110 protein-coding genes and 6 pseudogenes (2 of these 116 only partly in view) are annotated in these 113966 nt (G+C 57.8%); 48 read left to right on the top strand and 68 right to left on the bottom strand.

The genetic code is table 11. The annotated features are described in order from the left end of the window. The 11 genes and pseudogenes from ACXHXG_RS15050 to ACXHXG_RS15000 form a co-directional block, all read right to left on the bottom strand. Positions 1–426, bottom strand: partial view of an ABC transporter permease gene (locus tag ACXHXG_RS15050; RefSeq protein ID WP_457899783.1) — the 5' end (the start) only. 450 nt of this gene lie to the left of the window's left edge; 426 of the gene's 876 nt are visible here — the first part of the coding sequence; the start codon lies at positions 424–426; the stop codon falls past the left edge of the window. Next, positions 423–1373: an ABC transporter permease gene (locus ACXHXG_RS15045; RefSeq protein ID WP_457899782.1), complete on the bottom strand. Its 951-nt coding sequence runs from the start codon at positions 1371–1373 to the stop codon at positions 423–425. Before ACXHXG_RS15045 ends, ACXHXG_RS15050 begins: the two co-directional genes overlap by 4 nt. Further along, positions 1354–2979 (bottom strand): ABC transporter substrate-binding protein, encoded by a 1626-nt coding sequence (locus ACXHXG_RS15040; protein WP_457899781.1) that lies wholly within the window; start codon positions 2977–2979, stop codon positions 1354–1356. Before ACXHXG_RS15040 ends, ACXHXG_RS15045 begins: the two co-directional genes overlap by 20 nt. Before the next feature lie 221 nt (positions 2980–3200). After that, positions 3201–3358: pseudogene (locus ACXHXG_RS15035) on the bottom strand (transposase); the annotation flags it as partial. Positions 3359–3402: 44 nt separating this feature from the next. Continuing rightward, positions 3403–4005, bottom strand: a complete 603-nt coding sequence (locus ACXHXG_RS15030; RefSeq protein WP_457899780.1) for an alkylhydroperoxidase domain protein — start codon at positions 4003–4005, stop codon at positions 3403–3405. 23 nt (positions 4006–4028) lie between these two features. Then, positions 4029–4658 (bottom strand): CMD domain protein, encoded by a 630-nt coding sequence (locus tag ACXHXG_RS15025; RefSeq protein WP_283052870.1) that lies wholly within the window; start codon positions 4656–4658, stop codon positions 4029–4031. Between the two features lie 29 nt (positions 4659–4687). Beyond that, the gene (locus ACXHXG_RS15020; protein WP_457899779.1) at positions 4688–5737 is read right to left on the bottom strand and encodes a putative FMN-dependent luciferase-like monooxygenase; all 1050 of its coding nucleotides are present in this window, start codon (positions 5735–5737) and stop codon (positions 4688–4690) included. A 4-nt stretch (positions 5738–5741) separates the two neighbouring features. Next, the gene (locus ACXHXG_RS15015; protein WP_457899778.1) at positions 5742–7421 is read right to left on the bottom strand and encodes a dipeptide ABC transporter ATP-binding protein; all 1680 of its coding nucleotides are present in this window, start codon (positions 7419–7421) and stop codon (positions 5742–5744) included. Next, positions 7418–8335, bottom strand: a complete 918-nt coding sequence (locus ACXHXG_RS15010; protein WP_457899777.1) for an ABC transporter permease — start codon at positions 8333–8335, stop codon at positions 7418–7420. The genes ACXHXG_RS15015 and ACXHXG_RS15010 overlap by 4 nt, the downstream gene beginning before the upstream one ends. Further along, a complete protein-coding gene (locus tag ACXHXG_RS15005; RefSeq protein ID WP_457899776.1) occupies positions 8335–9276 on the bottom strand; it encodes an ABC transporter permease in 942 nt (313 codons plus the stop codon). Before ACXHXG_RS15005 ends, ACXHXG_RS15010 begins: the two co-directional genes overlap by 1 nt. A 59-nt stretch (positions 9277–9335) precedes the next feature. Further along, positions 9336–10961, bottom strand: a complete 1626-nt coding sequence (locus ACXHXG_RS15000) for a TIGR04028 family ABC transporter substrate-binding protein (RefSeq protein ID WP_457899775.1) — start codon at positions 10959–10961, stop codon at positions 9336–9338. A gap of 595 nt (positions 10962–11556) precedes the next feature. On the opposite strand from ACXHXG_RS15000, the gene ACXHXG_RS14995 reads away from it, so the two are divergent. The 4 genes from ACXHXG_RS14995 to ACXHXG_RS14980 all read left to right on the top strand — a co-directional run bounded on the left by ACXHXG_RS14995 (position 11557) and on the right by ACXHXG_RS14980 (position 13886). Continuing rightward, positions 11557–11754, top strand: a complete 198-nt coding sequence (locus tag ACXHXG_RS14995) for a hypothetical protein (RefSeq protein WP_457899774.1) — start codon at positions 11557–11559, stop codon at positions 11752–11754. A gap of 14 nt (positions 11755–11768) precedes the next feature. Continuing rightward, entirely contained in the window at positions 11769–11960 is a 192-nt protein-coding gene (locus tag ACXHXG_RS14990; protein ID WP_457899773.1) for a hypothetical protein, read from the top strand. Positions 11961–12061: 101 nt separating this feature from the next. Then, positions 12062–12940, top strand: a complete 879-nt coding sequence (locus tag ACXHXG_RS14985; RefSeq protein ID WP_457899772.1) for a hypothetical protein — start codon at positions 12062–12064, stop codon at positions 12938–12940. Positions 12941–13040: 100 nt separating this feature from the next. After that, positions 13041–13886: a VOC family protein gene (locus ACXHXG_RS14980; RefSeq protein ID WP_457899771.1), complete on the top strand. Its 846-nt coding sequence runs from the start codon at positions 13041–13043 to the stop codon at positions 13884–13886. Positions 13887–13908: 22 nt separating this feature from the next. On the opposite strand, the gene ACXHXG_RS14975 is transcribed toward ACXHXG_RS14980, so the two are convergent. The 3 genes from ACXHXG_RS14975 to ACXHXG_RS14965 are packed head-to-tail and all read right to left on the bottom strand — an operon-like array spanning position 13909 to position 16453. Next, entirely contained in the window at positions 13909–14667 is a 759-nt protein-coding gene (locus ACXHXG_RS14975) for an ABC transporter ATP-binding protein (RefSeq protein WP_457899770.1), read from the bottom strand. After that, the gene (locus ACXHXG_RS14970; RefSeq protein ID WP_457899769.1) at positions 14664–15500 is read right to left on the bottom strand and encodes an ABC transporter permease subunit; all 837 of its coding nucleotides are present in this window, start codon (positions 15498–15500) and stop codon (positions 14664–14666) included. Before ACXHXG_RS14970 ends, ACXHXG_RS14975 begins: the two co-directional genes overlap by 4 nt. After that, entirely contained in the window at positions 15500–16453 is a 954-nt protein-coding gene (locus ACXHXG_RS14965) for a sulfonate ABC transporter substrate-binding protein (RefSeq protein ID WP_457899768.1), read from the bottom strand. The genes ACXHXG_RS14970 and ACXHXG_RS14965 overlap by 1 nt, the downstream gene beginning before the upstream one ends. 238 nt (positions 16454–16691) lie before the next feature. Between ACXHXG_RS14965 and ACXHXG_RS14960 the strand changes: the two are divergent. Beyond that, positions 16692–16934: pseudogene (locus tag ACXHXG_RS14960) on the top strand (NtaA/DmoA family FMN-dependent monooxygenase); the annotation flags it as partial. 275 nt (positions 16935–17209) lie between these two features. Here ACXHXG_RS14960 and ACXHXG_RS14955 read toward each other — a convergent pair. Together ACXHXG_RS14955 and ACXHXG_RS14950 are read right to left on the bottom strand one after the other, a co-directional pair. Continuing rightward, a complete protein-coding gene (locus tag ACXHXG_RS14955; protein WP_457899767.1) occupies positions 17210–18178 on the bottom strand; it encodes a hypothetical protein in 969 nt (322 codons plus the stop codon). A gap of 861 nt (positions 18179–19039) precedes the next feature. Next, complete coding sequence (locus ACXHXG_RS14950; RefSeq protein WP_457900011.1) at positions 19040–19348, bottom strand: helix-turn-helix transcriptional regulator; 309 nt, start codon at positions 19346–19348, stop codon at positions 19040–19042. A gap of 1083 nt (positions 19349–20431) precedes the next feature. Here ACXHXG_RS14950 and ACXHXG_RS14945 point away from each other — a divergent pair. From ACXHXG_RS14945 to ACXHXG_RS14885, 13 genes and pseudogenes are all read left to right on the top strand, one after another. After that, positions 20432–22003, top strand: coding sequence for an ABC transporter substrate-binding protein (locus tag ACXHXG_RS14945; RefSeq protein ID WP_457899766.1), 1572 nt, complete (start codon positions 20432–20434; stop codon positions 22001–22003). Continuing rightward, positions 22000–22776, top strand: coding sequence for an SDR family NAD(P)-dependent oxidoreductase (locus ACXHXG_RS14940; protein ID WP_457899765.1), 777 nt, complete (start codon positions 22000–22002; stop codon positions 22774–22776). Before ACXHXG_RS14945 ends, ACXHXG_RS14940 begins: the two co-directional genes overlap by 4 nt. A 1-nt stretch (position 22777) precedes the next feature. Next, positions 22778–23074 (top strand): hypothetical protein, encoded by a 297-nt coding sequence (locus ACXHXG_RS14935; RefSeq protein ID WP_158704619.1) that lies wholly within the window; start codon positions 22778–22780, stop codon positions 23072–23074. Next, positions 23067–23954, top strand: a complete 888-nt coding sequence (locus ACXHXG_RS14930; RefSeq protein WP_457899764.1) for an SMP-30/gluconolactonase/LRE family protein — start codon at positions 23067–23069, stop codon at positions 23952–23954. The genes ACXHXG_RS14935 and ACXHXG_RS14930 overlap by 8 nt, the downstream gene beginning before the upstream one ends. An 8-nt stretch (positions 23955–23962) precedes the next feature. Next, positions 23963–24559, top strand: coding sequence for a cysteine hydrolase family protein (locus ACXHXG_RS14925; RefSeq protein ID WP_457899763.1), 597 nt, complete (start codon positions 23963–23965; stop codon positions 24557–24559). 35 nt (positions 24560–24594) lie between these two features. Beyond that, on the top strand, positions 24595–25581 hold the full coding sequence (locus ACXHXG_RS14920; RefSeq protein WP_457899762.1) for an ABC transporter permease: 987 nt from the start codon (positions 24595–24597) through the stop codon (positions 25579–25581). Next, positions 25578–26432 (top strand): ABC transporter permease, encoded by an 855-nt coding sequence (locus tag ACXHXG_RS14915; RefSeq protein ID WP_457899761.1) that lies wholly within the window; start codon positions 25578–25580, stop codon positions 26430–26432. The genes ACXHXG_RS14920 and ACXHXG_RS14915 overlap by 4 nt, the downstream gene beginning before the upstream one ends. Then, complete coding sequence (locus ACXHXG_RS14910; protein ID WP_457899760.1) at positions 26429–27325, top strand: SMP-30/gluconolactonase/LRE family protein; 897 nt, start codon at positions 26429–26431, stop codon at positions 27323–27325. The genes ACXHXG_RS14915 and ACXHXG_RS14910 overlap by 4 nt, the downstream gene beginning before the upstream one ends. An 11-nt stretch (positions 27326–27336) precedes the next feature. After that, positions 27337–28233 (top strand): SMP-30/gluconolactonase/LRE family protein, encoded by an 897-nt coding sequence (locus ACXHXG_RS14905; RefSeq protein ID WP_283052980.1) that lies wholly within the window; start codon positions 27337–27339, stop codon positions 28231–28233. 20 nt (positions 28234–28253) lie between these two features. After that, positions 28254–29891, top strand: coding sequence for an ABC transporter ATP-binding protein (locus ACXHXG_RS14900; RefSeq protein WP_457899759.1), 1638 nt, complete (start codon positions 28254–28256; stop codon positions 29889–29891). Between the two features lie 38 nt (positions 29892–29929). Next, positions 29930–30733 (top strand): MoaF C-terminal domain-containing protein, encoded by an 804-nt coding sequence (locus tag ACXHXG_RS14895; protein ID WP_104827791.1) that lies wholly within the window; start codon positions 29930–29932, stop codon positions 30731–30733. 92 nt (positions 30734–30825) lie between these two features. Continuing rightward, complete coding sequence (locus tag ACXHXG_RS14890; RefSeq protein WP_457899758.1) at positions 30826–32190, top strand: MATE family efflux transporter; 1365 nt, start codon at positions 30826–30828, stop codon at positions 32188–32190. Positions 32191–32403: 213 nt separating this feature from the next. Further along, positions 32404–33221 (top strand): annotated as a pseudogene (locus tag ACXHXG_RS14885) (IS3 family transposase); the annotation flags it as partial. A 2-nt stretch (positions 33222–33223) separates the two neighbouring features. Here ACXHXG_RS14885 and ACXHXG_RS14880 read toward each other — a convergent pair. From ACXHXG_RS14880 to ACXHXG_RS14790, 19 genes and pseudogenes are all read right to left on the bottom strand, one after another. Then, a complete protein-coding gene (locus tag ACXHXG_RS14880) occupies positions 33224–34819 on the bottom strand; it encodes an alkyl sulfatase dimerization domain-containing protein (RefSeq protein WP_457899757.1) in 1596 nt (531 codons plus the stop codon). Further along, positions 34740–35558: a diaminopimelate epimerase gene (dapF, locus tag ACXHXG_RS14875; protein ID WP_457899756.1), complete on the bottom strand. Its 819-nt coding sequence runs from the start codon at positions 35556–35558 to the stop codon at positions 34740–34742. Before dapF ends, ACXHXG_RS14880 begins: the two co-directional genes overlap by 80 nt. 67 nt (positions 35559–35625) lie before the next feature. Continuing rightward, entirely contained in the window at positions 35626–36690 is a 1065-nt protein-coding gene (locus ACXHXG_RS14870) for an amino acid ABC transporter permease (protein WP_457899755.1), read from the bottom strand. After that, positions 36687–37886, bottom strand: a complete 1200-nt coding sequence (locus ACXHXG_RS14865; RefSeq protein WP_457899754.1) for an amino acid ABC transporter permease — start codon at positions 37884–37886, stop codon at positions 36687–36689. The genes ACXHXG_RS14870 and ACXHXG_RS14865 overlap by 4 nt, the downstream gene beginning before the upstream one ends. 7 nt (positions 37887–37893) lie before the next feature. After that, positions 37894–38937 carry an amino acid ABC transporter substrate-binding protein gene (locus ACXHXG_RS14860; protein ID WP_457899753.1) on the bottom strand — a complete coding sequence of 348 codons (1044 nt, stop codon included), beginning with the start codon at positions 38935–38937 and terminating at the stop codon, positions 37894–37896. Between the two features lie 244 nt (positions 38938–39181). Further along, positions 39182–39313 carry a hypothetical protein gene (locus ACXHXG_RS14855; protein ID WP_457899752.1) on the bottom strand — a complete coding sequence of 44 codons (132 nt, stop codon included), beginning with the start codon at positions 39311–39313 and terminating at the stop codon, positions 39182–39184. Between the two features lie 40 nt (positions 39314–39353). Continuing rightward, the gene (locus tag ACXHXG_RS14850) at positions 39354–40394 is read right to left on the bottom strand and encodes an isopenicillin N synthase family dioxygenase (RefSeq protein WP_457899751.1); all 1041 of its coding nucleotides are present in this window, start codon (positions 40392–40394) and stop codon (positions 39354–39356) included. Between the two features lie 158 nt (positions 40395–40552). Further along, on the bottom strand, positions 40553–42181 hold the full coding sequence (groL, locus tag ACXHXG_RS14845) for a chaperonin GroEL (protein WP_457899750.1): 1629 nt from the start codon (positions 42179–42181) through the stop codon (positions 40553–40555). Positions 42182–42207: 26 nt separating this feature from the next. Beyond that, on the bottom strand, positions 42208–42495 hold the full coding sequence (gene groES / locus ACXHXG_RS14840; RefSeq protein WP_457899749.1) for a co-chaperone GroES: 288 nt from the start codon (positions 42493–42495) through the stop codon (positions 42208–42210). A gap of 593 nt (positions 42496–43088) precedes the next feature. Further along, a complete protein-coding gene (locus ACXHXG_RS14835) occupies positions 43089–44249 on the bottom strand; it encodes an amidase family protein (protein WP_457899748.1) in 1161 nt (386 codons plus the stop codon). 11 nt (positions 44250–44260) lie between these two features. After that, positions 44261–44968 (bottom strand): ABC transporter ATP-binding protein, encoded by a 708-nt coding sequence (locus ACXHXG_RS14830; protein WP_104827708.1) that lies wholly within the window; start codon positions 44966–44968, stop codon positions 44261–44263. After that, a complete protein-coding gene (locus ACXHXG_RS14825; RefSeq protein ID WP_245464133.1) occupies positions 44961–46718 on the bottom strand; it encodes a branched-chain amino acid ABC transporter ATP-binding protein/permease in 1758 nt (585 codons plus the stop codon). Before ACXHXG_RS14825 ends, ACXHXG_RS14830 begins: the two co-directional genes overlap by 8 nt. Further along, on the bottom strand, positions 46711–47544 hold the full coding sequence (locus ACXHXG_RS14820; RefSeq protein ID WP_260304433.1) for a branched-chain amino acid ABC transporter permease: 834 nt from the start codon (positions 47542–47544) through the stop codon (positions 46711–46713). Before ACXHXG_RS14820 ends, ACXHXG_RS14825 begins: the two co-directional genes overlap by 8 nt. Positions 47545–47594: 50 nt before the next feature. Further along, entirely contained in the window at positions 47595–48743 is a 1149-nt protein-coding gene (locus ACXHXG_RS14815; protein ID WP_104827711.1) for a substrate-binding protein, read from the bottom strand. 30 nt (positions 48744–48773) lie between these two features. Then, on the bottom strand, positions 48774–49619 hold the full coding sequence (locus ACXHXG_RS14810) for a nitrilase family protein (protein WP_457899747.1): 846 nt from the start codon (positions 49617–49619) through the stop codon (positions 48774–48776). 194 nt (positions 49620–49813) lie between these two features. Further along, positions 49814–50437 (bottom strand): ANTAR domain-containing response regulator, encoded by a 624-nt coding sequence (locus ACXHXG_RS14805; protein WP_283052691.1) that lies wholly within the window; start codon positions 50435–50437, stop codon positions 49814–49816. Position 50438: 1 nt separating this feature from the next. Beyond that, positions 50439–51572 carry a transporter substrate-binding domain-containing protein gene (locus ACXHXG_RS14800; RefSeq protein ID WP_457899746.1) on the bottom strand — a complete coding sequence of 378 codons (1134 nt, stop codon included), beginning with the start codon at positions 51570–51572 and terminating at the stop codon, positions 50439–50441. A gap of 123 nt (positions 51573–51695) precedes the next feature. After that, positions 51696–52034, bottom strand: a pseudogene (locus ACXHXG_RS14795) (amidohydrolase); the annotation flags it as partial. Between the two features lie 206 nt (positions 52035–52240). After that, entirely contained in the window at positions 52241–52720 is a 480-nt protein-coding gene (locus ACXHXG_RS14790; protein WP_457899745.1) for a DUF2867 domain-containing protein, read from the bottom strand. A 258-nt stretch (positions 52721–52978) separates the two neighbouring features. Here ACXHXG_RS14790 and ACXHXG_RS14785 point away from each other — a divergent pair, with 258 nt between their 5' ends. Next, positions 52979–53329, top strand: coding sequence for a winged helix-turn-helix transcriptional regulator (locus ACXHXG_RS14785; RefSeq protein WP_457899744.1), 351 nt, complete (start codon positions 52979–52981; stop codon positions 53327–53329). Positions 53330–53500: 171 nt separating this feature from the next. Further along, positions 53501–54036 (top strand): annotated as a pseudogene (locus ACXHXG_RS14780) (hypothetical protein); the annotation flags it as partial. 135 nt (positions 54037–54171) lie between these two features. Here ACXHXG_RS14780 and ACXHXG_RS14775 read toward each other — a convergent pair. Next, complete coding sequence (locus ACXHXG_RS14775) at positions 54172–54705, bottom strand: hypothetical protein (RefSeq protein WP_457899743.1); 534 nt, start codon at positions 54703–54705, stop codon at positions 54172–54174. A 284-nt stretch (positions 54706–54989) separates the two neighbouring features. Here ACXHXG_RS14775 and ACXHXG_RS14770 point away from each other — a divergent pair, with 284 nt between their 5' ends. The 5 genes and pseudogenes from ACXHXG_RS14770 to ACXHXG_RS14750 all read left to right on the top strand — a co-directional run bounded on the left by ACXHXG_RS14770 (position 54990) and on the right by ACXHXG_RS14750 (position 60386). Beyond that, positions 54990–56177 (top strand): IS481 family transposase, encoded by a 1188-nt coding sequence (locus ACXHXG_RS14770; protein ID WP_457899742.1) that lies wholly within the window; start codon positions 54990–54992, stop codon positions 56175–56177. A 528-nt stretch (positions 56178–56705) separates the two neighbouring features. Beyond that, positions 56706–57059 (top strand): transglutaminase-like domain-containing protein, encoded by a 354-nt coding sequence (locus ACXHXG_RS14765; RefSeq protein ID WP_457899741.1) that lies wholly within the window; start codon positions 56706–56708, stop codon positions 57057–57059. Between the two features lie 193 nt (positions 57060–57252). Further along, positions 57253–57557 (top strand): annotated as a pseudogene (locus ACXHXG_RS14760) (transposase); the annotation flags it as partial. 191 nt (positions 57558–57748) lie between these two features. Further along, complete coding sequence (locus tag ACXHXG_RS14755; RefSeq protein ID WP_260304549.1) at positions 57749–58231, top strand: hypothetical protein; 483 nt, start codon at positions 57749–57751, stop codon at positions 58229–58231. Between the two features lie 73 nt (positions 58232–58304). Then, the gene (locus ACXHXG_RS14750) at positions 58305–60386 is read left to right on the top strand and encodes a sigma-54-dependent Fis family transcriptional regulator (RefSeq protein WP_457899740.1); all 2082 of its coding nucleotides are present in this window, start codon (positions 58305–58307) and stop codon (positions 60384–60386) included. 151 nt (positions 60387–60537) lie between these two features. Here ACXHXG_RS14750 and groEL read toward each other — a convergent pair whose 3' ends face one another. The 7 genes from groEL to ACXHXG_RS14715 form a co-directional block, all read right to left on the bottom strand. Beyond that, positions 60538–62169: a molecular chaperone GroEL gene (gene groEL, locus ACXHXG_RS14745; protein ID WP_457899739.1), complete on the bottom strand. Its 1632-nt coding sequence runs from the start codon at positions 62167–62169 to the stop codon at positions 60538–60540. A 69-nt stretch (positions 62170–62238) separates the two neighbouring features. Then, complete coding sequence (locus ACXHXG_RS14740) at positions 62239–63042, bottom strand: iron-sulfur cluster assembly protein (RefSeq protein ID WP_457899738.1); 804 nt, start codon at positions 63040–63042, stop codon at positions 62239–62241. Positions 63043–63047: 5 nt separating this feature from the next. Further along, positions 63048–64070, bottom strand: a complete 1023-nt coding sequence (locus ACXHXG_RS14735; protein WP_260304553.1) for an amidohydrolase family protein — start codon at positions 64068–64070, stop codon at positions 63048–63050. A 73-nt stretch (positions 64071–64143) separates the two neighbouring features. Next, positions 64144–64512, bottom strand: coding sequence for an MmoB/DmpM family protein (locus tag ACXHXG_RS14730; RefSeq protein WP_457899737.1), 369 nt, complete (start codon positions 64510–64512; stop codon positions 64144–64146). A 16-nt stretch (positions 64513–64528) separates the two neighbouring features. Beyond that, complete coding sequence (locus tag ACXHXG_RS14725; protein WP_457899736.1) at positions 64529–65587, bottom strand: aromatic/alkene monooxygenase hydroxylase subunit beta; 1059 nt, start codon at positions 65585–65587, stop codon at positions 64529–64531. Between the two features lie 55 nt (positions 65588–65642). Next, positions 65643–66728 (bottom strand): NADH:ubiquinone reductase (Na(+)-transporting) subunit F, encoded by a 1086-nt coding sequence (locus ACXHXG_RS14720; RefSeq protein WP_260304556.1) that lies wholly within the window; start codon positions 66726–66728, stop codon positions 65643–65645. 96 nt (positions 66729–66824) lie between these two features. Beyond that, positions 66825–68498 (bottom strand): aromatic/alkene/methane monooxygenase hydroxylase/oxygenase subunit alpha, encoded by a 1674-nt coding sequence (locus ACXHXG_RS14715; RefSeq protein WP_457899735.1) that lies wholly within the window; start codon positions 68496–68498, stop codon positions 66825–66827. Positions 68499–68993: 495 nt separating this feature from the next. Between ACXHXG_RS14715 and ACXHXG_RS14710 the strand changes: the two genes are divergently transcribed. Genes ACXHXG_RS14710 through ACXHXG_RS14695 form a run of 4 tightly spaced genes read left to right on the top strand, consistent with a single transcriptional unit; the run spans position 68994 to position 71126 of the window. After that, positions 68994–69452 (top strand): hypothetical protein, encoded by a 459-nt coding sequence (locus ACXHXG_RS14710; RefSeq protein WP_457899734.1) that lies wholly within the window; start codon positions 68994–68996, stop codon positions 69450–69452. 35 nt (positions 69453–69487) lie between these two features. Continuing rightward, entirely contained in the window at positions 69488–69802 is a 315-nt protein-coding gene (locus ACXHXG_RS14705; protein ID WP_260304559.1) for a hypothetical protein, read from the top strand. 1 nt (position 69803) lies between these two features. Continuing rightward, the gene (locus tag ACXHXG_RS14700) at positions 69804–70919 is read left to right on the top strand and encodes a WD40 repeat domain-containing protein (RefSeq protein WP_457899733.1); all 1116 of its coding nucleotides are present in this window, start codon (positions 69804–69806) and stop codon (positions 70917–70919) included. Positions 70920–70949: 30 nt separating this feature from the next. Continuing rightward, on the top strand, positions 70950–71126 hold the full coding sequence (locus tag ACXHXG_RS14695) for a hypothetical protein (RefSeq protein WP_260304561.1): 177 nt from the start codon (positions 70950–70952) through the stop codon (positions 71124–71126). A gap of 75 nt (positions 71127–71201) precedes the next feature. On the opposite strand, the gene ACXHXG_RS14690 is transcribed toward ACXHXG_RS14695, so the two are convergent. Beyond that, complete coding sequence (locus ACXHXG_RS14690; RefSeq protein ID WP_311319450.1) at positions 71202–71495, bottom strand: ribbon-helix-helix domain-containing protein; 294 nt, start codon at positions 71493–71495, stop codon at positions 71202–71204. Positions 71496–71598: 103 nt separating this feature from the next. Continuing rightward, on the bottom strand, positions 71599–72651 hold the full coding sequence (locus ACXHXG_RS14685) for an NAD(P)-dependent alcohol dehydrogenase (RefSeq protein ID WP_457899732.1): 1053 nt from the start codon (positions 72649–72651) through the stop codon (positions 71599–71601). A 228-nt stretch (positions 72652–72879) separates the two neighbouring features. Between ACXHXG_RS14685 and ACXHXG_RS14680 the strand changes: the two genes are divergently transcribed. After that, positions 72880–74793 (top strand): sigma-54-dependent Fis family transcriptional regulator, encoded by a 1914-nt coding sequence (locus ACXHXG_RS14680; protein ID WP_283052946.1) that lies wholly within the window; start codon positions 72880–72882, stop codon positions 74791–74793. Here the strand turns inward: ACXHXG_RS14680 and ACXHXG_RS14675 are convergent. Next, a complete protein-coding gene (locus ACXHXG_RS14675; RefSeq protein ID WP_457899731.1) occupies positions 74790–75185 on the bottom strand; it encodes a VOC family protein in 396 nt (131 codons plus the stop codon). The genes ACXHXG_RS14680 and ACXHXG_RS14675 overlap by 4 nt on opposite strands. A 176-nt stretch (positions 75186–75361) precedes the next feature. On the opposite strand from ACXHXG_RS14675, the gene ACXHXG_RS14670 reads away from it, so the two are divergent. Next, positions 75362–75541 (top strand): hypothetical protein, encoded by a 180-nt coding sequence (locus tag ACXHXG_RS14670; protein WP_457899730.1) that lies wholly within the window; start codon positions 75362–75364, stop codon positions 75539–75541. Here ACXHXG_RS14670 and ACXHXG_RS14665 read toward each other — a convergent pair. From ACXHXG_RS14665 to ACXHXG_RS14655, 3 genes are all read right to left on the bottom strand, one after another. Continuing rightward, positions 75521–76474 carry a helix-turn-helix transcriptional regulator gene (locus ACXHXG_RS14665; RefSeq protein ID WP_457900010.1) on the bottom strand — a complete coding sequence of 318 codons (954 nt, stop codon included), beginning with the start codon at positions 76472–76474 and terminating at the stop codon, positions 75521–75523. The two genes, ACXHXG_RS14670 and ACXHXG_RS14665, sit on opposite strands and share 21 nt — an antisense overlap. A gap of 453 nt (positions 76475–76927) precedes the next feature. Then, positions 76928–77686 (bottom strand): sugar phosphate isomerase/epimerase family protein, encoded by a 759-nt coding sequence (locus ACXHXG_RS14660; RefSeq protein ID WP_457899729.1) that lies wholly within the window; start codon positions 77684–77686, stop codon positions 76928–76930. Between the two features lie 169 nt (positions 77687–77855). Next, positions 77856–79100: an ABC transporter substrate-binding protein gene (locus ACXHXG_RS14655; protein ID WP_457899728.1), complete on the bottom strand. Its 1245-nt coding sequence runs from the start codon at positions 79098–79100 to the stop codon at positions 77856–77858. A 434-nt stretch (positions 79101–79534) separates the two neighbouring features. Here ACXHXG_RS14655 and ACXHXG_RS14650 point away from each other — a divergent pair, with 434 nt between their 5' ends. Further along, positions 79535–80614: a LacI family transcriptional regulator gene (locus tag ACXHXG_RS14650; RefSeq protein WP_457899727.1), complete on the top strand. Its 1080-nt coding sequence runs from the start codon at positions 79535–79537 to the stop codon at positions 80612–80614. 215 nt (positions 80615–80829) lie between these two features. On the opposite strand, the gene ACXHXG_RS14645 is transcribed toward ACXHXG_RS14650, so the two are convergent. Then, entirely contained in the window at positions 80830–81630 is an 801-nt protein-coding gene (locus ACXHXG_RS14645; protein WP_457899726.1) for an IclR family transcriptional regulator, read from the bottom strand. Between the two features lie 189 nt (positions 81631–81819). Between ACXHXG_RS14645 and ACXHXG_RS14640 the strand changes: the two genes are divergently transcribed. Then, the gene (locus ACXHXG_RS14640; protein WP_457899725.1) at positions 81820–82986 is read left to right on the top strand and encodes a pyridoxal-phosphate-dependent aminotransferase family protein; all 1167 of its coding nucleotides are present in this window, start codon (positions 81820–81822) and stop codon (positions 82984–82986) included. 59 nt (positions 82987–83045) lie between these two features. Here the strand turns inward: ACXHXG_RS14640 and ACXHXG_RS14635 are convergent, their stop codons facing one another. The 4 genes from ACXHXG_RS14635 to ACXHXG_RS14620 form a co-directional block, all read right to left on the bottom strand. Then, complete coding sequence (locus tag ACXHXG_RS14635) at positions 83046–83183, bottom strand: YjiS-like domain-containing protein (RefSeq protein ID WP_457899724.1); 138 nt, start codon at positions 83181–83183, stop codon at positions 83046–83048. A 359-nt stretch (positions 83184–83542) separates the two neighbouring features. Then, on the bottom strand, positions 83543–84850 hold the full coding sequence (gene glcF / locus ACXHXG_RS14630; RefSeq protein WP_457899723.1) for a glycolate oxidase subunit GlcF: 1308 nt from the start codon (positions 84848–84850) through the stop codon (positions 83543–83545). 4 nt (positions 84851–84854) lie between these two features. After that, entirely contained in the window at positions 84855–86042 is a 1188-nt protein-coding gene (locus tag ACXHXG_RS14625) for an FAD-binding protein (RefSeq protein ID WP_457899722.1), read from the bottom strand. Then, on the bottom strand, positions 86039–87481 hold the full coding sequence (locus ACXHXG_RS14620; RefSeq protein ID WP_457899721.1) for an FAD-binding oxidoreductase: 1443 nt from the start codon (positions 87479–87481) through the stop codon (positions 86039–86041). Before ACXHXG_RS14620 ends, ACXHXG_RS14625 begins: the two co-directional genes overlap by 4 nt. A gap of 105 nt (positions 87482–87586) precedes the next feature. On the opposite strand from ACXHXG_RS14620, the gene ACXHXG_RS14615 reads away from it, so the two are divergent. The 4 genes from ACXHXG_RS14615 (at position 87587) to ACXHXG_RS14600 (ending at position 92653) form a co-directional block, all read left to right on the top strand. Beyond that, a complete protein-coding gene (locus tag ACXHXG_RS14615; protein ID WP_457900009.1) occupies positions 87587–88531 on the top strand; it encodes a LysR family transcriptional regulator in 945 nt (314 codons plus the stop codon). A gap of 323 nt (positions 88532–88854) precedes the next feature. Next, positions 88855–91101, top strand: coding sequence for a methyl-accepting chemotaxis protein (locus ACXHXG_RS14610; RefSeq protein ID WP_457899720.1), 2247 nt, complete (start codon positions 88855–88857; stop codon positions 91099–91101). Between the two features lie 4 nt (positions 91102–91105). Further along, complete coding sequence (locus ACXHXG_RS14605; RefSeq protein WP_457899719.1) at positions 91106–92098, top strand: LacI family DNA-binding transcriptional regulator; 993 nt, start codon at positions 91106–91108, stop codon at positions 92096–92098. 171 nt (positions 92099–92269) lie between these two features. Continuing rightward, positions 92270–92653, top strand: a complete 384-nt coding sequence (locus ACXHXG_RS14600; RefSeq protein WP_457899718.1) for a VOC family protein — start codon at positions 92270–92272, stop codon at positions 92651–92653. A 326-nt stretch (positions 92654–92979) separates the two neighbouring features. Here the strand turns inward: ACXHXG_RS14600 and ACXHXG_RS14595 are convergent, their stop codons facing one another. From ACXHXG_RS14595 to ACXHXG_RS14550, 10 genes are all read right to left on the bottom strand, one after another. Further along, positions 92980–93117 carry a YjiS-like domain-containing protein gene (locus tag ACXHXG_RS14595; protein WP_457899717.1) on the bottom strand — a complete coding sequence of 46 codons (138 nt, stop codon included), beginning with the start codon at positions 93115–93117 and terminating at the stop codon, positions 92980–92982. Between the two features lie 47 nt (positions 93118–93164). Next, the gene (locus ACXHXG_RS14590) at positions 93165–93662 is read right to left on the bottom strand and encodes a cupin domain-containing protein (RefSeq protein WP_457899716.1); all 498 of its coding nucleotides are present in this window, start codon (positions 93660–93662) and stop codon (positions 93165–93167) included. Between the two features lie 71 nt (positions 93663–93733). After that, a complete protein-coding gene (locus ACXHXG_RS14585; protein ID WP_457899715.1) occupies positions 93734–94261 on the bottom strand; it encodes a MarR family winged helix-turn-helix transcriptional regulator in 528 nt (175 codons plus the stop codon). Positions 94262–94686: 425 nt separating this feature from the next. Continuing rightward, the gene (locus ACXHXG_RS14580; RefSeq protein ID WP_457899714.1) at positions 94687–95352 is read right to left on the bottom strand and encodes an HAD family hydrolase; all 666 of its coding nucleotides are present in this window, start codon (positions 95350–95352) and stop codon (positions 94687–94689) included. A gap of 19 nt (positions 95353–95371) precedes the next feature. Beyond that, on the bottom strand, positions 95372–96820 hold the full coding sequence (locus ACXHXG_RS14575) for an aspartate ammonia-lyase (protein ID WP_457899713.1): 1449 nt from the start codon (positions 96818–96820) through the stop codon (positions 95372–95374). A 126-nt stretch (positions 96821–96946) separates the two neighbouring features. Further along, entirely contained in the window at positions 96947–98434 is a 1488-nt protein-coding gene (locus tag ACXHXG_RS14570; RefSeq protein ID WP_457899712.1) for an aldehyde dehydrogenase family protein, read from the bottom strand. A 35-nt stretch (positions 98435–98469) separates the two neighbouring features. Then, complete coding sequence (locus ACXHXG_RS14565; protein ID WP_457899711.1) at positions 98470–99555, bottom strand: ABC transporter ATP-binding protein; 1086 nt, start codon at positions 99553–99555, stop codon at positions 98470–98472. A gap of 11 nt (positions 99556–99566) precedes the next feature. Further along, positions 99567–100406, bottom strand: a complete 840-nt coding sequence (locus ACXHXG_RS14560) for a carbohydrate ABC transporter permease (protein WP_457899710.1) — start codon at positions 100404–100406, stop codon at positions 99567–99569. A gap of 11 nt (positions 100407–100417) precedes the next feature. Next, complete coding sequence (locus tag ACXHXG_RS14555; protein WP_457899709.1) at positions 100418–101365, bottom strand: carbohydrate ABC transporter permease; 948 nt, start codon at positions 101363–101365, stop codon at positions 100418–100420. Between the two features lie 64 nt (positions 101366–101429). Beyond that, positions 101430–102692, bottom strand: coding sequence for an ABC transporter substrate-binding protein (locus ACXHXG_RS14550; protein WP_457899708.1), 1263 nt, complete (start codon positions 102690–102692; stop codon positions 101430–101432). Positions 102693–102926: 234 nt separating this feature from the next. On the opposite strand from ACXHXG_RS14550, the gene ACXHXG_RS14545 reads away from it, so the two are divergent. The 9 genes from ACXHXG_RS14545 to ACXHXG_RS14505 all read left to right on the top strand — a co-directional run bounded on the left by ACXHXG_RS14545 (position 102927) and on the right by ACXHXG_RS14505 (position 110513). Further along, positions 102927–103973 (top strand): LacI family DNA-binding transcriptional regulator, encoded by a 1047-nt coding sequence (locus ACXHXG_RS14545; protein WP_457899707.1) that lies wholly within the window; start codon positions 102927–102929, stop codon positions 103971–103973. Positions 103974–104050: 77 nt separating this feature from the next. Next, positions 104051–105085, top strand: coding sequence for a proline racemase family protein (locus ACXHXG_RS14540; protein WP_457900008.1), 1035 nt, complete (start codon positions 104051–104053; stop codon positions 105083–105085). Positions 105086–105096: 11 nt separating this feature from the next. After that, complete coding sequence (locus ACXHXG_RS14535) at positions 105097–106842, top strand: choline dehydrogenase (protein WP_457899706.1); 1746 nt, start codon at positions 105097–105099, stop codon at positions 106840–106842. An 11-nt stretch (positions 106843–106853) separates the two neighbouring features. Further along, on the top strand, positions 106854–107363 hold the full coding sequence (locus tag ACXHXG_RS14530; protein WP_457899705.1) for a cupin domain-containing protein: 510 nt from the start codon (positions 106854–106856) through the stop codon (positions 107361–107363). A gap of 50 nt (positions 107364–107413) precedes the next feature. After that, positions 107414–108178 carry an alpha/beta fold hydrolase gene (locus tag ACXHXG_RS14525; RefSeq protein WP_457899704.1) on the top strand — a complete coding sequence of 255 codons (765 nt, stop codon included), beginning with the start codon at positions 107414–107416 and terminating at the stop codon, positions 108176–108178. Beyond that, positions 108171–108980 (top strand): aspartate dehydrogenase, encoded by an 810-nt coding sequence (locus ACXHXG_RS14520; protein ID WP_457899703.1) that lies wholly within the window; start codon positions 108171–108173, stop codon positions 108978–108980. Before ACXHXG_RS14525 ends, ACXHXG_RS14520 begins: the two co-directional genes overlap by 8 nt. Positions 108981–108989: 9 nt before the next feature. After that, on the top strand, positions 108990–109742 hold the full coding sequence (locus ACXHXG_RS14515) for an SDR family oxidoreductase (protein ID WP_457899702.1): 753 nt from the start codon (positions 108990–108992) through the stop codon (positions 109740–109742). 18 nt (positions 109743–109760) lie between these two features. After that, positions 109761–110075, top strand: coding sequence for an NIPSNAP family protein (locus ACXHXG_RS14510; RefSeq protein WP_457899701.1), 315 nt, complete (start codon positions 109761–109763; stop codon positions 110073–110075). Positions 110076–110093: 18 nt separating this feature from the next. After that, positions 110094–110513, top strand: coding sequence for a heme-binding protein (locus ACXHXG_RS14505; RefSeq protein ID WP_457899700.1), 420 nt, complete (start codon positions 110094–110096; stop codon positions 110511–110513). Positions 110514–110723: 210 nt separating this feature from the next. Here ACXHXG_RS14505 and ACXHXG_RS14500 read toward each other — a convergent pair whose 3' ends face one another. Next, complete coding sequence (locus ACXHXG_RS14500) at positions 110724–110882, bottom strand: hypothetical protein (RefSeq protein ID WP_457899699.1); 159 nt, start codon at positions 110880–110882, stop codon at positions 110724–110726. 8 nt (positions 110883–110890) lie between these two features. On the opposite strand from ACXHXG_RS14500, the gene ACXHXG_RS14495 reads away from it, so the two are divergent. Continuing rightward, positions 110891–111064 (top strand): hypothetical protein, encoded by a 174-nt coding sequence (locus tag ACXHXG_RS14495; RefSeq protein WP_457899698.1) that lies wholly within the window; start codon positions 110891–110893, stop codon positions 111062–111064. Positions 111065–111138: 74 nt separating this feature from the next. Here ACXHXG_RS14495 and ACXHXG_RS14490 read toward each other — a convergent pair whose 3' ends face one another. Then, positions 111139–111342, bottom strand: coding sequence for a hypothetical protein (locus ACXHXG_RS14490; protein ID WP_457899697.1), 204 nt, complete (start codon positions 111340–111342; stop codon positions 111139–111141). 10 nt (positions 111343–111352) lie between these two features. Here ACXHXG_RS14490 and ACXHXG_RS14485 point away from each other — a divergent pair, with 10 nt between their 5' ends. After that, positions 111353–111556, top strand: a complete 204-nt coding sequence (locus tag ACXHXG_RS14485; protein WP_104826349.1) for a cold-shock protein — start codon at positions 111353–111355, stop codon at positions 111554–111556. A gap of 305 nt (positions 111557–111861) precedes the next feature. On the opposite strand, the gene ACXHXG_RS14480 is transcribed toward ACXHXG_RS14485, so the two are convergent. Together ACXHXG_RS14480 and ACXHXG_RS14475 are read right to left on the bottom strand one after the other, a co-directional pair. Beyond that, positions 111862–112326, bottom strand: a complete 465-nt coding sequence (locus tag ACXHXG_RS14480; protein ID WP_457899696.1) for a chemotaxis protein CheW — start codon at positions 112324–112326, stop codon at positions 111862–111864. Continuing rightward, on the bottom strand, positions 112326–113966 hold the 3' portion of the coding sequence (locus tag ACXHXG_RS14475) for a HAMP domain-containing methyl-accepting chemotaxis protein (RefSeq protein WP_457899695.1). 363 nt of this gene lie beyond the right edge of the window; only the last 1641 of its 2004 coding nucleotides appear in the window; its start codon lies beyond the right edge, outside the window — the gene reads right to left on this strand; the stop codon is at positions 112326–112328. Before ACXHXG_RS14475 ends, ACXHXG_RS14480 begins: the two co-directional genes overlap by 1 nt.

The raw sequence follows: 113966 nt of genomic DNA, 5'->3' as shown, positions 1-113966 counted from the left end.
CAGCGCCAGCAGCATTTCCGGAAATGCGAGCAGAATATCGATCCCCCGGACGAGAAGGCGGCCGATCGCCTTCGGAGCAAGTGCGGCCGCCGTGCCGAGCAGGATGCCACCTACGGTGGCGATCAGGGTGGCCCCGATGCCGATTGCCAGCGACAGCGATGTTCCGTGGACGACGCGGGACAACAGGTCGCGCCCGAGCTCGTCGGTGCCGAACCAATGTCTGAGATCAGGGGGCAGCAATATGGCATCCGTATCCACCGCTTCCGGATCGAAAGCAGTAAACCATTGCGGCGCGGCGACCGCGAAGGCCAGAACCACCACGATAAGAAGCGGAACGAATAAGCCAGGTGCCAACCAGGGATTGGCATAACCCCCACCATTTCCGCGCCGACGCAGCGCGGCATCGAACAATTCCGCGCTGCTCATTGTACCGTTCTCCTGAGACGAGGATCGATCAGGAGATAAAGGGCGTCGACTAGGAGGTTGATGACGGCGAAGACCGCTGCCGAAAGCATCACCAAGCCCAATACCAGCGGCATGTCGCGAGTCTTGATTGCCTGTAATGTGATCTGGCCGATGCCGGACCGGCCGAACACCGTTTCCGTAAGGATGGAGCCGCCGAGCGCGCTGGCGAGAAGCGTGCCGGTCAAAGTCGATGCGGCAAGTGCGGCGTGACGCAGCCCATGGCGAAATCGCAGCAGGGTCTCCCCGACGCCGCGAGCGCGCACCGTAAGCGCGAATGGCTGGGATAGGGCCTCTTCCAGCCCGTCGCGCAGTACCTGGCTCAGCAGCGCAGCCAGAGGCAGGCTAAGGGCAATCGCCGGCAGCACGAGGGCGGAAAGCCCGTCATTGCCCGTCACCGGGAACCACTGCAGTTGAAAACTGAAAACTGACAGAAGCACGATGCCGATCCAGTAGACCGGCGTGCTCAACACCACCAGCTCGATGCCGGAAAGCGTTGCCGCAAGCCCTCGCTGGCGTCCGGCGGTCGTCAGCGCGATGATGATCGCCAGAAACAGCGCGACAACGACGGCGCTGCCTGCTAGCTGCAGTGTCGGGCCGACGGCTTCCCATATCACCTCGATGACGGGCTGCCGATATTGATAGCTTTGGCCGAAATTGCCGAGCAGCGCATCGCCGAGATAGCGCAGATATTGAAGCGCCAGCGGCTGATCCAATCCGTACTGATGCACCAAGGCGGCGCGCTCAGCCCCGTCCACAACGTTCTCACCGCCGGCCAGGATCGAGACGGGATCGCCGGGGATCAGCTTGACGGCGATGAACGCAATCGTCGCCGCGCCCCACAGCACGGCAACGATCACACCCAGCCGCCTCGTGCCGGCACGGATCAGATTACGGGTTGAGCCAGGCATCGTAGAAATTCGGTTTGGCGTTGGTCGCCCAGCTAATGCCAAGCAGTTTCTTGGAAGCGCCGAGCTGATAGGCAGGGATATAGCGCGGCACCGCGTAGGCCTGATCGATAATCTCCGCCTGGATCTCGGCATAGAGCCGTTTCCGCTCTGCATCGGTTGCCCCGATCGCCTTGCTCAGCTTCTCATCAAGACTGTTGATGCGAGCATAATTGGCGCCGTTGGGCGGCGCATAAGCGGAATGGAATACGGTGCGCAGGATGTCGGGCTCGGCGCGCACGTAGTAGAGCGAGACCAGATCGTAATCGTTGGCATTAGTGCGGCTGGTAAAGCCGCCGGCATCAACCGGATCGAGCTGAAGATCGAAACCAGCCTGACGCACCTGGTACTGCGCCGCCTGGGCGAGCGTGATATCGGAGTCACCGACTTGCGCGCTGTCATAGACATAGTGAACCGTCAGGCGCTGGCCCCCCTTTTGGCGAATGCCATCGGCATCCTTCTCAGTCCAACCGGCTTCATCGAGTAACCGGTTTGCCTTGGCGACGTCGAAGCCCCACTTCGTCTTGACGCCGGGATCGTAATAGAGCGTCGAGGGCCCGACGATGTTGTCAGCCGGTTTCAGGGTACCGAAATAGGCAGCCTTCACAACGGAAGCCACGTTCACCGCACTCTGAAAAGCCTGGCGAACCTTGATGTCCGTGAAAGGCCCCTTCGATGTGTTGAGGAGAAAGGAGCTACTGACGCCCGGATTCTCTTTCGTTACCACCTGCAAAGTGCCGTTGCCTTGCACGGATCGGAAATTGGCGGGAGGAACGGCGTCGATGGCCTGGACTTGGCCGCTCGCCAATGCGCCTAGACGAACCGATGCTTCCGGCAAGTATTTGAAATCAATTTCATTGAAATGCGCCGGCCCGGTGTGGATCGCATAGCCCGGCCCCCAGTTGTAGTCGGCGCGCCGGCTGAGCTTGCTGCCGCTGCCTTGGACGAAACTGTCGAGAACATAGGGACCGGAGCCGACGACCGTATTGGTAGTGCTCGCCGCCTTCTGCAGATAGGCCGGCGACTGAATTCCGAGATAGGGCAAGCTCAGGCCCTGCAATAACGGCGCGAAGGACTGGCGGTAGCGTATGACAAGCGTTTGCGTATCCGGGGCCTCGATCTTATCGATAGGCCCGAGCAGCGACTTCGCATAGCTGGAGGTCGTCTTGGGATCGAGAATACGATCGAAATTATATTTGACCGCCGCGGCATCGAGCGGCGTGCCGTCGCTGAACGTCACGCCCTGGCGCAAATGAAATGTATAGACTGTATTATCGCCATTGATTTCCCAGCGCTCGGCGAGCCACGGGGAGAAGCTGTTGTCCGGAGCCTGACCCACCAGGGAATCGACGAGGTTTCGAGTGATCACAGCCGTAATCGAACTGCCGGTAATCGACGGGTCGATGATCGCCGTATCCGTTCCCAGCCCGACCTTCAAGACGCCGCCATCGACCGGCTTCGCAGCATCGGCACCTGCCCAGGCACCGTTGGCGGCCATGGTCAGAAAGAAAGCCACCACAGCGGCGCCAACACTGCCGCGCCTCGAAATACCGACGATTCTACCACTCATGATCCCATCCTGTTTTCTCAAAACACCTTTGACTGCCCGATATCGGCAAGGCAGCAACAACTGGGGTTATAATTGTCTATAGATTTAATAGATAAAAGGAATTCTAGTTCTTTGTGCGCCGATGTCGGAAAATTCCGGTTCCGAATTGCCCGATTTAATGGAGGCCGATCAGTTCGGCGGACAATATGATGAGGATGAGATGATAGTAGTCAAACGCGATTGACGTGGTTCGGTTGGATACCATGACACTGTGCAACGATGCTGATCGTCGCGTTCGCCTCATACGTCTCCCAACGCTGTCAAACTTCTCGGCAGTCGACAAGCGGCGGCGCTGCTCGGGTCTGAACAGGAGTTCTATCTTGGAATTGTGACCGGTCATAATGGCAAGTGGGTGATCGTGCCACTCATGTCCGGAAAGCGGGTTCAGATCGCTGGCGTTGGCTCACCAAGAGAAAGCATCAATCGGTTCGCCCAATTGAAGAAGGCGGCGCCATGGATCACATCGGCGATTTCCAGGTCATCAAGTCCTTCGTCGCGCAACTTTCCGATCTCGTCGGCTCCGAATTGAGATGGCGTTGCTGTCAGTGCAGCTGACGCCCCAACTACAGCATTCCACCGGCTGCCCAAATCGGCTTGAAGACCCTCATCCAACAGACGCTGCACGTCATCCGTTCGCTTGGAATGATGGGAGGCAAAACGGGAATGCACCGAGGCGCAGAAAATGCAGCCATTCGTTCGCGATGCCGCCGTAGCAGCCAGTTCGCGCTCGGCTCGGGGAAGGCCCTCCGAAACATTGTAGAAGATATCCTTGTCCGTTTTGGTGCGGGCCTGGAGAATATCGGGGTCGCGCACCAGCAGCATGAAATAGGGCGATTTCGCGCGCGACGCATCTACAAGGCCGGCCAAATGACGCTCGGTCAGATCGGCTTCGTCAATTGGCTGCAGCCATGGCGTCCAGCCGATTTCAGCTTGGGTAAAGGCATTCGGCCGGTCTGCGATTTCGGGATGAATGACGGTTTCGGTCATGAAAGGATTCCTTGTTCGTGCGACTAGGCTTGCGCGACCTGTCCGATATTGGCCGAGTTCTTCGCAAGCGCCCTCAGCCCGGCGACCACCCTGATCTGAAACGCCAGAAATGCCGTGATCTGTGACAAGGTGACAATGCCTGTGGTCGTCCAGCCGGCGTCGTGCAGCTTCTGCAGCGCCGCAGCACTTGCCTCCCTCGGACGGAAGACCAGAAGATGGCTGTGTTCGAGCGCCGCGCTGAGCTTCAGGTCCAGAAGTTTCCGCCTTTCACCCGAAACCTCATAGACGAGGCCCGGCCGGTCCTCGCGGGAAAGCGGGCCAGCCGGATAATGGCCGTAAGGTCCGGTCGTATCGCCGGCCTCCAGCTCCGCGCCGATGACGGCAACGAGCTCGGGACCATGCGTCTCATCCCGCAACTTGGAAGAATAGAAATTCGCAATCTCCGGTGCCTTGTGGAGGCCGGCAACAAAGGCGGCGACGGCAAAGCGCTCCGCCGGGGTCACGCTTCCCCAATGCTCGGGCTCGAAAAGAGCTTCATAGCTCTTCTGGGCATTGAGGCGCGTCTCGGGCCGTCGTGCCCGAAGGCCGTCAAGATCGGACCCAGGATCTATTCCTGCAAGGAAATCGATGACGTCTCTGGTCTGCAAAGTCATGGTCGATGCCTTTTCTTCGGATGCCGCCATTAGACTTGCGCCGCAAAGCGGCGTTCATTTCCGGTGGGGCGCTGCTGCATCCAACCAAGCGCTGGGGCGACACGAGCAGCCGTCAGTTCCAGCGAGCGTAGAATATGTCCATGCGGCGGATCGACGGAATGCACTTGGAAGACCAGGTCCGTGACCCGCGCCAATGCCGTGTCTGCCTGAAGCGATGCGATAACGTCGTCAGGGGTGCCGACGTGAACATCGAATGCTCTGATCAAATCAGCCGTGGTTTCGCCTGGGATCACAAAGCCCGTTGCCTTGAAGTGTTCGACGATCCGCCTCAGGCCGATATCGGCAAAATGAAGAGCCTCTTTCCTGCTGTCGGCGACAAAGAGGCTCCGCGAACCCAATATTCGCGGTTGACGCCCTGCCGGCAACGCCGACAGATAGGCATCGATGATCGGGCCTTGCAGGTCCCAGAGCTTGGCGTCCGGCGTCTCGGCCGGCCGCGGCTGTGTGCGCGACAACATCAACCCGTCGCCATCGCGGCCTGCACGCAAGCCGCCGCCAACGGAAAATGTCGCCTGCCAGACATGGTCGCGCAGATGCGGCGCTGCCGGATAGAGGCGGTTGCCGCCCGTAAGCTCTCCGCCCGCCCAGGCATCGCGCACCAGAGCAAGATGATTGCCATAGACCTCCGAGCGCTGGCTGCTTTCCAGACCAAAGGGAAGGAAGGCCTGCGGGGTACCGCCCGTGCCGAAGCCGACCTCCAGCCGCCCGTCGAGCAGCTTGTCTAGCACGGCTGTATCTTCGGCGACCCGCACCGCGTTCTCCATCGGCAGCGTAATGACACCCGTCCCCAAACGAATATGCGAGGTCTGCGGGGCCAGGGCGGCGAGAAACACCAATGGCGCAGGCAAGCCGCCTTCGTCTCCGTTGAAGTGATGCTGCGCCACCCAGGCCGTGTCGAAGCCATGCTTTTCGGCGTGGATAATCTGCTCGGCAACCAGCCTGTAGCGGGTTCCAGCATCCACCTGGTCTAGGACCCGACTGAAGAAGCCCAGTCTCTTCGGTAATGTTGGCGTACTCATGGGATCATCCTGCACTTATAAGGGTGGACTCGGTGGCCCGCGGAAACTTCTTGCCTGGCACCGCATCGATCAGCTCGCGCGTGTACGGGCTCCTGGGATCGGAAAAGACGTCTTCGACGCGACCCGTCTCGACCAACTGCCCGGCGTTCAGCACCGAGACAGTGTCCGCGATCTGTCGCACGACGGCGAGATCGTGGGAGACGAACAGATAAGTCAGCCCAAGCTCGCGCTGCAGCTCGTCCAAGAGATCGAGGATCTGCGCCTGTACCGTTACGTCAAGCGCGGACACCGCCTCATCGAGCACCAGGATCTGCGGGTCGAGCACCAGGGCACGCGCAATCGCGACGCGCTGGCGCTGCCCTCCCGAGAGGGCATGTGGCCGACGTTGCGATATGTCGACTGGCAGCCTGACCTTGTCGAGCGTGGCCGCCACCTTCGCCAATCGCTCACGCCGGGATAGGCGTTCGAAATTCAGCAACGGCTCCTCCACGATCCCAGCAATTGTCTGGCGCGGATCGAGCGAACCATAGGGATTTTGATAGACGAGCTGGATCTTCTTGCGCAGCAGCCTCAACGTTTCGCCGCGCAACGAAGACAGGTCGAGCCCGTCGATCAGCACCTGCCCTGAGGTCGGCTTCTGAAAGGCGGAAACGATCCTTATCGTCGTCGTCTTGCCGGAGCCGGATTCGCCGACGATTGCGTGGGTGCTGCCGCGGCGAACACGAAAAGAGACATCGTCGACCGCCCGGAAACTGCCGCTGCTACCGGTACCGAAATCCTGCACCAGCCTATCGACCACGACGATGTCGTCGGTCGGCGCGACGGATGCAACCGGGTGTGCAGGCGAGGCCTTCGGCCGCGCATTCAACGACGGCGCGTCGGCAAGCAGACGGCGCGTATAGCTGCTTTGCGGGTTTGCGAGGATATCGGCCGTGCGTCCCTGCTCTTGGATGCGGCCGTGCTGCAAGACGATCAGCCTGTCGGATCGATCGGCAGCAACCCCGAGGTCGTGGGTCACCAGAAGGACCGCTGTGCCATATTCCCGTCTCAGATCGTCGATCAGATCAAGAATGTGCCTCTGCACCGTGACATCCAAGGCACTGGTGGGTTCGTCGGCGATGATCAGCGAAGGTTTCAACGCAATGGCAATGGCGATCAACACGCGCTGACGCATGCCGCCGGAGAGCTCATGCGGATATTGCCCGGCACGCAATTGAGGCTGGCTGAGGCCGACACGTTCCAGCAATTCGATCGCTTGAACGCGAGCAGCCGCTCCAAAGGTCCTGCCATGCACCGTCAGGATTTCGGCGACCTGTTCGCCGATCGTCCTCACCGGATTGAGCGAATTGCCCGGATCCTGCGGCACGAGGCTGATGATGGAACCACGAATGCCGTCCAGTCGCTTTTGCGGCCAGCCAGCAATATCCTGACCATTCAGGCGGATGGTTCCTTGCTGGAGAAAGCCACCTTCGGGCAGAAGGCCGATCAGCGCCTGTGCCGTGGAGCTCTTGCCGGAACCGGATTCGCCGACGAGGGCGACCACTTCGCCGGCGCGAACCTCAAAGTCAATATCGTGGACAACCGTGCGCTGGCCGCTCTTGTCGCGATAGGCAACCCTGAGGCCGGCAACATCGAGGATCGGTGCACCGTTTTCCCCAATCGTTCCAATGATTGGAGCCGTCATTTCCCGATGCTCCCGATTGCCCGGCTGATGCGATTGATGGAAATGACCACCAGGACGACGACAAGACCGGGCGCCGCGGTCAACCACCAGGCGGTTGCGATATAGTTGCGTCCTTCGGCGATCAGCAAGCCCCATTCCGGTGTCGGTGGCGGGGCGCCATAGCCGAGAAAGCCGAGCGTCGCGAGCTGCAGGATCGCCCAGCCGGCCTGAAGTGCCGCAAAGGCGATCACCGAGGTCAGTGAATTCGGCAGGATGTGACGCCAAAGCACCTTGAGGAATGTCCCGCCGCTTCCGAAGGCGGCCTCGACATATTCGCTTCGGCGCACCGTCACGACTTCGGAGCGAACCAATCGGGCAAACTTGGCGATCAGCGTGCAGCCGACCGCGATCGCGGCGTTGACGGTGCCGAAACCGAGCAGAACGATGATGCTGAGCGACAAGAGAAGATCCGGTATCGACAGCATGACATCGACCAGCCTCATGATGACCGTCTCAATCCTGCCGCCGAACGATCCGGCAAGCACGCCGAGCGTCGTGCCGGCCACAAGCGCGATGCCAACGGCAGCGAGCGCGCCCGATAGCGAGTGGATAGCACCATGGACGATGCGGGCATAGAGATCTCGCCCAAGCGAATCCGTGCCCAGGAGATGGGTGGCACTGGGCGGTCGTAGATGTTGTCCGGGCAGGCCCTGGACAGGGTCATAAATCGTAAAAAGGCTTGGGAAAAGTGCCCAAAGGACAGCCAGTGCGAGGATGAGGCTCCCAAGGAGGAGACCAGGCTGCATGCGCGGAAAACGCCCGCCAGCTCCGGCGTTCTCCTGAAAATCGGTCTCAAGCGTCAGGGGCGATACACTGACTTTCCGGTCGGACGCATCGAGGTCTGCATGATGTCGGGCGGTTTCGATCGTCGCCATCATGCGGCTCCCAGCTTGGTCTTCAGACGTGGATCGAGCACGGGATAGAGAAGATCGACCACGAGGTTGATGACGACGAACGCGGTCGCGGCAATAACGACGATCGCCTGAAGAACGGCGACATCCTGGCTGTCCACGGCCTGTTTCGTCAGCCCGCCGATACCATTGAGGCCGAAGACCGTTTCGGTGATGACCGCGCTGGCGATCAGCTCTCCGAACAGCAAGCCGGCAACGGTTAAAACCGGCAGCAGCGTGTTCTTGGCGACATGCCGCCACAGGACTTTGGCATGCGAAAGTCCCTTGGCCCGTGCCACGGGCACGAAGGGCTTCGTCAGGACCTCGTCTATGTTCTTCAGCAATATCTGCGCGAGCGGCGCCGAAATCGGCACCGCGACCGTCAGGATGGGCAGGAAAAGACCCTCCCATGGACCCGGATTGATGACCGGCACGAGGCGAAGCCGGAAAGAGAATATCTGAATGAGCATGATGCCGAGCCAGAAGGTCGGCACCGATATGAACAGCGACGGAATGGATTGGATCAGGCCACGCAGCCAGGCAAGACCGGAAAGATTGCAGGCGATTGCAATCAGAACGGCAAGAAGCGTCGCCACCACAAACCCCGATGCTGCAAGCAGAAGGGACGGTGGCAGGTTGGTGGCAAGCAGCGAGCTCACCGGAACGCCTGCCTGCAGGGAATAGCCGAAATCCCCCGTCAGAACATTCCAGACCGCATGGGCATATTGGTGCAGGAACGATCCGTCGGCGCCATAAGCCGCCCTGATATCGGCAAGCTGCTCGGGGCTCAGCCCGTAATCCGGGTTCTGGAACTTGATCAGCACTGCATCACCCGGCAGCGACTGCAACAATACGAAGGATACAGTGAAGGCAGCCCATAACACGAAAAGGGCCTGCCCGATTCTCGATAATATGTATCTTGCCATGCTGCTACCATGCTTTCCTGGAGGAGGAGCCCGGCGCGAAGCCGGGCTTGTATCTTTCGTCAATGCTCTGCAAGCCAGGCGCTGTAGAAGGACGGGCGTCCCACAGCCTCGAACGCCACTCCCTTGACGTACGGTGCACCTGCAAAAACCTGAGGTTCCTCGAAGAACGGGATGACGTAAGCCTGATCCAGCAGATATTCCTGCGCGGCCTTGGCCGCAGCCAACCGCTTGCCCCTATCGGTTTCGGAGGCAACGGTCTCGAGGATGCCGTTCAGCTTGTCGTCGAAGAAAGTCGCCTTGGGATTGAGACCACCCTTCTGCAGCAGGGCATCCCGGTTCTTGGGATAGAACTGGCTCTTGATGACGTCGGGATCGGCACGGCCGACTTCAGCGACAACCAACGGGGTCTTCACCGGATCGATGTTGTCAGTCACGACATTTCCCGACGTGCCGGCAAGAACCTGCAGCTTGACACCGATCTTCGCCCATTGCTGAGCGACGAGCTGCAGAACGGCCTTGTTCTGCGGCTGCGGCAGAGATTCATAGACAGCAAGTGAAAGCGGCTTTCCGTCCTTCTGGCGAATGCCGTCCGCCCCCTTCTTCCAGTCCGCTTCGTCGAGAAGCTTCTCGGCGACGGCCGGGTCGTAACTCAGGTTCGATGAGAGATCCGCGTATCCGGCCGCGGCCGATGAAATGACCGACTTTGCTTGCGGATAATTGGCTGAAAACAGCGTATCGACGATTTCCTTGTTGTTCGTCGCATGCAGAAGCGCCTGACGGACCTTGATGTCGGCAACGAGCGGATTATCGGGCCGGAAGGCAACGCTGTCGTTCACACCGCGCGTCGGTGCCGCATAGATCGCGAAACTCTGATCGGCGACCTGCTTTTCGTCATATGCCTGGAGCTGGCGAATGAAATCAGCCTGACCAGACAGCAAGGCGCCGATGCGTACGCTGTCTTCGCCGGTAATGATGTACTTGATGCCGTCCAGATAGGCGCGGCCCTGATGCTCCAGCTTGCTTGGGCTCCAATTGTAGTCCGCCCGCGCCTTCAGCGAGAGCTGCTTGCCGAGCGCTTCGCTTTCGACGACGAAGGGGCCAGAACCAATGATCTTCGTGGCGTCGCCGAGCTGATCGAAGGGGAGTGCGAGCGTTTTCAGCGAAACCAAGCCGGATCCGATCACCGACGTTCCCTGCAGAAAACCAGGAGATGGCTTCCTGAAATAGAACTTGACGGTAGAGGGGTCGACGACTTCGCTATGATCGTAATTGTTGATGACCTCCGAAACCGGCTGCTTCAGCTCCTTGTTGCCAAGGCCGAATGTATCGTAATTCTTTGCGACGGCATTGGCATCGAGCGGCGATCCATCCGAAAAGGTCACGCCCTTGCGGATCTTGAATGTATACTCGGTCGCCGCGTTGTTGACTGTCCAAGACTCGGCAATCCACGGCTCGATTTCAAGCGTCTTGGGATTTTGATAGGTCAGCTTGTCAGTGATCTGGTTCAGGATACCGCCGTTCGGATAGAAACCCCCGGCTGGCGGATAGAGATTCGTGTGTGCCTGCTGCTCAAGATAAATCAGCGTGCCGCCTTTGACTGGCTGGTCATCGGCAAATGCGACCGGCGCCGCCAATAACCATGCCGACAATAAAGTTGCCGCTTTGAGTTTGGCTTTGATGCCCATTGTGTAAGCCTCTGTAGGAAAATGCACATCAACCTACGACAAACATCTAATTATCTATAGAATTAATATTCTAATTTGCGCGCTGCGGATGAAACCAATCGCCAACTGCCTTCCTATAGACGGAGATCAATGGTCGAAGTCATCGACAGTCAAAAAATCAAAACCGTTCACGCCACCTTCCATATGCTTTCGACAAGACGAGCAGGCAGAGCGGCGCCGACGCAGAAAATGTCATCGTCAAGGATTCAGGCGAAGGAGCCGTTGACCTGACGATTGCGAATGTCAGGTTTCACTTACCTTCACTGTAGCTGACGGTGGCGCGAGAGGCTTCGATGCCAGCGGAGTTCGTTTGCATCTGATCGGGTCCGGGCACCAAGCGGGCGACTGAAGGCCGCATGCACCTGCCTAAAGACCCGCGACAGCCTAAATCTTCATATATTAGAATTTTATTCCGCGACTTCGCGGCTATTTGGTATCGATGAGAATGGTCGTCCCCGGTGAATATAGTATACTAAATTTATAGACTAAAGCACTCGCGATGCCGTGCCTCGCTCTTCATCTCATCCTCAAGAATGGATTTCAACAGGTGATCGCAATGACCAGACAGGTGATCGAATACGCCGGCATTCCGGTCGGCATCGTCGTTCCGGACAGCAACTCCCTGAAGTTTGTTGCGGTCAAATTTCATGTCTACGACCTCGACGGTCAACACTTTGCGACGACATCGGACGTGCTGCGGGCAATCCACAAGCTGACGTCGACGTCCTCTGACAACGTCAGTCGCGCCGCCTAAGGGAAAGGTGCGCCATGAGCAGGCTACATTACTTCTTTCATCTCTCGACGCAGCGCGACGCCATCGAGGCAAGATTGCTAGCCCAAGAATATCAGATGCTGCTTCTCGATGATGATGTCGACGACGGCACCAAGGGCGAACTGCAATCGAAATGTTCGGAGCTTTCCCGTGAAATATGGTCTCACCGGCACCGACGTCACCGTTGACAATCAAATTCCAAGCGACGCCAGCCAACAGCGTCGTGAGGGACAGGACAAGCGCAAGATCAACGCGAAATGAATACTGGAATCGATGAGGAAAATTACCAATGCTACCAAGAATTTACATCAAGAATACCTTCTCAATCGCTGCCAAGTTCGGCGCTGCAATTGTTCTGCCTATTACCATCGCGCTTGCATCTTACAGTCCTGCAACTGCAGGCCAGAAGGTGCTTCTATCCTATGAAGCCACGCCTTCTTCGGGCTTCGACCTGCCAGGGCTCGCCCATGCAAGTTACGACGACCGGGCAGCATTCTCTGCCGAAGTCCTGAAGCAGATCGTGCCGAAAATCATATCGGTAAACGGCATCGATCCGGCGGGCCTGGAGACCGAGGTGACACCCGGAGGGTATCTGTTGAAAACCAATGCATCGCTTCAAACGCAGGGAGAGCTCGATGACCTCGCCGCCGATCGGCTTGCCGGCTCGTTTGGTTATGTTTTTCGCCAGTACAGCGTGCTCGTCTCGCGCCTTGACGATACGTCGGGCAAGACCGGCTTTGTCGTCGTACGTTTTCCCAAGGACACGCTCAACGCTGCTGTCGCACAGAAATTCTTCGAAACAGCCGATGCGACGAAGAAAGGCTTGGGAGGCGGCTATACCGCGTTCGCAGATGAACAGATTTACCTCAACGTCACAAATTCCGAAGGAAAGCCCTATAGCGGCCTCGATGACGCGACCTTCTTGGACGGATTGAAACAAGCGGCTGCATCCTTCGCAGATCCCAAGCCGGAAATCGCCACTTCAGGCAAGGCAACTGCGCGCTTCATCGGCAACGATTGGGCCAAATCCAATCAAGGCGAAGACTATGTAGGCCAGCTCGGCGGCCCCAATTCCGACCTAGTGCAAAAGCTCCGAGTAATCGGCAAAGACTATGCATCGCTGATCGCGGTATCAGCCGAAAAGAATGGCTGGAACCGAGACCAATAAGGAACGGTTGCTTCTGAACCATATCTGATGCGGCCCTTGGCAACGGGCTGCTGCCGCGAAAAGACTATCATTTAATTTGTCTTTGTATTGGGAGACGTTGATGGCTGTTACGACCCAACCACTCATCCTCGATCACGCGGTCGTGGGCGCCCTTGACCGGCTGGACGATGCAGCCGCTATCTACCGCAAGCTCGGCTTCAGCCTCACGCCGCGAGGCTATCACACCCTGGGCTCCATTAATCATCTCGCCGTTTTCGGTGAAAACTATCTGGAGCTACTGGGATTCCCGGAGGAGAATGATAGGAAGCGGAGCGATCTGTGGTCCTATCCGATGGGTTTGAACGGGCTTGCGTTTCGCGCAACCGATGCTGCCGGCCTGCAACGAGACTTGGGCAATGCCGGCAAATCCGTTACGGAATGGCAGGATTTTTCGCGGCCGGTTGACGTGGGAGGGACAGAGAAATCGGCCAGCTTCCGCACCTTCCAGATCGGCAAGGAGGCGATTTCCAACGGCCGTTTCTTCTTTTGCCAGCACAATACGCCAGAACTGGTGTGGCAACCGGACAATCAGGACCACCCGAACGGTGTCCTCAATATTGTCGACGTGTTTATTGTGAGCCGCGCCCCTCAAACGATTGCCGAATTGCTCGCTGGATTTCCTGATGCCGTGGCACCGCAAGTCAGGAAGGACGGTATTGCGATTCAAGCCGGTATTGTCACGCTTCATATTATCCCCGAGGACAACGCTGCCTCCCGGTTTGGGTCCGCGGTTCCACCAAGCTTTGAAGGCAACGAAAGAAAGATAGTCCTCGGACTGAGGGTGCGCTCCCTCAAAATAACGGCGGATACCCTCGTGCAAGGGGGGTTTTCGCCGCGTGCATTCGAGGGAGGTTTGCTGGTTGATGCCGATGCCGCCAACGGAGTTGCGTTGTGGTTTAGGGAATAAACACGGGCGCGCCGGGCGCCTCTTAGACCGCCTCCAGAATGCGTCGCTGCAGGTCGACGGCTCTGGGGTCGGCAAGCTCGCGCCGCGGACGGTCCAGACCGATGTCTATATCGAGGGCGATTGTGCCTTGCCGAAGGACGACGACGCGATCCGCAAGCGCAACCGCTTCGGCGACATCATGCGTGATCAGCACGGTAGTAAAACCGCGGTCCGCCCAGATGCCCTCAAGCAAGCGATGCATGTCGATGCGGGTTAGAGCATCGAGCGCTCCGAAGGGTTCGTCCAGCAGAAGAATCTGCGGGCGGCTGACCAAAGCGCGTGCAAGCGCCACGCGCTGCCGCTGGCCGCCCGACAATACGGTCGGCCAATCCTCCTCACGCTCCTGCAGACCGACGTCGGCAAGGACGGCTCGCGCGGTTTCCCGCCAGTTCGACCCACGGGCAATGCCAACATTCTCGATGACGCGCTGCCAGGGAACGAGACGGGCTTCTTGGAAAAGCAGGCGTACGGCCGGATGAAGCCGATCGACCGTCTTTCCGTCGATCGTTACATGACCGCCGCTCGGTGCATCGAGCCCCGCTATCAACCGCATCAGCGTCGACTTGCCGCCGCCGGACCGCCCGACGACGGCCAGAAACTGGCCTGCGGAGGCTTCGAGATCGAAATTGCTCAGCACATCGAGCTTGCCGAAGGATTTTTTGACATGCGTCAGCGAGATCGGCAAGCCGCCGTCCACCGCGTCATCCGCATCGATCGCTGCTGATATCTCGGCCGCACTCATCGCTTCGCACCATCGCCTGTCTGATAGGCTGAATGCCAGACAAGGACACGGCGCTCTATCACTCGGGTCGCGATATCGGCCAGCTTTCCAAGCAGGGCATAGACGATGATGCCGAGCAACACGATGTCCGTCTGAAAGAACTCCCGTGCATTCATCGTCATGAAGCCGATGCCGCTGGTTGCCGAGATCGTTTCGGCGACGATCAAGGTCAGCCACATGAAACCGAGCGCATAACGCAGGCCGACGAGAATCGATGGCAGCGCACCCGGAAGGATGATGCGCTGGATCAGCGCCTTGCGATCGAGGCCGTAGACGGAGGCCATCTCGACCAGTTGAGGATCAATGGTGCGGACACCGTGGAAGGTGTTGATATAGATCGGGAAGAAGACGCCGATCGCGACGAGAAATATCTTCGCTCCCTCGTCAATCCCAAACCAAAGGATGACGAGCGGGACGAGCGCGAGATGCGGAATATTGCGCACCATCTGTAAGGTGCTGTCGAGAAAAGTCTCGGCCGGCTTGCAAAGGCCGTTTATTACGCCGGCGACGAAGCCCAATCCTCCGCCGATCACAAGCCCGATCAAGGCGCGCTGTGTCGAAGCAAGCGTGTGATAGAGGAGCGAGCCATCAAGCAGCAAACGCCAGAAGGTGGCGGCAATCTTCGTCGGTGCCGGCATCAGGCGGGCATTGACCAGGCCCGTGCGCGCAGCGATCTCCCAGGCGACCAGCAGCACGATCGGAAGCGCCCAGGGCGCAAATGCGCGCCCGAGTTCCTTGCCATTGATCCTACGGCGTTCGTCGGCCGAATAGCCGGCCACCGACGTCTCAACCATCAGGCACCGCCCTTGCGCACGACATCTGCGATGGAGATCTTGCTCGGGATGAGACCCAGCTCGAAGAAGGTATCGGCGATTGCCTGCTGCTGCGTCACCACCGCCGCGTCCAGCGCCTTGACGCCATAGGACTGGCGCTTCAGCGCGATGGCGAGCACATCCTCCGGAATGCCGACGGACGGAGCAAGCTCCGCGGCTGCGGCCGAGGTATTCGTCTTTGCCCATTCGTCGATTTCACCGACCGCCTCAAGGACGATATCGACGGCCTGCGGATGATCGGCGACGAAATTCTTGGTGCTGAGATAGAATTGATGGTTCGGCACTATCCCGTCGCCATTACGCAGTTCGCGCGCTTCGATTGCCACCTCTGCAGCCGCCTGGAAAGGATCCCATATCACCCATGCATCCACCGCACCGCGCTCGAAGGCGGCACGCGCATCAGCCGGCGGCAGAAAGGACGTCTTGATGTCGCTGTATTTGAGACCCGCCTCCTCAAGCGCCTTGACGAGGAGGAAATGCACGTTCGAGCCCTTATTGAGGACAACCGTCTTGCCCTTGAGCTCGGCAACCGATTTGATCGGACTATTCTTGGGCACGAGAATGGCTTCGCCCAGCGGCGCCGGCGGCTCGTGGGCCACGTAGACGAGAGGCGCACCGGCGGCCTGGGCAAAGATCGGCGGCGTTTCCCCGGTGGTGCCGAAGTCAATAGCACCGACATTCAACGCCTCAAGAAGCTGTGGGCCGGCCGGAAATTCCTTCCAGCTCACCGTATAGCCGATCTTGCCGAGCTTCTGCTCCAGCAGGCCCTTTCCCTTCAGCAGGACGAGCGTGCCGTATTTCTGATAACCGATCCGAACCACCTTCTCCGCCGCCGTCGCCGGGTCGATCTTCAGAAGAGGCAGTGTCAAAGACCCCGCCAACAGGGCCGAAAACTTACGTCTTGAAAACTCCATGTGCACCCTCGCAGGCAAAGAAACCGATCTAACTCATATATTTTATGGAGTTTATCGACTATTCGAGGCGCTTCATTCTAAGCTTAGCCGCACGGGTAGTTTTTTATCCTAAGTTGATGCCTAGATATCTGTACGAGCGCCGTGAAAGCGAAATGCGCCGCGATCGATCCATGCCAGAATAATCAATGCTCGGATTTCCGGCTGGTCCGGCGGTTTCTTGAGAAATGACAATTCTGACTCTGAAGATCATCATCGGTAGGTGCTTAATACATCGGAGGAGGTCGCAGATGCCGTCATCGATGTTTGGATCGATGGTCCTGTGGACGGCTACACGCTGCAGCCACCGTGCGCACCCGACGATATTGAAGAATTCGTGACTAAAGTCGTCCCAATACTTCGGGAGCGTAGCGTCTACCGGACGGCCTATGACAACCAGGCAATCCGCGGCCGCTGCAACCTGCCACACCCCTCCAAGCGGTAAAACCGCCCAAATAGCTCCCTACGCCTTGAAAGGAATCCAACCCCTGCATCAGGTCGAAAATGCTGCTTTCCTATGCAATAATTTCAGTCAGTTAGACCAATACTATTACAAAGGAGCATCTCAACTAATCTTTGAAATCAGCAACTTAGCAGCGATATCCTTGGTAACGTCCTATAGCTGGCCGGTCATGTGGATGGCACGATCGACGCAATACTCACGTGGAAGAATGGGCAACGATGAAGTCAACAATCGGTTTAAGCCAAGAAAAGAAAGGGTTATTCACTGCCGGACTGGTCAGAAACGCGCTGTTTTGTACAACCCACCCAACCGCTAACGCCGACAGCCTTCATACCATCCCAGACTGTATCGACCACCAAGGCCGAAGCCGTCCGCGGAACAGTCGAGATAAAACGGAGACCCTGGCGACAAGCCTCTGAAACGGCATTTGAGATGCTTTGAAAAATGGAATAGTCGAGTTTGCCTCGCTCCCCAAAATCGCGCTTGTCAGAGTTAAGATCCTGAAGCGCGTCGCGAATGTCTTGATCGAATAGCCGGTCACTCGCTGCTCTTTGAAATGCTTCAAGCGCAGCAGATGCATCCCCACCCTGTTCACTTTCAGCTTTTGAATAGTCCGACCAAGCCTGAAAATTTCGCAGGAATATGTCGCATTGCAAGAGAGCCGACGTGACAAGACGCGCAGAAAAAGTACTCAGTTCGTCCGATAGAACGTCCTTAAACCCGTTTGCAACATCAAGGTAGATTCCGAACTTGATTGGAGAAAACTGGTCGAACTGCCTTGAAATCTCACCCAGACACTTTGCAACCGCTTTCGTAATTCTCGGATCGCAGTTCGATCGCTCTAACTCCGCAAACCCATCAGACAACACATCGCTTAACGCCGCTGCGGCATCTCGCATGCTGACTTTGTGAACATTGGTCTGGAGATGGGTATCTGCCTTTTTCCGTATGGAATCTGCGGTCGAGAATACTTCCAGAGGCGCGAGTCGCTGAGGCGGAATTTGTCGAAGAAGCTCTGCAATGTCATCACCTCTAAACGTAGCCAGGTCGGCTTCGATGAGGTCTTCGCAAATGTCGTAGAGACCTTCCAAGGATGACTCGAGCTGCTCTACGAAATCCCATTCATAACCCTGAGCGCGAGCTTCCGTGATCACCTCGCCCAAGCGCGAGACGCACGTCTCGATCTTTCCGAAAAAATACTCCTTGTGGTCCGCGAGGTGAAACATTGGACCGATCAACACCCTGGGTCAAAGCACCTTAAAAAGCTCATCAAAGTAACCCTATCGAAGGAGGTCGAAGGAAGCCTTCTTCTCTCCCACTCCGGATTCACCAAAACGATCTATAACGGCATCACCGAAATTTCGGCGCCTGTGCGCCTCGCAAGCAAAGACAAGACTGTCGCGCTCTGCCGTACTTACTATCGCCTCAAGAACCAGCTCTGGATTGAGGACCTGGACCTTCATAAGGAGCTTATCTCCGGCACGTGGGCGATCGGAAACATGCCGCACGGAAGTTCCCGATAGTAAAAACGGCTGCCCTGGGCGCTTACTCGATCGGTACTGTCGTTTGGGCCTACCGGCTCCTATATGCTGTCCGGTGCAATAGATCGAGGCACTCTGCGAAAGCGGATATCAGACAGGCTTCAAGTAGCCTGAACAAGTTCAGCCATTTGGCTGTATCGAAATCTGCATCATGATCGAAGATCTGCGGTAAACGAACCCGCAACAATTATCGCGCTATTCGGATTCCAAACCTCAGACGAGTTACATCGAAATTTGACTCGTCCGAAGTATTGCGTCCGGCTTCGCAGCCGCCCTCGGAACAGAAGTTTCCGCCGATGAGGTCTGCCAAGGCGGACGACTGAATGCCCACAAAATAGATAGTCGCATTGTGCGCGTGTGAGAACAGCGCTGAATAGCATTCTTGCAGTTGCCGCTTATCAGCCTCCCGGACGTTGAACTCGCCGGAGCAGAATCATCCTCTATTCGATAGGTTCCGCCACCCTGGAACCAAAAGGCGATTTGCCCCATCAGAGACCGATAATGAGAACGGAGATATAGGTCGCGCGCGGCACGGTCTTTTCCGGCTCACGGGCCTCTTCCAGTTGCCGAATCTTCGACGCCGATATGAACCCGTTCGGCGATACCGGAGAGGTAGTCCCGCGGCGTATTTCCGAACGCTCTTCGGAATGTTCGCTGAAAGTAAGAAAGATCTGAGAAGCCGGCCTCGAAGGCAATTGTGGATATGAGCTCGACCCGCCTTCCCGCGATAATCTGGTCTATTTCCTTTCTGGCATGCTCGAGCCGCTTTATCAGCAAATACTTCGTCGGCGTCGTTCCCAACGAGGCGAAGCTACGCTGAACCTGCCGCATCGACAGGCGTAGCGTGTCTGCCATTTCCCTTATCTTGAAGTCGGGATCACGATAGCGGCTATTGATATATTGTCGGCTTAATCTGAGAGCGTGATCCATGCCATTGCCCGCAGGGCTCTTGTACTCCTGCTCGCGGTCTGGCGTCTCGCGAAGCATGATGGTCAAAACGCTAAGAAGGGCATCACGCAGCAGGCTATCGAGCCCGTTTTCCGATGATGTCGTCTGCCTCATTTTCTGAAGCATTGCAGAAATCGCGCCGTTGATCGGATCCAGCCGTGGAAGAAAATTTCCACCGACCACCGATCCGCCTAACGCCTTGCCCAAGACATCGCCGCGAGGCAACATGACAAAGCAGAGCTTGTTGAATTCCCCGAAGAAGGTGAATTCCGAAGGTTCGAGGCTATCGACGAGAACCATGTCCCCAGGTTGCAGCCAGTGAGACAATTCATGCTGGCTTACCAAAGCATTGCCTTCCCGCTGAATGACGAGGAAGAAATCATCTCTGAAATCGAGGTTTATCTCCCGCCGACTTCTCGACGCCTGCTGGAGATTGGAGCACACCTCCACGAAGCTGATGCCTGCGCCGATCTCGATCGATACCTGGCCCTCAGCCTTTTTGTTGCGGGCACTCAAAAGGACGAAGTAGCCGCACATCTTGCGCAAATCCGCTTCGAAAGCCCCGATGTCCGACATTATGTGCACATCCTGTTTATCGTACCAGTCGGTCCGCGCCGCATTTGGGTCAACACGCCCACTGAAGCCACGATCTGTCGCCACAGTCCGCATTTTCCGTCACTTTTGACCAAGCTTACATGAAACGATTGGTCTTAAATAGCCGTAATGAAACCCTATTTCGGCACGCGCAAGCGAGACAAATAACGCGCTCGCAAGTCGTGAGAAACGAGCCGCATTTAAGGCAAATCCGGGTCAATCCATAGCCGACGCGCTCGTGCCGTTGTGCGGCAGCTTGCCTGCTGTTTGAAAATGCGGTGCATCGGTCCTGCGCGCCGGACGAGGAAGGCGGTCAACGCCATGTGACGTATATAGTCGAGGGCCGGCATAGAGCCGGCATTCTCCGGGGAGGGAGAATAATATGGGGGAGAGGAAATGAAGAATTTTTTGACTGGGAATTACGGGCGCCGCGACTTCTTGAAAGCCGGGGCGTTAGCGGGCGCTGCCCTCGCCGGCGGGACCTCCTTCGTCGATCATTTTGGAAATCCGCTTGCCACAGAGGCCCGGGCCGCAACGCCAACGCGCGGCGGCATGCTGATCCACGGTATTCAGGGCGGCAGCGCCGGCGATTCACTCGATCCGTTCAAGGTGCTTTCGGCGGCGGACTACGCGCGGTTCACGGCACTTTACGAGACATTATGGTCGGCTTCCGCAGCTTATACGATCGATCCGTGGCTGATTGAATCGGGCGAACCGAACGCAACGCTGGACGAATGGACAATCCGTCTCAAGAAAGGAATTCAGTTCCATCACGGCAAGACGCTGAGCGCCGACGATGTCATCTACAGTGCCCAGCGCTGCCTCGATCCGGCGACGGGAGCCATATATGGCGGTCTGCTGGCAACGCTCGATCTGAAGGAAACGAAGAAGCTCGACGAGCGCACGGTGCGCTTCAAGCTCAAATCCGGCATGATTTGTTTTCCGGAGGCCGCATCACTTGCCTTGCCGATCGTCCCGACGGACTTCGACCTCGCAAAGCCAGTTGGGACCGGTCCATTCAAACTGCAAAGCTTTGTGCCGGGCCAGCAATCCGTCATGGTGCGGAACGAGAACTACTGGCGCGATGGACGTCCCTATGTGGACGGCATTACGCATGTCAATTTCAACGACGAAACCGCAAGGATCAATGCCTTGCAGGGTGGCCAGATCAACATGGCCGATTTCGTATCCTTCCCGTTGATCCGCGTCCTCGCTGCGGACACCAGCCTCCAGATTAATCGCAGCGAGACAGTCAGCTTTATCCCACTAAACGTGCGGGTCGACCAGAAGCCCTATGACGATGTGCGGGTTCGCGAAGCACTCAAACTGCTCGTTGATCGCGATGCCATGGTTAAGGGTGCCTATCTGGGCGAAGGCCGCATCGCTAACGATCTCTATGCGCCTCTTGACCCCTTGTTCAATAAGGATTTGCCGCAGCGTCAGCACGATCCCGATAAGGCGAAGTTCCTGCTCAAGCAGGCCGGATTCGAAAATCTTCAAGTCGAATTGACGACCAGCGATCTCGGCTCCGGCGTGCTCACCTCGACCGAACTATACGCTGCGCAGGCGCGATCGGCAGGCGTCGACGTGAAGCTGAACAAGGTGGATTCTGCCGCATTCTATGGCGATCAGTATGGAAAGTGGAGCTTTTCTCCGAACCTTCAGCCGCCCTACAATTATTTCGTCACACTGATGCAGGCGGACGGTCCGACTTCGAGCCTCAATCTCTCGCATTTCAATGACGAGGAATTCTCCGGCCTGTTCTACAAGGCGCTTGCTGAAGCAGACGATGCAAAGCGGACATCGATGGCCCATCGCATGCAGGAAATCCAATACCAGAAAGGTGGCACGATTATCTGGGGCTTCCAAAATTCAGTCGACTTCACCCGTGGTGTGGCTGGAATCGCGCCTGATGTGTCCGGTTTCTCCACCTACCGGTCCGCAGATCTCTGGATTGAAGAGCAATGACGAGAACCGGGAAGCCCGTAGCGATCGTGACAGGTGGCGGAAGCGGCATCGGCCTTGCTTGTGCCAGGTCACTCGCCTTGGCCGGATACCGGCTTGTCATCAACGGCCGGCGTCAACGCACACTCGATGAGGCGGCGCACTCCATCCTCAGCACGGTCGCCGACGCGGAAATAGAAACGGTCAGCGGCAGCGTCGCCAACCCGTCCGATGTCGATGCGGTTTTCGTTCGCGCGGCAAGCGCTTATGGCCGTCTGGACGCTGTTGTCAGTGCAGCGGCTGCCCTTCATGTCGCCAATTTCAAAGATATGAAGTTGCAGGATTGGGACGACATGAACGCCACCGTGCTTCGCGGCGCGGCCTTGATCGCCATGGCATCGACAAAGGCCTTTCTCGCCGCCGGAACGCATGGGCGCATGGTGTTCATCTCCTCGATCAGCGCGCGTGTCGCCGATCCGGGTCTTGCGCATTATTGCGCGGCGAAAGCGGGCGTCGACGCGCTTGTGCGGTCCCTTGCGGTCGACCTGTCCTCCGACGGCATCGTTGCGAACTCTGTCGCCCCGGGCTGGATTCACACGCCCATGATCGGAGAGTTCGTGGAATCCCTGCCCCCCGGCGCACTCTCGGTCATGAACCCTCAGGCACGCGCGGCTAACCCTGACGAAGTTGCGAAAGTGGTCCGGTTCCTGGTGGTGGACGCCCCGGACTTCCTCACCGGATCGACCATCACGGTGGATGGCGGTCAAACGATCATGAACCACGTAATCGATGGATGAAATGACAGCATCAGAGAAAACCGGCCTGGTCGAAGTCGTGCATATTCGCCCGAAAGAGGGCATGGCCGACGCGATCCTGGCCATGCGCCCGCGCTTCTGCAGCGATTTGAGGGAAAAGACACCCGGCTTCATTTCCAACGCCTTCTATCAGATGGCCGATGGCACGTTTCTCGACGTCGTTTTGTGGACTGACGCGGCATCGCTTGAGGCCGTGGACGAAAACCATCCGCTGCTCGAGGAATGGTACGACAAGGTCGAAATCATTTCGATGGAAACAGGAGTGCCTGTCGATGCCTGAACTTGCGGCTACGATTGCGGAGTCGCTCGGGCATCCTCAAGGACCTGACGTCATGGACGACGGCACCGTGATTTTCGCGGAAACATACAGGTCCCGTCTTATGCTGTGCAGCGCCTCGGGACGACTGTCCGAGCTTTATCGCTGCGGCGGAGGACCAAATGCGGTGCTGCTCGGAAGCGACCGGCAGGTCTATTTCACGCAGAATGGTGGACAGGCGGGTGATTGGCGCGCCGACCATCAACGCCCACCGGCACTGGAATGTCTTAACATGTCCACTGGCAAGGTGACGGAAATCTGCCGCGAAGTGGAGGGACGGCCTCTACTTGCCCCTCACGATCTGGCGTGGGGTCCGGACGGATCCTTATATATGACAGATTCAGGGACATGGGCTCCCGACGGAGATACGGAGCCCGGTGCCATCATTGCCATTTCGCCACGCGGGCATGCCGAATTGATCCTCGACGCCGGCCATGTATTCCCGAGCGGCATCGCTCTTGCCGGGGACGGGACCGTTTACTGGGCGGAATGCTATACTCGGCGGATCATGCGCATGAAAAAGGGAGGCTCGCCGGCTGAGGTTTGTACCTTGCCTCCCGGCCATACGCCGGAGTCGCTCAAAATCGACGAGAATGGCAATTTCTGGGTCGCTGCCCTGGAAGCCGCGGGCTTCGATATCATCACGCCAAACGGCGAAATCATCGGCTTCATTCCAACCGGTGGTTTGCCGCTGAACGGAACACTTCATGGCGGGCGACTTTACGTTGCCGACTTGGGGCCATTCGACGAAAGCCAGCCGGCCCCACAATTTCTCGGCCGTATTCAAGCGGTGCAATGCAATGCCCGCCCCTGGCCGTCTTTTCGCTCAACGATCGACATGTGAGGAAAGTCATGCGTTTGCAAGACATTGACGCAGCCAGCACGGCACTGATCATTCTGGACATGCACGTCTGCATCGTCGGCCCGGAGGGAAATGCACAACCTCACGCGACCGAGCAGGATTTGGTTGCCAATATTGTCGCTTTGCGTGACGCAGCAAACAAGAAAGACGTTGCCGTCGTCTTCATTCATCATCGCAGGCCACGGGGCCTGAGGGCACGCGGCATGATGAGCGCGCTGTTTCGGGAGATCGCCGATGATCCCGATCTTCAGCCGGGCGCCCCTGGACTGGAGATGCTGCCGGAGCTTTCGGCAGGCCCTAGCGATATCGTCATCGAGAAGCAGCGGGCGGGCGCTTTCGCCGGCACCGATCTCGACCAGACGCTGAGGGCGATGGGGATCGACACCCTCGTCTTGGCGGGCGCATGGACTAATCTTTCGGTCGAATCGACCGCGCGCTACGGGAGCGATCTCGGGTATCGCGTAATCATCGCCAGTGATGGCACAGCATCGCAAAGCGCTGAAATGCACGAGATCGCATTGAGCGGCGGCCTGTCCATGCTTGCCGAAATAGCGACCTGCGACGAGGTGATTGGTGCGCTGCGATGAAGCCAATGTCTGACGCCGAAGCAAGAACCGTAAGCATGCCGGCGAGTTCAGACGCAGCGGCACAGCTCAAATGGCTGTTCCGGAGGATGTTGAGCGGCGTCCTCGTTCTTTTTGTCGTTTCCATTCTGATTTTTGTAGCCACCCAGGCGTTGCCCTCGGATCCGGCACAGACCATTCTGGGCCGGCAGGCGACACCCGAACTCCTGGCCAATCTGAGGGAACAGCTCGGGCTGAACCGTCCGTTGCCAGTTCAATACGTCTCCTGGCTTGGCGGTCTGCTGACGGGCGATCTTGGCGTTTCGATTGCGGCAAAGCAGCCTGTCGTCTCCTTGATCGGAGCCCGGCTTCTCAATTCTCTGGCTCTTCTCATCTTCTCAGCGGCAATTCTCATTCCGCTTTCCATCGCTGTGGGCGTCGCAATGGCGGTCTGGCGCAACCGCGTTGTGGACAGATCGCTAATGCTGGTTTTTCTCAGCCTCATGGCGCTGCCGGATTTCGTGATCGGCACCATATTGCTGATTTCGCTCGCCACGCTCGTCTTCCAGATCTTTCCCGCCGTTTCTCTGATTCCACCGGGGCAAAGCGGCTTCGGACATCCCTACAAGCTCGTCTTGCCCGTGCTGACCGGCGTGCTGATCACCGCGCCCTATCTCATACGCCAAATGCGGGCCGCGATGATCGAGGCGCTTGAATCGGAATATGTGGTCCAGGCGCGGCTGCGCGGCATCAACGAACGGCGAGTGGTGTGGCGGCATGCGCTTCCGAATGCCCTGGTGCCGATGGTGCAGGGAAGCGCCCTGATGCTCAGCTATCTCCTCGGTGGCGTTGTCGTCATCGAATACATCTACAACTATCCCGGTCTCGGAGGGTTGCTGAATGATGCGGTCCGCTTTCGTGACCTGCCGGTCCTGCAGGCCGTGACCCTGATCTTCGCCACCGGCGTCGTCATCTTCAACATCGTCGCGGATCTGCTGACGATCCTGCTCACACCCCGCCTGCGAACCATCGAGTGGAGCAAATGAGTAATCCATCCTACGACACGACCGGAACCGGATTCTGTCGGAAACTGCTTGCTTCGGGGCGGGTACGCCGTGCGGCTGTGGCGACGTTTCTGTTGCTGGCGATCGCATATCTCGGACCTTTGTTCGCACCCCACGAGCCATCTGATATTGTCGGAATACCCTTCGACGTGGCAGGCGCCGGTGTCTGGCTCGGGACCGACTACCTCGGGCAAGACATATTCTCGCGAATTCTGTGCGGAGGCCGGTCGGTTGTCTGGATGTCCACGCTGGCAAGCCTCATCGCGATCGTCTTCGGTGCCGCCCTCGGCTTGTTCGCAGCCTATGCAGGCGGGCTCGTCGACACGGCAGTTGGCTGGTTTAACGACATTCTGCTGGCGTTTCCCTTGATCGTCCTCGTCATATTGTTTCTGTCCATGCTCGGCCACGATCCGTCGTTGATCGTCGTGGTCGTCGCCATAGGCTGGCTTCCAACGGTGACGCGGCTCAGCCGCGGTGTGGCGCTGTCTGTCATCCATCAGGAATATGTCGCCTGGGCGGAGCTCGTGGGGATGCCTCGCTACAAAATTCTGCTCAAGGAAGTCCTGCCCAACGTCACAACGCCGCTGATCGTCCAATTCGGAGCGCTCCTGACCTGGTCCATCGGCATCATCGCGGGATTGAGCTTCCTCGGTTTCGGCATTCAGCCGCCGAATGCCGACTGGGGCCTGATGGTCAACGAGAACCGAAGCGGCCTGATGATCGCCCCGTGGGGAACTATCGCACCGATCGCAATGATCGCCTTCTTCGCGCTGGCAGTGAATTCACTGACGGATGCCGTCAGCGACATACTCGGTATCGGAGACGTGCTGTGACAGCGGTCGTGGAAATCGAAATTCTGGCTGAGGGCCTTGGCCATCCGGAAGGTCCCGATGTCTTGCGGGATGGCGGTATCCTGTTCGTCGAGGCCGATAGCGGCCGGGTTTGCGTATGGTATCCGGATCGAGCCGTTGTAACGCTTGCCGCCACAGGTGGCGCTCCCTACGGCTCCACGCTCGGCTCCGACGGTTGGATCTATGTCACCCAAAGTGGAGCCAATTACGGCGGCCATGCCCTTCCGCGGCCGCAGATGCCTTCGATACAACGAATTTCGCCGGATGGCGCTGTCGTGCAGTCGGTTTGCTCGGCATCAAATGGCGAGCCATATTTCGCACCCAACGATCTGGTCTGGGGACGGGACGGACGGTTGTATTTCACCGATTCCGGCCTCTGGGAACCGGACAATCCGACACAATCGAGCGCCATCCACGCCGTAAGCGCGGATGGCTTGGCCGAGAAGATCATTGATCTCGGACCTGTTTTCGCAAACGGCATCGGCTGCGAAGCGGACGGGTCGATCATCTGGCTCGAATCCTACACGAGGGTGATCGGACGATTGCGTCCCGATGGCCGACGCGAAGTCGTCGCTCGCCTGCCCGCCGGCCAGACCCCCGAGGGTGTTGCCATCGATAGCGAGGGAAATCTCTGGATCACGACGTTCGAAGCAGGGCTTGTCGCGGTCCTTTCGCGCGACGGCAGGACGCTCAAGGAAATCGAAGTCGGCGGCGTACCCGTCAATTGCACGTTTGTCGATGACTGGCTCTACGTTACCGATTTCGGATCGCCGATCGATCCCGGCGATGAGGACTCGCTGCGACCGGGCCGCTTACTTCGCATGCGCGTCGATGCCAAGGGCATGCCGATGACGCGCGGATTCATGAGGTTATGAGGAACACCAAAATGAGCGATCAAAACACGGTTCATATCCTGGAGCGGAACTTCGGTGAGATGCCGCAGGGCGGCGACACCCTCAAAGATGGACGCTTCCTCACGGTCGACGTAATGACTGGCGAGATCGTCGCTTATTCGCTGCGGAGTGGGCGGGAGGTTATTTCCAGGGTCACAAGTGGCCCGATTGCCATCCTTCGCGGTAGCGACGACGCATTCTATCTCGCCCATACGGGCGGTGTCCTCGGCAATTTCTGGGCGGCGGATGACCAGATCGCACCCTGCATACAGAAGATATCGCCTGGTCAGGATCAAGCCGAAACCATCCTGACCGAGGTTGCCGGAGTGCCTCTTGTTTCTCCTCATGATATCGCTTTCGGACCGGACGGCCGGCTTTATGTCGCGGACTCCCACATTTGGGAGTGGGAGAAGGAGAACCGGAAAGGCGAAGGCCGGATTTTCGCGATCAATCCGGACGGCAGCGCGGAACTTCTCGTCAATACGGGATGCACATTCCCTTGCGGACTTGTCGTCGAGGCGGATGGGGCCGTCGTCTGGACGGAAGCTTATTCGGACAGGGTTCGTCGCCTGCGCAAGGACGGAAGGATCGAAGACGTCTTTCAATTGCCTGAAGGCCACACGCCGCACGGCATCCGCGTCGGCGAGGACGGGACGCTTTGGATCGCTTCCTTCGGTTCCAGTTCGATCGATGAAGTCGCCCCGGACGGAAGCAGCCTGATATCCCATCCAGTCCCTGGCCACCCGATGCATCTCGCATTCGACGGCGACGGTCTCTTGATCGCCGCCTTCCGGGCTGCCGATGCGGACAACATGGTCGGCCAACTGCTGAGGCTCCACACCGGACGGCTGGGCGCTTCGACCGCGCGCGGCGCGATCACATTGCAATGATCGTGGAAGAGGAGCTGACGATGGCGGACCAAGATCGAGCAAGGGCTTCCCGCGCAAAGGTGACCAATCTCTGCGTCGCGCTGAAGGACGGTCGGCAAATTGTCTCGAACGTCAATTTTGAGATCTCGCCCGGCGAAATCCTATGCCTGATTGGAGAATCGGGATCGGGCAAGACGACAGTCAGCACCGCCCTCCTGGCACACACCCGCACCGGCGCAACGATCGCATCCGGTCACGTATGCGTCGAAGGGATCGATATTCTCTCGCAGACACCGCAATCCCTCCTGTCGGTTCGCGGAAAGATCATTGCCTATGTTGCGCAGGACCCGGCCTCTGCGTTCAATCCGGCCATCCGTATCCTCGATCAGATGATCGATGTCGCCCTGTGTCACGGCTGGGATCGCAGGACGGCACGAATCCGGGCAACCGAGATCCTCGGTGAAGTTGGCCTTCCCACCCACGACGAATTTCTTGCCCGCTTTCCGCATCAGGTTTCCGGCGGCCAGCTTCAGCGTCTCGGCATAGCCATCGCCATGCTGCTGGAACCAGCGGTACTGGTGCTCGACGAGCCGACGACAGGCCTTGACGTTGCGACCCAGGCAGTCGTGCTGAAGCTCGTGCGCCGGCTTTGCACGGATCATGGCATCGGCGCCCTCTATGTGACGCACGACCTCTCTGTGGTCGCAGCGATAGCCGACCGCATCGTCGTTATGCGCGATGGAAAGATCGTGGAGGAGAAAGCGGCAGGCCCGTTTTTCAAGGCGCCGGCACATATCTATAGCCGCGAGCTCCTGGCCGCCGCCCCGGATGTCGCACTCACCGGACCGCACAGGAACATTCGGCCGGGTGGTGATGCGTCCGCAAGACCAGTGTTGAGGGTCGTTGACCTTGCGGCGCACTACGGCACGATCTCGGTGCTGGCTGGAGTCACTTTCGATGTCCATGCGGGCGAGTGCCTGGCCGTTGTCGGCGAATCGGGTTCGGGAAAAAGCACCCTCTCGAAGAGCATCGTCGGGCAGCACGTGCAACAGAACGGTTTGGTAGAGCTTGAAGGCATCGCCCTGCCAGCACGCGCCCGTCAACGTTCTCTGCAAGCGCGGCGGGAGCTGCAATACGTCTTTCAGTCCCCGTTTTCCGCCTTAAATCCGCGGAGGACGGTCGGCGAGAGCATCGGGGCAGCCTATGACCTCGTTGAAGGCGATCGGGGAAGGCGGCGGGACGCCATTGTTGAAGTGCTGTCGAAAGTCGGGCTTCGCGCGGATCAAGCGAACCTGCGGCCGGATCGCCTTTCCGGTGGCGAACGTCAGCGTGTCTGCATAGCACGCGCGCTGATCTGCAAGCCCAAAGTCCTCGTTTGCGATGAGATCACCTCCGCTCTCGACGTCGTTGTACAGGAAGCCATACTCGATCTCTTGACCAGGCTTCGGGACGAGGAAGGGCTGGCGATGGTTTTCGTCACCCATAATCTGGCGGTCGTCCGCAATCTTGCGGATCGGGTTCTGGTCCTGGACAAGGGCAGGACCGCGGAAATTGGCATGACTGAGGATGTGCTGACACGGCCAAGCCATCCTTACACCCGGTCCCTGCTCGCGAACACGCTGTCTATTTCCACCATTTCGCAGGAACGATGGGGAAAGTCGGCGCCGACTGCCGGATAGGCCCGCCAAACATTCACATCCCGTAAAGGAACATTGCGATGAACGAACAGGTAATGCCGCAGTCCGACAATGCCCTCGGCCTTGGTGCGAATTTTACCGCCAACAAAGCTGAGCGCAGCGCCGAGCTTGCCGGGCGAAAGATCGATCTCGAACTGAGCAACGGTCAGGATTTTTCTTTCGAGTTCGTCGATGCGGAGAAGATGCGCTGGAGCTCGCGGGGAGCGGCCGTCAAGCGCAATGAAACCTATGAAGCACAGAGGGTCGCCGATGACCTGTTTCTCATTGCCTTCCAGCATGCGGACGATCTTCGTACATCGATGAGCGTCGTCGCTGATCTCCGTTCCGGCGAAGTCGTCTTCATTCAAAACGTCGTGGGTGAAAAAATCGGCAATGAACCGGCCGTCATTCAGACCGTCACTCTCGGCAGGGTCGCCGACCAGGCGCTGCAGGGGGAAAAGATTGCGCAAACGAGCGATCTGTTTGGTCGTCGCGCGATGTGGATCTACAGCGAGGACGACGTTTACGAACATATATACCTCAACGCCGAATGGTACGCGTGGCACTGCCTCAAAGGTGAGGAATATCCGAAGGCCGACATCGATCCTTGCCAGATGTTCAGGCTGCGGGAAGACATCTATCTCCTCACATTTTCCGAGAAAGTGATGGTCATGGCCGCTGGCATGGTACTGGACTTTTCCGGGCTGCGTTCGTACTGCGCGGCACTCGGACGGGATCCTGCGACGAACGAGATCACCCATTTCACCTTCGGCGCGTACGGAATGATCCTCAGCCAGACAAACTATCCCGAACCGCTTGTGAAACCGGCGGCGCTCGCTCCGTAGCCGAACATGCCGACGGCGCCTGCCGAAATCAAAAGAGCAGCAAGGGGGCAGCCGCGCGTCGCCCGACGTCGCGGCGAGCGAGGCGGTTAGACATGGATCAATCAAACAATGCGCACCGGCAAAGTTGGAGCGAGCACTTTTCCGGAACGCTCCGCCTCGGCCTGCCTCTCATCGGCGCACAATTGGCGCAGCTTGCCATCAATACGACGGATGTCATGATTGTCGGTCGTCTGGGTGCAATGGATCTGGCCGGCATCGTGCTGTCGATCCAATACTTCTTCGTGATCCTGTACTTTGGATCAGGGTTCTCGATCGCAATCCTGCCGCTCGTCGCCCAAGGCATTGGACGTGGAGACAGGGATGGCGCGCGCCGCTTTATCCGCATGGCAGTATGGGCCTCGCTGACCTATTCCGTTTTGGTTTTGCCGTCATTTTTGTTTTGCGAGCCCGTCTTGCTCTGGATGGGACAGAAGCCCGACGTGGTCGCGAAGGCTGCGTCCTATCTGACGATCATGGGCTTCGGCGTTGCACCTGCATTGGCGTTCATGGTGCTGAAGTCGTTCTTGAGTGCAATGGGCAGGACACGCATCATCTTCTACGCCAACCTCATATGCGTCGTCTTCAACGCGATCTTTGGCTACACATTTGCGCTTGGCCATTTTGGCTTTCCCGCATACGGCCTGAAGGGTGTGGCCTGGGTTGCCGTTGCAGTGGAAGTGCTGTTCGCACTCTGTCTCGCCATTTACATCGCACTTGTTCCGGAGTGCAGGAAATTTGCGCTTCACAAGGAGATGCTCACGCCGAATTGGCCAGCGCTCGCGGAAGTGCTCCGCCACGGCATACCCATCAGCATGATGATCCTGTCGGAAATGAGCCTGTTTTCCGTAGCAGCCATCATGATCGGCTGGATCGACACACTTCAACTCGCCGCACATGGCGTCGCCATGCAATTGGCCGCCATTGCATTCATGGTCCCGCTCGGCCTCTCGCAGGCCGCGACCGTCAGAGTTGGACTGGCAGCGGGCCGCGCCGACCGCAACGCCATCATCAGGACCGGGATCACCGCACTCGCCATGGCGGCGCTATTCGCATTGCTAAGCGGTGGCCTGCTGCTTTCGCAAGCACGGCTTCTCGCGGGATTTTTCATCGATGCATCCGCGCCCGACGCCGGGAAGGTTGTCGAGCTGGCAATACCCTTCATCACGCTTGCGGGCGCCTTTCAACTGTTCGACGGCCTGCAAACGGTCGCGGCGGGTCTCACTCGCGGCCTGAAGGATTCGGTCGTGCCGATGACACTCGCAATCGCCAGCTATTGGGGTATAGGCTTCCTCGGCGCCTACGTCCTCGCATTCCCGCTCGGCTTAGGCGGCATTGGGATATGGTTTGGTTTCGTCGCCGGTCTCGGTGCTGCCGCCGTTTCGCTGATCGTTCGCTTCGCGATGCTTGCCCGGGGATAAGAGAGATATAAGAAACCGGAAAAGGTTCGGCGGCCACTTTCGGAAGCTGCCAAACAGAAGCTGTAAACGACGGCACTCCGTGGCAATTTGTAGCTCACGCCCGGCAACATCAGAACCATGTGGTCCGGCATGGTGCTCGAAGGGTAATCCTCCCGCCAAATAACGGACTTCAAAAGCAGAATTTTCTCGGGCTTTATGATCGAGGAGATTTTGATGAAGACGAGCAGATTCAGCGAACCGCAAATCCTTGCAATCCTGCGCCAGGCGGAGGGCGGCGTTCCCGTGCCTGATCTATGCCGGGAGCATGGGATGAGCACGGCGTCGTTTTATAAGTGGCGAGCCAAATACGGCGGCATGGATGCGTCGATGATCAGCCAGATGAAGGCTCCGGAAGACGAGAACCGTCGGCTGAAGAAGATGTATGCGGAGATGAGCATGCAAGCCGAGCTGCTCAAAGAGGCTCTTGGAAAAAAGTGACGCGGCCATCTCAACGCCGGGAGATGACCGGGAAAGCGGTGGCGTTGCGCGGGGTGAGCATTGCACTCGCCTGCCGCACCTTTGGTGTCAGCGAGACCTGCTATCGTTATAGCGCCAAGGTTAGCGACGAGAACGAGCAGATCGCCGATCTCCTGATCGGGTTGACGCGGGCGAAGAAGAGCTGGGGCTTCCGACTGTGCTTTCTCTACCTGCTCAATGTCCGGGGGCATCGCTGGAACCATAAACGGGTATACCGCATCTATCGCGAGCTGGAACTGAACCTCAGGATCAAGCCACGTAAGCGGTTGAGGCGCGAGAAGCCGGATGCTCTGGCCGTGCCAGAGAAACCAAACCTGGTCTGGTCAATGGACTTCATGGCGGATCGTCTTGAGGATGGCAGGCAATTCCGCCTGTTGAACGTTCTGGACGACTTCAACCGCGAGGGACTGGGCATCGAGGTGGATTTCTCGCTGCCGGCCGAGCGCGTCATCCGGAGCCTGAACCAGATCATCGAATGGCGCGGCAAGCCGATGGCCATACGGGTCGACAACGGGCATTAGCCTTTCAAAAGGAATTGGGCGGACGTCAGATAATAGTTCCGGGCGGTCGCGTTTACCTGACGCTCTCCCAACTCCGACAGAGCCTTGGCTTTCAGGCCTTTAGCGGCAGCATTACCTATATCGACCGCCAGCACGTGGTCGGCCAGCTCGGCAGCCCATTGAAATTCATCCGCCTCGATCGCTTCCCGTGCCCGGGCCAGCATTTCGTCCGCGCCGCCGGCCAGATCAAGCATCTTTCTCGCACGCTCCACCGGCGGCAACGGGAAGATGTTGGTGGCATTGCCGTCGAACCAACCGACATAGTCGGCGTAGATACCGCGCACCGTCCAGGCAACGCTGCCATAATATTCCTGGAGGTAAGGGCTTTCGGCCAATTCCGGCGGGAGCTTCACCTCTTGAACCAGTTCGCCCGGCCTCATTCCTCGCTTGATGCCCGCCAATGTCTGGTCGAAAACGGTCTTGATGCCATCCCGATATTGGATGAGAGCCTGACGAACGTTATCTTCGCCGAGGATCGGGCGCATGTGCCCCTGCACAAGGTATCGGGCGTTCAGCGGGATCATTTTTTCGAGGCTGGCGATCCACTTTTCGGGCGAACGCAACCGCAGCCCCCTGAGGGGCGAGAGGTTCGGATAGGATTTGTAAAAGTCGTCACCGGGCAAAAGCACGCCTTTGCCGGGAATCCAGACAGCGATATTCTCGACGGACTCTCCGGGCGTGTGAATGAGTTGCATTTCAACGCCCGCGATTTCGATTGTTTCCTCTTGCCCGTTGAACGTCCGGTTCGGAGGAAGGAAACCCTCTCGCGTGTGCGGCGTCACCCGGCCATATTCAAGCTGAGTGCCGGCATTGATGAACAGCTCATCGGGCAGCGTTGTGCCAAAGGCATCGCCGCCATCGCGCTGACCCCTTCCGAATTCCGCAGCGGAATCCGCAAGAATCTGGTGGCTATGGATCTCGGGGGCGTCGCTGCCGGCAAAAACACTGGCGCCGCCGGAGTGGTCTGGATGATTGTGCGTGTAAACAATCGCGCGAACCGGCCGCACCATCCGATCGCCGAACGCCTCGACGATCGCTGCGGCATCGACCGGATTGGCCGCCGTATCGACAATGATCGACCCACCCTCGCCCTGGATCAGCGTCACATTGCTGGCCGAGTAACCGACCGCCACAAACACCCCGTCGGTGACTTCGATCACATCCTTTCGGAACTCCGCCGAGCTGGCGCGAAGCTGCTCGCGCCCTGCAAATTCGTCAGGAGTTGCGTCCGGCGTTGAAACTCCCGCAGACGAAATGAATGCCATATCCTGACCCTGCATCACGATTCGATAAGTGTCTTTTGTTATATCCGACTGCGAAGAGCGAGCGCTACGGCAAGTAGCGATCTGTTCGGCACGATGCCTAGAGACAGAGTGACTATAAATAAGATGACAGTCGGCGAAGCCTGGGCGGGACGGTGGTCCGCGGATAGGCAAGCCCGAGCTGACGGTCTTACACCGCGAGAAAAATAACTCAGGACTTTTGCGACAGCTCGCCGATCCAGGCGCCGCTAAAATTCGGCTCAACGGGGCCAGTAAGAAATACGCCGCCATTCCCGTCCCACCTGACCGCAACAGTCCCGCCATCGCACTCCACGTCAACAGAGCTGGTCAACAAACCACGCCGGATTCCGTTTACGACTGCACCGCAGGAACATGACCCAGAGCCAAGCGGAATACCCCCGCCTCGTTCCCAAATGCGGAGACGAATCCGCGTCGGACTAATTACCTGAACAAAATGGACATTGGTTTTTTGCGGAAACAAGGGATGCGATTCGATCTCAAGTCCACGCCTCTTCACATCCAGAGCTTCGAGATCTTCAACAAAGAAGGTGCAATGTGGGTTTCCCATACTGCAAGCAGATGGTGCGCCGGGCAGAGGTAACTTCAGAGTGTCTGCCTCTTGGGCAATTGGCACATCACGCCAATGTAGAAGCGGCTTGCCCATATCGACTGATATCCGGCCGTCCAATTCGCGAAAGCAGGTGAGAAGCCCTCGATTGGTTCTGACCACAACGGAAGAAGAGCCGGTTTCCCGCAAAAGTTTCCAAGCAACACCTCGTGTGGCGCTACCACAAGCATCGAGCGTCGAACCATCGGAATTCCAGAACGTGAGCTGAGTTGCTGCATCCTCACAATCTGCCATGACCGCGAGTTGATTGAAGCCTATCCCTCGATTTCGATCTCCGAGGCGTTGGGCGATATCTCGATTGATGATGTTCGCCTGGCCGCGCAGATCGACAATGGCGAAATCGTCCCCGTTCGCGTGCATCTTCTGAAAATCGAATGACATTGCTGATCCCATGACGTAACGACGGCTCTGAAGTGCAGCGGCATACGCTGTTCGATTTTACTGCAAATCACTTTCTGGTCCGCAGTTTCGCCTCCAGCCAGATGCTGTAGCGCGAGGCACCGAAGCTGATCGCGAAATAGATGCAGGCGGCAAAGACGAAGGCCTCGCTGTAGAAGCCCAGCCAGTTCGGATCCGTTGCGGCGGTCTTTGCGGCGTTCAGCAGATCGGAGATGCCGATGACGGTAAGCAGCGACGTGTTCAGCAGGATACCGATGGACAGATTGACCATGGCCGGGATCACGATCCGCAACGCCTGGGGCAGGACGACAAGCTGCACTGTGCGCCAGTAACCAAGCCCGAGGGAATAGGCTGCCTCGGTCTGGCCGGCCGGTATCGATTGAAGGCCGGCACGAATGACCTCGGCCAGATAAGCCGAGACAAACAGCGTAATTCCGATCTGCGCTCGCAGCAGCTTGTCGGTCAGTGCATCCGCCGGTAGCGCCATCGGAACGATGAGCATTGCGACGTAAAGGACGGCAATCAAGGGAACCCCACGCAGGCATTCGATGAACAGCACCGCGAGTATGCGCAGGATCCTCATCTCGGATCGGCGGGCCAGCGCCAGCAGCAGGGCGATGGGAAATGCTGTCGCCAGCCCGATCAGTGAGACCAGCAGAGTGATCGGAAGTCCGCCCCATTGGTTGGTCGGAACTTTCGGCGGCAACAGCGTCCCGGCCATCAGAAGCCAGCACAGCGGTATTGCCGCAAGCCAGAGCAGCAGCAGCCATTTGCTCCAGGACTGCGGCCTGGCGGAGACGAACAGCAGGATTGCAATTCCCAGGATGACGAGAGCCGGTCGCCATTGCAGGGCGGGTGGATAAAAACCAAAGATGATGAAACGAAATTTCGCGCCTATGAAGGCCCAGCATGCGCCCGCGCCATCGACACCGCAATCCGGCGCCGATCCCGTCCATACCGCATCGTTGACGGCCCAGCGCCACAGAGGCATGAACATCCATACCGCGACGGCAAGGCAAGCAAGCGTCAGCAAACCATTCAGTCTGCTGTCGAAAAGTCCGGCGGCCAGGCTCCGTCGGCGAAATCTCGGAAGGACGATCTGCAGTTCGCTCATCGCCGCCTTTCCTCCCTCAGCATGATACGGCGATTATAGAGGTTCATCAGCACGGAAACCGCGAGATTGAGCGTCAGATAGGCGACGGCGATGATCGTGATCGCCTCCAGCGTCTGGCCCGTCGTGTTGGCGGTGGTATTGGCGACGCTCACGAGATCGGGAAAGCCGATGGCGACGGCGAGACTCGAATTCTTGGTCAGATCGAGATAATTCGATGTCATCAGCGGCGTGATGACCCGAAGCGCTTGGGGCAGTACGATAAGCCGCATGATGTGCCCAGGCCGCAGTCCCAGCGCACGGGCTGCTTCCCACTGACTGTTTCCAACCGACTGAATGCCGCTTCTCACAATCTCGGCGATGGTGGCCGCCGCATTGAAGACAAGCCCCGTCAACAGCCCTGCAAACTCCGGCGTCAGCGACAGCCCGCCGCTGATATTGAAGCCGCCGCGCGCAGGCGGTTCGGCGGATACCGAAACGCCTGTCGCCCAGCAAACGGCAACGAACATCGCAACGGAAAGCACAAGGATACGGGTCGCGTAGAAACGCTGACCGAAGAACAGCCGCCGCGTGGCGATGATCGTAGCCCCGGCCGCAGCAGCGGCCAACGGCAACCAGATGAACGCGGAAGGTCCGTCGAAAATCAGCCGAGGAATGAAAATGCCGCGATTGGAAAGAAAAAAACCACCGGAAAATTCGACTGCCCGGCGCGGCGCGGGCAGGCTGTGGAAGATCGCGCTCCACAGAAAGAGCTGAAGCAGCAGCGGCGTGTTGCGGAATATTTCGACATAGGCACGCACGACGGAGGCCAGCACAAGATTTCCGGACAGCCGTGCGATACCGAGCATCACGCCGCAAACCGTTGCGATCACACAGCCAAAGAAGGCCACGTTGATCGTGTTGAGCAGTCCTGCCAACAGCGCGCGAGCATAGGTATCGGAAGAGGAATAAGCGATTAGGCTTTCGCCGATTTCGAAATTCGCCCGCTGAGACAGGAAGGCAAAGCCGAGTTTCAGGCCAAGCCTTTGCATGGTTTCGACAACGTTGTTGCCGAGACACCAGCAAACGGCGAGGACGACAAAGAGGAACGCCGCCTGAGCAAAGGGCGAAGGACCGAGCCATTGGCGGGCGGAGGCCAAAAAACCGGGCTTGGAAAAGCCCGGTTCGTATCTCTTCCGTGACGTGATACGCAACAGCACGAGCGGCTCAACGGAACGGCGGCGAATAGATGAGACCGCCCTTGGTCCACAGCTGGTTCAAGCCGCGGTCGAAGTTGAGCGGCGTGCCCTTGCCGACATTGCGCTCGAAGATCTCTCCGTAATTGCCCACTGCCTTGATGATGTTGTAGGCAAACTTGGGATCGAGGCCGATCGCTTCGCCAAGCGAGGTGTCGACGCCGAGAAACCGCTTGATGGCCGGGTCTTCGCTCTTCAGGAAGGTATCGACATTTTCCTTGGTGATCCCGAACTCCTCAGCCTGAATGGTGGCATAGATCGTCCAGTTGACGATTTCGAGCCACTGATCGTCGCCGGCCCGCACTGCTGGCGCCAGCGGCTCCTTTGAAAGCCGTTCCGGCAGAAGGATATAGTCGTCCGGTTTCTTGAGCTGTGTGCGCCTTGCGGCCAGATCGGTCGAGTCCTGCGTCAACGCATCGACGCGGCCGGTATCGAGCGCCTTGGTAAACTCGCTCGTCTCCTCGATCGTGATCGGCGTAAACTTCTTACCCGTCTTGCGGAAGAAGTCGGCGATGTTGAGTTCACCGGTCGTGCCGCTCTGGACGCCGATCGTCGCCCCATCGAGCTCCTCACCCTTGGTGACGCCGAGATCCTTGCGAACGAGCAGACCCTGCCCATCATAGAAAACGACCGGACCGAAGTGGAAGCCGAGCTTGAAAGCCCGGGTGATCGTCTCGGTCACCCCGGAAAGCAGAATATCGAATTCACCGGCCTGCAGTGCCGGCAAGCGCTGCTGCGGCGAGGAATTGGTGAATTCGACCTTGTCGGCATCATTGAAAACGGTGACGGCGAGCGCCCGGCCGAAATCGACGAAAAAGCCCTGCCAGCGACCGTTGCTGTCCGGCGTGAAGAAACCTGGCGTCGTTCCGACGCCAACCTTGATTACTCCGCGCTCCTTGATCTTGTCGAGCGTCTGGCCGGCTTCGGCTGCGACCGGCAAGAATGCGGCAGCGGCCATCATTGCCGCTCCCGCGGCCGTCCGCAGTTGCCGCTGGATAAGCGAAATTGCTTGCATGAAATACTCCTAGAGTTTCGTCCCCAATTGCAGGCGCATCGAGCTTGGGAGGATCAGAAAGCTGCCTGCATCAACGATCTTAAATAGATACAATCTATAAAATAGATAGATTATTGCTGCGCACTGCCTATTTATAAAACGCCATGCTCATTTTTGAGGCTGATGAGGTTTCTTTGAAAGCGGGGAGATAGCATCGAGAAAGCATGAGAAACTGTCGCCGAAATTGCCTTTGCGGTGCACGTTCTCAATTGATCTGCGCCTGTAGCGGCCCTTCGTCATGCGTTGCGATATTGCGGCCAAAGGGGTTGATGAAAAGAAGAGCCGTCATCGCGAATATCAGCGCGAAGACGACGAGAAGAGATTTTTGCTGCTTCATGGCGGCCCCAGAGTTGATAACGGCGACACGCAGATTCCCGTCAGGCAGGGGTTCCTTCCTTGAGTTGCTCTTCGAGCAGGTCGGCATGATGTTCACGCGCCACGTCCGGATGCGAGCGCAGACGCGATTTCAGAACGTTGCGGCCGACCTCGCGAAAGAGCGGGTTGAGCGGGTCCTGCGTGACACCGCGCACCTCTGCGGCGAGCGCCGGCGGCAGATCGAGAACCGGGATGGTGGCCGCTAGATTGGCGCCGAGGAAGAAAGGGATGGAGAGGCGATCGCCTCCCGCCGGCGGCGTAACCACCCGATGGATGTTCGCCTTCAGATAACCGTTGGAGGCAAGCTCCAGCAACTCCCCGACATTGACGACGAATGTGCCGCGGATCGGAGGCGCTTCGATCCAGCCGCCTTCGCCATCATCCACCTGTAAGCCGCCAACCACGTCCTGCAGGAGGATGGTGACGAAACCGCCATCCTTGTGGGCGCCGACACCCTGGTCGCTTCCGGTCTGGTCACGGCCGGGATAGCGCACGAGCTTGAGCAACTGGTTCGGGCCGTTGCTGTAGATCGGCGCGAAAACGTCCGGTTTCTGACCGAGTGCTTCAGAGAAGGCTTGCAATACCTTCAAACCGACGTCGGTGACGTCATCGATCCATTTGAGCACGGCCGGCCGCAATTCCGGAAGAGCCGAGGGAAACTGGTTCGGACCGATCAGCCGTTGCCACGGCGGATCCTTCGGGCCGATCTGCAGCCTTTCTCGCTCCGCACCGAAATCGACCTGCTCGCGCCAATCCTGCTTGCCGCGCGTATATTCGAAACCGGCGCGATTGTAGCCGCGGAAATGCGGCGACCTCAGCATCTCGATCTCCAGCTTCTGCGCGTCGGGCAAAGAGAAGAAGCGGCGTGCGAGCGCCGCCAGATCGTCTATCTCCTGCTGCTCGATGCCGTGCCCGGCCAGGTAGAAAAAGCCGAGGGTTCGGCTGACCTCGCGAAGCTCCGCCAGCGCCTGCTGCCGCTCGGGATGGGCAGGAGCAAAACGCTTGAGGTCGAGGATCGGAAGCGTCTTTGGAGAGGCGGTCACGGTTTTATCCTTCTTGAGCGGCTCGAGAATCGAGCCCGGGCGGAACTGTGGAGCGGGGCTGCGGCCTGAAGCCCGTTCGGGGTCACACCGATCTGTCCGGTAACCTCGGTGCATTCGCCGGCGGAGATCTCCGCCGGCGACCTATCAGCCGACGGGGCTCAATAGTCGAAGCCGCCGCCCGGTGCAGCCGGAGGCGCCGACTTTTCCTTGGGCACTTCGGCAATGAGCGCCTCGGTCGTTACCAGAAGACCGGCGACGGAGGCGGCGTCCTGAAGCGCGGTGCGCACCACCTTGGCGGGATCGACGATGCCTTCCTCGAGGAGATCGACATACTTCTCCGACTGGGCGTTGAAGCCAAAGGTCGGCGAGCTGTTCTCCAGCACCTTCCCGACGACGATCGAGCCTTCGACGCCGGCGTTTTCGGCGATCTGGCGGATCGGCGCCTCAAGCGCCTTCAGCAGAATATGAATGCCGGCCTGGATATCGGGATTGTCGTTCTTCAGAGCTTCGACCTTGGTCTTCGCCCGAAGAAGCGCCACGCCGCCGCCCGGTACGATGCCTTCTTCGATCGCCGCACGCGTCGCATTCAGCGCGTCGTCGACACGATCCTTCTTCTCCTTGACTTCGATCTCAGTGGAACCGCCGACGCGAATGACCGCGACACCGCCAGCAAGCTTCGCAACACGTTCCTGCAGCTTTTCGCGGTCGTAATCTGAGGACGTTTCCTCGATCTGCGTCTTGATCTGCTGAACACGGGCGTCAATTTCAGCCTTTGCGCCGGCGCCGTCGACGACCGTCGTGTTCTCCTTGTCGATGCGGAGCTTTTTTGCCCGGCCAAGCTGGTCGAGTGTGACATTCTCCAGCTTGATACCGATATCTTCGGAGATCACTTCACCGCCGGTGACGATCGCGATGTCCTCAAGCAGCGCCTTGCGGCGGTCACCGAAACCTGGCGCCTTGACGGCGGCGATCTTCAGGCCACCGCGCAGCTTATTGACAACGAGCGTTGCCAGCGCCTCGCCTTCGACATCCTCGGCGATGATCAGGAGTGGTCTGCCGGTCTGAACCACTGCCTCCAGCAGCGGCAGCAACGGCTGAAGCGATCCGAGCTTCTTCTCATGGATCAGGATATAGGCATCCTCGTATTCGACGATCAGCTTTTCCGCATTCGTGACGAAGTAAGGTGACAGATAACCCCGATCAAATTGCAGCCCTTCGACGACATCCAGTTCTGTTTCGAAGCTTTTTGCCTCTTCGACAGTAATGACACCTTCATTGCCGACTTTCTGGACAGCTTCGGCGATAAGCCTGCCGATTTCGCCTTCACCATTGGCCGAGATCGTTCCGACCTGTGCAACCTCATCGGAAGAGGCGACCTTGCGCGAACGTTCCTTGATGCTGCGAATGGCTTCGGCGGTGGCAATGTCAATGCCACGCTTCAGATCTTGAGGATTCAAGCCAGCGGCGACAGCCTTTGCGCCCTCGCGAACAATGGCCTGTGCCAGCACGGTTGCCGTTGTGGTGCCGTCACCGGCAAGATCATTGGTCTTGGAGGCGACTTCGCGCAACAGCTGCGCCCCGAGATTTTCGAACTTGTCCTCAAGCTCGATCTCTTTGGCGACGGAGACGCCGTCCTTGGTGATGCGCGGAGCACCGAACGATTTTTCGATAACGACATTGCGCCCCTTCGGACCCAGCGTCACCTTCACCGCGTCGGCGAGAATATCGACGCCGCGCAATAGTCGCTGACGGGCATCGGTGGAAAATTTGACTTCCTTGGCAGCCATAAAGAGTTCCTTCCTAAAATGCCGAGTTAGGCCACAACGCCGAGGATGTCGGCTTCCTTGACGATCAGCAGGTCTTCGCCGTCGATCTTGATCTCGTTGCCGGACCATTTGCCGAACAGCACGCGGTCACCGGCCTTGACGTCGAGGGGCGCGAGCTTACCGTTCTCGTCTCGCACGCCCGGACCGACGGCGACGACGGCGCCCTCTTGGGGTTTTTCCTTGGCCGTGTCCGGAATAATGATCCCGCCTTTTGTCTTCTCCTCGCTCTCGACGCGCCGGATCACGACGCGATCATGCAGGGGGCGAAATGCCATTTGCGTTTCCTTCCTGAATTCCAATCAAAATCGTTCTGGCAGCACTCTGATGACGGTGCCACTGACGATATTGTCTTGAGGAGGAGAGCGATTGGCAAAGCGTATCGCTTCGATTCAGCTACGGAAGGGAGAAGGGAATTTCAATTTTCTACCAAATTTGTAGATTTCTATGTCCCACGCCGAAGTGGTGCAGGCTCCGGAAATCCTACCGATGCGCGCATGAAGAAGCGCTGGTCAGGTTTTGATCTGCGAGCGCTATGGACGCCATCGTTTTTGCAGCGGCAAATTTCACATCCCCTGATCGCCAAGGCTGTGGAACTGCGGCCCGTCTTCGCGGACCCGGATCGGATGCTGGTTAGACTCCAATCAGCCTGCTTTCTTGCGTTCCCTGTCGCTGTTTTAGCGTACTTGCTTGTCAACACTGGGAGATCGTAAATGAGGTGTCGGTTCCTCTTGATCCACCGCCTCGAAAGGAGGCGAACTATAGACCCCCAAGTGCGAAATTGCAGCGTATCCTTTCTTCATGAAACTGCGTCATCGGCGAAGCATGCGAACGGACAACCCCGTCCGTCTTCGAACTTACATCTGCGCTTTCATTCCGCGCTTAGTCGCCTAGCTACATTAACAAGCATCCTGTCAGCGCTCCTTGCGCCGAACAAGGAAAGCGAAACGTTCTCGGCACAACTGGCGACTGGAAAAGCCAGCTGCGGGCAGCCGCTAAGGCCCGAGAGACAAAGAAGCTTGATGCAGGCGGAACGAAATGCGGCGAAGCTCTCCGGTTCGGCATCGCGCGTTGGTGGGCTCGTGGCCAATGTCGGAAGAACGACAACCGCATTTTCGCAGAGCAACCGGTCGATTTCCCCCGAAAACAGCTCGCGGATTCTGTGCGCCTCGCGCACCGCTTCGTCGTCCAGGCGGGAGCCTGCTAGAAGACGCGCGGCGATATCGGGAGCAATGGCTTCAGGACTCCGTTCGAAGAGCGTTTTGTTGCTTTCCCAGGCTTCCTTTTGGAGGATGGTGATAAACGCCAAAGCGAGATCCGCGAGGCTGAATGAGATGATGGAAGCGGTCCTGCGGATAGGCATGCCCGCCGATCGAAGACTGGCGATCATCTCGTCGGCGATCACGTCGTCGATGGTTTCGAAAATATCCTCGGGAATGAGCATGGATGATGGTCGGTCATTTGCCGAGGGCATGCCAACGGCGCTCATCACCGCGGCCATCGGTTCGAGACTTCGCGTCATGAAACCCGGCACATCGAAGCTCGGCGCCAGCGGGCGCAGCGCCCTGTTGTCGAGGCTTCCATGTGTCGGCCGCCAGCCGATGAGGCCGTTGATGGCGGCGGGTAGCCGGACGGAGCCGGATGTGTCTGTTCCAAGGCCGAGATCCGCGAGGCCCGCGGCAACCGCGACGGCCGAACCCGACGATGACCCGCCGGGAATGAGGCCCGGATCATGTGGGTTTTTCGGCATGCCGAAATGGATGTTGCCGCCAATAAGGGAATAGGCGAGCTCATCCGTGTTGGTTTTGCCGACGAAACAGGCACCGGCATTCAGGAGCGTCTGGACCAAAGGCGCCGTCGCCGTCTTGATGCCCGAAGCAGCGAGCACCGCGGCATTGCCGGCCGCCGTAGGATAGCCGGCGACGTCAAAAAGGTCCTTCACTGCGAGGCGAAGGCCGGAAAGCGGGCCGGCGGATGCGTGGCCGACATCTACCTGCGGATAGGGCATGAATGCATTCCACCGGTCCTGCACTTAACCGCTCCCTAGATCTTCAGATGCTGCAAGACACGGTTGCGGCTGTCTGGACCATTGGGGCTTTCGTCTTCGATCGCTCCAAGTTTGAGAATGGCCCAGCGGTCCGCCACGGAAAGGGCGAAGTCCAGGTTCTGTTCGACCAGCAGGATGGTCGTGCCGCGCTGCTCACGGTCGTGCCTCAGCGCTTTGGCAATGTTCTGTACGACAGAGGGCTGCAGGCCTTCGGAGATTTCGTCGATCAGCAGCAGCTTTGGCCGCAGCATCAGCGCCCGCGCCAGGATCAGCATTTTCTGCTCACCCCCCGAAAGCGTGCCGGCCTTCTGGGGCAGCCGGTCCTTCAGAAACGGGAAATAGCCGTAGACCCTCTCCAGCGCGGATGCCAGATCCCGATCGCCTTTGAGCGCGAGGCGCAGATTGTCGCGGATGGAGAGATCCTGAAACAACGGCAATTCTTGAGGTGCATAGCCGATTCCGGAAGCGATTAGTTCCGCAGGCTTCCTGTCGATGATAACGGCACCATCGACCTCGATTGTACCTTTGCCGGCACGCAGGAAGCCGAGGATCGTCTTCAGCAGCGTCGTTTTGCCCATGCCGTTCTTGCCCATGAGGGCAAAGATCTCGCCGGGCCGGATGGCGAGCGACACGCCATTGACGACATCGACCGCGCCATATCCGCTCGATACGCCGCTGAGCTTGAGTTTGAACGCGTCAGCCATGGGCGCCTCCTGCGTAGATGGTGCGAACCGTTTCGGAATTGACCACGTCATTCACCGTGCCGTCGAGAACAAGCTTGCCTTGGTGGAGAACCACGATGCGGCTCGATATGTCACGCACGAAATCGAGATCGTGTTCCACCAGGATGGCGGCGAAACCCATCTCGTCCGTGAGTTTCTTGAGGATGGCGCCGATGGTCATGCGCTCGGTCTTGGTTAGGCCCGCAGTCGGCTCGTCGAGCAGAATGATGCGTGGCTCCAGAGCGACGACCATCGCCAGCTCGAGAGCCTGCCTTTGACCGTGCGACAGTAGCGAGACCGGTTTGTCCAGCATGTCAGCCATGCCGGTGAGCATCAGGATCTCGGCCGCAGCAGCCGGCAGCACGATCTCGGCGGACGAGCGCATCGGGTTGGGCGTCTCACGGCTGAGACGCGCCATCTTCAGGCATTCGCCGATGGTCATGCTGTCGAAGATGCTGGCGACCTGAAATTTCCGGCCGACACCGAGGGCGACGATCCGTTCGGGTGAACGACCAGCGATATTCGTACCGATGATATCCACTTGACCTTCGATCTCTTGGGTACCGTCCGACAGACAACGCATCAGAGTGGTCTTGCCGGCGCCGTTCGGGCCGACCAGGCTGACGAGTTCTCCGGCGCCGATTTCAAGGTCGATGCCCTTCAGCACGGATAAGCTGCCATAGGACTTGCCGAGACCGCGGATCGACAGAAGGCTTCCGCCTGCCAACCCACCATTCTTGGCGACGATGCGCGTCGGCAAGGGCTTCAAAGTGCTGTTGGAGTTTGCGGACTGCAGGAAACGCGTCACCAAGGAGGCGAGGCCGCCCGGCAAAAGGATGATCATGACGACGAAGAGCGCACCGACGATCAGTTGCCACAGGAAGGGTAGATCGCCCGACAGGCTGGCGCTCAGATAATCGATGCCGATTGCGCCGAACAAGGGCCCGATGATTGTTCCCCGACCACCAAGCGCCGTCCAGACGACGAGTTCGGTTCCGAATACGAACCCGGTGTTCTCGGGCGCGACGACACCGGACGCATTGGCATAGAGGAAACCCGCAAGGCCACATACGCCGGCAAGAACGCCGACCAGGACGATTTTCGTCCGGGCGGGGTTCATGCCCAGATAGGCGACGCGGGCTTCATTGTCGCGGATTGCAGCGAGCAGACGGCCGGCGTCCGACCGGACAAAGACGATCCCAAGAACAGCCAAAGCCAGCAAGCAGGTGCCCGACAGGCGAAAATAGCCGGAAAGCCCGAGCGGGAGAGTTTCGTAACCGACGAGGCCGCTCGAGGAGCCGGTCCAGGTACCGCCCGAAAAGACGAGCTGTGTAACGACGATCGGCACAACGAGCGAGATCACGGTGGCATAGAGCGGTGTCGATCCGTGATAGAACGACAGCCAGCCGACCGCGAGACCAAGCAGGAGCGGAACGAGCACGGCGGCGACAAGGGCGACGACGAAAAGCGCCGGGCTTGCGCCAATATGGGTGAGAACCATGGCGGTGGCATAGGCGCCGACGCCAAAGAATGCCGCCTGCCCGAAGGTGAGAACGCCCGTATAGCCCCACAGCAAATCGACGGTGATCGCCAGCATGGCGTAAATCATCGAACGCGTGAGGACGTTGAGGCTGAAGCGGCCGAGGAACATCGGTCCGAAAGCGATCAGCAGAAGTGCTGCAGACGCCAGCGCCAGCAAAAGAACAAGCCGGAGTTTCTGTTTGTCAGGCACGGGCAAATCCTTTCGGACGTATGCGCAATGTGACTGCGCAGAGGACGGCGACGGTGATGCCGCCGAGGATCGGACTGAAATAGGTGCTGACGAGCACCTGAGCGGCGCCGAAGATGAGACAGGCGGCGGCAAGCGCGCCGAAAGAAGAGCCCGCGACCATCACCAGCATGAAGGCGCCGGTCAGCCAGGCGACGCCCATATTGGGATCGACGCTGGTCAGCGGCGCGAGCAGCACGCCTGCAAGGGCGGCAAGGCCGGTGCCGATCATGAAGGTTGCGAGCCGCACCTTTTCGGTGTCGATACCGAGCCCGCGCGCCAGCGTTTCGTTCATGATGACTGCCCGCGCGGAAAGACCAAGCCTTGTCCCATCGAGCAGCAAGGTGAAACCGAGACCCAGACCGATAGCCGCCGCAATGGCGAAAAGGCGGTAGGCCGAGTAGCCGATGCCGAAGAGATCGAAGGTGCCGGGCAGCAGAGCCGGTGTGAACTGCACATCGCGACCAAACCAAAGCGTGATCAGTTGGCCGATGACGATGCCTAGCCCCCAGGTTGCAAGAATGGCGTCGAGCGGTCGTCGATAAAGAGGCCGCACGATGAACCGTTCGGCAACGCCGCCGAGGATCGCTCCGACCAGAAATGCGAAAGGAATGGCAAGCCATGGATTGAGGCCGAATCCGCTGACGACGACGGCGCAGTAAGCCCCGATGGTCAGCCATGCGCCATGCGCGAAATTGATGATCTTCAGCACGCCGAAGATCGCAAGCAGCCCGGCGGCAACGATGAAGAGAATGGCCGCGGTACTGACGATATCGAGAAAGAGGGTCATTTCTGGAACTCCGATGCTGGAGGCGGGGCCCCTGCCCCGCCCCGCTGATTTCAGAGGTTCGGGCACTGATCGCCAGGATCGACGTCTTTGAAGCTATCGACGACTGCGACGCTGCCGTCGTTCTTTACCTGGCCAAGATACATCGTCAGCGGCGCATGGTGCTGCTTGTTCATGGAGATCTTGCCGCGCGGACCGGTGAAGGATACGTCGGGAAGAGCCTTGAGCACATCCGCCGTATCCGTGCTGCCGGCCTTCTCGACGGCTGCTTTGTAAAGGTAGATCGCCTCATATTGCGGCACGGAAAGATCGTTCGGCGTTCGCAGTTCCTTGCCGAATTTCTTTTCCATGGCCGAGAGGAACGCCTTGTTTTCAGGGCTGTCGATGCCGGTGACGTAGGAGGCGGAGAGGAAGATGTCCTTGGCATCCGCGCCCATGCTCTTGGCGGTGCCTTCGTCGACCGCGAGATTGCCGTAAGGCAGGGTGACGCCGGAGGAGCGCAACTGCTTGGTCAAGGTCACGTTCGGTGCGCCGCCGGCCGTCGAGGTAATGATGGCGTCGGCACCGGAGGAGCGGACCTTGGAGATGATGGCAGTCCAGTCGCTGCCGTCCATCGGCAGATATTCCTCGCCGACGACCTGAGCGCCGGCTTTTTCGATATAGCCTTTGGCGAAGGTCAGCATGCCGCGTCCGAAAGCATAATCCGAACCGATCAGGAAGAACTTCTTTGCGCCCTGTTTGCTGATGAAATTATCGACGACAGGCGGCACCTGCTGTTCTGGAACCCAGGCATCGACGAAAAGCTTGGCGTTGCAGGATTTGCCTTCGTAGAAAGACGTGTAGATATACGGCACGTCACCCTTGGAAATGATCGGCAGTCCGGCATTGCGTGCAGCGCTCGTTTCCATGGAGATGACGACGTTCACCTCTTTCTGGAAGACCAGGGAATCGAAGGCCTTTTGTGCGCCGGCCGCCCCTGATGCGTCGTCGGCGATCTCGAGCGCCAACGGCCGCCCGAGCACGCCGCCTTTGGCATTGATTTCTTCGACGGCGAGTTCGGCGGCTTGGACGACGGACGGTGCGACGACGCTGTTGGCGCCTGACAGCCCCACCGGCACGCCGATCTTGATTGGATCCTCGGCGAAAGCTGCGGTGGCGAATGCCGCGGATGCCAGTGTCAGGATGATGGTTTTCATTTGCATTTTGTTCCCCTTTCTTGAGTTGGGTTGATATTATCCGTAGACATCGGCTCGGCGGTCGCCGAGCAGATGATTGAAGCTGTTAAGCGTGCGGGTTTCCGTGACGCTCGACAGATCGATTTGTGCAAGGAGGATTTCCTCGCGATCGGCACTGGCCGGACCGGACACGGGCCAGCCTAGCGGGCCGACGATAAGGCTGCGGCCGATGAAGGTCTGGCCGCGCTCAATACCGATCCGGTCGGCGCAAGCGATATAAAGGCCATTGGTGTGGGCGGCCGCCTTGTGCAGGATATTGGCCATCGGCTCCGCAGCGCTTTCCGCCCCGGCCATCGGTACCCAGTTGGTGGGCACGCAGACCAGTTCCGCGCCGGCCAGCGCCAATTCGCGAAACGTTTCCGGAAACCACCCGTCATAGCAGATGGCGATGCCGATGCGGCCGAAGGGCAGGTCAAATACCGGCAGCCCGATATCACCTTTTCCGAAAAGACGGTTTTCGTTGTTCCACAGATGGAGCTTGCGGTATTTGCCGATATATCCCTCGGGACCGCAGAGAAGAGCGCTGTTGTAAAACCGGCCGCCATCCTGCTCGGCAACGCCGCTGACGATATAAAGGGCAAGCTCCGCGGCAAGGCGGCAGAGCGTCTCGGCGCTCGGGCCGCCGGGTACCGGGCCGGCCAATGCGGCAACCTCGTCGCCGTCACGGAAGTTATAGCCGCTGTCGGCCAGTTCCGGCAGAACGATGATTTCTGCGCCCTTGGCCTTCGCTGCCCTTGCCAGCCGCTCGATGGCTGCGAGGTTATGGGCGCGATCACCGACGATCGGTTCGAACTGGACGGTTGCGATGGTTACCGTCCGCGCGGTCGAGGTCTTGATGCTCAATCTCGTCTCCAAACGCAAAAAACCTCTGGCACGGAATTCAATCCGTGAACCAGAGGCTACATAGCCATGATGTGAATGCGGCAGCCCTGCCGCTGAGCAAACCTGCTCGTTATCTTTAGGCTTGCACGAAAGAATGGGACCGTCAAGCCGCTTTATCGGGCTTTTTCAAAAGGTGCGTAGATACAGCTAAGGGTTTAAATTTGAGGTTTTCCGCCGATGGACAGTCCAAGGCTTTTCATGGTGTCCTGCGCGGCGATGATGGATTCGGCGATCGTCGCCATCGGAACACGCTTTGACGTCGCCTGATCGCGCAAGAGCTTATAGGCCGCGTCCTCGTCGAGACCATTCATGACCCGCAGCGCCGAAACGGCTTTTTCGACCAGCCGGCGACTTTTCAACGTTTCCTCGAGTTTCTGCACCTTACCGGCGAGTCGCTTTTCGTAACTTTGCCGATAGCGTGCAAGCGCAAATTGCGTCAGAATGCCGAGCGGCCGCAGCGGTTTGCTGATAACGCCGTGGGCGTTGAGGTCGATGATCGCCTGGAGTGCTGTCGGGCTCTCATATGTCAGGATGGCGATGACCGCCGTCTGCTGGAGGTCGATGATCTCAAGCGCGTGCTCGACATGGACATCCTCGACATGCAGGAAGACGGTGTCTATGTCGGGAGGCAAGGCGGGCGGAAGCGGCCAGGTCGCCCGAACCTCGCAGCCAAGGCGCTTGAGATGGGCGATCAGCAAGTTGCCGTCCTCGTCGCGCGGATGGACAACCAGAACGCGTGCGCGCCGCAAATCCTGAATAATCCGGCTCGGTCCCGCCATCTCAGGCCTCCAGCCAAACGTCTTCGAACCGCGAAGCCGTCAGATACGGGTCCGGCCGGATCGGTCCAGGCGCTTGCCAGGCAATGTCGAAAAGCCCGTCGGCCCGCGCCACGCCGATGCGGGGGTGCAGCCATAGATGACGGGTATCGGCGTCGAAATTGATGCGACCTTCCGGAGCAAGAAAATCTTCCAGGAGAATTTCCTCGGAAATGCGATGGGTATCGAGCGAGCCGGCCCGGGCAAGCGCTCGGGCGAACAGGTGAACCTGCGCATAGGCCGGTTGCGACCACACGCTCGTGGTGAAGTCCTGGCCGAAACGGGCTTTGAACGCCGCTACGAAACGCTCGTTCGCCTCGTTTTCGACCGTCTGGAAATAAGTCGCCGAAAGAATATGGCCGGTGCAAGCGTCGGCTCCAATCTCGCGAATCTCGCTCTCGGCCATGGTCAGACTGGCAATCGGAACCCGCCTTCGATCGATTCCCGCCTCGGCATACATGCGGTAAAAACGCTGCGCCGGCCGCCCGACGAGCGTCGAGAAGATGGCATCGGGCTCGAGACGAACGATATCGGAAATAACGGAACGCAGCATTTGCTCGTCGGCATGGAGAGGAAGATATCGCTCGCTGACGACTTCACCGCCCTTTGCCTCCACCACATCCCGCATGACCCGATTGGATTCGCGCGGATAAATATAGTCCGCTCCGACGAAGAGGATCCGGCGTCCATGGTTGCGGAGCAGGTATTCCGCGAGCGCGAAGGTGTTCTGATTGAGCGTGGCGCCGGTGTAGATCACATTCTCCGAATACTCGAATCCTTCGTACATCGAGGGATAAAACAACAGCCCGTTATGCCGCTCGACAATCGGCAGCACGGCTTTACGGCTGGCCGACATCGACGCGCCGAAGATGATATTGACGTCGTCGTCGGCCAGGAGGCGCCGCGCCAGATTGCGATAGGCAGTTTGATCGCCGCCCGGATCATAGGCGATCGGAACGATGGGCTTGCCAAGCACGCCTCCGGCCGCGTTGACCTCTTCGATCGCAAGCGCTGTGCCAAGAAAGTGCTCGGTTTCCGTGATTTCGCTGATTCCGCTTCTGGAAAACAGCACTCCCACCCGCCATTCGGAGCTTGTCATCTTCGCCTCTTCGGACGCCGTTGGAGTTCGATAGCAGGGAATTTCTCAATCCCGCGCATTCGATTTCCCTACCCTTAGTGCGTTTCCATGTGATGTCGCAAGCGGGTTGCAAACAGGTATGGGTTAGTCACCGCTAACAGAATGACGTGAGTTACCGCTGTGAACCGATCCGGGCGTCACATGGTCGGGTATCGGGCAGATATACGCCTGCCCTTCGGTCTTGTCAGCCCATTCGGCCCTGGCCGCGGTCAGAAGTTCGGGCGTCGTCATCAGCGAGAGCCCAGTCGTCGCAAGCGCCTTTGCAGCATGCGCCATGGCCTTGTGGGCGGCTGCGCTCTTTCCCTGGGCGACCACCTGCCAGGTATGAGGATTGGTGCCGATCGCCCAGGCCGGCGTCCAGCATTGCGCCGTCGGCGTCACCCAGCTGACATCACCGACATCGGTCGATCCAGCTCGAAAATGCGGGCTCTATTGCAAAAATTTCTTATGTAGAATGAAATTCCAGAAGGTCTTGGATGACTACCCGAAAAGCTGCTTCTTCGACATTCCGCCACCTCGAACGGCAGCCGCTATGAGGCCGTTCCGGGGCGTTTAACGGCAATAGAAGGATTATTTCTCTCCAATTTTACGTCTCCAAAAATTTCTGCAACAGAGCCCTTCGATCCGGCCTATATCGCCCTTGCCGCTTGCTCCAGGCTCGCCGGCGCGATCACGCGATGGAACGGCGCGATCACCGCTATATACGCCCGCCCCAACCAGTTGTGGCAATGCACCACGGTCACCACGACAAGCTCCCGGTCGCCCGCCGCGCCCGCGCGCAGCAGGATCGCAAGTCGGAAGTCGAGATGCCGGTCGTCCTCGCCCAGCACCAACTCCCTCGCGCTCTTGGAGAGCAGTGGAAAGAAGCCAATCACCGGCCCACGTGCCGCCGCAGCAGCACCGACCGCGCGAGACGATTTAACGCCGACTGTCGCCATCACCACATCGCGCACCCGCGTAAGCGCGCGAATCCACCACGCCTGCCGCTCGAACCCGGCGCGCGCCAGCACTTCGAGATCGTCGTTCGACCCCACCGGTAACTGAATCGCGTACGCATCCAGCAGGTCCGCGCCCACATAAAACGGCGCCAGCACGCTGTCGGACGGCACGGGGACCGCATGGGCTTTTATGCCGCCAGCTTTTCCCAAAGTGTCAACAGCCGCAAGGGGTGACGGCAAACAAGTTGCCCGAGACACCGCGTCTTCCCGTGTGGGCGTCCCGGCCGGCTCAATGCGAGGTGCCATTTTGCGCGTCCTTCTGCTATCATTTTCTTAGCAAAAAATTACCTCGAGCGCTACAGAAAGTATAGCATGAAATTTCCCAAACCCGGCCAGCCCGTACGCGGGTCGCAAACCGGGCACCCAACTATGGCGCTTCTCGATCTGCTGGGGCGGCGCATGAGTTTGCGCGTTTTGTGGGAGCTTGCTCAAGCAGGACAACCTCTAACGTTTCGGGAACTGCAAGCGATCGCGGAAACAAATCCGAGCCTCCTAAACACACGCCTCAAGGAATTGCGGGCCGCTGCCATCGTAGTCCATCGCACTGGCGGCTATGGCTTGAGCCAAGAAGGGAAGGCGTTGGTCCGCCTCATCATGCCGCTCGACGAATGGGCCGCCGCGTGGGGTGCAAGACTCAGCGCTGAAAATGATGCGCCGGCAACACTACCTGCTATGCGAGACCCTGTGGAAAGAGACCGGCCAAGGTCAAAAGAAAGTTAGCGACCGTTTCTGCCCGTAGGCGGGGCCTGCGGGAAACGAGCTCACGACCGATATTTTTAGGAATGAAAGTCGCTGAATGAATTGACCGCCCCCATCGAGTGGTCCGCGCCCAGTTCCGCGATTTTCTGAGACGTCGGAATCAAAAATAAGTTTTGACAGGCGCTTCCGGGACGTTCGGCGGTGCTCCGCTCGCCGCCTCAAAGACGATACCGCATACTTGATTGGTTCCATTTGTCGATGCGGCTTCGGCACATTGAGCAGACCTGGGAAGGGCTCAGCTACGTTCAAGATACGAACGCCTTTCTTAGAGACGCCGCGATTCATGTGCCGAGGTTACGGCATCTCCTTTGTACGGATACGTCAGAGAGGCGACCAGAACGGTGAAACACCTGCTCGCGCAATTGGACCAGCATCCCGGCTTGCGCGATGGCACCAGCAAGCTTAGGCGCCTATATCAGCTGCTCACAAATCTTCGCACATATCTGGTCCAGAACAAGGCTTCGATTGTCAACTACTGCCAACGATACTGGTCAGGCAGCCGATATCCAGTTCGCTGGCTGAAAGCGCCGCCAACAGTCTCGTTAAAGCCCGCATGAATAAAAAGCGCCAGATGCATTGGCGCCGATTGGTGCTCATCAGGTCCTTCAGGTCCGAGCACTGTTGCCGACGGCCGCCTCTATCAGGCGAAGCTCGACCTCGTAGTGTGATCCCCAGCTTTTTCCTGCTCTCAGATACTGGCGATCATCTCAGGCGCGTAGGCTTGCCTGCAGCCAGGACCGTTCGACCGCGTTTGGATCGCAGGAAAGCACGAGCACAGGCCCACGGACGACCTGACCGGGCACTTACGGTTCGCCCCAGCTGGAAATGGGTTGGCCGGCCTTGGTCGCCACCCTGATGTCGTAAAGCGCAAGCGAAGCCTGCAGCTGGCGCATGTCGTTGCAGCGGTTGATGATGCCGCCGATGTATTGCACGCAGTCGCTGGCGCTGCCCTGTACCGAGCCCGTCGCCCAATCCTTGACGATCCCGTCGGCGCCCACCAGGAAATAGGAAAGCCGGTTGTTCTCAGAAACGGTGGAACTGCCGACCAGGCCGGCGAAATTCGTGCCGGTCTCGGTCCTGGCAGCCGGCGCCATATGGCGATAGATCGTCATGCCGTTCTTCAATGACGTCGCGCCGATCATCGGCCCGAAGGTTGCGTCGGAGCCCGAAAGCCGCGCCATCGGCGACTGGCCGAGATTGGCGATCTCCGTATAGGGCTTGCCCAGCGCATAGCTGGTGAACGAGCGGTTGGCGGCCTTCTCAGCCTTTTCCGCCACCTGAGAGCACCCCGCCAGAGCAATGGCGAGGCCGATCGAAAGAACTGCCATAAAGCGCATATTGTCCCCTTTGCCGGACACGCGGTGTCCGCAAGCCCCTGTTTCTGACCCCGCTGTCTTTGCTATCAGCTTTGCGGGCTTTGGGAAGCGGTCGCGTTTATGTGGCAGGACCATCCACACGCTTTTCAGCGCCAATGTTCGAGGTTCAAGATCCCTTGCAAACAAACAAAGCACCACGGAAGTCAATTGGATTGGTGGCGCCAGGTCCATGCCCGACCTGAGAGATAGGTGACGTTTTGTACCGGAGACATGGGTGACACTTTTCGCTTTGGCGGGAGGTGTTGATGCCGTGGAGAGAGACTTCGGTTATGGAGGAACGTCTTCGATTTGTCGCCCGTCTGCTTGAGGGCGAAGGCATGAGCGATGTGTGCCGTGCGTTCGGCATCTCGCGCAAGACCGGTTACAAGATCTTCAACCGTTACAAGGACGAGGGGTTGGAGGCCCTGACGGATCGATCACGTCGGCCGGTGCGCTATGCCAATCAGTTGCCCGAGCCGGTCGAGGCGATGATCGTGCGGCTCAAGAAGGACAAGCCGCATTGGGGTGCGCGTAAGATCCGCGAGTTATTGGTCAGGAAGCTTGCCGGCGATATACGTGTGCCCGCCAAAAGCACGGTGCATGCCATTCTCGACCGGCACGGGCTGGTCGCTCATGCCCGCAAGCGGCAACGCCATCGAGCCGAGGGAACGGCCTTATCCCAGGCGCTCATGCCGAACGATCTGTGGTGCGCCGACTTCAAGGGCGAGTTCAAACTTGGCAATGGCGGATACTGTTACCCGCTGACGGTGACCGACCAGGCCTCGCGTTTCCTTCTTGCCTGCGAAGCCTTTGAATCAACGCGCGAGCAGGGCGTGTTCGAGGCCTTCTGCCGGCTGTTTGCCGAGCGCGGCCTGCCGCTCGCCATCCGCAGCGACAACGGCTTGCCGTTTGCCTCGCCCAACGGCCTCTACAATCTGTCCAAGCTGTCCGTTTGGTGGCTGAGACTCGGCATCGTGCTCGAACGCATCAGGCCAGGCCATCCGCAAGACAACGGCCGGCACGAGCGTATGCACCTGACGCTGAAGAAAGAGGCTACCCGTCCGCCCGCCAGAAACATCCTGCAGCAGCAGGCCCGCTTCGATGCATTCGTCAGCGAATTCAATACCGAACGGCCGCACGAGGCACTGAACATGAGAACGCCGGGCAGCCTCTATGTCTCATCATCGAGATCCTATGAGGGCCTGCCGGAGATCAATTACCCCTTCCACGACAGGGATGCGCTCGTCACCAACTGCGGCCGCATCTGCATGCACCGCAAGAAGATCAATATCTCGACCGTTATGGCAGGACAAAAACTCGGCATCAAAGAAGTCGACGACGGCATTTGGCTCGTCAGCTTCATGCATTATGATCTGGGATATATCGACCTGGAACAGAGGACCTTGCAAACCATCGACAACCCGTTCGGCACGAGGTTGTCACCCATCTCTTAGGGACAAACTGTTACCTATCTCTTCGGTATGGACAAAACCGTCTCGGGCGCCTTGAACGGATTCGAACCGTCGGCCCCGGTACTTCCACCGCCCACAAACATACCAAGCCTCTGAGAATATTACGTTTATATCAGACCGACCTGTGAAACTTGACTTTCGGCGTTTTGGATAGAAGCACTACGAAGCCTGCGGTCGGTCACCGTAGCTTGACGTCCTCAAATCTCATGCCGAAGCGAAAGGATCGCGATTTCGTCAGGAAGCAACTCAATCCTGGCACCGAGCTGACACCGCCTCCCTTTCAACTGTTCGACGACGTACACCCAAATTGGTCGCAAGAGCATTTGCAACCTCCATGAGCGCGACGTCAGCTCGAATCGGATGCGAGACGACCAGAGAGATTTGAGCGAGGTGCCGGCTCGAGCCGTTACTGACCTTGCTGATGACAGAGAATTCAAGCCAATGTGAGACCCGATCAATGTGAGGGAGAGTTACACGGAAGGCGGGGATCGCTGGATTGCGCAGAGCGCGATGACTAATCCGGGTCGTCACATCAGTGCAATTGCCGCGCTTCCGTCCGAGGTCGGCGCTCTGATCCAGATCATTCAGGGCATCCTGCTTCATTGCGATTGGCTAAAGGAGTACGGCCTTGACGAAACGAGGCTGGGTTCGATGCCGCGAACGACATTGCCGATTGCGGAACGCCTTGACGACGTCCTAAAAAGGGATCAACAGCCTCTCAACGTCCAGCGGCCGGCCGACAAGCGGTCTGTCGGAACCTGCTGCGACTATGCACTGATGCTCTATGCCTTTCTGCGCTGCAAAGGTGTTCCCGCCCGATCGGGCCCTGTGGTTCGCGAATGGCAGCCCTGCCGTGCTGCCTGAATTTGCTGACATTCCGAGATGCAGGGCGGCATTACCATAAGACGGATTTCTTCCGCAGTCCGGGTCGCCACGATCGGTCTTTACGGCAAATATTGATTTGAACAACAACTCAATATTTGCCTTTCGATGAAGGGCCCACGGCAGCATCGGCGCAAAATACAAGTCAAAGCCATTTCATAACCTTGGACCTTTTGTAGCTTCTCCGTCCTTCAGGCACACCATCGATGACCCGACCCGTTTCCGGTCAGCCGCAACCGTTGGAGCCTATCTCAGTCTGACCCCAAGACGAAAGCAATCAGGCGAGACTGACCTAAACGGCAAGACATCGAAATGGGGTGATAGACTTTTACGAACCTACCTGTTCGAAGCCGCGGCAGTACTACTGCATCGGACAAAGAAATGGTGTCGCTGAAAGCGTGGGGATTACGACTGGCCTAGCGCAGCGGAATGAAAAAGGCCCATGTCGCCGTTGCCCGAAAACTCGCCATCATACTTCATTCGTACAAGACGCGATTTATTTGGAGACCTTGGATGGGAGCTGTGCGACAGCAACCCTACGCGTTGCCACAGCGGGCTACCACCGCACCTGCCCAAAGCTCCTGTAATCTTCCCTATTGCATCTGCGGAAAAGTGCTACACACTGCCATAGGACTAGCGAAAGCGCATTGAGACAGGATCTGGGAGGGTTCATGGTCGAAATCTTTTCGAAGCAGGACGGTCCGCGTCGGGAGGACGCACGCATCAAGCACCTGATACAGCAAAATCAACACGTGATCACAAAACTCGCGGACCAGATCAGCGGTGGCCATTATTCGGAATCGAAGAAGCCTAAACTGGCGCCGCAGGCTGAGGGATTGATTATCCATATCGGTGGTTCTGCGAAACCGGCTCCTGAACCTGAACCCAAAATCAGGATCACGCCTAACGGTCGTGTGATCGCCGTCGACGTCAGCTCCGGACTGCAACTGCACTATATCGGAGAGCTGCGCGAGCGCCGCGGTCTGAAGATGTTTGCGCTAGCGACTACCGACAACGGTTTCATTGCCCCGCTGGACGAGACAATGATCGAAGCACTTGCTGATATCGATGGTGTCGCGCTTGGTCCCGCTTATGACAGCGCGGATCTGGCAGCCGATATCGGTCTTCGGCTCAATATTCCTTCCGAGGCGTAACGACGAACGGCATATGCTGCTTGCAAGGGCCGAGGTGGTGTCGAATCGCTAGAGCGAGGAATGTGGTAGCCACATGAAACAAGATTCATACACGCGGAGAAATTCCGCCATGGCTCAATCGTCCAGCGGGGATCGACTCATTGCTGCCGACTTGACGCTATACGCAGACTATGACGAGCGGGTAACCATGCGGGCGTGGGAAGCGTTGCTCGAAGGCCGCTCCGAACCTGCCTCCTCCTCATTACCTGTGAGATCGACGATTCACGAGTCCTGGCACCGTTGCGCAAACGGCGGCATTGATGCGCAACAAAACGAAGCGCCTTTGGAGACAGACAAAGATGCTGTCGAGGCGCTCGCACGAGGCAATTTCGAACTTCTGGCGGCCGCCGCCCGACCGTTTTCGGCAATGGGAAGACTGCTGGATGGAACCGGCGCTATGCTGATGCTTGCCGACAGCAAGGGCGTACTGATCCAGGCGATCGGCGACAAAAAGACTATCTATGACGGAATGGACATTCATCTCGGGGTGGGCGGCAAATGGACCGAAGACGTCGTTGGAACCAATGGCATCGGCACCGCTCTGTGGACCGGCGAGCCCGTGTTCGTTCATGCCGCAGAACATTTCTGCGCCGGGATCAAGGCCTGGACCTGTGCAGGCGCGCCGATCCGCGATCCTTTCGATGGAAAAGTCATGGGTGTCGTCGACCTTTCGGGACACCCCGATATCTTCCGGCCACACAATATCGCTCTCGTCGCAGCAGCGGCTCGAGAAATCGAGCGCGCACTCGCGGACTCCCAGAATGAAGAGCGGATGCGGCTTCTCGAAGCGTTCATCGCCTCTGTCGGCAGCTACCATTCAACTGATGCGGTGATGATCATCGATCGCCATGGACGCGCAATTTACAGCAACAACATACCGATTGCGGATAGCAAGCAGTTTGGCGACACTATTCGTCAGGAAGCCCTAAGCTGTCGGTTGCCGGAGTTGACAAACTCCGGTTTCCTGGATCGCGTCGCAGGTTCGATCCCACAGGACATGCAGTCGTGTAATGTTTGCCCCTTGGAGCTGGACGGAGCAGTGCGCGGTGCGGCGCTGGTCTTTGCCAAGGCCAAGGGCGGCAGAGCGGCCGAGATCGGTAGGGAAAGCAGAACTCAACGGCTCAAGGACGAATCCGCGCTTATCGTTGGTGAAAGCGAGGCGTTGCTGGCAGCCATCGATATCGCCTGTCGGGTCAGCGAAGCCGAAGAAGTAACATCGCTCCTGATCGAAGGCGAAACCGGCGTTGGTAAAGAGCTTTTTGCCCGGCTCATTCACGCAGGAAGCCGCAAATCGTCGAACAACCCGTTTATCGCGCTCAACTGCGGTGCCGTTACCAAGGAATTGTTCGGCAGCGAGTTGTTCGGTCATGTTAGTGGCGCTTTCACCGGCGCTTCTCGGGATGGCAAGCCAGGCGTCTTCGAGCTCGCCAATGGCGGCATTCTCAGCCTCGATGAAATCGGCGAGATGCCGCTGGATATCCAGCCGTTCCTGTTGCGCGTGCTTGAGGAAAGGGTCGTGTACCGTCTTGGAGACAGCCGTTCGCGGCCGGTCGATGTACGGGTCGTCGCCTCAACCAACCGGGACCTTAAGGAAGAAGCAGCAGCCGGTCGGTTTCGCAGAGATCTCTTTTACCGGATCAGCACGGTGTCGATTCATGTTCCTCCCCTCAGGGAACGGGGCAGTGACAGCCTGTTGCTCATCGAGCATTTCAATCGAAAGCTCGCCCACCGTAAGGGAACTGCGCCGCTGCGCTTTTCAAACGATGCACTTGATTCGTTGCTCGCCTATCGCTGGCCGGGCAATGTCCGTGAGCTGCGAAATCTTGTCGAGCGCCTGCATCTGCTTTCAAGCAACGGTTTCGTCGACCTCAAAGACCTGCCCTCAGATATGGTCGAGCGGACACGAGATCATATCGACGTCCTGTCGGCAACGGATGCGCTGCCGCGAGCGGAAGTGCCCGTCTTAAGCTTCGAGGAAGCAGAGCGGCAAGCAATTCGGAACGCACTGGCGGCGGAACACGGCAATCTCAGCAAGGTGGCTCGGCGGCTCGGCGTGTCGCGCCCGACGCTTTACCGCAAGCTGGAGCAATTTGGGATCAAGCGCGGCTTCATGTGACACGGCAGCCCAAATTTATCTAGTGCGGAGCTATAAACCCCCTGGTATTCGCAATGTGGGTGCGAACGTCTTTTCCTTCAACTGATTGAACACTATCACGCCGGTTGCCGGACATTTTTGTTGTTCCCGGCAACCGGTCGCCCCCTCCGCTCTACGCGCGGCCAAGCTTCTCCGCGCCACCGCCGAGAGCCGGGCCGGCGGTCGGATCTTCATTCTCGGCGAGATCGCCGATGAGCGTCTCCGTCGTCAGGATCAGCTTCGCGACAGAGGCTGCGTTTCTAAGTGCGGTGTAGGTCACGCGGACCGGGTCGACGATGCCGGCGTCAATCATGTTCTCATATTTGCCGATCGACGCATTGAAGCCGTGGCCGCTGTTGATCCGGGTAACTTCGGCAATAATGGTATCGGGATCGCCACCGGCGTTTGTCGCTATCCGCCATAGCGGCCGTGTCAACACTGACTGCACGAGCCGAATACCCTCTGCGACATCATGATCCACGGTCGCAAGCGTGGCATTCAGCACGGACGAAATTTGGGCAAGAGCCGATCCGCCACCGGCCACAACGCCCTCTTCAGCCGCGGCACGCACGGCATGCAGAGAGTCCTCGATCAACTGGATCGTTCTCTTCTGTTCTACCGGGGTAACTCCGCCAGCATAAAGTACCGCCGTGCCACCCGAAAGTTTGGCCAGACGCTCCCGCAGCTTGTCCTGTTCGATGTTGGGCGGAGCGACCTCGAACTGCCGCTGTACTTGCGCCCGGCGGGCGGCAATCGCAGAAGGATCACCGCCTCCGCGAACGATCGTCGTATAGGTCGAACTTGTTATGACGCGTTCAGCCGAGCCGAGATCTTCTGTAGTCACGTCCTCGATCCGCCCGCCGAGATCGCGCGCTATCACCCGCCCGCCGGTGAGGATGGCGACATCCTCCAGCATCGCCTTGCGCCAGTGGCCATATTCCGGCGGATGGACCACGAGATATTTCCCTGGCCCCTGCTTGCCGAGCAATGTCACGACGACGTCCGGCGAGACTTCTTCCGCAACGATGAGCAGTGGCCGACCCGTCTTGTCGGCAATAAGGCGCGCTGTATCGAGAGCAGATGATTCCCTAATCTTAAGGTCGGTGAGGAGGATTAGCGGACGTTCGAGCACCGCCTCCATCTTTGCCTGGTTGGTAACCATATGGTGCGAAAGATAGCCACGCTCGAAAGACATGCCTTCGACGACATCCAGTGTGGTTTCTGTCGTAACGCTGAAATCGGTGGTGATAATGCCATCCGTGCCGACGCGCTCATAGGCTTCGGCAACCAGTGCGCCGAGTTTCGGGTCAGTGGCGGCGATGTTGGCGACCGCGGTAAGCGTGCCATTACCCTTTGCAGGCTTGGCGCCGGCCTTCAGGGCCTCGACCACCGTCTCAACCGCAAGATCGATCCCCTTGCAAAGATCGACCGATCTTGCGCCGCGCTCATTGGCGTGAACGCCACCCTGAACGAGCGCATTGGCAAGCACGATGGCCGTCGTGGTGCCATCACCCGCAATCTCGTTGGTCTGCATCGAGACTTCACGCACGATCTGTGCGCCCATGTTCTCGAAACGATCGTGTAGCTCGATTTCGGACGCGATACTGACGCCATCGCGAGTGACCATCGGCGTACCCAGTGGCCGGTCTATCATTGCGTTCATACCTCTTGGCCCTAAAGTGGGCTCCACAGCGGCCGCCAACCTAGCGACGCCCCGGGCAAGCGCACGGCGCGCTTCGGAATTGTGCAACATCAATTTCGGCATGACTCCTCCTTCCGCCTGATGGGCGGTTTGTTGATTTGGGGCCTCTTTCGGGAAGGCCGTTGCTTTTAATTACGGGGTATCGGCGCGCACTGCGGGAGCGGGAACCCGGTTCAAGATGAAGTCGACCAGCGTCGGTTCACCATCGACTATCTCCACTTCCTTGTAGCGAGTATGCTTGAGCCCGCGGCAAAGTGCACCGTTGAACTCCATGTTGATCCGGACACTTCGAAGGTCGGCCAGATGAACGGGCAATGTCTCCGTCGTAACCCGACCGCCGTCATAGCTCAGAATTACCGGGTCGCGCGGATGCAGGGCCGGCCACCGCAAGAAAAGAGCGTGCCGATAACGCAGCCTCCGCTTCAGCACGTCTTCGCTGCCGAAGCCGAGGGTATCGAAAACGGAAAGCGTCATGCCGGCGATTTCACTATCCGCCATCCCGCTGCTGCGAAGATCGAGGATTATCGCTTCCTGACGGCGCTTGAAGGCCTTGAGCCGGAACTTCTCACGCAGATCCTCGAGGTCCGTCTTCTCCGCGAGCGATCCGAAAATCTCCGCAAAGCTCTTACCCTCCAGAATGCCCTTGTTCACCTCTTCTGCAAACATATGGTCATGTAGAGTCAACCCATATTCCGGAGACCACGATAGTGCGTCCAGCGCGGTCCTGACATCGTCTAGCATCAGGAAGGCAAAATTTGGCGAACACCAGTATGTGGGCAGCCGGAACCCGACCTCCACACGACCATCGGCCGCAATCTCCGCGCGCTCGATGAAGCCCATATCCGTCACGGGTTCATCCAATTCGGGATCGTTGACCCCTTCGAGGCGCCGCCAGAGTTCCCTCTGGCGACTTTCCAACAAATTGGCCGCGCTCATGGCCTCTACTCCGCCGCAACGCTGAACGGCGAACTGGCGAGTGCGACCTTCTTGGCTTCGATGTCGATGTCATAAATGCGCGCCGCATTAAGACCCAGGATCTTCTCCTTGATCTCTGGTGTAAGGTCGACACCCCTTTCTTTCCTGATGTCATCCGGCAGTTCGAATGCCCAGAATTTTTCGACCAACCAACGCGGCGTCCAGATCGCGTAATCGGATCCGAATAGGATTTTTTCCGGACCGGCCCAGAAAAGCAGCTCGGAAATCACTTCAGCGAAGTAGCGCGGTCGTGAATGAATGAAGGGAAGCGCGACCGCGAGACCGCCATAGACATTGGTTTCCTGCACCGCGATCCAACAGAAATCGTCCAGCCGGGGCAGTCCGCAATGTTCGACGATCCAATTGAGATTCTGGAAGTCGGTCGCAGCATAGTCGACATCATGGACGTCGAAAGCATCCTTGTTGAGCGGGATGATGGTCGGTCCCTTGTGAACATGGATGTTCTTGATCCCAAGCTTTTCGCAAAGTTCGAAACAGCGATAGGCCTCGGGATCATTGAGCTTCCAGCCTTTTGAAGCGCCATTCCACTCGGCCGTGTACATTTTCACGCCCTTGATGTCGTAGGTTTCCTTCATCCAGTGGATATACTCCAGCGCCTTCTCTCCATCGCGTGGGTCGAAAGAGCCGTTGACGATGAAGCGTTCGGGATAGCGCTTGGCCATCTCGGCGTTGCGCTCGATGGTATTGAAACCGTTCTTGTAGAAATCTTTGAGATACGTCGATTGAACGATGGCGACATCATCCGGACCGTTGATGAACAGATCCCTATAGAGATCGTCGGCGCTGTATTTCTCGAACTTGCTTTTTTCCCATAGTTGCTCTTTGGGACTGAGCGCCGTGTGATAGCCGTAGAAGCATTCGACGAACTGCTTGCCATGGATGTTGCGCTGGTTCTCAGGGCTGCCGTCCCAGAAATGGGTATGCCCATCGACGACGAATATTTCCTTGCCTTCCGGTGTCTTGAACATTGTTGTTCCCTCCGCTGCAAATGATTGAACATTCCGGCGCGCCACTCCGTCGGCGCGCCGACGCTGGGCTTCGTCAGATGTACTCGAAGACCTCGTCCATATCGCCGAACAGGATGACCTCATTGTCATCGATGCGGACCATCCGCCCGTAGTGGGTAGACGTATTGACCTCGAAGATTTCCGCAGTCATTTCGCGGCCGAGATATTCGCTGATCTCGTCCATTCTGAAAATTAGCTTGCCGTTGCCGTCGATGCGGATCATCGCCGGCGCGTAAGTAACGGTAACGCTGGGTTTCTTGCTCATGAATTCTGCAATGGCGCGGGCTTCGACCGAGTCATTCATGGTGACGCCACACTGGTGGGAAATCGTCTGTTCGAAGGTGATGTCCTTCATCGATTTGAAGATGTTCGATTGAGACGCGTCGCGGGCTACTGATGACATGTTGAAATCTCCTGTGTTAGCGCTTGAGGCCGAGTTCGCCGAGGATCTGGCCAATCCGCTCTTGGGACTGCGCACTGACGTCGGGAAACGAAACCGGCTTGGAATGCGGCATGGACCAGATCGGCTGAAGGCCAAGTGCGGACTTGTCGGCCAGGGCGCCGTGCTTGGTGACCCAGCCCTGGAAAAGCTTGCGGTTTGCCGCGCCGTGCTTTTCATCGTTGGCCAGCAGGTAGATCAGATCGATCGTATTAGCGAGATTGCGCTCATAGTCAGCCTCGGCAGCCGAAATCACCGGTGGGGTGACAAAATCATGGTTTGCCGCAGCTGCCTGCATTAGAAAACCTGAGCGAAACAGTTCCCCGACCAAGGGTTCGAAGATGATGTTGATCGCGAAATATTGTTCGAGATAGTCAGTAGTACCCATGATTGTCTCGATGGCTTCGCGCGTGCCTTGCCAGACAGTGTCCTCGAGCCAATGCTTCTTGCCGAGTTCGTCGTCCCAACCAGGAATATCCATGCCGATTTCGGCCAGATAGAGCGTGATGTCCTGGGCAAGCCGGAGCTTGTAGGACGAGTTGGTCAGCGTGGCGTTGTTGATCATCTGGGTGTAGCCATAGCGCTGCGCCTGCATGAGCGAGGTGCCGAGCCCGAATTCGGCATGTTTCCAGGCTCCGAGATGGGCCTGGAGAACTTTGATCCACACTTTGTCAAACGTCTTCGGCGCACCGGCTCGGCGGGCGTTGGAAATCACGCTCTGCACCATCGTTTCGATCTTCGATTGACGCTGATAGTGTGTGCGTTCCCACTCCTGATCGGGCGCCCGGAACGCATGCCAATTGGAGCTCTGCGCTGCCGTATTGTCCTTGACATAGGCACCCTTGCCGTTTGCGAAGGAGATGATCCAATGCTGGATCAGATAGCGCTCCGGATCCGGTTGGACGTCGACGGTGACATCCTCGTAATGTGTGGCGCGCTGTCCCTTTGGATCGAAATAGCGGTATTTCCGGCTATCGGAATCAGCAAAGATTGCCGCTCCGGCTGCGCCCGACCCCACTGAACTCGATAATGCTGGCATAGTCCTCACTCCCTTGTTGCAGTTGCACTATTGCTGTTTCTTCTTCGTCCAGCCCTCAATGGCTCGGAGTTCCTCCCCCGGACGAAGTCGTAAATTTGTCGAAGAAAATGCGCTCGGACTCGAAGCCGTTCATGAAAAGCACCGGCTGCAGAGCGTCGATCATCGGCGGCGGGCCGCAGGCATAGACATCGCCTTGGCCGTCAATTGCCAGTTCCTTGAGTTTGGCATCCACGCTTTGGTGAACAAAGCCACGCTCGCCACCCCAGCCGCTGTTCTCGCCGGCATGCGAAAGCACCGGGATGAAAGTGACTTCGGGATAACGACGCACCAACTCACCGATCCTGTCGAGGTGGAAAAGGTCATCCTCCGTCCTCGCACCATAGAAGAAATAGACCGGGCGTTTCTCACCGCTTAGAAGATGATCATTGAGGATCGACCAGACGGGCGACATTCCCGATCCCGCCCCCACCAGCACTAGTGGTCCTTGTCGGTCTTCTCGTCGAAAGCAGGTTCCATAGGGTCCGACGACGGTGACATCGGCTCCGACCCGGATACCTCCGGAATCGAGCTCGCCGGAGAATTTTCCTGCGGGGTATTTTTTGATAATAAAGGAGAGTTTTTTGGTTTCGCTCGGCGTATTTGCCATGGAGAACGAGCGCGTAATCGTCTCCCCCTCTTCCGTGGTGACTGTGATGTCGACATACTGTCCCGCCCAAAACTTGATTGGGGAACCGAGTTCGATTTCGATGCCTCTGATATCGTGGGTCAGTTTCTCGATATGCGTGATCTGGCCCTTGAATGTCTTGACGGCAATCGACTTTGCGAGAACCTCCTCGTCATAGTTCAGGAGCTCGACTTCCATGTCGGAATAGGCGATCGACCGGCACAGCAGAATGTGTCCGGAATCCCTTTCCATGTCGTTGAGCGCGAATGTCGAGTATTTGAGCATGTCGACCTCGCCGTCGAGCAGGACGCATTTGCACGCCGAACATTGCCCTTCCTTGCAGCCGTGCGGCAAAGCGATACCCTGGCGAAACGCTGCGTTCAGAACTGTTTCGCCGTTCTCGACCTCGAATTCGACACCGACCGGCTCGAGACGAACCGTGTGTGCCTGCTGATGTAGCTTTTGAGCTTCAGCCATTGACGCAACCTCCAATTCCCGCGTGTTTCCTTGAAGGGAAACGTGCTTTTCCCGGAATGTCGCGGAGGCCGGGACCGGCCCCCGCGGCTCTACGCCTTAGTTAAAGGGCGTGATGGTGAAGCCGGCACGGTACTCGGCGAGGTGCTGTTCGCGGGCCTCCGGCGACATTTCGCGCAGAAGCGTCAGCGGGGATTGCAGTATGTGGCCGCGCACATCGTCCAGCGTCCACATATCCTTGCCGTCGAAACGCAGGTGCGGCTGCGGCACGAGCGTCTTGCCGTCCGAACGAACGAAGTTCAGATCCTTGATGGCATCGGCGAGATCCCAACCGTGATAGAGGGTTTCCCATTCGCGCTTGCCGCTGAACCGGCCCATCGCAGGCGTCGGCCGACCCTGGTATTCGTCAGCGAACGCCTCGACAGCGGTCCAGCGATCAAGTTCGTGGGCGAAGGTGTGCAACTGTCCGTCGATCTCATCGACCACCATGTCCTCGCGGATTAAGCAGGGAACAAGGCAGCTCCAGCAGCGATGCGGATAGACGTAGCCAGTTTCCTCGTTGAATGTGATGATCTTTTCGCCGCGGTGGCTAAGCTTGTCATACCATTTCCAGAAATCGCCGAACTCGGCATACCATCCCGGATATTTCTGTTCGAACCATTCAAAATCGGCTTCGCGCTGAGCTTCGATGCGCCAGAAGTTGACCGGCCAGCCAACCGCGAAGAACTGCGCCACCTTGTGGACGTAATGTTTCTTGGTAATGCGGTTCCAGGCTTCGTGAACATCGTCATGATGAACCTTGATCCCGTATTTTTCGAGCGGCAGCATGTAGGTGCGGTAATAGTCCTCGAAGATCCAGCGATGCCACATCTCCGCATAGGATTCCTTGTTCTTGTCACGGTTGGTGGTGCCGTATTCGATGAATGTTCCGATGGCCGCATCGACGATCGCGTGGTTTTGCCAGAAGGCGTAACGAAGGTCGCGCTCGAGCAGCAGGTGGTTTTCCGGCTCCTTGAGAGCTGCCATTAGCAGCGAGTGGCCGTTGCCGATATGACGGCTCTCGTCGGATTGCACCGACAGGAAGACTGTCGGGAGAGCATAGTCGCCATTGCGCGCAGCTTCGGACGGCATCGCCACGAAAAGCGTGTTGGTGAAGGCGGTTTCAGCGACGACGGTCAGATACATGCAGGCAGACGTCATCACATCACCGGTGATGAAGCCTTCGCCGAACTGGCGGCCGATCGTGGTGGCGTAGCACTTGCCGAAAGCTTCCTCGGTGATGTCGAAGCCAGCCGGATCGATATAGTTTTCCATGTACCATTTTTTGAGGTTCATCTGGATGGTCGAATGCCGGAACTCGTCGACCATCTGCATGGTGAAGCCGGTGCGCAGATCTTCACCGGGCGCGATGCGGGCGACCATCGCCATGGAACGGGCCGCCGAGATCTCCGGGAAAGGAATGATCGCCAGGAACAGCTTCATCCACTCGACCCAGCGCGGCTCGACATTGCGGAACATATCGCCGCGCAGAGCCGCATCGAGAGCGCCATAGACGCGGTTGTCCTTTTCCTCCTGCATCGGGAAATAGGAGCGAAGCACCTGCTTCATCGGATCGCGCGGCGCCTTGCTGATCTTATAATCCGTCGGAAACGTCATCGCTTCCTGGACATAGGTCGGGTTCCAACCGAGGTCGGAAATCTTCTTGGTTGCTTCGCCGACGGAGATACCGCGCTGCGAGGTTATCTTGTTAAGCGTCAAAGACGACATCGTCATTAGCCTCCACTGTGTTTGAACCGCAGGCGCTCCGGCCCCGGCTGGAACGGCGCGTTCGAGCGCCGCGTGCGAAAATTGGAACGGCACGATAAAGTGGTACGCTTGGGTGCGACCAAGGTCCGACCATCCAAGTGGATACGGCAAAGGTATTCAGGGAAACGCCGGTACACTCCTCACCCGGCTCAAGTGAACCGCTTCCCCACTCCTTCGTTCTTCTAGCGTCGCAATGAACGCGATGGCTTTTTGTGCGATAGACCTTGCAAAGCGCGTGCCAGTTCAGAAACGCAACGCGTGCCGCAGCAAATAACGATAAAGGATATTCGGAGTGTAACGTTATTTTACAGTCGTAATTTACAAGTGTAATACTTCATACATCCAAGCTTTACGGAGATATCTCAGAGTAAATTGGAAAAAATATAAATATACATCGGCTTATTATGCCGTTATATTCGCTCGGGTGTTTTATCGAAGCCTAAACTCCGTTTGGAAACCGATATGGTGGATAACAACGAAAGAGCGCAGCCTGCCGTGGCCGGCGAGAGCGATGTCACCACAGAACTCGCGCGTCTTATGAAGAGGGATCTGATCTTCACGATGCGCTTCATCGGCGAGAGCCAGCACTTGATGCAGCGTCATTTCCAGCAGTTCATCCTACGGGAACTGGCGATGATGGGCGTGACGCCGGAGAGTCACCCTATGATCCATGTCTTCTCGGAAAAACACGCGCTGATGCTGCGGGATTTCGTCTTTTCCGGCGTCTCGCTGTCACGGCAATTCCGGGTCGAGGAGGTCGAGCAATTGACTGGCGACACGATGATGCGAGTGGATGTGTGGGATGAGCTTCGCAACCATATCCGCATGGCGGAAAGCCAGTTCAGAACCCAGTTGCCGCAACTGCCAACAATTCTCGAGGCATGGAAGTCACCAGAAGCCGGGGCCACCGATACCCTGTGAACTAGCCGTTACCGACCGAAACAGGGGATTTTGTAATGACCACTCAGGACAACACCGCCCTTGAGCTCTTGCGCCGGCGCACCGAATGTGTCGCGGCTGTTTCTTCGTTGACGGCCAAGGCACTGAAGTTGGCTCAAGCGCTTTCTGGTATCGAGATGGATATCCTCAGGCTCGAACTCGCGGCCAGCCGGAGTGGCAACAGCGAGAAATTGGTACGTGAATTGCTCGACACTAAGAACAATGCCGACGAGATGCGGGAGGCGCAGGTCAGTTGCATGGAGGAAATCGCGGAAGCGGAAGCGGAAGTCGCATTACTCGACCGGCTGATTGCTGCGGCAAGAGGAGGATAATATGAACCAGCAGACCACGCCTAACGTAACCCTGTTCGATCTTCTGGCACGCAACTGGAGGCGGCCATCGGCCATCAAACATATCTGTTTCAATAATGACGATACGCTGCTGGCGATGTCATGCTTTGATGGAACCGTCGCTCTCGCCCGCCTCGCCGACAATGAACCTCCAGAGTCCCGCATTACCATCGACAACGGTCGAACCACAATCCACCCCCGTGAGGGACGGCCCTCGCCCCTGATCAATACCCGAATTCGCGATGGCGGCGGGCTCACAGCCTTTGATGACGGTGAAACGCTGGTCTTGACGGCAAAGGGCGACCTGTTGCGCATCAATCGATCCGGCGAGATTTCGGCAAAAGTCCTCGCGGATAAAAGCCCAATCATTGCTTTTGATTATTGCCGGTCGACGGGGCTGATGGCCGCGGTCCTCCCCAATCGGCTGCGCCTACAATGGAAGAGGACAGATTCAATCAGAGAAGCCGCTCTCAGCGATCCTATCAGCGAAGTGGTATCCATTTCGAACGATGGATGCATGATCGCGCTTGCGGCTGCCACCAGCCTCAATATCCGCCACGCGGAGGACGACCTGCGGTCATTTCGGGAAATTGCGCTCTCAGCCCGGCCAATTTCGCTGATATGGAGCGCAGACAACAGGTGGTTGGCATGCGGCCTAGAGACCGGCGGATTTTGCCTGGTCGACATAGCCTCTGGCGGTGATGCCATACTCAGCGATTTCCCCGGTCCGATCCGCACACTGGACTGGAGCCAATCCGCAAACGCAGTTTTCGCATCCGGAGCCTATCGCATTGCCGGATGGTCAATGGACACACCGCCTCTTTCGAACAGCTCGACAGGAGCACTGGCTACCGGGCATCCGGGCTTCGTGATGGTGGATGCCGTTGCTTCTCACCCATTCAAGAAGCTTGTGGCAGCAGGTTATGCGAACGGCAAGATCGTCATCGCCAAGATCGGCTCTCCCGACGAACTGGTGATCCGGGACACGGGCGGACCGGTCACTGCACTTCAATGGAGTGCTGATGGCAAACAGCTTGGCATGGGCGACGCGCTCGGCAATGCCGCGATCATCACCTTCCCTAACCAGTTCTTCAAATAGCTGCCACTCAAACAGAAAATGGAGGATATCATGCAAAGAAAGCTCACCATTGAAGAAAAAAGCAAGGACGCTTTTTTCGAGAGAATTGCGAAGCTCTCCGAGGAAATGGTTGCCGCACATGGCAAAGAATTCAGCATGGGTGCGCTGGTGCTGGGTGCACGCTGGATCGCCGAAGGCCGCGCCGACACTGAAAAGAAAGTCAACTGAGCACGAATATTTTCCCACTCGGCCAAGAAATATATATGTCAGTCGCAGCGTGCCGCTTGCGGCTGATAGCTTTCATCACGTGATATGAGGCACGGCGATCTCCGTACGGCGTTCTTCCTGATAGATCAGACAGACTGTGCGCAGCATCGAGGCGAGATTGGACATATCCCCATGCAACTCCAGAGCTTCGTTGTAGAGCACGGATATAAGTTTGGACGTTGAAAGCCCCTCCATTTTCGCGATGTCCTCGAGAACCTGCCAGAATGCGGCCTCAAGCCGTACGCTTGTTGAGTGCCCGGAGATCCGGACCGACCGGCTGACTTTCAAGAATCGCTGCGGGCTCTGCGCTTTTAATACCCTGCACATCATGGCGCCCTCCTCCCTTTGCATTGTTTACGAAAAGGCTCCCCCGCAAAAGCGCGGGGGCACACCAGCATCTGCCACCATTGTGGCGGTCAGTCGGGGTCAGAGGCTAGGGAATGAGCACAGCCCGGCCATGGATTTTGCCATTATGCAGGTCCTTAAGGGCCTGATTGGCATTGGCAAGGCGATATTCGATCGTCGTCAGGTCGACCAGACCTCGGTCAGCGAGCGCCATCAACTCGACAAGTTCTGCCCACGTACCAACCAGATTGCCGATAATGTTTTTCTCGGTGATCACCATGTCGACGGTCGGCACGCGGATCTCCTCGCCGTAGCCGACGACATAGTAGCTACCCATCGGCCGGGTCATTGCGAGACCCTTGGTCGTTGTTCCTCGTTCACCGACGAAATCGATTACGGCTTCGGCGCCTTGGCCATTGGTCAGTTGCAGCACGGCTTCCACCTCGTTGCCGTCTGCCTTGACGATCTTGTCCGCTCCAATCTTGTCGGCCAGCGCCAGCGAAGCCTCCGATTTGTCGACCACGATTACGTCTGCAGCGCACATGGCCTTGAGGCATTGGATGCCAATGTGACCAAGACCGCCAGCGCCGATCACGACGCAGCTTTCGCCTGGCAACAGATGTCGTGTCGCCTTTTTTACGGCGCGATAGGCGGTGAGACCGGCATCCGCATAGGGCGCGACCTCCTTTGGCGACAGTGTCTTGGGAAGAGGCACGATGTTGCGCTCCGACGTGCAGAGGTATTCGGAATAACCGCCATTGCAATCAAGTCCTGGGAATTTTCCGGGCCCATGCATATCGAAACCTCGGCGGCATGCGAGGCAAGTGCCACCGGAAATCTTGGGATGAACGATGACCGGATCGCCGACTTTGATGCCCTCGACCTCCTTACCAATCGCCTCCACCCAGCCGGCATTCTCATGACCCATGATCAGCGGAAGGAGATTGTCGCCAGCGGGATCCATATGCGGCCGCCAGACACCCTCGATGATGTGGAGGTCAGTGCGGCAGACACCCGCTCCCCCAATGCGAACAATCACGTCGGTCGACTTGGTGATGACCGGATCGGCAACCTCCTGTAGTGAAACCCATTGGTCGGCCGTCAGGTTGTCGTCATACCTGGTTAGAACTTGCGCCTTCATATCGTTGTCTCCTCCACCGTCGGGACCAATGCCCGCTGCAGAAGAACGATCAGCAAGTGCTGTGCCAGATAAGAATTCATAGCGTTGTCATAGACATAAGCGGTCAATTGACCGGCGCTGGTGTTCACCGGCTGAACGATATGGACAGTGTAACTGTACAGTTTCTGTCTATTGCGCGGTCCGGTTCGGTACTGATACCTTGTACCAAATGATGCATGAGGAGGAGACATGCAGCACCTTTCCGGAATGGACCGCGCGCGCAGTGCGCTGGAGAGGGGCGACAGAGTTCCAGCCGGCACTTTGCAGCCGATCGTTGCCGATAGCTGGCAGCGCTGCCGCGACGCCGATCTCGATCCTCGTGGTCGACCGCGGCAAAGCGTCGTCGCCCTTGCCGACGTGAAGCGACGGCGCGAGGCTAATGCGGCGATGCGGCTGTTGGCACTCGCCGAAATGCAGCTTCTCTATTCGCAGATCGCCGGCTCGAATTTCATGATCGCGCTCGGCGATGCCGATGGCATCGTGCTCGATACGATCAGTGATCAGCAATTTGCCGATAGCTCGGCCGGACGGTCGATCATCCCCGGCAGCATGTGGAACGAGAGCGAGCGCGGTACCAATGCGCTCGGACTGGCCGGCATGACTGGCAAGCCGGTGGCAATCTACGGCCGCGAACATTATTTTGCCTGCCACGGGCACCTAAGCTGCATGGCCGCGCCGATCTTCAATTCCGCTGGAGAAATCCTCGGGCTGCTCGACGCTTCCTGCGCTCACGAGGCGCGACAGGAACACACGCACGCGTTGGTGCGGATGGCCGCCGCCCAGATCGAAAACGGCCTGATCTACCAGGATAGTGCCAAGAGCTTCGTCCTGGCCTTCCATCCACGCGCGGAATATCTCGACACGCTGTCGGCGGGGCTGCTTTCTGTTTCACTCGATGGCGAAGTGCTATCGATCAATCGGCCGGGCAAATCTCTGCTTGCGGGGCTGCCTGCCACCCCTGGAAATCGGTTCGATGGTTTGTTCGAAGCAGGGTTCGGCACAGCGATAGACGGCCTGCTGAACGGAGGCGTCATCCGTCTCCGCGATCGGGCAGGCAGTGTCGTCTTCATGGTTTGCCGCCAGATCGGCGAACGCCGGACGGCGATCGAAAAACGCCCCTCTCCGACGGTGCCTGTCTTGCTAAGGCAGGAGGATGCACCAGATTTCGTTGTCGACGATCCCCAGATCAAGCGCTCGCTCATTGAACTTGCCGAAGCCGCGGCGCTCTGCATGCCTGTGCATATTGCCGGCGAAACCGGCACGGGCAAGGAGCTGATGGCCCGGCATGTCCATCGGTTGAGTGGCCGCAAGGGCGAATTCGTTGCGGTCAACTGCGGCGCGGTGCCGGAAGATCTATTCATCGCGGAAATATTCGGGCATGAGGGCGGCGCCTTTACCAACGCGCGCACCGAGGGCTCGCCTGGGTTGGCGCGAACTGCCGACCGCGGCACGCTGTTCCTGGACGAGGTCGCCGACATTCCGATTGCCGCACAGACCTCGCTGCTAAGGTTTCTCGACAGCATGGAAATCCGTGCCGTTGGCGGGCAGAAGACGCAGAAGGTGGACGTGCAGATCGTCTCCGCCACCAACCGCGACCTGGAGAACATGGTGGCGCAGCGGCAGTTTCGCGCTGATCTATATTATCGCCTCAACAGCTTCCATATCCGCCTGCCGCCGCTGCGTTCGCGGACCGATTTCGGCAGCGTTGTTCGCTTCCTGATGGGCAGCATGGCGCCCGGCACGCCAGTGACCGATGCAGCGATCGTGGCATTGTCGCGACGGCAGTGGCCGGGCAATATCCGCGAACTGAAGACAGTGCTGCGGCGGGCACTGCTGCGGCGGCGCGCTGACTATATCGATGAAGGTTGTTTCGACGAGGCCGAGCCGGTCGTAAACTCCCTTTGGGATTGCTGTGAGGAATGTCGCGGCCGGCCGCTCAGCCGAACCAAGTGCCAGGAAATCCGCGCCGTATACCAGAGGACCGGTGAGAACGTTTCGCGGACGGCCCGCGAGCTAGGCGTGTCCCGAACGACTGTCTACAAGCATGTAGGGACAAACGGCGGTGAGTTCGAAGGCTTGGCCGGTCGTCCCGCCGCATCTTAGAGATAACGCCCGGCCCGCTGCAGAACTTCAATCTTGTAGCCGTCCGGATCGCTGATGAAAAAGAAGCGTGCCATCTTCCTTCCGTCTTGATCGAAGTCAACGAGCCTGCCGGGACGGAGTCCGAGCGAGGTTAGCCGCAGATGCTCGGCATCCACATCCGCGACGGAAACCGCAAGGTGCCCATAACCGTCGCCGAGCGAATAGGGCTCTGTGCGGCCTTTGTTGACCGTTAGCTCCAATTCGAACGGGGTATCGAGGTTGCTGAGATAGATGAGCGTGAATGTTTCAAAATCAAGCCGATCGACGACCGCAAGGCTAAAAGCCTGCCGGTAGAATTCGACCGATCGCTTTTCGTCTAACACCCGGACCATCGAGTGGATCATCTTGGCCATTGCGCTGCACCTTTAGCATCGTCCCTAAGGGGTTCCGCGACCAAGCTGAGCACACTTTGTCACGATTGCTGCAATGGCTTACATGAAAAGCCTCTAGGTTGGTGGTATCCGGCTATAGTTGCTGGTTTCGGACAATCAACAATGTCTGACAAGATCGCTTCACAAAGATGCCGAACATGATCCATTCGACCGCCTTCGAGGTCGGCATCGAAGCGGCCCGCCAACTCGCCGCGCTTGACCAGATATCCGCGACCGTCGAAGGCGCAACGAAACGTGCTGAAGAAGCGCGCTCGAACTCGGTTGGATGGAACAATAGGAAGACCCAATCTTCTGGATCAACTCTTCAATGTTTGTGATGGTAGGCAGCCGAAGCGCCTTTTGTATTCGGCCGCAAATCGACCGAGATGCCTAAATCCCCATTTGGCAGCAATGTCGGCGACGGTTCGTTCGGAATGGCCGTCGAGCAGATCATGATGAGCTGCGGCCATCCGCATCTCATGCAGGTGGGCCATAGGGCTGGTGTTCTTGAACTGCTTGAAACCTTCCTGCAGCGTTCGGACGCTGACCTTGGCGGCGGTCGCAACGTCGTTGAGCGATATCGGCTCAGCAATATGCGCCTCCATGAACTCTATGGCCCATTTTACTTGGCGCGGAGCCGGTGCCGGGGCAGTTCGCGCCAGCTCGCTTGAATAGCGATGCTGACAGTTCTCGAGAATGAGATAGGTCACAGCGTCACAAAGAGAGGCTAGTGCCAATGGCGACCGCCGCAGCCATCCGCCGTCGTAAAGGCCGCGATAAAGCTGATCGGCCAGATTCACCAACTCAAGCCCGGCATCCGACGTCAAGTCGATATGGGGATGGATGTCGATTCTGCCGCTAACGGTCCGATCAAGCATCCGGCTCAGGTGACCGGCGATCTTTGCCTTATCGATGAATAAATTTCGATGATGACGCGGGCCGAAGATGCGGCCACCTTTGCTAGGCTCCCCTTCCAGAATGATGCCGTGCCCAGGAGCTGAATGTATCGGGTTGCGGGAATAATCAAAGATCGCATGCCCTTGCTTCGCCAGAAAAATGATCATTCTATCGCTGGGCGCCTCCCGCTTAACGAGAAGCGTCCCATCGTAGGCGCAATCGGATATGGCTACCGGTCCCGCAGAGAGAAAGTGACAGCGGAATGCGACAGGATTGTTGTCGAGCGCGGCAACCTTTATTGACGAGTTTGGCGTCGACAGCAGTTCCGAAAGCTCGTCGGGATCTATTCCGCTTTGCACGGTTTTCCCCTTCATACCATACTCATTTTTGCGGCGAATCACGCGATCTCGAACGGAGTCATCATTGGCACGCATACGTGAAGCTGATGCATTTCGCGACCTTGAGAGACTGCGTCATAGAATATTTGATAGAGGCCTGTACTCAAGCATTTATATCCGCCTTCCCGGCCAGAACTGGCACTGTTGCTATTCCGTCATCCAGCGATACGTGTACCTACCGCCGGTTAGGTCGCGGCCCGGCTCAGCTTTTTCCGAAGTCTTCGCGATAGCTGCCAGTCCCCTCTCCGTGGCCTCGGTCAGTTTTCAATCCTTCCCGACAAGGTTTGGCGCCCCGGTTTTGGTCAACAAATCCGGGCGCGCAAGTCGTTGATACTGGTGATCTTCCCAATTCGCGCCCCCACTAGATATTTCCGGCCTTGATGACATCGACTTGGTGCTGGGCTGTCATAGTGATTTCCGGTGCCGTAGCTACTGATTGATTTTCTGCATGGTGGCGAAGGATCGCTGTGCGAAATCGAGCCAGTCCGGCGGGAAATCGCGTTCGATGATGACGTTGTCGACGTTGTGCAGCATTTGGACTGTCGGCCAAAGCTCATTCCAATCGATAAGGCCGTCCCCAACAGCAGCAAATCCGTCATCCGTCGCGGTCTCCCACCCGTGTGCTGGATCTTTGATATGAAGTGCAATCAGATGATCTGCGTAGCGCTGCATCTCGCCAATCGGGTCTCGCCCAGCCCGTCTGACCCATCCGATATCCATTTCGAGCTTTACTCCATTTCCGACGAGGAGATCTAGGATCAGCGAGCCGTCATCAAGCGTGACATATTCAAAATCGTGATTATGCCACGCTAGTTGCAGACCGTTCACCTGTGCCACCTCGGCGGACTTGCGAAGCTTCCCCGCAAGGGTCTTCCAATCCTCCACACTCGTTGGCCGCTTATCCTCGTCAATCCAGGGTGCGACGATGGTATGCGCACCGATGGTGTGGGCAATGTCCACGAAACGATGGATTTGATCTATCACGCCGTCGATGGGCGCGTGAAGCGTGGGAGACGTTAGCCCCACCGCGTCGATCTTGCGTCGGTAGCCGACAGGATCGTCGCCGTACAAGGGATAAAACGGTTCAACAGAACCGTATCCGATCGACTTCAACTTCTCCAACTGTTGATCGAGCGGTGGAAATTTCCACGCCGAAAATAGGCTGAACGAGAGTGTCTTCCTGGGCATCGCAACCTCGCGAACTGATGATCAATTGGGGGAGAACGCCGACGCCAAGCAATGTGAGACGCTACGAATATGCGCCGACCTCCTTACGAATCCCGACTTTTGTCGATGACTGAGAGATATTGTTGATTGCAGGACGAGACATTTGCGATAACGCCCCGCTTCGAGGACGCTACTTTGCCTGCTCTACGGTTTTCGCCCACGCAACTACGAATTGATCCAGCGTCATTGAAGGATCGGACCAAAACTGCCCAACGACGTCCTGGAGACTTTGAACGATGTCGGTTGGCGTAAGGATTTCCATCGAGGGAATCTGTTTGCTGACGTCTTGCAACACGGCGACCCCGACCTTGGCGCAGGCGTCCAATTTACTGTTATCAACGTCGAGGCGAACCGGCACAGATCCCTTTTTCGCGTTGAAGGCAACTTGGACGTCCTTGTCCATCAGCACGTGAGCCAGGAGATCCTGCGCTCTTGTTCCTTGAGCATCCTTAAGCTCCGGGAAGATGAACACGTCGCCGCCCATGATAAAATTCGGCTGACCAGGTCCCAGAATACACCCGAAGTCATCGCCCGCGGTCTTTCCGGCGGCTACGAATTCTCCCTTGGCCCAATCACCCATGAACTGCATGCCGGCTTGTCCGGAAATGACCATTCCCGTAGCGATATTCCAATCCCTGTTTGCGTTGCCTGCATCTGCATAGAGACGAAGCTTGCCGAATGTCTCAGCGACTTTTCTAAATTCTGGAGAAGCGACCGCCTCAGGACTCAGATCCTTGAAGACCTTCAGATAGAGATCTTTTCCGCCCTCGCTCAGGAGCACCGAATTGAACATGATCATCAGTTGCCAATTCTGTCCTCCAACGGCCAACGGGATAACTCCCGCGTTCCGCAATTTGTCAGCCTGCACAAAAAAATCGTCCCAATTTGCAGGTTCCGTCGCACCAGCCTTCTCGAAGACCTTCTTGTTGTACCAAAGCCAATTCTGGCCATGATTGTTTACCGGGACCGCCATGACATGGCCTCCCCGGGTGATCGCGTCGTAGAAGGCGGGCGGCAGCGCAGCTTGCCAATTCTCCGCCTTGGCAATGTCATCGAGATTGCGCAGCAGACCCTGGTCGACGAGGTCATCCATCTGCTTGCCGGTGCTGAACATCATTGCAGCAGGTGGATCGCCGCCCAAGATTCGGTTGATACCGATAGCGCGTGCACCGTTCCCTGCCCCGGCTATAGCCGCATCAACCCACTCGCCGCCTGCGCGATTGAAGGCGCTGGCAAACTCCTTCACCGCAGCGGCCTCGCCGCCCGACGTCCAACTATGAAAGACTTCGGCCTTCAAAGTATCAGCACTTGCCTGTCCGCTGAGCAATACCGCTATTGCCACAACGCCAAAACATCTTAACGCCTGGGTTCCCACGCCGCACTTCTCCTCCTCATTAGAATTCGATACATCAATGCACTTTTCCGGGAACGTTTCAATAAATATTATTATATTGTATTTTCAAATGTTTAGCCGTATAATTATTTTACAAATTTTGATACGATTCAAAAATTTGCAATTCAAAGTCGGAGTGCCTTGATGAATGCAGTCAAGTGAGATGAAGAAGATGGAACGATTTCGTTTCGATTTAAGCGCCGTGCCGATGTCGTCGGCCTGCATCTATCGAGACTAATTCGAGCCGGTTGAACCATGTTCAAATTCGGGTTCGACCGTCTTGTTCCTGCACCATGCAGACGATGCATCGCGGAAGAATTGAATCACGCGGCGTCGAAACGTGATACTCGAAGTAAGCGGGGAGCGTCGGTTGACGGCAGGGTGAGTCGATTTGCTCGTCATTCTCGGAGCAAGGAATGAAGCGTAAGAAGAGAATAAAAAAAGGCCCCACTTCGCAAACGGATGCCCCGGAGCAAAGGTCCGAACGTCCGACGCTGAAATCACTCGCCTTTATGACTGGGCTGGGGGTATCCACCGTCTCCCGAGCGCTTCAAGATGGACCAGAAATAAGTCTGCAGACCAAGAAGAGAGTGCAGCTTGCCGCCGAGCATGTCGGGTACCGGCCAAATCGAGCAGGGGTCCGTCTTCGAACCGGCAGGACTGGTCAAATTGTTCTCGTTCTCAACACAGATGAACAAGTCGGCGGCTTCGTTTCCGAAATGATATACGGGATTTCCGAGTATCTGGCCGAAACGCCCTATCATTTAACCGTTTCACCCTATTCACGAAACCAAGATCCGATGGATCCGATTCGCTATATCGTGGAAACGAATTCGGCAGACGGCATCATCATTTCTTGGACCGAGCCGAACGATCTCCGTGTTCGTTACATGGCGGAGCATAGTTTCCCCTTCGCCACTCATGGCCGCACCTCAACAGGGATTGATCACCCCTATCATGACTACGACAATTTTGTATTTTCGGATCTCGGTGTGAGAAAATTGGCGGAGCTTGGCCGCGACCGATTGATGCTCTTAGCTCCGCCTCCATCCATGAGCTACCATTACCACATGCGCGACGGCTTTTTGGACGCCGTTTTGAAGGCTGGTGGAGTTCATGTCCCCTTCAATACGGTGACAGTTCATGATCCTATCAATCGTATACGTGAAAGCGTGGCTGAGTTAATGGCTAGCCCGTTGAGACCGAACGGTGTCATCAGTGCATCCGATGCCGCGACTTTCGCATTGGTGGCGGGCATCGAGGACGCGGGTTTGCGTTTGGGCAGAGACATCGATGTCGTGTCAAAGCAATCGTCTCAGTTGCTTCACCTATTCAGGAACGAGTTATATGTCATCAATGAGGACGTGCGACTTGCCGGATACGAGGTAGCGAAGGCGGTCATAGGAAACATCGGCGGTGTCGAGCTCCCCGCGTTACAGACCATTGCCACGCCCTCACTGGTGGAAGCAGCGACGGCTCTGAAGTCTCAAATGTAGTTATCTGGATCACTCTTGGTGTTTCATCCGGGAGTTTTGATGGTGCGAGCGAGCGGTCAAGCCCTTCTCGCTTCCGGAGCTTGCCGCCTGAAGGCGGATACCTTTGCAAAGGCAGCGATTTTACCGTCGGCCAGCGGCCGCTCCTGGCGCCCGAATTCGACAGAGGTTCTATCTTTCGCAACGGAAGGCGATCGCATCTGAAGCCGCTTCAGCGATCAAAGCCCGCGCAAGGCATTCGATAGCGCTTGCGCGGTCTCTTTGACTAGGGTGCTCAGGCTGTCGACAGCGGCGGTATCAAAGCGACTCGTCGGCCCGCTCAGGGAGAGTGCCGCAACCGGGGTGTCGGCCCTATCCCAGACGGGGGCGGCAACACATCGCATTCCCATCACCTGTTCCTCGTCGTCGAGTGCCCATCCTCGCGATCTAACCTCTTCCAACTGCCGATGCAGCTGCGGAAGGGATGTGACCGTCCGGTCCGTGAGCTTCAACAATCCCCTCTTATCGAAAAGTCCTTCAATCGTGCCGGGCGGAAGATAGGACAGGACTGCTTTGCCTGCGGCGGAGCAATGAACCGGTATCTGCGAGCCCAGCCGGAAAAAGGCGCGCAACGGATTGTGGCTTTCGACCTGCGCGATGACGACCATACTGCCGGCATGTCGGACCGAAAGGTTGGCAGTCTCGCCCGATTTCATACCGATCTCGGCAAGGTAGAAACGCGCAATCTCGGCAAGACCCGTCCGACGAAGGTAGGAATTGCCGACCTGAAACGCGCGGACGTCGATTTCCCACCTCTGGCTGAGTGGGTCCATGGACACGAAGCCGCGTGCCTCCAGCAACAGCAGAAACCTGTGGGCGGTCGAGGCCGGAATGCGCAGCTGCGTCGTCAGATCGCGCAGCGAGACAGGCCCGTGCCGGGACACCGCCTCCAGAACATCGATCGCGCGGTCTGCCATTGTCCGGCCCGCCTTCAGCGCGCCGACTTTCTGCAGACGCGGCCGTCCTCGCGGGTTTTTCATCGCAGGCGGCTCATTCTTGACGCTTTTGCAAAAGGTCCGTTTCCATTTGAGAAAGTATCATTCATGGAATATTATATACATGTTAAATCAATATCTTAAAGTTTATTTTGTCGTAGCCTCCCACAAAAATGTATAATGGTCTTGTCGATAGGATCCCGTATCGTCTCGCCTTCTGTGGGAGGACTTTACATGAACGAACAGAATCCGATCTTCATTCTGGGACCGACCAACATTCCGGACCGCATCCGCAATGCAATGAACAAGCAAACAGTCGATCACCGCTCGCCGAAGTTCAGCGAGCTTTTCATGAGCGTGCTGTCAGACTTGAAGACTGTCTTCAAGACCGCGCGCGGCACGGTCCTCGCATTTCCCTCGACGGGAACGGGCGGCTGGGAGGCGGCCCTTCAGAATACCTTAGACCCTGGCGACCGAGTGCTTGCCGCACGCCACGGCGTGTTTTCGCACCGCTGGATCGACATGTGCCAGCGGCATGGTCTCGAAGTCGACGTAATCGACTGCGCCTGGGGTAGCCCTGCGCCGGCGGAACTCTTTGCGGAGAGGCTCGAAAACGACAAGCAAGGCACGATCAAAGCGGTCCTCGTGACGCATAACGAGACGGCGACCGGCGTGCGGAGCGATATCTTGGCTGTCCGCAAGGCTATCGACAAGGCGGGCCATTCCGCATTGTTACTGGTCGATGGCGTGTCGTCGATCGCATCGATGGATTTTCAGATGGACGCTTGGGGCGTCGACATTGCCGTCACGGGTTCGCAGAAGGGCTTCATGCTGCCAGCCGGTCTTGGCATCGTCGCCGTTAGTGAACGCGCGATCGAAATTGCAAAGACAAAAAAGACAGCGCGTTGCTTCTTCGATTTCCCGGAGATGCTCAAAGCTAATCAGGCGGGCGGTTATCCCTACACGCCGGCGCTGCAGCATTTCTACGGATTGAGAGAAAGCCTAGACATGCTGCTGGAGGAAGGTCTCGATCAAGTGTTTGCGCGCCATCGCCGAGCGGCGGATGCCGTTCGTGCAGCAGTCGCCGGCTGGGGGCTGTCGCTTTGCTCGACGTCGGCACCACACCATTCCGATACCGTAAGTGCCATCTATGTCCCACCGGGCGTCGACAGCAACATGCTGACGGATCTTGCGCTCAGAAAATACGGGGTCTCATTCGGTATCGGCCTTGGGCAGATGACCGGCAAGGCGTTTCGCATCGGCCACCTCGGCTCGATCACCGACACAATGATACTAGGTGGGCTGGCGACGCTCGAGATGGCGATGAGCGAGCTAGCCTACCCGGTAAAGCTCGGCTCTGGGACAACCGCCGCACAAAAGGTGTTTGTCGGCCGCCCCTGAGCGCAACACACAAGAAAACTCCGTCCTAGAACGGAGTTTTCTACATCGGTCCGCTTGGATCAGCGACCGAGGATTGCCTTGCGAATCTCGTTTCGCTGCAAGCCAACATCCTCCAGAGCATGGTCATCAAGCACGCTCAGTTCCCGGATTGCGCGACGCTGTGCCGCAAACTTTTTCACGCGTTCACGAAAGTTCATGTTCATCTCCATCACTTGTTGATGCTTATATAGGCGGTATCCTGCCTATTTTGAATGCACCGCCATGCAACGGAGGCATGCGTTGGACGCAGGCCGTGTGCACTCCATTACCGGAGTACCGATTGCCTAAAAAAGAAGCGACTGGACCTCAGCCATCAGAGCGAAAGGCGCTTGTCCCGTCGCGCGGGCTACCAAGCAGGTCTGCCATGAGGCCGTTATGGAGGGACGCGCCGAGGGCGTGCGCCCTGCGGTTGATTGGCCGAAAGCTTATCGGCATGACCAATCAGCTTGCATCGTGACTTTTGAATCTACACTTTGGACTGCCCACGCCTCGCGGGCTCGCGATCCAAAGGAAAACCTCACCGTCCTGCGGCGATCGCTGCAGGCTTCGGGCCGCCATAAGCCCAATCGAGAAGTTCAACCGTGTGGACCAGCGGTATCTCCGTCCCGCTGCGCAACTGTGTCATGCAGCCGATATTGCCGGTCGCGATCAAGTCCGGGGTAGTCGTCTCGATGTTCCTTATCTTGCGAGCCTTCAGTTGCGCCGATATCTCCGGCTGGAAGATGTTGTAGGTGCCGGCCGATCCACAACACAGATGGCCCTCAGGCGGATCGCGAACCGTGAAGCCGGCGTTCTTCAACAGCACCTTCGGCGCTGCGACGATCTTCTGCCCATGTTGCATGGAGCAGGCCGAGTGGTAGGCAACGACGAGGTTCTTCGGATCGCCCTTGGGCAGATCTAGGCCCATGAGAAATTCGGTGATGTCCATGGCAAGACCCGAGATACGGGCGGCCTTTTCGGCATAGGTGGCGTCGTGGCTCAGCATATGGCCGTAGTCCTTGATCGTAGTGCCGCAACCGGATGCCGTCACGATGATGGCGTCGAGACCCTTGGTCTCGATCTCGGCAGTCCAGGCATCGACGTTGCGCCGTGCAGCATCGAGAGCGACCGCTTCCTTGCCCATGTGGTGAACGAGCGCGCCGCAGCAGCCCTCGCCTTTCGGCCAGGCAATCTCGATGCCGAGACGCTGAAGAAGGGCTACTGTCGCTTCATTGATGCCGGGATCGAGGACCGGCTGGGCGCATCCGGAAAGGATCGCCACCCTCGCCTTCGGCCGCAATGGTGCAATCTCGCGGGCGGGCAGCGGACGTCTGTCGGTCTTCGGTGTCTTGACCGCTGCGAGCCGCAGCATCGCGGCTGCCGGCTTGAGAGGTCCGACACGCTCGAGCAGCCCGCCAAAGGGCCGTGCTATGCCCGCTATCTTGAGCGCCAGCCGTAACCGGCGCGGATAAGGAAGGATTGCGGCGACCAACCAACGCAGGGCTCGGTCGATCGGCGGCCTCCGGTAAGTATCCTCGATGTGTTTACGGGCGTGATCGATCAGGTGCATATAGTCGACGCCGGACGGGCAGGTTGTTGTGCAGGCAAGGCACGACAGACACCGATCGATATGAGTGACGGTCTTCTCGTCGGCAGGGCGGCCGTTTTCCAGCATGTCCTTGATCAAGTAGATGCGGCCGCGAGGGCTGTCGAGCTCGTCGCCAAGTGTGACATAGGTCGGGCAGGTCGCGGTGCAGAAGCCGCAATGCACGCATTTGCGCACGATCGCTTCGGACTCGGCGACTGCGGGATCAGCAAGCTGCTCGGCACTGAAGTTGGTGCGCATCTCTTTAGTATCTCGCCATGAACGTTGGACTGAAGATCGTCTGCGGATCGAGCGCCGCTTTGATCCGCGTCGACAAGGCCTGTAGCGCCGGACTCAGGGATGCAGGCTGCCGGACCGCATCGGCTGTCGCCCTGATGAGAACCGCATGGCCGCCACCCGCGCGCTGGATTTCGCAGTGAACGGTTTGCCCATCAAGCGGTCCGGCAGTCTCGAGCCAAACCAAACCTCCCTGCCAATCGTAGAAGGTGCTTATGGCAGCATCGCGCCCGACCGCGGCGACGAAGCGATGGGCCGACATCGGGGTCAAAGAAACCCGCCAAAGAGTTTTCCCCCGCTCCCTTGAAAAGGGTAGAGCGTTGCGGATGGCGTGCCAGATCGAGACGCTCGCATCGCCCTCGACAGACGAAATAGGACCGAAGGATGCCATTGCTGCGGAGAGCTTTCGAACTCGTTCGGCGACCGACGGTGCAAGTCCTTCAAGGCGCAACAACACGGCGCCTTCCTCCGGCAGTGCACCGATCAATGCGCGATTTTCCAGATCGGCAGGCACGTGGGCGGCCCCGCTGACCGAAACGGGCAAGCGCAAAGCAGCTGCCATCACCTTTGCGGCCCTTGCGTCGTCATTGCAGGAGACAATCACGGTCGAGGAGATCTGTGGCCTCGGTAGCACCTTGAAGGTGACTTCGGTAATGAAGCCGAGGTCACCGCGCGAACCGGCCAGCAGCTTGGGAAGATCGAGGCCCGTCACATTTTTCATAACCCGACCGCCGGCATTGACGATCTCGCCTGCCCCATTGACGAAGCGCAGGCCGAGCAGGTGGTCGCGAGCAGCACCGTTGATGAAGCGCGCCGGTCCGGAGCTGTTGGTGGCCATCGCTCCGCCGATCGTCGGTTCGCCCTTGGTGCCGAGCACCGGTCTTAGATCGACCGGCTCGAAGGCAAGATGCTGCTTGTTACTAGCGAGCGCCGCCTCGATCTCCGCCATGGGCGTGCCGGCTTTTGCGGTCATTACCATTTCCGACGGGTCGTAATCGACGATGCCCTTAAGTTCCGCCGTATCGAGGACGTCGCCGTTGCTGAGGTCGACGGCCGAGCGGGTATTGGCGCCGAGGATTCGGATTGGTTTGCGGCTCTCGCAGCGCGTGCGGATTAACTCGGCCGCTTCGCGTTCGGATGAGGGAGAGAAATTCATGCGATGTCTCGGCCGTCGAGCGGGAAAACCTTGGAGGGGTTGAGAATCCAGGACGGGTCAAACGCCTTTCTCACCGCCATCTGCTGCTTAAGGTCGATGGCCGAAAACTGATGGCTCATCAGATCGCGCTTCTCGATTCCGACCCCATGCTCACCGGTCAGGCAACCGCCGACATCAACGCAGAGCTTGAGGATCTCATTTCCCGCCTCTTCCGCGCGTTGGGCGTCTTCGGGATCATTGATGTTATAGAGGATGAGCGGATGCATATTGCCGTCGCCGGCATGAAAGACGTTGGCCACGCGCAGGCCGAGCCGATCGATGATCTCGGAGGTTTTCTTCAAGACGGTGGAGAGCTGTCCGAGCGGCACCGTGCCGTCCATGCAGATGTAATCGGCGATGCGTCCCGTCGCGCCGAAGGCGGATTTTCGCCCTTTCCAGATCAGCGCGGCCTCCGTTGCCGACTGGCTCTCCCGAACGACTTTGACTGCATGGGCTCGGGCAATTTCGATGATCTGTTCGAGCATCGCGTCCATCTCTGCTTCGGAACCCTCGACCTCGACGATCAAAAGGGCGCCGACATCCATCGGATAGCCGGCATGGGCGAAGGCCTCGCAGATCTCGATTGCCTGCTTATCCATGAATTCGATGGCGACCGGAATGATGCCGGACGCTATGATGCCGGCCACACAGGAGCCGGCCTGCTCGGAGGTATCGAAACCGAAGAGAACCGGGCGCGTGCCTTCTGGCGAGGCGATCAGGCGCACGGTTGCCTCGGTGACGATGCCGAGTTGGCCCTCCGAGCCGCAGATGATGCCCAGAAGATCGTAGCCATCCGTATCCAGCGCCTTGCCGCCGAACTCGACGATCGTACCGTCAAACATCACCATCTTGAGGCCAAGCAGGTTGTTTGTGGTGACGCCATATTTGAGACAATGTGCACCGCCGGAATTCATGCCAATATTGCCGCCGATCGTACATGCAAGCTGAGAACTGGGATCCGGCGCGTAGAACATGCGATCGCTGGCAACCGCGTTGGAGATATTCAGATTGGTTACACCCGCCTGAACGGTCGCGGTGCGGTTTTCCAGATCGATTTCGAGGATCTTCGACATCTTGGAAAGTCCAATGACGATCGCATCCTCTTGCGGGATCGCTCCGCCGCAAAGCGAGGTCCCTGCCCCGCGCGGAACGACCGGGATATCATTAGCCTGGCAATAGGCCATCAGCTCCGAGACCTGTTCGGTCGTCTGCGGCAGGACGACCGCGAGCGGCAGGCGCCGATAGGCGATGAAGGCATCAGTCTCGAAGGGGACGAGCTCGCGCTCGTCCGTGATCACCAATGAAGGCGGCAAGAGCGCCCTGATATCGGCAATGATCCTGTCGCGCTTCGACAGGATGTGGGGCTTGACCGGCAGAAAGGTAATCGATCCCTGTGACATTCTCCCAGCGCAAAAAGCGCTCCTCTTTTTCGAGAAAACGTTTACTATCATTTTCGATTTGGCGCAAATACTAAAGACATATGTCAGTTCTGGAAAGATTGAATGATGACGAATCTTGGCGATCTGGAGGTATTTGCGAAGGTGGTGGCGACGGGCAGCATGTCCCATGCGAGCAAGCTGCTCGGCTTTTCGCCGGCCGTAGTTTCGAAACGAATCAAGCGGCTTGAAGACCGGCTTGGCACGCGGCTTTTGCAAAGAACGACCCGGCAGATGACGCTTACAGAAGCCGGACTGGGCTTTCACGACCGGGTCGTCAATATTCTCGCCGGCATCGAGGAGGCGGAATTTTATATTTCCGGCCGGACGACAGATCTGACCGGGGCGCTGCGGCTATCTGCTCCGACCTCCTTCGGACGGATGCATGTCGCGCCACATCTGAAGGGATTCATGGACAGCAACCCGAACGTTGTTGTCCAACTCATCCTGAACGACGGGTTTTCGAACCTCGTGGCGGACGGTTACGATCTGGCAATCCGGGTGGGGGAACTGAGCGATTCCAGCCTAATTGCGCGCCGTCTGGCGCCGGTGCGACGGATCCTATGTGCATCACCGGCTTACCTGGAGACTCATGGGGTCCCGCAGTCCGTCGAGGATCTGGAAAGCCATCGCTGCTTGCCAGCCCACAATGGCGATCCCTGGCGCCTTGTGGGGCCTGGAGGCGCGATCGTTATCCGCCCCGAGGCGAGCCTGACGACCAATTCTAGCGAGGTTGTACGGGAAGCGGCCATTGCTGGCATCGGCATCGCTCTTCGCTCAACCTGGGACATCGGCGCCGAATTGCGAGCGGGAGCACTGGTCCGTGTCCTGCCCGAAATTGAAGGCTCACACAATATTACGGTTTCCGCCGTTTATCCGAGCCGCCACTTCCTTCCAGCCAAGGTCAGGGCTTTCATCGATTATCTCGCCGGCGTATATGGCCCGCATCCCTACTGGGAATATGAGGCAATCGACCTGCCGGGCAATTTGCAGCCTCACGCCGCGCACGGCTAGCGGAGAACGCAAAGGCTTGATCGCCTGCACAAGCACGAACCAGCATCCCAGTGTTGTCGATCGAAACGATCGCAAGTGGCGCTGCCTGGCCGGAACGCTCCGCGTTCACTGCGTTCTGGCAACGTTTTCTTATGCTGGAATGGCCTGAAAGCAGTGATATCCCGCGTTTTTCGGCGCCATGGCGCCTCTGAACACACTTTGAAAGCTACTCATTGAAATTTAATCATTCTATATGAGTATACGTTTACCACGACGTCGATTTTTTTCGAATTTGACATGGTCATTTAGGCTTCAGAGCCGAAAGGATTTCTGGGAGACAACGAGTGGAAGCCCTTCTATCCCGCTTCAAGATTCAGACGAAAGTCATTTTCTTTCTCGTGCCGCTGCTGGCCACGATCGGCTGCCTCGGGGTCATGGGCTATTATTCCTCGGGCGTGCTGAGCTCGCGCCTGTCCGTTTCGAACCATGTGCTTAACGCGTTAACCGGCTTCAAGGATGCCTATGCAGACATGACCGCATTTCTGCGCAACACGACGGAGGCAAACAAGGCCGCCGTCATTGGGCGTCTGGTCGATCAGCAGGCGGTGCTCACCAAAGTTTTGGATGGCATGGGTGGTGAGAAGGACACCGAATTGCTGCACCAGGCGCGGGAGCGGACGGAGGAGATCGAGCAGAGCATCGGCGTGCTTTGGGAAGTGTTCGTCGCAGAACAGGGCTTTCGCATCAAGATCGCGAAGAACATAGATGACCTTACCGTGATCGCGGAGAAGCTCGATGCCAGCACCCAGGCCTTTGCAAAGCAGGCCAATTCGGATCGCGCTTCGATCGGCACATTGTTGACCGATACCCTACAGGCTGCTCGCGACAACGCCTCACCCGATGTTGTTCTTGAGAAGCTGAACGGATTATCGGCGCAGCAAAAGACCGCACAGAAGACGGGCAAGCTCCTGGAAGCGGTCACCAAGACCACCACCAAGCTGCAAAAATCGGTTCACGCCATCCAGCTCGCCGCCACGCGTTTCCTCGGCGATGCGACTGACGCGAGCCGGAGTGACCTGACGATTCGCTTCGATGATGCACAGAATGACATGCAAGTCGTGCGCGCCGTGTCTCGCGGCCAACAGGAACTGGAACAGGCGTCTGCTGATCTTCTTTCGATCGTGAACTCCATGGAGACGGATACGAAATCCCTGATCGACGCCAACCGCAAGCGCAGCGACGCTTTCGATGGCGCTGGCGCAGCCGTCGATCAAGCCTGGAACGATCTCAGACGATTTGCGGAGAACCAGAAGAATACAGCGCAGTCGCAAACAGCCTTTGCCAATTCCGTTTCCGTCACCGCGATGGCTACGGGCATCGTAATAGCGCTGCTTGCCGGCTTTGGGCTGGTCTGGACACTGCGCCGGCCGATCAGCTCTATTACCCGCGCCATGCGACAGATTGCCGACGGCCAGATCTCCACCGATATCGACGGACGGGAGCGCCGCGACGAGATCGGCGATATGGCGAGGGCGCTGGCCGTCTTCAAGAGCAACGCGATTTCCAAGCTCGATACCGAGGCGCAGGCGCTTTCGTCCCGCAGGATCGCGGAGGCAGAGCGGACAGCCAACGAAAAAGAACGACAGGCGGTTCAGGACAATATCAGCGAGGCGGTGCAGATCCTCGGCGCAGCATTGGCCAATCTTGCTGCGGGCGACCTGTCGCAGCGGATCGATAAGCCGTTTGTCGGTAGCCTGGAACGGCTGAGGAACGACTTCAACACATCGATCGCCAAGCTGAGCGAAAGCCTCTCCTCCATCCGGCAGAACGCTATCGCCATGCAGAATAACAGCAGCCAATTGTCGACCGCCTCAGTCGAACTGGCACGCCGGACGGAACAGCAGGCCTGCTCGCTGGAGGAGACAGTTGCTGCAATGGAAACGATCGGTAAGACCGTCCAGGCTTCTGCTGAAATCGCTGCGCGCGCTGATCGGGCCGTCGCTCTTGCCAATAAGAATGCCGAATCCTCCGCCAAGGTCGTCGGCGATACCGTCCAGGCGATGCAGCGCATCGAGAGCGCCTCCAGCAAGATCAACACTATCATTGAGTTGATTGACGACATTTCCTTCCAGACCAATCTGCTCGCGCTTAATGCCGGCATCGAGGCGGCGCGGGCCGGCGAAGCCGGCAAAGGATTTTCGGTGGTCGCGCAGGAAGTGCGTGAGCTTTCCCAGCGCTCTGCGGCGGCCGCGCAGGAGATTAAGACCCTTATCATCGGCTCTGCAGCAGAGGTTCAAGACGGCGCCGCCCTCGTCGAGAAGACGAGTACGGCCCTTTCAACCATCATCACCCAGGTCGCGGCGATCAAAAACGACGTAGCGTCGATCGCGCAGGCGACGAGGGATCAATCAAACAGCGTTCGCGAAGTGAACACAGCCCTTTCAGCAATGGACAAAATTACGCAGCAGAACACGGAAATGGTCGAGGAGACGAATGCGGCGAGCCAAATTCTGGCGCAGGAATCGCTTCGGCTAAGACAATCCGTGGAGGAGTTTGTAATCGCGCAAACCATGTCAGCCATCGCAGCATAGACCAGTGAATCTCAAGGAATTATCAAACCTACTGGGCCTGTCCCAGACGACAATCAGCCGTGCTCTGAACGGCTACCCTGAAGTTGCGGAAGCAACGCGGCTGCGGGTACTGAAGGCGGCGGCGGAAAACGGCTACAGGCCGAGCCAGAGCGCTCGGCGCCTGGCTACCGGACGGGCAAACGCCGTCGGCCTCGTCTGGACGACCGTGGGCAGCAGTCCCGACCTGCCCCTCGAAGTCGATTTGCTGCGATCCCTGACGGCTGTCTCGAGTGCCCACGGGCTGCACTTGGTGCTCATTCCGGCGACCGGCGACTGCGGCTTGAACGCTTCCCGTCAGCTTTATCTCGAGGGCGTGATCGATGCCGTCCTACTGATCAATCCGGCCGCAGTGCTATCTGAAACGAAAGATTGGCCGATGCCCGTCGTGGCGTTTGGCGCGAAAACGAGAAGCCGTGAAGGATTTGCATGCGTCGATGTCGACTACGAGCATTGTGCCTTCGACGCAAGCAGGCTGCTGTTTCAACTCGGACACCGCCGCCTCGTTTTGGTCGACGATAATTCCCCGCGCATCCAGCAGTTCCGCGATGGCATCGAGAAGGCGCGCAAACAGCATGCGGGTGCCTTCGGTCTCTCTCCAATAGTGTCGGTCGAAAACGTCTGTGCTCTCCAACGCCACCTTCAAGGCTTGCCGGGCGAGCGACCGACGGCGGTCTTCTGCCCGGAGCTCGCGTCGGCTTACAGCCTAATGCGGTGGGCGCACGCGCAGGGCCTGATGGTCGGCAAAGAGGTGTCGTTGATCGCTTACGATAATCACCGTTCGTTTTCGACCGTTGAAGCCTCGCACGCTGTTACAGTTTGCAGGCTTGACGTCGATCTTTTGTCACGACAGATTTTCGATGCGCTGCAGAGCCTCCTCTATTCGACACAGACGCCGAAGCTTCAAATCTTGGTGAAGCCGGAACTCGTTCTTGGAGCAACCACAGGCGAGGGTGCCTGACCCGCTCCTGACAGATGACGCAGCCGCATAGACAGATATATTTCGCTACTTTCATTCGATCGCATCATCGGTGAAAGAGGAGACGCCCAACGGCGTTAGGGGGCGCCGTCGTGTGCTGCCGATAGCAGAGACAACCGCATATCGGATGAATAAAACCTGAAAGGAAAAGCCTTGCCCATCGCACATGTTGCCCTCTGGACACCCGACCTCGATCGTCAGGCCGCTTTCTGGCGGGACTATTTCGGCGCAGAAATTGGTCACGCCTACCACAGCAAGCGAAGGGTTGGCTTCATTTCGAGGTTTGTCACCCTGCCCGGCGGCGGCCCCCAGATTGAGATCATGACCGGACCGTGGATCGACGGCGCAGAATATCGCGAATCCACGGGATGGGATCACATCGCCGTGTCGCTTGGCAGCTCCGAGGCTGTCGATGAGTTGGCCAACCGCTGCAGGGCCGAGAACATTCTGGTATCTGGACCGCGCACGACCGGAGACGGCTTTTATGAAGCCGTCATAGCTTCCCCCGACGGATCACGAGTTGAGATCACCTCCTAGTCGGAATTTACGGGATGAGAGGGACCGGGCCGCCGGGTGGCGCCTGGCGGCTCAGATCTGCAAGTCGCCCTTGTAGATCTTTCCAAAGTTGTAAATGCCAAAGCCTTCCAGAGAGGCGCGGGACGACCCCGCAATTCCCTTTTCTCTTGATCGCTAAGTTTCAAGCCCATCAAGCTCCTCGGAATCGTTTCGTGAGTCAAACTCACAGCGCTTTGACCTCTGATAGCGGATAGATAAAATCGAGTTCGAAAACGTTCGAAAGGCTGCCGCACCGACGCGGCGGCGTGGGGCACGGCAGCCTTCGATGAGGGCAGGTCTGGAGGGTGTCAGCGTCGACGAACCGACGTGCCGATTTCCTTCCGGTCGATGCCGATATCGCTAAGGCAGTGGTCGTCTTGCGAACTCAGCTCACGTATTGCGCGGCGCAGCGCGATATAATGCCTGACCCTTTCTACGATCGTCATCTTGATCTCCTAAAGTTCCGGATTGGTCGGGAAGTTAAGCTGGGCGTTCACGAAAACGCGGTGTTGCGTTCAAGCTCGCGGACGTTGTCCGGACGGGCGAATGGCGTCGGATCCGGCTCACCGACTACGACCGGTCGTCCAACATCTCTGAAGAACGTCTCCAGGCCGTTCGGCGTGATGAACCAAAGCCAGTGGAGTTCGCCTGAGCCGTCGTTGGCAAACTTGTGCTTGCGCCCCTTGCCGACAAAGATGGTCAGCCCCGGCTCAGCAACATACTCGACGCCGTCAACGTAGGCCTTCCCCGTACCGGAAATGAAATGGAGGACTTCATCGTGTTCCGGATGATCGTGCTCGCGAACGTAGCCACCTGGCGGAAGCGTCTGGGTTCCCAGACTAAACGGGGTCATCGTTTCGACGAGGTGCGGCGCAACGCGTACCGAAACCTGGCCATTGGCCGGTTGAGGCTGCCAGTGATTTTCACCGGCGTTCGGTGGCACGATCAGAATCGCCCCGTGGTTTTCATCAATTGCGAGTGCGCGAGTCATCTAAATCTCCTGTGTGCGACATCACGGGAGCAAGATATACATAATTCAATTATGTATGTAAAGTATGTAATCTAGTTATCTAAATTCGGCTCATCGAGCTTGTGTAATGCCGCGCGCATCTGCTGGAGGAGAAGATTCACGGTATCGCCTAGCTGGCCCGCATCTCTTCCTTCAAAAGGGCGGAAGATCATGTCGTTCGCGAGTTTCCTAATCGGGGCGACCTTTAATACAAGCGCTACTCCTTTATCGGTGAGTACAATAAGGGAGCTGCGCTTGTCTGCGGGATGAGGCGCTCTCTCCAGCAACTTTGCCTTCACCATATGATTGACTTGCGCAGTAATAAAAGGCCCGGAGACATCAAGTTCTGCGGCTAGCTGCCCCACTGTCGTCTGGCCGGCATCCGCGACAGCCATAAGAATGGAATATTGCGGAGGCGTCAGGCCGATGAGCTGTGCGTACCGCTCGCGAGTAGCGAGCATGGCGCTCGACATCTTCAGTAGATCGTTGATCAGCTTTCGAAAACGAGTATCGGACTCACCGTCGAGGAAGCTCGACAGGGACGTGCTCGGAGGAGGAAATGAACTAGGAACGTCTGCCATCTGAATCCGACCGGTTCTCCGGAACGGAGATACCCCTGCATGCTTTCATATGCAACGGCTTGTATCCGGTGTCGACTGGAAGATTATCGTCGGGGAAGACACTGACGAATGCCCAATTGGTTCGCTGCCAGCATGGTACGAGCAAGCAGTTTCTGCCAAACATATGGGGTTTCGAACACTTGGTCGGACTCTCCAATTTCAACGACAGTTTCGTCGTTGAAGAATACAACCCAATAGCGAACTTCGTCTCGCGCGTGACTAGGATCAAGTTCAGTCCATCGCAAAGAGGATCGTGAAGGCCGCATAGGAAATCGCCGAAGCATGGAAGACGTCTATGGCCAACAGACCGAACTCATTGCCGAGAGCCGTGATCCGCATCCGCGTCCGCGTAGCGGTGGCATGAGTATCAAAACACATCGGCGCAGCTACCAGCTCAAAGGCATCAGCGTGCGGAATGTTGTCAGGTCACGGCAACGGGGGGTGCTGGCAGGAAAAAAGTCCGGAGCGTTATCTGCAACGACAGCCAGAAAGGGTATGCCGAGTGTTACGGCGGCGTCGAACTCCGTCCGAGAGTCGCCGACGGCGAGCGCCTCAGAAGGCGCGCAGCGCTCGCTCTGCAGAATCCTTTGGAATTCGGATAGCTTCTTCTTCGGTGATCCGGCCGCCGACACAAAGAAGCGCTGCAGTCCTCGACGCGCCAAAACTAATTTAAGATCGTGATCGGGCATTCCAGAGACCACGTGAAGAGGAATATGGTCCAGTAGGTCCTCAAGAAGCTCGCGCGCGCCCGGGATGAAAGGCGCTTCCATCATCGCGTTGTCGATAATGTTTCCGAATCGCTCGCAGAGTTCAGCGATCCGCTTTTGCTCGGCCTCACGACCAAAAACATGCTCTTCGAAGTACTCGAACTTCTGTTGCCTTCCGATACCGCCATGCTGCTCCTGGTAGCGAATAACCTCTGCGATCTTGGCTCTGTCTTCACCTTCATAGCATTGTGCGAATGCCATCGTCTTCAACCGGGCTGAATCGAGGACGACCCCGTCAAAGTCGAAGATAATCGTGTGTGGTTGCCGCTCGAACTGAAGATCCACGTGCGTGCCTCTTTGTCTGTCATTCCGTCTTCGAAGCAAGCCGAAGCCGCGTTGGCTGCGTGAGCGCCCTCGGATCGAGCACTTGATTGATCAATTCCGGCGAAAGCGTGTGATCGGCTTCGAGAAGTTCGCGCATCGTGCAGCCGCTTGCCAGAATTTCCTTGGCAAGCAGAGCGGAACGCTCGTACCCGATCAAGGATGTGAGCGCTGTAGCAAGCGCCGTCCCGGCCTCCAGGTTCTCACGGCAGCGTTCATCGTTTGCAACGATCCCCCGTACGCATTTGTCTGCCAGCGTATGGAGCGCATTGGTCATAAGGGTCATTGACTGCAGAAGATTGAATACGATGACCGGTTCAAACGCGTTTAGCTGCAGCTGGCCTGCTTCGGCGGCCATCGTCACCACGAGATCGGCACCGATGACCTGGAAAGCGACTTGATTGACGACTTCGGGTATCACGGGATTGATCTTGCCAGGCATGATCGATGACCCGGGCTGCACGGACGGAAGACTGATTTCGCCGAGCCCCCCTCGCGGTCCGCTGGACAGGAGCCGGAGATCGTTGGAGATCTTCGAGACTTTCACAGCTATGCGTTTGAGCATCCCGGAAAACAGGACGAAAGCTCCAGTATCCCAGCACGCTTCGACGAGATCGCTCGCCGGGCGAAGGGGCACGTTCGCGATCTTTGAAAGTTCTTCGATAGCGAGAGCTGCGTAACGGGGATCAGCGGTGATGCCGGTTCCGATCGCGGTCCCGCCCAGATTGACTTCCTGAAGCAGTGTGGCGCCATCTTCCAGACGCTGAATATCTTCGCGCAACGTGACTGCGAACGCCATGAATTCCTGTCCAAGGGTCATGGGCACGGCGTCTTGTAACTGTGTACGACCGAGCTTGACGATGTCCTTGAACTCATCGGCTTTCGCTTCAAAAGCGTCGGCCAGGATTGAGATCGCCGTTGAGAGCTGCTTATAGCTTAGGAGCAGGGCCAACCTGATTGCCGTCGGATAGACATCGTTTGTCGATTGGGAAAGGTTCACGTCATTATTCGGATGGATGACGTCAAACCGGCCACGCGGGAGTCCGAGGTGCTCCAACGCGCGATTTGCAACGACCTCATTGATATTCATGTTCGTGGACGTCCCTGCCCCGCCCTGGAAAACGTCGAGCATGAACTGGTCCATGAGCCGACCTGCGGCAATATCGTCGCAAGCCAGCGCTATCGCCGTGCGCTTTTCTTCCGGCAAATCACCGAGCTGCCAATTTGCATTGGCCGCAGCTTTTTTCACTAACGCAAGCGCTTTGATAAATAGCGGATAATGGCCGATTGGAATTCCGGAGATTTGAAAGTTGCTGATCGCCCGAGCAGTCTGGGCACCGAAATAGGCGGTATACGGTACGTCGACTGGCCCAAGCGAGTCATATTCGTGCCGTACGTCGGAGAGGCTTGGGGCGAGCAGACTTTCATCCATGGAATCTTCTCTAATGCTGTAGATTCGGGAAAGCTGGTGACGGGGACATATTATGTCCAACCGTCACCAGCCGCGACCGCTGGGGAGGTGTAACGCTTCAAGAACGGTCGGATCCGCCGTGGCGGATCAGCTTGCCGTGTGTGGCAAGGCGTGCGGCCGTTGGCCGAGTTTAATGAACACCGACTTGACCTCTGTGAACTCGAGAAGACCGTCCATGCCGTTCTCGCGTCCGATACCGCTTTCCTTGAACCCGCCGAACGGCATCTGGACGGATGTTTCCAGGAACGTATTGACGTAGACCGTTCCGCTCTTCAATTCGCGCGAAACCCGAATCGCCTTGTCGATGTCCTTGGTCCAAAGGCCATTGCCGAGACCATAGTTCGTGTCGTTCGCAAGCTCGATGGCTTCGTCCACCGTCTTGAACGTCGTCACCGCGAGCACTGGTCCAAAGATCTCCTCGCGGAAGATTTTCATGTTGGGCGTAACGCCGGAAAAGATCGTCGGCGCGACATAGAAGCCCTTTCCGAATGTGCTGTCGGTAAGACGCTTACCCCCGATTTCCAGCTTCGCGCCTTCATCAAGCCCCACCTGGATATAGCCAAGAACCTTTTCCATGTGCTGCTCGTGGATCAGCGCACCGAGATCTGCCTCAGCGTCCTCGGGCAGACCGATGCGGATCTTGTGCGAACGCTCGACAAGCTTTTCGATGAACGTGTCTGCGATCTGTTCCTCGATCAGCAGACGCGTGCCTTGAACGCATTCCTCACCCTGGTTCAGGATGTAGCCGAATAGGACGCCATCCAGTGCGGCTTCGATATCTGCGTCCGCAAACACCACGTTTGCGGCCTTGCCGCCGAGCTCCAGTCCGACACGCTTCATCTGTTCGGCGGCGCGAGCGGCTATCCGCTTCCCGACGGCAGTCGATCCAGTGAACGAAATCATGTCGACCCCAGGATGACCAGTCAGCGCTTCACCGACAGCGCGGCCGGAGCCCGTCACCACGTTGATCACGCCATCGGGGATGCCCGCCTCTTTGGCAAGTGCTGCAATTTCTAGAGTGGTGCTCGATGTGAGTTCCGACGGCTTGATTACCGTCGTGCAGCCCGCAGCGAGTGCAAAAGGTAACTTCTGAAAGAGGGTCACCAGCGGGAAGTTCCAGGGCGTGATCATCGCGACAACGCCGCGCGGTTCGCGCGCCACCAAGCCAAGATTTGCATCGCCGATGTTCGACACGAGATCGCTCGGAATTTGCCATGCCAATGCTGCAGCATAGCTGGCAAGCTCGATCGACCACTCCGTTTCGCCCTTGGCGAAGCGGATGGGCTTACCCACTTCCTCAGCTTCCATCTTGGCAAGCTTGTCGACATTCAGCGTGAGCAGCTCGATCCATCTTCCAATTGCCTTGGCGCGTTCGGAGCCTGGAAGTGCGGACCAGACCGACCTGTCGTCGAACGCTCTCCTCGCCGCTTTGACAGCGAGGTCGACTTCACGTTCGCCGCTATCTGCAAAGCGAGAAAGCAGCTTGCCGGTTGCGGGCGAGGTTCGTTCTACGCTGGCGGAAGTCTTGGCCCAGGAACCATCGATCCAGTTCCCATAGTCTCGGACGTTGGTCATTTTTATTCCTTCGTTGTTGGACGTGAGCAGCAAGATTAGTGCCGCACGACGGCATCGTCATTGGCAACCACGCGCAGCAGTTCCGATGGGGCCACCACTCCGATGGTGTCGCCGGCCTTCACCTGGGTACGGTCGGTGACGATAACGAACCGGATGTCGCCTACACTGACATAGATGTTGGTTGTTTGGCCGAGAGGCTCGACTAGCTCCACCAGTGCGTCCGTCGCCCCTTGCTTGCCCGGTGCGGTCACCATGAGGTGTTCCGGACGGATGCCAAGCAGCAAGCCGCCCTTGGCGTCCACGACCTGGGACGCAAATGCACGTTCATCCTCGGTCAAAGAATGAGCAAAGCCAGGGATGACGCAGGTCACAGCAGTGCCCGGCTTGAGCTGGGCGGAAAACAGGTTCATCGGTGGGGAGCCGATGAACTCTGCCACGAAGCGGGTCTTCGGGCGGTCATAGACTTCCAGTGGCGAGGCGATCTGGACCATGTTTCCCTTGCTCATGACAGCGATGCGGTCGGCCATTGCCATCGCTTCGATCTGGTCGTGGGTTACGTAGATCGTGGTAATGCCGAGATTGGTGACAAGCTTCTTGATCTCGGTCCGCATTACGGCGCGAAGCTTTGCATCGAGGTTGGAAAGGGGCTCGTCCATCAGGAAGACCTTAGGATTGCGCACGAGAGCCCTCGCTAGGGAAACGCGCTGACGCTGTCCGCCCGAAAGCTGCGACGGCTTGCGCTGCAGGTATTCGTGAAGCCCAAGCTTTTCGGCCGTCTCCTCGACCTTTCGCCGGCGACTCGCTTCATCAAACTTCCGGATCTTGAGAGGAAACTCGATATTCTTAAATACAGTCATATTCGGATAAAGACCGTAATCCTGGAACGCCATCGCGATGTCGCGGTGGCGTGGCTCGGCGTAGGTCATGTCCGCCCCGTTTATGCTGATGCGGCCGGAGGTCGGAAGCTCAAGTCCAGCAACCATGCGCAGGGTGGTCGTTTTGCCGCAACCGGACGGACCGAGCATGCAGAAGAACTCGCCGTCCTTGATATCGACGGAGACGCCGTTGACGACCCGAAGCGGCCCGAACTGCTTGGTGACGGTATCGATGTGAATAGCCATGGGAGGGCTCCTTAACCTTTGACCGCGCCGAGCGTCAGGCCGCGGACGAGATAGCGTTGCATGAGAAGGACGAGCACGACGACCGGCAAGGACATCACGACGCCTGCGGCGGATGCCAGACCCCACGCGATTGCCTTGGGCTTGATCGCGTTAGCCGCGATAACAGGCAAGGTTTTCGCCTCCTGCGAGGTGAGCATGCTTGCCAGGAGGAACTCGTTCCAGGCGAACATGAAGACAATTACCATCGTCGCTGCCAATCCCGGCAAGAGAAGCGGGAGCGTGACGCGCCAGAACGTTTCGAACCGGCTGCATCCATCGATCATCGCCGCTTCCTCGATGGATTGCGGGATGTCTTGAATAAAGACGCGCATGACCCACACGACAAACGGCAGACCAGAGAGTGCGTAAGCGGCAGTTAGCAGCCACGGAGTGTCGAAAATCCCAAGTTGACGGGCTATGATGAACATTGGAATGACCGACACGATTGGAGGAAGCATGCGAATCGACAGGATTTCGAAGGCAAGGAATTCCTTGCCTTTGATCTCGAAGCGAGCAAGCGCATAGGCTGCCATGGTGCCGGCTGCCATTGCCAGGCAGGTTGACATACCGACAATCAGGGCGCTGTTGATCAGGGCGTCCCATGCCTTGAGTTCGGTGAAGAGTTGCCGATAGTTGTCGAAGGTCGGTGCGAAAGACCAAACCGGCGGGAAAGCCGAGATATCGACCTCCGATTTAAAGGAGGAAGATGCCATCCAATAGATTGGAAAGGCGAAGAAGAGGGTCGCTGCGATCGCCGCGGCATAGGCGGCTGTCCCGTTGATGCCTTTTTTGATGAGTCTTGTGTTGGACATCGTCGCGCTCCTCAGCGGTTTTCTTTGTCAGCGACGAGCTTCAGGAAGCCGGTCACATTCACGAAGACGATGACGATCAAAAGGATGATGACGAGCGCGATCCACGACAACGCCGAACCATATCCAAGGTCGAAGATGCGGAAGTTAACGCGCTGCAGATAGACGCTAAGTAGGTCCGTCGCGAAATCCGGCCCACCGCGTGTGATGATGTAAACGGTATCATAGGTCCTGAACGCATCCACGATACGAAGCAGGGTCGCGATCACGATCACCGGCTTGAGCATTGGCAGCGTGACGTGGAAGAACGTGCTTAAATGGCCCGCGCCATCAATCTGAGCAGCTTCGAATGGGCTGCGAGGCAGGGACCGAAGACCGGCAAAGATGATGATGAACATGAAAGGCGTCCATTGCCATACGTCCACCAGGATAATTGAGGCAAGTGCCCCGCTCGGAGAACCTGCCCATGCGAGCGGCGCAATTCCGATGAACGACAGCAGGTAATTAAGAATACCAAGGTCAGGCATCATCATGGTGCGCCAGACGATCCCAACCGCGATTGGGGTAATCAGCATCGGGATGAGCAGAAACGTTCGAAGGAACAGGAAACCTGGTCTGTTCTGATTGAACAGCAGCGAGAGCAGCACAGCCAAAGTAAGGGATAGGGTGACGCTCACAGCGGTAAAGAGCAGCGTCAGGCTGACGGAGTGCCAGAATTGGGTGTCGCTGAAGGCACGAACATAGTTGGCAAAGCCGATGACGGAGTAGTTAGTGCCGAACGTCGGATTGTAGTTTGTCAGCGAAATGTACAGCGAATGCAGCAGCGGGTAGAGCCCCACTACGTTCATGATAATGAGTGTCGGTGCCAGCAGTAGCCTTGGCACGTTCTTTTCACCAGCACGAACCGCTTTCGTCGCACCTAGGGCAGCCGGGGGGGCCGCGATAGAGCCAGCTTTGGCCATGGGAATTGTCCTTATACCGGGTCACGGCAACACGCGGGGGGTGCCGTGACCTTGTATGTTTGGGTTAGGAGCGGATGACGGAGGCCAGCGCCTTTTCGGCGTCTTCCATGGCTTCCTGCGGCGTCTTACGGCCATTCACGCCCGCCAGAATGTTTTCATAGAGAACGCGCTGAACTTCAACGGCATTTGTCAGGCGATAGGGCGGGATGCTGACCGGCGTCGTGCCACGCGCTTTGAAATCGCGGAAAGCCTGCAGCATCGGGACTTTGGCCAGAACGTCATCGCTATCGATGTCGGACTGCAGGCAAAGGGAGGATTCGCCACCTTCCCGGAACAGCTTGTAGGCTTCGCCTTCACTCATCCACTTCAGGAACTTGTAGGCCTCGGCTTTATTTTCAGATGCGGCATTGATCAGGATCGACCAACCGCCGATCATCTGCTGCTGAAACTTTTCAGTCGGGGCAACGGTATAGCCGAATTTTCCTTTGTACGGGCCATCTTCGATACCAACGATAACATCCGACCAGGTTATCATCATTGCAGCCTTGCCCTGCTGCATGGTCGAGGAGCCTTCTGCGTAGTCGAAGCCCTCGACACCTTTCGGGGTGAACGGCAACACCTCACGCAGACGTTCGATGGCGCGGGCGCCCTGGCCTTCCGAGTTGAAGACTATCTTGTTGTTCTCATCGAGAACGCCGTCGTCGTGAGGAGCGATCTTCGTCATGCCCATGAGGCGACTGCCCCAGTCGCCGCTCATGTGAGCATCTTGACCGCCGAGCATCAGAACGTTGCCGGCGACCTCGTCGGAATGAAGCTTTTTAGCCGCTTCGCGATACTCGTCCCAGTTTTCCGGCACCTTGGTGATGCCCGCCTTTTCAAACAGGTCTTTACGGTAAACGAAAACCGGAGTGGTCATCACGAGCGGCAAGCCCCAACGTTTGCCCTCGTATTCGGTATAAGTCGTGGATGCCGGCGAAAGCTTGTCGACGGAAATTTCCGACAGGGAAGAATCCTCGGCGCGAATGTCATCGAAGGAACTTGCCCATCCGTTGCGCAACGGCTGGCGGATCCAAAGATTGTCGGTGGTAAAAATATCAAAGGTGCTCGAACCCTGACTAAGTTCGATCAGAAGCTTTTCGTAGTGGGCCTCATAGGGATTCGACTCGCCGGTGACCTTTGCCGCAGCATAAGCCTTCGCGACGTTACCCGTCAGCGCGTTCGACCATGCGACGTTGCTGTTGAGGATATTGAGGCCTGCTGCAGCGGCGAAGCTGCGACCGGCAGGAAGCAATGCATAGGCTGCCGCACCGGCCGCCAGCGTTCTCATCAACGCTCGGCGAGACAACTCACTGGAGAATGGTCGTTGTGTCATATCAGTTCCCCTATTTTTGATGGGCATAATCGGCAGTTATTCCTCACCGCCGAGTAAACGTTTACACAAAAACATCAGCAATTCGCTTTGTCAATCCGGTTTTTATGGACGCGTTGGATTTCACCCAATATAAAAATAAATGATTTTGGGCCCAAAAAGCGCGCTCACCCTAAGGAGCCATGAAAGATTATGAAGAAAACGCCAGAAAATCAGCGTCGCGCGACGATTCATGACGTCGCAAAGATCGCCAATGTGTCGATTGCGACAGTTTCGCGCGTTCTGAACAAGCCGGAAAATGTCAATCGTGACATGTATGATCGGGTTATGGCAGCAGCCTCAGAACTCGGCTACACCACGAATTCAGCCGGAAAAGCCCTTAAAATAGCGCGGACCCGGACAATAGGCACGCTCCTCCCCCGGTTAGACGACCCAATTTTCTCGGAAATTGCTCACGGCATACAGGAAACCCTGTTCGCCCATGACTATGTCGGCTTCCTCCAGACCTCTGGATATGACAATAGCAAGATCTTCGATGCTGTTTTCCGGCTTTTAAATCGCGGCGCTGAGGGTTTACTTGTTTTCGGACGTATCGATGACGAGAGATTACTTGATTTTACCGAGAAAAATCGCGTTCCCATTTTGCAAATCTATTCCTATCTTGAAGGAAACCGGATTCCTTCGGTCGGGATCGACAACTATGCCTCGACGCAGAAGATCGCACAGCTAATGCTGCAGCTTGGACACCAGGACATCGCGTTGATTTCAGGACCGACGAAGGGCAATGACCGCCAGCAGTCGCGATTGAAGGCCTATCAGGACATCATGAAGGCAAATGGCTTCAAGACCACGGAACAAGTGGTCAATCCAGGCTATACAATCAATGATGCGGGCCAGGCTTTTCGGAGAATATTGGAGGAAAATCAAAAGGTCACTGCCGTCATGTGCGCGACGGACTTGCTTGCCTGCGGCGTACTTGCCGAGTGCCGGAAGCTTGGAATCAAGGTGCCTAACGACATTTCCGTATCGGGATTTGAGGATGTCAGTTTCGCGTCTCTCCTGTATCAGCCACTGACGACACTTGCCGTTCCCTCCGGCGATATGGGGAGGTACGCCGCACGCGCGATGATCGCGAATCTCGAAGAAGGACAGAAGCTCACCTCGATGCAATTTGAGACCAGTCTAATCATGAGAGATTCGATTGCTCGCGCTCCCGGCGGCTCAAACAGAGCTGCTTGACGGATTTTCTGAAAACGTTTACTCCTATTCTCAATCAAGAGAACCGCGATCGATTTTTGCGGATAGGGGTATTCAACATGCGCTTCAGTAAAATGGTGACAGTCGTCGGCGCTCATGCTGCGGGCGAATTAAATGAGGTCATCACGGGAGGTGTGCTCCCGGTTCCCGGTGATACGATTTTCCAGAAGATGCAGTATCTGGAAAAACATGGCGACGAACTTCGACAGTTCCTTCTGCACGAACCGCGCGGTAAGGTCACGCAATGCGTCAACCTGGTCCTGCCGGCAACCCATCCAGAAGCGAATGCGGGCTTCATTATCATGGAGTCGGAGTATTATGTTCCGATGTCGGGTACCAATACGATCTGTACGGCGACTGTGCTGCTGGAGACCGGAATGGTGCCGATGGTCGAGCCGGTGACCCATCTGACGCTGGAAGCGCCGGCTGGTCTCGTCAAGGTGAAAGCAGATTGCAAGGACGGTAAGGTCCGCGGAGTCACTTTCTCAAACGTTCCATCCTTCGTAATGGCGCTCGACAAGCACGTCGAAGTGCCTGGGCTCGGTACCGTCAAGGTCGATGTGGCTTATGGCGGCATGATTTATGCGCTCGTTGATGCGACCGCGCTCGGCTATTCGATCACCCAGGACGAAGCCGCGGAGCTTGTAGAGGTTGGAGAGAAAATCAAGCTCGCTGCAGCTGAACAGGTGCCAGCAGTTCATCCTGAAAACCCGGAAATCCACACGATCAATCAGACGCTTTTCGCTGGACCGATTCGCAACGAAAATGGCGTCAAGCGTTCAAAGAACACTGTGATCGTTTCCCCGGGCCGCCATGACCGTTCGCCGTGCGGAACTGGCACCAGCGCGCGCCTTGCCGTGCTGCACGCGAAAGGACAGATCGGCGTCGGCGAAAAATTCATTCATGAGTCGATCATCGGGACCGAGTTCATCGGTGAAATCGAGGAGACAACGGTGATTGCGGGTCAGCACGCAATCCGACCGGCGATTACGGGAACGGCATGGATCACCGCGTTCCACCAATATGTGCTGGATCCAACTGATCCGTTCCCGACGGGCTACAAGCTCGGTGACACCTGGAAGACCCCGAACTAGGAGCCAGGAAGATGGCTTTCTCGCTGGTAATGACGCACGCCAGTTATAGCCTCCGTCAGCAAAATGGCGGATCTGCGAACTCAACAATGGTGAAAAAAATGGGCAAGATTTCAACAGCTCCGTCACGCTCCAGTTATGATTACGTGATCATCGGATCTGGTTCTGCCGGCAGCGTCCTGGCCGGGCGCTTGTCGGAAGATGGGAAAAACCGTGTTCTTCTGCTGGAGGCAGGCCCATCTGACCAGCACATCTATATCCGCATGCCCGCGGCGCTCCCCCTTCCGCTAGCAAATGACCGGTTCAATTGGTTCTATACATCAGAGCCCGAGCCGCATTTGAACGACAGGACGGTGCTCGAGGCGCGCGGCCGCGTCCTCGGCGGTTCTTCCTCCATCAATGGCATGAACTGGGTACGCGGGAATCCATGGGACTACGACAACTGGGCCGCGATGGGCCTCAAGGGTTGGAGCTATAGGGAGGTCCTGCCCTATTTCCGGCGTGCGGAAACTTCCGATAAGGGCAACAACGCCTACCGTGGCGGCAAAGGCCCTATGAAGATCGAGACCTGCAAGGCGAAGGGACCGCTTTACCAGGCTTTTTTGAAGGCTGGCGAGCAGGCCGGTCACAAGTATATCGAGGATCATAACGCCTACCGGCAAGAGGGTGTGCATATAACCCAGCGTAATGTGGGCAACGGCATCCGTTGGAGCACCTCGCAAGCCTACATCCATGCTCAGCCCGAGCGGCCGAACCTTGACGTTGTGATCAACGCCAAGGTTCTCAAGATCGATTTTGAAGGAAAGCGCGCCGTAAGGGTTCAGGCCAGGATCGACGGAAAGCACTACTCGATTGGCGTGGACAAGGAACTTCTGCTGGCGGCAGGCGCCATCAACTCGCCGCAGCTTTTGATGCTGTCAGGAATTGGCGACGCCGAAGACCTTCGCAAGCTTTCGATCCCAGTCGTCGCAAATCTGCCGGGCGTAGGCAGGGGGTTGAAGGACCATGTCGCGGCCCCAGTGCAATACCGTGCGACGAAACCGGTGTCCGTCGTCGGTAAGTTGACGCGGTTCGGCAAATTGAAGCTTGGCCTTCAGTGGCTCATCGCAAAGAAGGGCCTCGGCGCAACCAACTTCTTTGAAGTGGGCGGGTTTCTGCGTACGAACAAAAAGCATCCCGTGCCTAACGTTCAGCTAGAATTCGTGCCGCTCATAGGCGAGATGCAGCACGGCAGTGTCGCCTTGGAGAACGGCTTTCAGTATTTCTTCAGCTTGATGCGGCCGAGAAGCGAGGGACGCGTTTGGCTTCAAAGTGCAGATCCCGACGTCGCACCGAAGTTCGTTTTCAACTTTCTTGAGAACGAGGAGGACCGGAAGGAAGCAATCGAGGCAGTCCGCGCAATCCGGAGAATTGTCGCTCAGCAGGCTTGGGACGATATTCGGGGCGAGGAAGTCACGCCGGGCAAGAACGTTCAGTCCGACGAAGAGATCCTCGAATTCCTTCGCAAGGAAGCCGGAACGAATTATCACCCCTGCTGCAGCTGCCGAATGGGAACAGATGAAATGTCGGTGGTTGATGCGCAAGCGCGCGTCCACGGTTTCGAAAACCTGCGCGTCATCGACGCTTCCATCATGCCAGCAATCGTTAGTGGTAACCTGAACGCCCCGGTCATCATGATGGCCGAGAAGCTCGCCGACGACATCCTTGGAAAGACGCTGCCGCCGCAGGCGGCCGAATACTACCTGCCTGCAGCAGAGTGAAGGAGTTTGAAATGACCCAAACAATCGAAGAGAAGAAGGGCGACGTGCTCATTTTGCGGCCGGAGGAAGGCAAGAACTTCTGGCAGCCGGTTCCGGCCAATGGTCATATTTCCGTTCGCGTGGCACCTGGCTTTGTTAATGTCGAAACGCCTTTCAGCCTCGGAACCCAAACCCTGCCTCCGAAAGGCTACGTACGCGAACACGCACATCCTGTTCACGACGAGGTGCTGCACTTCATCTCGGGCAGGGGCAAGGCTGTCGTCGAAGGCATCGAATATGATGCCGAGCCTGGGGTGACTATCTTTGTCGGCCGCAATCGCAGGCACATGTTCATCAACACAGGCATTGATGAGGACTTACATTGGCTTTGGTTCATTCAGCCGAACGGTTTGGAGGATTTCTTCGAGCAGATTGGTCGTCCGATGGAGACCGGCCAGCCTGATCCGACCCCTTTCCCGAGGCCTGATGATGTTCTCGAGATCGAGCGGCGCACTGCGTTTGTTGCAGCAAAACCGGAATAAACCCTAAGGGGACTGAAATGCCTACTATGATGGCGTCCGATGGATGCCGGGTGACGTATGACGTCTCCGGCAGCGGTGACGTGTTGCTTCTGATCCCCGGCCTGGGCGGTTCCGCCGCCTTTTGGTCCGCAGTATCGCCTCGTCTGGCGGAACGCTACAAAGTCGTCAGTTTCGACCATCGTGGCACAGGAAGAAGTGATCGTCCGAACGGAAAATATTCGATCACGCGGATCGCGAAGGATGCTCAGGAAATTCTGCAAGAAACCGGGGCTCGAACCGCGAGCGTTGTTGGACATTCGACGGGCGGAATGGTGGCCCAGTATCTGGCCCTCGATTATCCGGCGCTCGTCAAGCATCTGATCATCAGTGGAAGCTGGGAGAAACCGGATCCCCGCTTCCGGACGATGTTCGAGGCGCGCCTTGATATTCTGCTCGAAGCTGGACCCAGAGTATACCAGCGCCTTACCCACGCAATTGGTTACCCGGCAGACTATCTCGAGCGGAACCGCGATGATCTGGCTGAGGTTGTCGAATTGGCACAAGCGGCCCTTTCCCCGGTGGCTGTGGCAGCGGGGCGCATCGAGATGCTGCTTTCCGACCATCGCGCCGGCGAGCTTGCATCGATCAAGGCATCAACGCTGGTGATCGGCGCAACCGACGACGCTCTGATTCCTTTTTATCATTCCCAACGGCTTGCAGCGATGATCCCGGGGGCTCAGCTCGCCGTCCTCGATGGCGCTCATTTCTTTCCGAAGGTGCACCCTGACAGGTTTGCCAAGATTGTCCGGCAATTCGTGGAGTACGGATATGCATAAAGATCCAAAGAAAATTGCCATCATCGGCTTCGGAGCGATGGCGCGCAGCCTGCAGGCGTCGCTTGCCAACTCGGGCGATGATTTCGAAATACGGGCGACGCTGCTTCCTGAAGAATTCAGGGTAGCCGCCGACATTCCGCAATCGGTGAACGCCTTCGGTTCGGTCGACGAACTCTTGGAGTGGAGGCCGTCGCTGGTTGTGGAATGCGCCAGCCATGAAGCGGTGCACGATGCGGTACCGTCACTCCTTGCAGCGGGTGTGGACGTTGTCGTCGTTTCAATTGGCAGCCTCTCGGACGCCTCGTTGCTGACCAAATTGGAAGCGGCCGCAAAAAGCGGAAAAAGCCGTCTGACCGTTGCGTCGGGAGCGATCGGTGGCTTGGACGTATTGAGGTCGGCAAAGATCGCTGGATTGAGCAACGTCGTCTATACCGGTAGCAAGCCGCCAGCTGCCTGGAAGGGTACACCGGCGGACGAGCAGTTCGATCTCACCTCTCTGACCGAACGCACCGTCATCTTTGACGGCAACGCGGCGGGTGCCGCGAAGCTCTATCCGAAGAACGCAAACGTCACGGCAGCCGTCGCGCTTGCGGGTGTCGGCTTCGAAGAGACCAGAGTGACGCTGATCGCTGATCCCGGGTCGGCAAGCAACACGCACCAGGTCGAAGCCGAAGGTGCCTTCGGCCGCTTTTCGATCGTCTTGGAAAACCGTCCCCTTCCAGACAATCCCAAGACATCGTGGCTTGCTGCATTGAGCATCGAGCAATGCATCACCCGCCATTTCCAGAACATCGAATTATGAGGTATCAAGATGCGTCTCATCAATAAAGTTGCAATCGTCACAGGCGCCGGAGCGGGCATTGGCGCGGCCACAGCGGAGTTATTCGTCAACGAAGGGGCAAAAGTCGTCGTTGCCGACTACAATGCCGACGCGGTGGGCGAGGTCGTCGGGCGCATTGGAGAAGATGCGATCGGCTGTACGGTCGACGTCCGGAACAGTGCGCAGGTGAAAGCGATGATCGATCTTGCTGTGAACACCTTCGGTGGCCTTGACATTATCGTCAACAACGCCGGACGTGGCAGCCTGGGCACGGTCGAGACGATGGACGAAAATGACTGGGACGACATTATCGCAGTCAATTTGAAGGGTGTTTACCTCTGCTCCAAATACGCGATCCCGGCTCTGCGCGCTCGCGGCGGCGGATCGATCGTCAACACGGCCTCCAACATCGTTCAGTTCGCCATCAAGGATCGCGCTGCTTATGTGGCTGCGAAGGGAGGAGTCGCGGCCTTGACGCGAGCAATGGCGCTTGACCATTCTGCCGACAACATCCGAGTGAACTCCGTCGCTCCGGGCGTGATCTGGTCAAACTACTACAACAATATGTTGACCCAAGTGCCCGACCCCGATGCTTTCGTAAACGGTCTCAAGGCCCGCGCTCCGATGGGTCGCTATGGCGAGCCGCGCGATATTGCCAATGCCATTCTGTATCTAGCATCCGAAGAGTCTGCCTTTGCCACCGGCACCATGTTGACGGTGGATGGCGGGGCTGCGGCTTGGTAAACGCGGACGGTTAGACGGATGATATTGGAAGAACGCGACTACCGTATCAAGGCGGGCTATTTGGGCGACTTTCTCGAGAAATACGAGACACTTGGCTTGCCCGTCCAGCGCGAGCACCTGGGCGACCCGCATGCCTTCTTCACCTCTGAAATTGGCGAGTTGAACCATGTGGTCTCGATGTGGCGCTATGCGGATCTTACCGATCGTTCCGCAAAGCGGAGCCTGATGCTCAGTGATCCTCGCTGGCCTGGCTATCTGGCTAGCATCAAGGGTCTGATCGATGTCCAGAACATCCGCATTCTCACGCCGGTGTCGTTCTCGCCGCTAAAATAATTCCAAGGATTTAGAGAGATGCCAATCTACAAAGAAACAATATCGATGACTCACAAGGGCGCGTTGAATGCACTTGCTGCAGCAGTCGCGGAGGCAACGCGCATCGGCGTGCCCCAGTGCGTGTTCGTCGTTGATGTAAGCGGAGAGACGATCGCTAGCGTCCGGATGGATGGCGCGAAATATCTCAGCATGCACACCGCTCGGGCGAAGGCTCGTACCGCCGCTTCGATCAACGCACCGACAGGATCGATGGCTTTCGAGTTCGGCACGTCCGCTGGCATTGCCTCACAAGGGGGCGTAACTCCGCTCCCCGGTGGTTTACCTATTCGCTTTGGTGGCAAACTGGCCGGGGCGATCGGCATCGGCTCGGGGAGCGGCGAGCAAGATTTCCAGGTCGGTCGCGCCGCATTGGCTGCAATCGGTGCCGATGAAGTTTAGTGGCTAATGCAGAGGTCAGGGACCGCGGTCGGCCAATTGACACGCGGCTGCCCATCCAAGGACGTCCCGAACAAATAGCGACGAGGGTGATCTTCTTCGTGCTGGGGCTTGGGATGGCAAGCATGGGCACCGCTCATACCCTTCGTAAAGCAGCGCACCGGGATACCTGAGAGTTCAATCGGTTTTCTTTTGCTTTGCCTCGGCTTGGGCTCAATGGCGATGCCGGTCGCCGGTGCTCTTGCCCACAAGTTCGGCTGCCGCGCGATTTTGCTGTTCTGCGGCGCTTATCTGTGCGGCGCTGCCCATTTTGGCCTGCAGCTCTTCCCTCACAGTCATCAGTGTTGCGTTGTTCATCTTCGGTGCGCGCATCGGGCGCCATGGACAGCACCGTCAACATCCAGGCCGTTATCGTCGAGCGCGCAAGCGGCATGCCGATGATGGCAGGCTTTCACGGGATGTTCAGTGTCGGGGGCATCTTTGGTGCGGGAGGTCCGGTGGCCGTCTGCGCAAAGGCGCTGATTTCCAGCGCCTCACCCGAGAAATCTTTGTAGGTCGGGAGCCTCCTCAAAACTCCTCCCATGCAGCAGCCGTAGCCGCCGCTCGTCACTGACTTAGGCAGCAACTGTTAGTGACGAGCAGCATCGGCATTGCCGCCGGCAGCGCGCATCTGTGCCAGACTGGTGGAGAAGCCGAGCCTCATGCCCTGTTCGGCGGCGTCATGCAGGCGATCACGCGATCGGTCGCCTTCTGCGAGCGCCCTGCGATGGAGCGGCTTGATCTGGCGACGGCTGACCGCTAGGTTGCCGCCGCGAACAAATTGCAACGACACGGGGATCTTCATGCCGAGTGGTAAAGTTAAGTTTTTTAACGCCGACAAGGGCTTTGGTTTCATTACGCCGGAATCCGGAGGAACGGACGTTTTCGTGCATGTCTCCGCCCTGCAATATGGCGATGTGCTCAGAGAGGGCCAATCCGTATCCTACGATCTCGGTCAGGATCGGAAGACCGGCAAGTCAAAGGCGGAAAACGTCAGACCGCTTTGACGACGGCAGATAAAGCCCCGACCCGACATTTCTCGGGTCGGAGCCGCTTGCCGTTCTGCGGCGGTCGATCTGACCTGAAGTTCCAAAGCATGAGGGCTTCGATTTCAGATGCTGGCCCAGCCTAACAGGCCGCTGCACGGTAGAGCCGATCACGACTAGATCTCGGCACTATGACGATCGCTTGTGGCGCGTACCGGCAGTTGCCAACGGCCTTGGTCCGAGGTGTCGATATTGCTCTCTGCCGCTGAGACACTCCGCGGCTTTGAGAAAAAGCCGCGGAAAGCAAGAGAGAGTAAAAGCCCGGTCTAAGCGGCTTCGATCCGGTCCTCGATGCTGGAGAACATGTGCTCGAGATTGAGGAAGCAAACCATGCCCTGTTCGAGCGGAATGATTCCGTAGGAGAAGGTGGGATCGAAAGTCGCACCCAAGTCGGGCACCGGTTGGATGCGATCGCCACTGACCGATAGGATGTCAGAGACCTGATCGACAACCAAGCCGATGATACTATCTGCTACCTCAACGACAACAATGGCGCTGCGGCTGGTATCGATGGCCCCCGGCACGCCGAGCTTTGCCGCGAGGTCAATCACCGGAATGACAGAGCCGCGCAGGTTCATGACGCCGAGAACATGCGGTGGGGCGTGGGGCAGCGGCGTTGCCGCTGCCCATCCCCGAATCTCCCGGATCGAGGTCGTTTTGATGCAGAACTGCTGGTTGCCTAGATGGAAGGCGATGATTTCCTGCGTTGCGTTATCAATCCGGCTTTCCATCAAAATTCCTCCCATTCCTTGATCGCGACAGCCGCGGCACCGCGGCCGCCGAAGGCGCCGGCAAGTTTCTGGGTAAGCGCGCGAGCCGGCGAAGCCACCGGCTTGCTGTCGTGCCGAGCTACGCGCGGTGCAGAGGTCGAGCCATCCAGTCTAAAGCGAGCGATGAGCTGTGCCAGATTGGAAGCCTCATCGGCCAACCGGTTCGTGGCCGCAGTCGATTCCTCGACCATCGCCGCATTCTGCTGCGTCGTCTGATCCATCTGATTGACCGCGGTGCTGACTTCCGCCAGCCCGGTAGACTGCTCTCGTGCTGCCGTGGCGATCGAATGCACGTGCTCATTCACCTTGATGACGTGGCCCTGGATCAGCCCGAGGGCATCGCCCGTCGCGGTTACTAGCTTGACACCCGTGTTCACCTCGTCACCGGACCGGTTGATCAACGCCTTGATGTCCTTGGCAGCGGTGGCCGAACGCTGCGCCAGTTCACGCACCTCCTGTGCGACGACGGCAAAGCCTTTGCCGGCATCACCGGCGCGCGCTGCTTCGACACCGGCATTGAGCGCTAGAAGATTGGTCTGGAAGGCGATCTCATCGATGACGTTGATGATCTGGCCAATCTCACCGGAGGCCTGCTCGATCCGACCCATCGCCGAAACCGCATCCTTGACGACTGCACTCGACTGCTCGGTGCTTCTGCGGGCTTCATCGACCATGTGGCTGGCTTCTGTTGCCCGTTCCGTCGAGCTTTTCACCGCAACGGTGATCTCCTCAAGCGCGGAAGAAGTCTCTTCCAGGGCAGCGGCCTGCTGTTCCGTGCGCTTCGACAGATCACTGGAGGCGATACGCATCTCGCCAGCCCCGCCGTTGATCGTGTCGATCGCCGCGCGAACCTCACCGAGTACCGACCGAAGATTGGCCATGGTGGCGTTGACGTTGCTCTTCAGTTCGCCAAAAGCACCCTGAAACTCGCCACGCATGTTTTCCGTCAGATCACCATCGGCAAGCGCTGAGACAACACGGCGAGTTTCGGCCACGCCGCGATCGACGGAGGTCACCAGCTCGTTGACGCTTGATGCGAACCGGTCGAGATCGGCATTGTCGTATTTCTTGGTGATTCGTTGCGTAAAGTCGCCAGCAACCGCAGCCGACACCACTTCGCCGATGCTCGACTGCAGATCGGCACTCTTTGCCTGCAACGCCGCTTCCTGCGCGTTCATCTCCCGCACCTTGATACCGTTCTGCTTGAACACCTCGACGGCGCGCGCCATGGCGCCGAGCTCGTCACCGCGTTCGGAGCCGGCAACATCGATATCGAGGTTGCCGCCGGCGAGCGTGGCCATGGTTCCGGTCAAGCTGCGTATCGGGCGCACGATCTGCAGCACCGCCATTGCAATTCCCAACAGGATGGCAAATGCCGCACCGATCGTCAGAACGACATAGCTGGTAAAGATAGTGGAATCGGTGACCGCACTTGCGGCGTCATTCTGTTGCTGCAAGTGCTTCTTCGACCAGTCGTAAAGGCGGTTCGCATCGTCGTCGAATTTAACCCGTGCTGGACGGAAATTACCCGAGGCGAGTTTCATCGCCGTATCGTTGTCGTTAGCTAGAGATGCCTGGACAATCGGCTGCGCGGTGGTCAA

The sequence above is a fragment of the Rhizobium sp. LEGMi-198b genome, from assembly GCF_054114205.1.
Note: the sequence above shows the minus strand (reverse complement) of the source record. Positions and strands in the feature narration are given on the sequence as shown.

Bases quoted from the DNA above. Each gene is read 5' to 3' on its own strand.
- ACXHXG_RS15045 (WP_457899782.1), bottom strand. From the start codon at position 1,373: ATGCCTGGCTCAACCCGTAATCTGATCCGTGCCGGCACGAGGCGGCTG.
- ACXHXG_RS15040 (WP_457899781.1), bottom strand. From the start codon at position 2,979: ATGAGTGGTAGAATCGTCGGTATTTCGAGGCGCGGCAGTGTTGGCGCC.
- ACXHXG_RS15030 (WP_457899780.1), bottom strand. From the start codon at position 4,005: ATGACCGAAACCGTCATTCATCCCGAAATCGCAGACCGGCCGAATGCC.
- ACXHXG_RS15025 (WP_283052870.1), bottom strand. From the start codon at position 4,658: ATGACTTTGCAGACCAGAGACGTCATCGATTTCCTTGCAGGAATAGAT.
- ACXHXG_RS15020 (WP_457899779.1), bottom strand. From the start codon at position 5,737: ATGAGTACGCCAACATTACCGAAGAGACTGGGCTTCTTCAGTCGGGTC.
- ACXHXG_RS15015 (WP_457899778.1), bottom strand. From the start codon at position 7,421: ATGACGGCTCCAATCATTGGAACGATTGGGGAAAACGGTGCACCGATC.
- ACXHXG_RS15010 (WP_457899777.1), bottom strand. From the start codon at position 8,335: ATGGCGACGATCGAAACCGCCCGACATCATGCAGACCTCGATGCGTCC.
- ACXHXG_RS15005 (WP_457899776.1), bottom strand. From the start codon at position 9,276: ATGGCAAGATACATATTATCGAGAATCGGGCAGGCCCTTTTCGTGTTA.
- ACXHXG_RS15000 (WP_457899775.1), bottom strand. From the start codon at position 10,961: ATGGGCATCAAAGCCAAACTCAAAGCGGCAACTTTATTGTCGGCATGG.
- ACXHXG_RS14995 (WP_457899774.1), top strand. From the start codon at position 11,557: ATGACCAGACAGGTGATCGAATACGCCGGCATTCCGGTCGGCATCGTC.
- ACXHXG_RS14990 (WP_457899773.1), top strand. From the start codon at position 11,769: ATGAGCAGGCTACATTACTTCTTTCATCTCTCGACGCAGCGCGACGCC.
- ACXHXG_RS14985 (WP_457899772.1), top strand. From the start codon at position 12,062: ATGCTACCAAGAATTTACATCAAGAATACCTTCTCAATCGCTGCCAAG.
- ACXHXG_RS14980 (WP_457899771.1), top strand. From the start codon at position 13,041: ATGGCTGTTACGACCCAACCACTCATCCTCGATCACGCGGTCGTGGGC.
- ACXHXG_RS14975 (WP_457899770.1), bottom strand. From the start codon at position 14,667: ATGAGTGCGGCCGAGATATCAGCAGCGATCGATGCGGATGACGCGGTG.
- ACXHXG_RS14970 (WP_457899769.1), bottom strand. From the start codon at position 15,500: ATGGTTGAGACGTCGGTGGCCGGCTATTCGGCCGACGAACGCCGTAGG.
- ACXHXG_RS14965 (WP_457899768.1), bottom strand. From the start codon at position 16,453: ATGGAGTTTTCAAGACGTAAGTTTTCGGCCCTGTTGGCGGGGTCTTTG.
- ACXHXG_RS14955 (WP_457899767.1), bottom strand. From the start codon at position 18,178: ATGTTTCACCTCGCGGACCACAAGGAGTATTTTTTCGGAAAGATCGAG.
- ACXHXG_RS14950 (WP_457900011.1), bottom strand. From the start codon at position 19,348: ATGGCAGACACGCTACGCCTGTCGATGCGGCAGGTTCAGCGTAGCTTC.
- ACXHXG_RS14945 (WP_457899766.1), top strand. From the start codon at position 20,432: ATGAAGAATTTTTTGACTGGGAATTACGGGCGCCGCGACTTCTTGAAA.
- ACXHXG_RS14940 (WP_457899765.1), top strand. From the start codon at position 22,000: ATGACGAGAACCGGGAAGCCCGTAGCGATCGTGACAGGTGGCGGAAGC.
- ACXHXG_RS14935 (WP_158704619.1), top strand. From the start codon at position 22,778: ATGACAGCATCAGAGAAAACCGGCCTGGTCGAAGTCGTGCATATTCGC.
- ACXHXG_RS14930 (WP_457899764.1), top strand. From the start codon at position 23,067: ATGCCTGAACTTGCGGCTACGATTGCGGAGTCGCTCGGGCATCCTCAA.
- ACXHXG_RS14925 (WP_457899763.1), top strand. From the start codon at position 23,963: ATGCGTTTGCAAGACATTGACGCAGCCAGCACGGCACTGATCATTCTG.
- ACXHXG_RS14920 (WP_457899762.1), top strand. From the start codon at position 24,595: ATGCCGGCGAGTTCAGACGCAGCGGCACAGCTCAAATGGCTGTTCCGG.
- ACXHXG_RS14915 (WP_457899761.1), top strand. From the start codon at position 25,578: ATGAGTAATCCATCCTACGACACGACCGGAACCGGATTCTGTCGGAAA.
- ACXHXG_RS14905 (WP_283052980.1), top strand. From the start codon at position 27,337: ATGAGCGATCAAAACACGGTTCATATCCTGGAGCGGAACTTCGGTGAG.
- ACXHXG_RS14900 (WP_457899759.1), top strand. From the start codon at position 28,254: ATGGCGGACCAAGATCGAGCAAGGGCTTCCCGCGCAAAGGTGACCAAT.
- ACXHXG_RS14895 (WP_104827791.1), top strand. From the start codon at position 29,930: ATGAACGAACAGGTAATGCCGCAGTCCGACAATGCCCTCGGCCTTGGT.
- ACXHXG_RS14890 (WP_457899758.1), top strand. From the start codon at position 30,826: ATGGATCAATCAAACAATGCGCACCGGCAAAGTTGGAGCGAGCACTTT.
- ACXHXG_RS14880 (WP_457899757.1), bottom strand. From the start codon at position 34,819: ATGGCGGCGTATTTCTTACTGGCCCCGTTGAGCCGAATTTTAGCGGCG.
- dapF (WP_457899756.1), bottom strand. From the start codon at position 35,558: ATGTCATTCGATTTTCAGAAGATGCACGCGAACGGGGACGATTTCGCC.
- ACXHXG_RS14870 (WP_457899755.1), bottom strand. From the start codon at position 36,690: ATGAGCGAACTGCAGATCGTCCTTCCGAGATTTCGCCGACGGAGCCTG.
- ACXHXG_RS14860 (WP_457899753.1), bottom strand. From the start codon at position 38,937: ATGCAAGCAATTTCGCTTATCCAGCGGCAACTGCGGACGGCCGCGGGA.
- ACXHXG_RS14855 (WP_457899752.1), bottom strand. From the start codon at position 39,313: ATGAAGCAGCAAAAATCTCTTCTCGTCGTCTTCGCGCTGATATTCGCG.
- groL (WP_457899750.1), bottom strand. From the start codon at position 42,181: ATGGCTGCCAAGGAAGTCAAATTTTCCACCGATGCCCGTCAGCGACTA.
- groES (WP_457899749.1), bottom strand. From the start codon at position 42,495: ATGGCATTTCGCCCCCTGCATGATCGCGTCGTGATCCGGCGCGTCGAG.
- ACXHXG_RS14830 (WP_104827708.1), bottom strand. From the start codon at position 44,968: ATGGCTGACGCGTTCAAACTCAAGCTCAGCGGCGTATCGAGCGGATAT.
- ACXHXG_RS14820 (WP_260304433.1), bottom strand. From the start codon at position 47,544: ATGACCCTCTTTCTCGATATCGTCAGTACCGCGGCCATTCTCTTCATC.
- ACXHXG_RS14815 (WP_104827711.1), bottom strand. From the start codon at position 48,743: ATGCAAATGAAAACCATCATCCTGACACTGGCATCCGCGGCATTCGCC.
- ACXHXG_RS14805 (WP_283052691.1), bottom strand. From the start codon at position 50,437: ATGGCGGGACCGAGCCGGATTATTCAGGATTTGCGGCGCGCACGCGTT.
- ACXHXG_RS14800 (WP_457899746.1), bottom strand. From the start codon at position 51,572: ATGACAAGCTCCGAATGGCGGGTGGGAGTGCTGTTTTCCAGAAGCGGA.
- ACXHXG_RS14785 (WP_457899744.1), top strand. From the start codon at position 52,979: ATGGCGCTTCTCGATCTGCTGGGGCGGCGCATGAGTTTGCGCGTTTTG.
- ACXHXG_RS14775 (WP_457899743.1), bottom strand. From the start codon at position 54,705: ATGCGCTTTATGGCAGTTCTTTCGATCGGCCTCGCCATTGCTCTGGCG.
- ACXHXG_RS14770 (WP_457899742.1), top strand. From the start codon at position 54,990: ATGCCGTGGAGAGAGACTTCGGTTATGGAGGAACGTCTTCGATTTGTC.
- ACXHXG_RS14765 (WP_457899741.1), top strand. From the start codon at position 56,706: ATGACTAATCCGGGTCGTCACATCAGTGCAATTGCCGCGCTTCCGTCC.
- ACXHXG_RS14755 (WP_260304549.1), top strand. From the start codon at position 57,749: ATGGTCGAAATCTTTTCGAAGCAGGACGGTCCGCGTCGGGAGGACGCA.
- ACXHXG_RS14750 (WP_457899740.1), top strand. From the start codon at position 58,305: ATGAAACAAGATTCATACACGCGGAGAAATTCCGCCATGGCTCAATCG.
- groEL (WP_457899739.1), bottom strand. From the start codon at position 62,169: ATGCCGAAATTGATGTTGCACAATTCCGAAGCGCGCCGTGCGCTTGCC.
- ACXHXG_RS14740 (WP_457899738.1), bottom strand. From the start codon at position 63,042: ATGAGCGCGGCCAATTTGTTGGAAAGTCGCCAGAGGGAACTCTGGCGG.
- ACXHXG_RS14735 (WP_260304553.1), bottom strand. From the start codon at position 64,070: ATGTTCAAGACACCGGAAGGCAAGGAAATATTCGTCGTCGATGGGCAT.
- ACXHXG_RS14730 (WP_457899737.1), bottom strand. From the start codon at position 64,512: ATGTCATCAGTAGCCCGCGACGCGTCTCAATCGAACATCTTCAAATCG.
- ACXHXG_RS14725 (WP_457899736.1), bottom strand. From the start codon at position 65,587: ATGCCAGCATTATCGAGTTCAGTGGGGTCGGGCGCAGCCGGAGCGGCA.
- ACXHXG_RS14720 (WP_260304556.1), bottom strand. From the start codon at position 66,728: ATGGCTGAAGCTCAAAAGCTACATCAGCAGGCACACACGGTTCGTCTC.
- ACXHXG_RS14715 (WP_457899735.1), bottom strand. From the start codon at position 68,498: ATGACGATGTCGTCTTTGACGCTTAACAAGATAACCTCGCAGCGCGGT.
- ACXHXG_RS14710 (WP_457899734.1), top strand. From the start codon at position 68,994: ATGGTGGATAACAACGAAAGAGCGCAGCCTGCCGTGGCCGGCGAGAGC.
- ACXHXG_RS14705 (WP_260304559.1), top strand. From the start codon at position 69,488: ATGACCACTCAGGACAACACCGCCCTTGAGCTCTTGCGCCGGCGCACC.
- ACXHXG_RS14700 (WP_457899733.1), top strand. From the start codon at position 69,804: ATGAACCAGCAGACCACGCCTAACGTAACCCTGTTCGATCTTCTGGCA.
- ACXHXG_RS14695 (WP_260304561.1), top strand. From the start codon at position 70,950: ATGCAAAGAAAGCTCACCATTGAAGAAAAAAGCAAGGACGCTTTTTTC.
- ACXHXG_RS14690 (WP_311319450.1), bottom strand. From the start codon at position 71,495: ATGATGTGCAGGGTATTAAAAGCGCAGAGCCCGCAGCGATTCTTGAAA.
- ACXHXG_RS14685 (WP_457899732.1), bottom strand. From the start codon at position 72,651: ATGAAGGCGCAAGTTCTAACCAGGTATGACGACAACCTGACGGCCGAC.
- ACXHXG_RS14680 (WP_283052946.1), top strand. From the start codon at position 72,880: ATGCAGCACCTTTCCGGAATGGACCGCGCGCGCAGTGCGCTGGAGAGG.
- ACXHXG_RS14675 (WP_457899731.1), bottom strand. From the start codon at position 75,185: ATGGCCAAGATGATCCACTCGATGGTCCGGGTGTTAGACGAAAAGCGA.
- ACXHXG_RS14670 (WP_457899730.1), top strand. From the start codon at position 75,362: ATGATCCATTCGACCGCCTTCGAGGTCGGCATCGAAGCGGCCCGCCAA.
- ACXHXG_RS14665 (WP_457900010.1), bottom strand. From the start codon at position 76,474: ATGAAGGGGAAAACCGTGCAAAGCGGAATAGATCCCGACGAGCTTTCG.
- ACXHXG_RS14660 (WP_457899729.1), bottom strand. From the start codon at position 77,686: ATGCCCAGGAAGACACTCTCGTTCAGCCTATTTTCGGCGTGGAAATTT.
- ACXHXG_RS14650 (WP_457899727.1), top strand. From the start codon at position 79,535: ATGAAGCGTAAGAAGAGAATAAAAAAAGGCCCCACTTCGCAAACGGAT.
- ACXHXG_RS14645 (WP_457899726.1), bottom strand. From the start codon at position 81,630: ATGAAAAACCCGCGAGGACGGCCGCGTCTGCAGAAAGTCGGCGCGCTG.
- ACXHXG_RS14640 (WP_457899725.1), top strand. From the start codon at position 81,820: ATGAACGAACAGAATCCGATCTTCATTCTGGGACCGACCAACATTCCG.
- ACXHXG_RS14635 (WP_457899724.1), bottom strand. From the start codon at position 83,183: ATGAACTTTCGTGAACGCGTGAAAAAGTTTGCGGCACAGCGTCGCGCA.
- glcF (WP_457899723.1), bottom strand. From the start codon at position 84,850: ATGCGCACCAACTTCAGTGCCGAGCAGCTTGCTGATCCCGCAGTCGCC.
- ACXHXG_RS14625 (WP_457899722.1), bottom strand. From the start codon at position 86,042: ATGAATTTCTCTCCCTCATCCGAACGCGAAGCGGCCGAGTTAATCCGC.
- ACXHXG_RS14620 (WP_457899721.1), bottom strand. From the start codon at position 87,481: ATGTCACAGGGATCGATTACCTTTCTGCCGGTCAAGCCCCACATCCTG.
- ACXHXG_RS14615 (WP_457900009.1), top strand. From the start codon at position 87,587: ATGACGAATCTTGGCGATCTGGAGGTATTTGCGAAGGTGGTGGCGACG.
- ACXHXG_RS14595 (WP_457899717.1), bottom strand. From the start codon at position 93,117: ATGACGATCGTAGAAAGGGTCAGGCATTATATCGCGCTGCGCCGCGCA.
- ACXHXG_RS14590 (WP_457899716.1), bottom strand. From the start codon at position 93,662: ATGACTCGCGCACTCGCAATTGATGAAAACCACGGGGCGATTCTGATC.
- ACXHXG_RS14585 (WP_457899715.1), bottom strand. From the start codon at position 94,261: ATGGCAGACGTTCCTAGTTCATTTCCTCCTCCGAGCACGTCCCTGTCG.
- ACXHXG_RS14575 (WP_457899713.1), bottom strand. From the start codon at position 96,820: ATGGATGAAAGTCTGCTCGCCCCAAGCCTCTCCGACGTACGGCACGAA.
- ACXHXG_RS14570 (WP_457899712.1), bottom strand. From the start codon at position 98,434: ATGACCAACGTCCGAGACTATGGGAACTGGATCGATGGTTCCTGGGCC.
- ACXHXG_RS14565 (WP_457899711.1), bottom strand. From the start codon at position 99,555: ATGGCTATTCACATCGATACCGTCACCAAGCAGTTCGGGCCGCTTCGG.
- ACXHXG_RS14560 (WP_457899710.1), bottom strand. From the start codon at position 100,406: ATGTCCAACACAAGACTCATCAAAAAAGGCATCAACGGGACAGCCGCC.
- ACXHXG_RS14555 (WP_457899709.1), bottom strand. From the start codon at position 101,365: ATGGCCAAAGCTGGCTCTATCGCGGCCCCCCCGGCTGCCCTAGGTGCG.
- ACXHXG_RS14550 (WP_457899708.1), bottom strand. From the start codon at position 102,692: ATGAGAACGCTGGCGGCCGGTGCGGCAGCCTATGCATTGCTTCCTGCC.
- ACXHXG_RS14545 (WP_457899707.1), top strand. From the start codon at position 102,927: ATGAAGAAAACGCCAGAAAATCAGCGTCGCGCGACGATTCATGACGTC.
- ACXHXG_RS14540 (WP_457900008.1), top strand. From the start codon at position 104,051: ATGCGCTTCAGTAAAATGGTGACAGTCGTCGGCGCTCATGCTGCGGGC.
- ACXHXG_RS14535 (WP_457899706.1), top strand. From the start codon at position 105,097: ATGGCTTTCTCGCTGGTAATGACGCACGCCAGTTATAGCCTCCGTCAG.
- ACXHXG_RS14530 (WP_457899705.1), top strand. From the start codon at position 106,854: ATGACCCAAACAATCGAAGAGAAGAAGGGCGACGTGCTCATTTTGCGG.
- ACXHXG_RS14520 (WP_457899703.1), top strand. From the start codon at position 108,171: ATGCATAAAGATCCAAAGAAAATTGCCATCATCGGCTTCGGAGCGATG.
- ACXHXG_RS14515 (WP_457899702.1), top strand. From the start codon at position 108,990: ATGCGTCTCATCAATAAAGTTGCAATCGTCACAGGCGCCGGAGCGGGC.
- ACXHXG_RS14510 (WP_457899701.1), top strand. From the start codon at position 109,761: ATGATATTGGAAGAACGCGACTACCGTATCAAGGCGGGCTATTTGGGC.
- ACXHXG_RS14505 (WP_457899700.1), top strand. From the start codon at position 110,094: ATGCCAATCTACAAAGAAACAATATCGATGACTCACAAGGGCGCGTTG.
- ACXHXG_RS14500 (WP_457899699.1), bottom strand. From the start codon at position 110,882: ATGCGCGCACCGAAGATGAACAACGCAACACTGATGACTGTGAGGGAA.
- ACXHXG_RS14495 (WP_457899698.1), top strand. From the start codon at position 110,891: ATGGACAGCACCGTCAACATCCAGGCCGTTATCGTCGAGCGCGCAAGC.
- ACXHXG_RS14485 (WP_104826349.1), top strand. From the start codon at position 111,353: ATGCCGAGTGGTAAAGTTAAGTTTTTTAACGCCGACAAGGGCTTTGGT.
- ACXHXG_RS14480 (WP_457899696.1), bottom strand. From the start codon at position 112,326: ATGGAAAGCCGGATTGATAACGCAACGCAGGAAATCATCGCCTTCCAT.